Origin of the sequence: Neoroseomonas oryzicola (assembly GCF_012163135.1) — a bacterium.
GTDB lineage: Bacteria > Pseudomonadota > Alphaproteobacteria > Acetobacterales > Acetobacteraceae > Neoroseomonas > Neoroseomonas oryzicola.
Genome location: NZ_JAAVUP010000004.1, coordinates 277,522 through 389,229, shown reverse-complemented (window position 1 = coordinate 389,229; position 111,708 = coordinate 277,522). Strand labels below are relative to the sequence as shown.

The 111,708-nt window shown below is 69.6% G+C and carries 105 protein-coding genes and 2 tRNA genes (2 of these 107 cut by a window edge); 49 read left to right on the top strand and 58 right to left on the bottom strand.

Going from position 1 to position 111,708, the window contains the following annotated elements; genetic code table 11:
* The 4 genes in view from GWK15_RS16690 to GWK15_RS16675 are tightly spaced (at most 27 nt apart) and all read right to left on the bottom strand, a layout consistent with a single transcriptional unit that may run on beyond the window.
* Positions 1-929 carry the 5' portion of a C4-dicarboxylate TRAP transporter substrate-binding protein gene (locus GWK15_RS16690; RefSeq protein ID WP_168042476.1) on the bottom strand. 142 nt of this gene lie to the left of the window's left edge, so 929 of the gene's 1,071 nt are visible here — the first part of the coding sequence; it begins with the start codon at positions 927-929; its stop codon lies beyond the left edge, outside the window.
* 27 nt (positions 930-956) lie between these two features.
* Positions 957-3,353 carry a xanthine dehydrogenase family protein molybdopterin-binding subunit gene (locus GWK15_RS16685; RefSeq protein WP_168042475.1) on the bottom strand — a complete coding sequence of 799 codons (2,397 nt, stop codon included), beginning with the start codon at positions 3,351-3,353 and terminating at the stop codon, positions 957-959.
* On the bottom strand, positions 3,350-3,835 hold the full coding sequence (locus GWK15_RS16680) for a (2Fe-2S)-binding protein (protein WP_168042474.1): 486 nt from the start codon (positions 3,833-3,835) through the stop codon (positions 3,350-3,352). Before GWK15_RS16680 ends, GWK15_RS16685 begins: the two co-directional genes overlap by 4 nt.
* A complete protein-coding gene (locus GWK15_RS16675; RefSeq protein WP_168042473.1) occupies positions 3,832-4,707 on the bottom strand; it encodes an FAD binding domain-containing protein in 876 nt (291 codons plus the stop codon). Before GWK15_RS16675 ends, GWK15_RS16680 begins: the two co-directional genes overlap by 4 nt.
* Positions 4,708-4,816: 109 nt before the next feature.
* On the opposite strand from GWK15_RS16675, the gene GWK15_RS16670 reads away from it, so the two are divergent.
* Together GWK15_RS16670 and GWK15_RS16665 are read left to right on the top strand one after the other, a co-directional pair.
* Positions 4,817-5,425 carry a TetR/AcrR family transcriptional regulator gene (locus GWK15_RS16670; protein WP_209442243.1) on the top strand — a complete coding sequence of 203 codons (609 nt, stop codon included), beginning with the start codon at positions 4,817-4,819 and terminating at the stop codon, positions 5,423-5,425.
* A 66-nt stretch (positions 5,426-5,491) separates the two neighbouring features.
* On the top strand, positions 5,492-7,777 hold the full coding sequence (locus GWK15_RS16665; protein WP_168042471.1) for a heavy metal translocating P-type ATPase: 2,286 nt from the start codon (positions 5,492-5,494) through the stop codon (positions 7,775-7,777).
* On the opposite strand, the gene GWK15_RS16660 is transcribed toward GWK15_RS16665, so the two are convergent.
* Positions 7,774-8,511: a dienelactone hydrolase family protein gene (locus GWK15_RS16660; RefSeq protein ID WP_168042470.1), complete on the bottom strand. Its 738-nt coding sequence runs from the start codon at positions 8,509-8,511 to the stop codon at positions 7,774-7,776. The two genes, GWK15_RS16665 and GWK15_RS16660, sit on opposite strands and share 4 nt — an antisense overlap.
* Positions 8,512-8,606: 95 nt before the next feature.
* Here GWK15_RS16660 and GWK15_RS16655 point away from each other — a divergent pair, with 95 nt between their 5' ends.
* Entirely contained in the window at positions 8,607-9,203 is a 597-nt protein-coding gene (locus GWK15_RS16655) for a glutathione S-transferase N-terminal domain-containing protein (RefSeq protein WP_168042469.1), read from the top strand.
* 60 nt (positions 9,204-9,263) lie between these two features.
* Here GWK15_RS16655 and GWK15_RS16650 read toward each other — a convergent pair whose 3' ends face one another.
* Together GWK15_RS16650 and GWK15_RS16645 are read right to left on the bottom strand one after the other, a co-directional pair.
* On the bottom strand, positions 9,264-9,965 hold the full coding sequence (locus GWK15_RS16650) for a creatininase family protein (protein ID WP_168042468.1): 702 nt from the start codon (positions 9,963-9,965) through the stop codon (positions 9,264-9,266).
* Between the two features lie 22 nt (positions 9,966-9,987).
* Positions 9,988-11,580 carry an ABC transporter substrate-binding protein gene (locus GWK15_RS16645; RefSeq protein WP_168042467.1) on the bottom strand — a complete coding sequence of 531 codons (1,593 nt, stop codon included), beginning with the start codon at positions 11,578-11,580 and terminating at the stop codon, positions 9,988-9,990.
* Positions 11,581-11,664: 84 nt separating this feature from the next.
* On the opposite strand from GWK15_RS16645, the gene GWK15_RS16640 reads away from it, so the two are divergent.
* Genes GWK15_RS16640 through GWK15_RS16625 form a run of 4 tightly spaced genes read left to right on the top strand, consistent with a single transcriptional unit; the run spans position 11,665 to position 15,467 of the window.
* Positions 11,665-12,642 (top strand): ABC transporter permease, encoded by a 978-nt coding sequence (locus GWK15_RS16640; RefSeq protein ID WP_168042466.1) that lies wholly within the window; start codon positions 11,665-11,667, stop codon positions 12,640-12,642.
* Positions 12,639-13,499 (top strand): ABC transporter permease, encoded by an 861-nt coding sequence (locus tag GWK15_RS16635; protein WP_168042465.1) that lies wholly within the window; start codon positions 12,639-12,641, stop codon positions 13,497-13,499. The genes GWK15_RS16640 and GWK15_RS16635 overlap by 4 nt, the downstream gene beginning before the upstream one ends.
* Positions 13,500-13,518: 19 nt before the next feature.
* Positions 13,519-14,490 carry an ABC transporter ATP-binding protein gene (locus tag GWK15_RS16630; RefSeq protein ID WP_168042464.1) on the top strand — a complete coding sequence of 324 codons (972 nt, stop codon included), beginning with the start codon at positions 13,519-13,521 and terminating at the stop codon, positions 14,488-14,490.
* On the top strand, positions 14,487-15,467 hold the full coding sequence (locus GWK15_RS16625) for an ABC transporter ATP-binding protein (RefSeq protein WP_209442242.1): 981 nt from the start codon (positions 14,487-14,489) through the stop codon (positions 15,465-15,467). Before GWK15_RS16630 ends, GWK15_RS16625 begins: the two co-directional genes overlap by 4 nt.
* A gap of 8 nt (positions 15,468-15,475) precedes the next feature.
* Here the strand turns inward: GWK15_RS16625 and GWK15_RS16620 are convergent, their stop codons facing one another.
* Positions 15,476-16,471 carry a Bug family tripartite tricarboxylate transporter substrate binding protein gene (locus GWK15_RS16620; RefSeq protein WP_168042462.1) on the bottom strand — a complete coding sequence of 332 codons (996 nt, stop codon included), beginning with the start codon at positions 16,469-16,471 and terminating at the stop codon, positions 15,476-15,478.
* A 131-nt stretch (positions 16,472-16,602) separates the two neighbouring features.
* Here GWK15_RS16620 and GWK15_RS16615 point away from each other — a divergent pair, with 131 nt between their 5' ends.
* Positions 16,603-18,216 carry a GMC family oxidoreductase gene (locus GWK15_RS16615; RefSeq protein ID WP_338147272.1) on the top strand — a complete coding sequence of 538 codons (1,614 nt, stop codon included), beginning with the start codon at positions 16,603-16,605 and terminating at the stop codon, positions 18,214-18,216.
* Here the strand turns inward: GWK15_RS16615 and GWK15_RS16610 are convergent.
* From GWK15_RS16610 to GWK15_RS16575, 8 genes are read right to left on the bottom strand one after another with little or no spacing between them, the layout of a single operon-like run.
* Positions 18,200-19,555 carry an MFS transporter gene (locus GWK15_RS16610; RefSeq protein WP_168042461.1) on the bottom strand — a complete coding sequence of 452 codons (1,356 nt, stop codon included), beginning with the start codon at positions 19,553-19,555 and terminating at the stop codon, positions 18,200-18,202. The two genes, GWK15_RS16615 and GWK15_RS16610, sit on opposite strands and share 17 nt — an antisense overlap.
* A gap of 10 nt (positions 19,556-19,565) precedes the next feature.
* Positions 19,566-19,898 (bottom strand): FKBP-type peptidyl-prolyl cis-trans isomerase, encoded by a 333-nt coding sequence (locus tag GWK15_RS16605; protein WP_168042460.1) that lies wholly within the window; start codon positions 19,896-19,898, stop codon positions 19,566-19,568.
* Between the two features lie 38 nt (positions 19,899-19,936).
* The gene (gene glgX / locus GWK15_RS16600) at positions 19,937-23,716 is read right to left on the bottom strand and encodes a glycogen debranching protein GlgX (RefSeq protein ID WP_168042459.1); all 3,780 of its coding nucleotides are present in this window, start codon (positions 23,714-23,716) and stop codon (positions 19,937-19,939) included.
* Entirely contained in the window at positions 23,709-25,145 is a 1,437-nt protein-coding gene (glgA, locus tag GWK15_RS16595) for a glycogen synthase GlgA (RefSeq protein ID WP_168042458.1), read from the bottom strand. Before glgA ends, glgX begins: the two co-directional genes overlap by 8 nt.
* Before the next feature lie 3 nt (positions 25,146-25,148).
* Entirely contained in the window at positions 25,149-26,417 is a 1,269-nt protein-coding gene (gene glgC, locus GWK15_RS16590) for a glucose-1-phosphate adenylyltransferase (protein ID WP_168042457.1), read from the bottom strand.
* A gap of 30 nt (positions 26,418-26,447) precedes the next feature.
* Positions 26,448-28,655, bottom strand: a complete 2,208-nt coding sequence (glgB, locus tag GWK15_RS16585) for a 1,4-alpha-glucan branching protein GlgB (protein WP_168042456.1) — start codon at positions 28,653-28,655, stop codon at positions 26,448-26,450.
* Positions 28,652-31,153 carry a glycogen/starch/alpha-glucan phosphorylase gene (locus GWK15_RS16580; protein WP_168042455.1) on the bottom strand — a complete coding sequence of 834 codons (2,502 nt, stop codon included), beginning with the start codon at positions 31,151-31,153 and terminating at the stop codon, positions 28,652-28,654. The genes glgB and GWK15_RS16580 overlap by 4 nt, the downstream gene beginning before the upstream one ends.
* A 52-nt stretch (positions 31,154-31,205) precedes the next feature.
* Positions 31,206-32,069 (bottom strand): isocitrate lyase/PEP mutase family protein, encoded by an 864-nt coding sequence (locus tag GWK15_RS16575; RefSeq protein ID WP_168042454.1) that lies wholly within the window; start codon positions 32,067-32,069, stop codon positions 31,206-31,208.
* Between the two features lie 126 nt (positions 32,070-32,195).
* On the opposite strand from GWK15_RS16575, the gene GWK15_RS16570 reads away from it, so the two are divergent.
* Positions 32,196-32,975 (top strand): SDR family NAD(P)-dependent oxidoreductase, encoded by a 780-nt coding sequence (locus tag GWK15_RS16570; protein ID WP_168042453.1) that lies wholly within the window; start codon positions 32,196-32,198, stop codon positions 32,973-32,975.
* Here GWK15_RS16570 and GWK15_RS16565 read toward each other — a convergent pair.
* Positions 32,972-33,949, bottom strand: coding sequence for an aldo/keto reductase (locus GWK15_RS16565; protein WP_168042452.1), 978 nt, complete (start codon positions 33,947-33,949; stop codon positions 32,972-32,974). The two genes, GWK15_RS16570 and GWK15_RS16565, sit on opposite strands and share 4 nt — an antisense overlap.
* Before the next feature lie 136 nt (positions 33,950-34,085).
* Between GWK15_RS16565 and GWK15_RS16560 the strand changes: the two genes are divergently transcribed.
* A complete protein-coding gene (locus GWK15_RS16560; RefSeq protein ID WP_168042451.1) occupies positions 34,086-35,060 on the top strand; it encodes a Bug family tripartite tricarboxylate transporter substrate binding protein in 975 nt (324 codons plus the stop codon).
* A gap of 6 nt (positions 35,061-35,066) precedes the next feature.
* Here the strand turns inward: GWK15_RS16560 and GWK15_RS16555 are convergent, their stop codons facing one another.
* A complete protein-coding gene (locus GWK15_RS16555; RefSeq protein WP_168042450.1) occupies positions 35,067-35,831 on the bottom strand; it encodes an SDR family NAD(P)-dependent oxidoreductase in 765 nt (254 codons plus the stop codon).
* Positions 35,832-35,834: 3 nt separating this feature from the next.
* On the bottom strand, positions 35,835-37,142 hold the full coding sequence (gene hisD / locus GWK15_RS16550) for a histidinol dehydrogenase (protein ID WP_168042449.1): 1,308 nt from the start codon (positions 37,140-37,142) through the stop codon (positions 35,835-35,837).
* A 176-nt stretch (positions 37,143-37,318) separates the two neighbouring features.
* On the opposite strand from hisD, the gene GWK15_RS16545 reads away from it, so the two are divergent.
* The 3 genes from GWK15_RS16545 to GWK15_RS16535 all read left to right on the top strand — a co-directional run bounded on the left by GWK15_RS16545 (position 37,319) and on the right by GWK15_RS16535 (position 40,291).
* Positions 37,319-38,464 (top strand): HlyD family secretion protein, encoded by a 1,146-nt coding sequence (locus tag GWK15_RS16545; protein ID WP_168042448.1) that lies wholly within the window; start codon positions 37,319-37,321, stop codon positions 38,462-38,464.
* Positions 38,457-40,043 (top strand): DHA2 family efflux MFS transporter permease subunit, encoded by a 1,587-nt coding sequence (locus GWK15_RS16540; protein ID WP_209442241.1) that lies wholly within the window; start codon positions 38,457-38,459, stop codon positions 40,041-40,043. Before GWK15_RS16545 ends, GWK15_RS16540 begins: the two co-directional genes overlap by 8 nt.
* An 80-nt stretch (positions 40,044-40,123) precedes the next feature.
* Positions 40,124-40,291, top strand: a complete 168-nt coding sequence (locus tag GWK15_RS16535; RefSeq protein WP_168042447.1) for a hypothetical protein — start codon at positions 40,124-40,126, stop codon at positions 40,289-40,291.
* Between the two features lie 61 nt (positions 40,292-40,352).
* Here the strand turns inward: GWK15_RS16535 and GWK15_RS16530 are convergent, their stop codons facing one another.
* Positions 40,353-40,763 carry a hypothetical protein gene (locus GWK15_RS16530; protein WP_168042446.1) on the bottom strand — a complete coding sequence of 137 codons (411 nt, stop codon included), beginning with the start codon at positions 40,761-40,763 and terminating at the stop codon, positions 40,353-40,355.
* A 2-nt stretch (positions 40,764-40,765) separates the two neighbouring features.
* A complete protein-coding gene (locus GWK15_RS16525) occupies positions 40,766-41,047 on the bottom strand; it encodes a hypothetical protein (protein ID WP_168042445.1) in 282 nt (93 codons plus the stop codon).
* A gap of 148 nt (positions 41,048-41,195) precedes the next feature.
* On the opposite strand from GWK15_RS16525, the gene GWK15_RS16520 reads away from it, so the two are divergent.
* Positions 41,196-42,923 (top strand): AI-2E family transporter, encoded by a 1,728-nt coding sequence (locus GWK15_RS16520; protein ID WP_168042444.1) that lies wholly within the window; start codon positions 41,196-41,198, stop codon positions 42,921-42,923.
* Positions 42,924-42,932: 9 nt separating this feature from the next.
* On the opposite strand, the gene GWK15_RS26600 is transcribed toward GWK15_RS16520, so the two are convergent.
* The 4 genes from GWK15_RS26600 to GWK15_RS16505 form a co-directional block, all read right to left on the bottom strand.
* Entirely contained in the window at positions 42,933-44,678 is a 1,746-nt protein-coding gene (locus GWK15_RS26600) for a histidine kinase dimerization/phosphoacceptor domain -containing protein (RefSeq protein ID WP_168042443.1), read from the bottom strand.
* Positions 44,675-44,875 (bottom strand): hypothetical protein, encoded by a 201-nt coding sequence (locus GWK15_RS25685; protein WP_209442240.1) that lies wholly within the window; start codon positions 44,873-44,875, stop codon positions 44,675-44,677. Before GWK15_RS25685 ends, GWK15_RS26600 begins: the two co-directional genes overlap by 4 nt.
* On the bottom strand, positions 44,862-45,512 hold the full coding sequence (locus GWK15_RS16510) for a sigma-70 family RNA polymerase sigma factor (protein WP_245211697.1): 651 nt from the start codon (positions 45,510-45,512) through the stop codon (positions 44,862-44,864). The genes GWK15_RS25685 and GWK15_RS16510 overlap by 14 nt, the downstream gene beginning before the upstream one ends.
* Positions 45,513-45,667: 155 nt before the next feature.
* Positions 45,668-46,159 carry a sigma-70 family RNA polymerase sigma factor gene (locus GWK15_RS16505; RefSeq protein WP_168042442.1) on the bottom strand — a complete coding sequence of 164 codons (492 nt, stop codon included), beginning with the start codon at positions 46,157-46,159 and terminating at the stop codon, positions 45,668-45,670.
* Positions 46,160-46,248: 89 nt separating this feature from the next.
* On the opposite strand from GWK15_RS16505, the gene GWK15_RS16500 reads away from it, so the two are divergent.
* The 5 genes from GWK15_RS16500 to GWK15_RS16480 all read left to right on the top strand — a co-directional run bounded on the left by GWK15_RS16500 (position 46,249) and on the right by GWK15_RS16480 (position 50,508).
* On the top strand, positions 46,249-46,968 hold the full coding sequence (locus tag GWK15_RS16500; protein ID WP_168042441.1) for a response regulator: 720 nt from the start codon (positions 46,249-46,251) through the stop codon (positions 46,966-46,968).
* Between the two features lie 226 nt (positions 46,969-47,194).
* Complete coding sequence (locus GWK15_RS16495; protein WP_168042440.1) at positions 47,195-47,392, top strand: CsbD family protein; 198 nt, start codon at positions 47,195-47,197, stop codon at positions 47,390-47,392.
* A gap of 124 nt (positions 47,393-47,516) precedes the next feature.
* Positions 47,517-47,681, top strand: coding sequence for a DUF1328 domain-containing protein (locus tag GWK15_RS16490; protein ID WP_168042439.1), 165 nt, complete (start codon positions 47,517-47,519; stop codon positions 47,679-47,681).
* 97 nt (positions 47,682-47,778) lie between these two features.
* On the top strand, positions 47,779-49,590 hold the full coding sequence (locus GWK15_RS16485; protein ID WP_168042438.1) for an ABC transporter ATP-binding protein/permease: 1,812 nt from the start codon (positions 47,779-47,781) through the stop codon (positions 49,588-49,590).
* Positions 49,591-49,899: 309 nt separating this feature from the next.
* Positions 49,900-50,508, top strand: coding sequence for a hypothetical protein (locus tag GWK15_RS16480; RefSeq protein WP_168042437.1), 609 nt, complete (start codon positions 49,900-49,902; stop codon positions 50,506-50,508).
* Between the two features lie 147 nt (positions 50,509-50,655).
* Here the strand turns inward: GWK15_RS16480 and GWK15_RS16475 are convergent, their stop codons facing one another.
* Complete coding sequence (locus tag GWK15_RS16475; protein ID WP_168042436.1) at positions 50,656-51,309, bottom strand: hypothetical protein; 654 nt, start codon at positions 51,307-51,309, stop codon at positions 50,656-50,658.
* 275 nt (positions 51,310-51,584) lie between these two features.
* Entirely contained in the window at positions 51,585-52,079 is a 495-nt protein-coding gene (locus tag GWK15_RS26720; RefSeq protein WP_408891896.1) for a DUF6538 domain-containing protein, read from the bottom strand.
* A gap of 273 nt (positions 52,080-52,352) precedes the next feature.
* On the opposite strand from GWK15_RS26720, the gene GWK15_RS16470 reads away from it, so the two are divergent.
* The 13 genes from GWK15_RS16470 (at position 52,353) to GWK15_RS16410 (ending at position 67,484) form a co-directional block, all read left to right on the top strand.
* Positions 52,353-53,672 carry a site-specific integrase gene (locus GWK15_RS16470; RefSeq protein WP_168042435.1) on the top strand — a complete coding sequence of 440 codons (1,320 nt, stop codon included), beginning with the start codon at positions 52,353-52,355 and terminating at the stop codon, positions 53,670-53,672.
* Between the two features lie 145 nt (positions 53,673-53,817).
* Complete coding sequence (locus GWK15_RS16465; protein WP_168042434.1) at positions 53,818-54,048, top strand: hypothetical protein; 231 nt, start codon at positions 53,818-53,820, stop codon at positions 54,046-54,048.
* Positions 54,049-54,253: 205 nt separating this feature from the next.
* Positions 54,254-54,463 (top strand): hypothetical protein, encoded by a 210-nt coding sequence (locus GWK15_RS16460; protein ID WP_168042433.1) that lies wholly within the window; start codon positions 54,254-54,256, stop codon positions 54,461-54,463.
* Positions 54,456-54,665 carry a hypothetical protein gene (locus tag GWK15_RS16455; protein ID WP_168042432.1) on the top strand — a complete coding sequence of 70 codons (210 nt, stop codon included), beginning with the start codon at positions 54,456-54,458 and terminating at the stop codon, positions 54,663-54,665. The genes GWK15_RS16460 and GWK15_RS16455 overlap by 8 nt, the downstream gene beginning before the upstream one ends.
* Positions 54,662-55,069: a phage pre-tape measure protein gene (locus GWK15_RS16450; RefSeq protein ID WP_168042431.1), complete on the top strand. Its 408-nt coding sequence runs from the start codon at positions 54,662-54,664 to the stop codon at positions 55,067-55,069. The genes GWK15_RS16455 and GWK15_RS16450 overlap by 4 nt, the downstream gene beginning before the upstream one ends.
* Positions 55,070-55,081: 12 nt before the next feature.
* Positions 55,082-58,171 carry a phage tail length tape measure family protein gene (locus GWK15_RS16445; RefSeq protein WP_168042430.1) on the top strand — a complete coding sequence of 1,030 codons (3,090 nt, stop codon included), beginning with the start codon at positions 55,082-55,084 and terminating at the stop codon, positions 58,169-58,171.
* 237 nt (positions 58,172-58,408) lie between these two features.
* Complete coding sequence (locus GWK15_RS26715; RefSeq protein ID WP_168042429.1) at positions 58,409-58,666, top strand: excisionase family DNA-binding protein; 258 nt, start codon at positions 58,409-58,411, stop codon at positions 58,664-58,666.
* A gap of 276 nt (positions 58,667-58,942) precedes the next feature.
* Positions 58,943-59,872 (top strand): bifunctional DNA primase/polymerase, encoded by a 930-nt coding sequence (locus GWK15_RS16435; RefSeq protein ID WP_168042428.1) that lies wholly within the window; start codon positions 58,943-58,945, stop codon positions 59,870-59,872.
* Positions 59,869-61,011 carry an AAA family ATPase gene (locus tag GWK15_RS16430; RefSeq protein WP_168042427.1) on the top strand — a complete coding sequence of 381 codons (1,143 nt, stop codon included), beginning with the start codon at positions 59,869-59,871 and terminating at the stop codon, positions 61,009-61,011. Before GWK15_RS16435 ends, GWK15_RS16430 begins: the two co-directional genes overlap by 4 nt.
* Before the next feature lie 357 nt (positions 61,012-61,368).
* Positions 61,369-62,028 carry a hypothetical protein gene (locus tag GWK15_RS16425; RefSeq protein WP_168042426.1) on the top strand — a complete coding sequence of 220 codons (660 nt, stop codon included), beginning with the start codon at positions 61,369-61,371 and terminating at the stop codon, positions 62,026-62,028.
* Positions 62,029-62,054: 26 nt separating this feature from the next.
* Entirely contained in the window at positions 62,055-62,948 is an 894-nt protein-coding gene (locus tag GWK15_RS16420) for a hypothetical protein (protein WP_168042425.1), read from the top strand.
* A 476-nt stretch (positions 62,949-63,424) separates the two neighbouring features.
* Positions 63,425-67,192, top strand: a complete 3,768-nt coding sequence (locus GWK15_RS16415) for an SIR2 family protein (RefSeq protein ID WP_338147271.1) — start codon at positions 63,425-63,427, stop codon at positions 67,190-67,192.
* Between the two features lie 61 nt (positions 67,193-67,253).
* Positions 67,254-67,484, top strand: coding sequence for a hypothetical protein (locus tag GWK15_RS16410; RefSeq protein ID WP_168042423.1), 231 nt, complete (start codon positions 67,254-67,256; stop codon positions 67,482-67,484).
* Positions 67,485-68,968: 1,484 nt separating this feature from the next.
* On the opposite strand, the gene GWK15_RS16405 is transcribed toward GWK15_RS16410, so the two are convergent.
* The 3 genes from GWK15_RS16405 to GWK15_RS16395 all read right to left on the bottom strand — a co-directional run bounded on the left by GWK15_RS16405 (position 68,969) and on the right by GWK15_RS16395 (position 73,071).
* Positions 68,969-69,457, bottom strand: a complete 489-nt coding sequence (locus GWK15_RS16405) for a papain-like cysteine protease family protein (protein ID WP_209442239.1) — start codon at positions 69,455-69,457, stop codon at positions 68,969-68,971.
* A 122-nt stretch (positions 69,458-69,579) separates the two neighbouring features.
* Positions 69,580-72,825 carry an error-prone DNA polymerase gene (locus GWK15_RS16400; protein ID WP_168042422.1) on the bottom strand — a complete coding sequence of 1,082 codons (3,246 nt, stop codon included), beginning with the start codon at positions 72,823-72,825 and terminating at the stop codon, positions 69,580-69,582.
* 3 nt (positions 72,826-72,828) lie between these two features.
* Complete coding sequence (locus GWK15_RS16395; RefSeq protein ID WP_168042421.1) at positions 72,829-73,071, bottom strand: hypothetical protein; 243 nt, start codon at positions 73,069-73,071, stop codon at positions 72,829-72,831.
* A 98-nt stretch (positions 73,072-73,169) separates the two neighbouring features.
* Here GWK15_RS16395 and GWK15_RS16390 point away from each other — a divergent pair, with 98 nt between their 5' ends.
* Entirely contained in the window at positions 73,170-73,310 is a 141-nt protein-coding gene (locus GWK15_RS16390) for a hypothetical protein (RefSeq protein WP_168042420.1), read from the top strand.
* A gap of 51 nt (positions 73,311-73,361) precedes the next feature.
* Here the strand turns inward: GWK15_RS16390 and GWK15_RS16385 are convergent, their stop codons facing one another.
* The 6 genes from GWK15_RS16385 to GWK15_RS16360 form a co-directional block, all read right to left on the bottom strand.
* Positions 73,362-74,459, bottom strand: a complete 1,098-nt coding sequence (locus tag GWK15_RS16385) for a hypothetical protein (protein ID WP_168042419.1) — start codon at positions 74,457-74,459, stop codon at positions 73,362-73,364.
* Positions 74,460-74,791: 332 nt separating this feature from the next.
* The gene (locus tag GWK15_RS16380; protein WP_168042418.1) at positions 74,792-75,535 is read right to left on the bottom strand and encodes an SOS response-associated peptidase; all 744 of its coding nucleotides are present in this window, start codon (positions 75,533-75,535) and stop codon (positions 74,792-74,794) included.
* A 297-nt stretch (positions 75,536-75,832) separates the two neighbouring features.
* Entirely contained in the window at positions 75,833-76,603 is a 771-nt protein-coding gene (locus tag GWK15_RS26710) for a tetratricopeptide repeat protein (protein ID WP_408891898.1), read from the bottom strand.
* Between the two features lie 316 nt (positions 76,604-76,919).
* Positions 76,920-76,995, bottom strand: a tRNA-Glu gene (locus GWK15_RS16370).
* A 19-nt stretch (positions 76,996-77,014) separates the two neighbouring features.
* On the bottom strand, positions 77,015-77,197 hold the full coding sequence (locus tag GWK15_RS16365) for a DUF2256 domain-containing protein (protein ID WP_168042416.1): 183 nt from the start codon (positions 77,195-77,197) through the stop codon (positions 77,015-77,017).
* An 8-nt stretch (positions 77,198-77,205) separates the two neighbouring features.
* Positions 77,206-77,454 (bottom strand): hypothetical protein, encoded by a 249-nt coding sequence (locus GWK15_RS16360; RefSeq protein ID WP_168042415.1) that lies wholly within the window; start codon positions 77,452-77,454, stop codon positions 77,206-77,208.
* 16 nt (positions 77,455-77,470) lie between these two features.
* On the opposite strand from GWK15_RS16360, the gene GWK15_RS16355 reads away from it, so the two are divergent.
* From GWK15_RS16355 to GWK15_RS16335, 5 genes are all read left to right on the top strand, one after another.
* Positions 77,471-78,475 (top strand): RluA family pseudouridine synthase, encoded by a 1,005-nt coding sequence (locus GWK15_RS16355; RefSeq protein WP_245211696.1) that lies wholly within the window; start codon positions 77,471-77,473, stop codon positions 78,473-78,475.
* A 226-nt stretch (positions 78,476-78,701) separates the two neighbouring features.
* Positions 78,702-79,586: an RNA polymerase sigma factor RpoH gene (gene rpoH, locus GWK15_RS16350; RefSeq protein ID WP_209442238.1), complete on the top strand. Its 885-nt coding sequence runs from the start codon at positions 78,702-78,704 to the stop codon at positions 79,584-79,586.
* Positions 79,587-79,752: 166 nt separating this feature from the next.
* Positions 79,753-80,109, top strand: coding sequence for a hypothetical protein (locus GWK15_RS16345; RefSeq protein ID WP_168042413.1), 357 nt, complete (start codon positions 79,753-79,755; stop codon positions 80,107-80,109).
* Positions 80,110-80,400: 291 nt separating this feature from the next.
* Entirely contained in the window at positions 80,401-80,556 is a 156-nt protein-coding gene (locus GWK15_RS16340) for a hypothetical protein (protein WP_168042412.1), read from the top strand.
* 274 nt (positions 80,557-80,830) lie between these two features.
* Positions 80,831-81,661: a dienelactone hydrolase family protein gene (locus tag GWK15_RS16335; protein ID WP_168042411.1), complete on the top strand. Its 831-nt coding sequence runs from the start codon at positions 80,831-80,833 to the stop codon at positions 81,659-81,661.
* 218 nt (positions 81,662-81,879) lie between these two features.
* Here the strand turns inward: GWK15_RS16335 and GWK15_RS16330 are convergent, their stop codons facing one another.
* The 6 genes from GWK15_RS16330 to GWK15_RS16305 form a co-directional block, all read right to left on the bottom strand.
* Complete coding sequence (locus GWK15_RS16330; RefSeq protein WP_245211695.1) at positions 81,880-82,911, bottom strand: amino acid ABC transporter substrate-binding protein; 1,032 nt, start codon at positions 82,909-82,911, stop codon at positions 81,880-81,882.
* 103 nt (positions 82,912-83,014) lie between these two features.
* Positions 83,015-84,721 carry a GMC family oxidoreductase gene (locus GWK15_RS16325; RefSeq protein WP_168042409.1) on the bottom strand — a complete coding sequence of 569 codons (1,707 nt, stop codon included), beginning with the start codon at positions 84,719-84,721 and terminating at the stop codon, positions 83,015-83,017.
* Between the two features lie 135 nt (positions 84,722-84,856).
* Positions 84,857-86,095 carry a M28 family peptidase gene (locus GWK15_RS16320; RefSeq protein WP_168042408.1) on the bottom strand — a complete coding sequence of 413 codons (1,239 nt, stop codon included), beginning with the start codon at positions 86,093-86,095 and terminating at the stop codon, positions 84,857-84,859.
* Positions 86,092-87,108 (bottom strand): tripartite tricarboxylate transporter substrate binding protein, encoded by a 1,017-nt coding sequence (locus GWK15_RS16315; RefSeq protein WP_168042407.1) that lies wholly within the window; start codon positions 87,106-87,108, stop codon positions 86,092-86,094. The genes GWK15_RS16320 and GWK15_RS16315 overlap by 4 nt, the downstream gene beginning before the upstream one ends.
* Entirely contained in the window at positions 87,048-88,328 is a 1,281-nt protein-coding gene (locus tag GWK15_RS16310; protein WP_168042406.1) for an ArgE/DapE family deacylase, read from the bottom strand. The genes GWK15_RS16315 and GWK15_RS16310 overlap by 61 nt, the downstream gene beginning before the upstream one ends.
* Positions 88,329-88,346: 18 nt before the next feature.
* A complete protein-coding gene (locus GWK15_RS16305; protein ID WP_168042405.1) occupies positions 88,347-89,915 on the bottom strand; it encodes an ABC transporter substrate-binding protein in 1,569 nt (522 codons plus the stop codon).
* Between the two features lie 130 nt (positions 89,916-90,045).
* Here GWK15_RS16305 and GWK15_RS16300 point away from each other — a divergent pair, with 130 nt between their 5' ends.
* Genes GWK15_RS16300 through GWK15_RS16280 form a run of 5 tightly spaced genes read left to right on the top strand, consistent with a single transcriptional unit; the run spans position 90,046 to position 92,429 of the window.
* Positions 90,046-90,678: a TetR/AcrR family transcriptional regulator gene (locus GWK15_RS16300; RefSeq protein WP_168042404.1), complete on the top strand. Its 633-nt coding sequence runs from the start codon at positions 90,046-90,048 to the stop codon at positions 90,676-90,678.
* Positions 90,675-91,142 (top strand): VOC family protein, encoded by a 468-nt coding sequence (locus tag GWK15_RS16295; RefSeq protein ID WP_168042403.1) that lies wholly within the window; start codon positions 90,675-90,677, stop codon positions 91,140-91,142. Before GWK15_RS16300 ends, GWK15_RS16295 begins: the two co-directional genes overlap by 4 nt.
* Before the next feature lie 29 nt (positions 91,143-91,171).
* A complete protein-coding gene (locus GWK15_RS16290; protein ID WP_168042402.1) occupies positions 91,172-91,522 on the top strand; it encodes a DUF1428 domain-containing protein in 351 nt (116 codons plus the stop codon).
* A gap of 14 nt (positions 91,523-91,536) precedes the next feature.
* Positions 91,537-91,959, top strand: coding sequence for a VOC family protein (locus GWK15_RS16285; RefSeq protein ID WP_168042401.1), 423 nt, complete (start codon positions 91,537-91,539; stop codon positions 91,957-91,959).
* Positions 91,959-92,429, top strand: a complete 471-nt coding sequence (locus tag GWK15_RS16280; protein ID WP_168042400.1) for an SRPBCC family protein — start codon at positions 91,959-91,961, stop codon at positions 92,427-92,429. The genes GWK15_RS16285 and GWK15_RS16280 overlap by 1 nt, the downstream gene beginning before the upstream one ends.
* 71 nt (positions 92,430-92,500) lie before the next feature.
* Here the strand turns inward: GWK15_RS16280 and GWK15_RS16275 are convergent, their stop codons facing one another.
* Complete coding sequence (locus tag GWK15_RS16275) at positions 92,501-92,863, bottom strand: ArsC family reductase (RefSeq protein ID WP_168042399.1); 363 nt, start codon at positions 92,861-92,863, stop codon at positions 92,501-92,503.
* Between the two features lie 68 nt (positions 92,864-92,931).
* Between GWK15_RS16275 and GWK15_RS16270 the strand changes: the two genes are divergently transcribed.
* Positions 92,932-93,513, top strand: a complete 582-nt coding sequence (locus tag GWK15_RS16270) for a dihydrofolate reductase family protein (RefSeq protein ID WP_168042398.1) — start codon at positions 92,932-92,934, stop codon at positions 93,511-93,513.
* A 5-nt stretch (positions 93,514-93,518) separates the two neighbouring features.
* Complete coding sequence (locus tag GWK15_RS16265; protein WP_168042397.1) at positions 93,519-94,178, top strand: glutathione S-transferase family protein; 660 nt, start codon at positions 93,519-93,521, stop codon at positions 94,176-94,178.
* A 3-nt stretch (positions 94,179-94,181) separates the two neighbouring features.
* On the opposite strand, the gene ybaK is transcribed toward GWK15_RS16265, so the two are convergent.
* The 9 genes from ybaK to cysE form a co-directional block, all read right to left on the bottom strand.
* Entirely contained in the window at positions 94,182-94,655 is a 474-nt protein-coding gene (gene ybaK, locus GWK15_RS16260) for a Cys-tRNA(Pro) deacylase (protein WP_168042396.1), read from the bottom strand.
* 3 nt (positions 94,656-94,658) lie between these two features.
* Positions 94,659-95,213, bottom strand: a complete 555-nt coding sequence (locus tag GWK15_RS16255) for a DNA-3-methyladenine glycosylase I (RefSeq protein ID WP_168042395.1) — start codon at positions 95,211-95,213, stop codon at positions 94,659-94,661.
* A gap of 38 nt (positions 95,214-95,251) precedes the next feature.
* Complete coding sequence (locus GWK15_RS16250) at positions 95,252-96,514, bottom strand: M20/M25/M40 family metallo-hydrolase (protein WP_168042394.1); 1,263 nt, start codon at positions 96,512-96,514, stop codon at positions 95,252-95,254.
* Positions 96,514-98,094 carry a glutamine-hydrolyzing GMP synthase gene (gene guaA / locus GWK15_RS16245; protein WP_168042393.1) on the bottom strand — a complete coding sequence of 527 codons (1,581 nt, stop codon included), beginning with the start codon at positions 98,092-98,094 and terminating at the stop codon, positions 96,514-96,516. Before guaA ends, GWK15_RS16250 begins: the two co-directional genes overlap by 1 nt.
* A gap of 36 nt (positions 98,095-98,130) precedes the next feature.
* On the bottom strand, positions 98,131-98,703 hold the full coding sequence (locus tag GWK15_RS16240; RefSeq protein WP_168042392.1) for a GNAT family N-acetyltransferase: 573 nt from the start codon (positions 98,701-98,703) through the stop codon (positions 98,131-98,133).
* Positions 98,700-100,040, bottom strand: coding sequence for a methyltransferase domain-containing protein (locus GWK15_RS16235; protein WP_168042391.1), 1,341 nt, complete (start codon positions 100,038-100,040; stop codon positions 98,700-98,702). Before GWK15_RS16235 ends, GWK15_RS16240 begins: the two co-directional genes overlap by 4 nt.
* On the bottom strand, positions 100,037-100,714 hold the full coding sequence (locus GWK15_RS16230) for a haloacid dehalogenase type II (RefSeq protein ID WP_168042390.1): 678 nt from the start codon (positions 100,712-100,714) through the stop codon (positions 100,037-100,039). The genes GWK15_RS16235 and GWK15_RS16230 overlap by 4 nt, the downstream gene beginning before the upstream one ends.
* A gap of 96 nt (positions 100,715-100,810) precedes the next feature.
* On the bottom strand, positions 100,811-102,331 hold the full coding sequence (guaB, locus tag GWK15_RS16225) for an IMP dehydrogenase (RefSeq protein WP_408891895.1): 1,521 nt from the start codon (positions 102,329-102,331) through the stop codon (positions 100,811-100,813).
* A gap of 129 nt (positions 102,332-102,460) precedes the next feature.
* On the bottom strand, positions 102,461-103,306 hold the full coding sequence (cysE, locus tag GWK15_RS16220) for a serine O-acetyltransferase (RefSeq protein ID WP_168042389.1): 846 nt from the start codon (positions 103,304-103,306) through the stop codon (positions 102,461-102,463).
* Positions 103,307-103,439: 133 nt separating this feature from the next.
* Between cysE and GWK15_RS16215 the strand changes: the two genes are divergently transcribed.
* Positions 103,440-104,249, top strand: coding sequence for a class I SAM-dependent methyltransferase (locus GWK15_RS16215; protein WP_168042388.1), 810 nt, complete (start codon positions 103,440-103,442; stop codon positions 104,247-104,249).
* Here GWK15_RS16215 and GWK15_RS16210 read toward each other — a convergent pair.
* Positions 104,246-104,920 (bottom strand): RlmE family RNA methyltransferase, encoded by a 675-nt coding sequence (locus GWK15_RS16210; RefSeq protein ID WP_168042387.1) that lies wholly within the window; start codon positions 104,918-104,920, stop codon positions 104,246-104,248. The two genes, GWK15_RS16215 and GWK15_RS16210, sit on opposite strands and share 4 nt — an antisense overlap.
* A 10-nt stretch (positions 104,921-104,930) precedes the next feature.
* Positions 104,931-105,995, bottom strand: coding sequence for a Ppx/GppA phosphatase family protein (locus GWK15_RS16205; RefSeq protein WP_168042386.1), 1,065 nt, complete (start codon positions 105,993-105,995; stop codon positions 104,931-104,933).
* Positions 105,996-106,167: 172 nt separating this feature from the next.
* Between GWK15_RS16205 and GWK15_RS16200 the strand changes: the two genes are divergently transcribed.
* From GWK15_RS16200 to GWK15_RS16190, 3 genes are all read left to right on the top strand, one after another.
* Positions 106,168-106,241: transfer RNA gene (locus tag GWK15_RS16200), tRNA-Gln, on the top strand.
* Positions 106,242-106,450: 209 nt separating this feature from the next.
* Complete coding sequence (locus GWK15_RS16195; RefSeq protein ID WP_168042385.1) at positions 106,451-107,806, top strand: hypothetical protein; 1,356 nt, start codon at positions 106,451-106,453, stop codon at positions 107,804-107,806.
* Between the two features lie 211 nt (positions 107,807-108,017).
* Positions 108,018-108,482: a M23 family metallopeptidase gene (locus GWK15_RS16190; protein ID WP_168042384.1), complete on the top strand. Its 465-nt coding sequence runs from the start codon at positions 108,018-108,020 to the stop codon at positions 108,480-108,482.
* Between the two features lie 24 nt (positions 108,483-108,506).
* On the opposite strand, the gene GWK15_RS16185 is transcribed toward GWK15_RS16190, so the two are convergent.
* The 4 genes from GWK15_RS16185 to GWK15_RS16170 form a co-directional block, all read right to left on the bottom strand.
* A complete protein-coding gene (locus GWK15_RS16185) occupies positions 108,507-108,920 on the bottom strand; it encodes a DUF3830 family protein (protein WP_168042383.1) in 414 nt (137 codons plus the stop codon).
* A gap of 123 nt (positions 108,921-109,043) precedes the next feature.
* Positions 109,044-110,078 (bottom strand): C-terminal binding protein, encoded by a 1,035-nt coding sequence (locus GWK15_RS16180; protein ID WP_209442236.1) that lies wholly within the window; start codon positions 110,076-110,078, stop codon positions 109,044-109,046.
* 28 nt (positions 110,079-110,106) lie between these two features.
* Positions 110,107-111,009 (bottom strand): carbohydrate ABC transporter permease, encoded by a 903-nt coding sequence (locus GWK15_RS16175; RefSeq protein ID WP_168042382.1) that lies wholly within the window; start codon positions 111,007-111,009, stop codon positions 110,107-110,109.
* Positions 111,010-111,022: 13 nt separating this feature from the next.
* Positions 111,023-111,708: the 3' portion of a carbohydrate ABC transporter permease gene (locus GWK15_RS16170; RefSeq protein ID WP_168042381.1), read on the bottom strand. It continues 268 nt past the right edge of the window; the window shows 686 of its 954 coding nt (coding positions 269-954); its start codon lies off the right edge, out of view; its stop codon occupies positions 111,023-111,025.

Genomic DNA, 111,708 nt, shown 5'->3' with positions numbered 1-111,708 from the left:
ATCCAGCGCTCGCGCTCGGCAGCCGGCAGCGTGCTGATGATCGCACCCTTCTGAACCATCTCGGCCTCGGAGGCCGCGACGCGGGCGGTGACGTCCTCGATGTGCTTCTGGGTCGAGATCTTGCCCGCGGCGGTGAGCGCGTTGCGCACCGGTTCCGGATAGCGGCCGTAGCGCTGGCGGTTCACCGCGATGCCGCCGACATACATCGCGCCGACGTCGCACTTGGTGATGTACTTCGCGACCTCATAGACGCGGGTCGGCAGGATGCCGACGAAGAAGGACAGCGCGCCTTCCGACACGCCGGTCTGAATGTCGGTATAGTAGGTGGTCAGCGCGCCGTCGACCGGCGTCGCGCCCGTGCCCGTCAGCCAGTTCGCCGAGGTGCCGGGCGCGGAGATCTTGCGGTTGCGCAGGTCGTCCAGCGAACGGACCGGGAAGGTCGACCAGATGTGGTAGGTGTCGGTGATGAAGGAGGAGAGCGGGATCATGTTGAGGCTCTCCCAGTTCTGCCGGATGGCGGGGACAGTCTCGTTCATGCGCTCGAAGGTATTCGCCACCAGGCCATGGTCGCCGGTCGCGAAAGGCGTGAAGTAGGTGACGTTCTGGAGCGGCATGGTGCTGCCTTCCCAGAGCGTGCCGACATAGCCGATGTCGGTGATGTTGTCGCGCACCGCCTCCATCGTGTCCTGGAAGCGGTACAGCGTGCCGCCATAGGCCTCGCGCCAGTTGATGCGGTGCGTGTTGCCGTTGTCGCGGAGGAACTTCTCCACCTCCGGCTGGAACACGTTCTTCATGTTCGACACCCAGTAGTTCTGCACCGGGTGGGAGGAGGCGATGGTGATGTTCACCGCCGACTGCGCCTGCGCGCGGATGGCGAAGAGCGGCAAGGTCGCGGTGCCGAGCAGCAGGCTGCGGCGAGGTGCGGTCATGGCTTGGACTCTCCCTGGGGTCTTGTTTCAGATGGTGCCCAGCGCGCGCAGGATGCTCGCCGGGGTGAAGGGCTGTGCCGTCACGATACCGCCAAGCGGGCGAAGCGCATCATTGATCGCGTTCATCAGGGCGCCCGGGGCGCCGGCGGTACCGGCCTCCCCCGCGCCCTTGGCGCCGAGCAGGCTTTCCCGGGTCGGCGTCTCGACATGGCCGACATGGATCTCGGGCATCTCGGCGGCCATGGGCACGAGGTAGTCGGCCATGGTGGTGGTCAGCAGGTTGCCCTGGTCGTCATAGACGCAATGCTCGTAAAGCGCGCCGCCCAGCCCCTGGACGATGCCGCCGCGCACCTGCTCGTCCACCAGCAGCGGGTTGATCACCCGGCCGCAATCCTCGACGCACCAATGCTCGAGCACTTTGACCATGCCCGTCGCGACGTCGACCTCGACCCAGCAGGCCTGGATGCCGTTGGTGAAGGCGAAGGGGTATTCCTTGGTGATGAAGTGCCGCGTCTGGACGAATTCGCGCGGCAGGTCCTTGGGCAGGGTGTCGCCGCGGAAATAGACGATGCGGCCGATCTCACTCAGGCTGATGCGCTGCGCGCCGGTCGCCTTGTCCACCACCTCGCCGAGGACGATGTCGAGGCTCGCGGGGTTCGCCTGCAGCATCGTGCCGGCGACGGTCAGCAACTGCTCCTTCAGCGCGATAGCCGATTGCAGCGCAGCCTCGCCGCCGATGCCCGCGCCACGGCAGGCCCAGGTGCCGCCGCCATAGGGCGTAGCCTGGGTGTCGCCGGTGATGACGCGAACCTTGCCGACCGGCACGCCGACGCCATGGGCGACGATCTGGGCGAGGATCGCCTCGGTTCCCTGCCCCTGCTCCGTCACGCCGGAGGCGACGACGACCGACCCGTCCGGGTCCATCCGCACCGTGGCGCCATCCTGCGCCGAGATCCGCGCGCCGCCGATGCCGTACATGAAGGGCGAGGGATTGGTCAGCTCGATGAAGGCCGCGATGCCGAGCCCGCGATGCACGCCACGCGCGCGGGCCTCCGCCTGGTCGGCGCGGATGCGCTCGACCGGCACCATCTCCAGCAGCTTCTTCAGCGAGGCGTGGTGCGACAGCCCCTCGAACTTCATCCCCGCCGGCGAAGTGAAGGGATAGGCGTCGTCACGCACGAGATTCCGCCGGCGCATCTCGATCGGGTCCATGCCGATCGCCTGCGCCGCGAGGTCCACCAGCCCTTCCGTCACCGCCGTCGCGATCGGGTGGCCCACCGCGCGGTACTGGCAGGTCGGCACCTTGTTCTGCAGCACGACCGTGGTGGTGCAGCGGTAGTTCGCGAAGTCGTAGGGCCCGCCGCAGAGGTTCACCACCTGGTTGCCCTCGATGGCGCTGGTCCGCGGATAGACCGAATAGGGCCCGATGCCCGTCAGGTCGTCGATGTCGAAGCCGAGGATCTTGCCGTCCGCATCGACCGCGATGCGGCCCTTGATCCGGTGATCGCGGGCGTGGATGTCGGAGGCGAAGGCCTCGAAGCGGTCGGCGACGAACTTCACCGGCCGGCCGAGGATGCGCGACATCGCCGCGACCGCGACCTCGTCCGGATAGACATGCACCTTGATGCCGAAGGACCCGCCGACATCCTTGCAGATGACGCGGACCTGGCTCTCCTCCATGCGCAGCTGCTTGGCGAAGACGTTCTGCATCATGTGCGGCGCCTGGGTCGACTGATGGACCGTCAGCGTGCCGTCCGCACGGTTGTAGTCGGCGATGATCGAGCGCGGCTCCAGCGTGACGCCGGTGTGCCGGCCGGTGACGAAGGTCGCCTCCACCACCTTGTGCGCGGCGGCGAAGGCGGCATCGACGTCGCCCTGCACCGCGGTGCGCTGGAAGACCAGGTTGTCGCCGAGCTCGGTATGGATGACGGTCGCGCCGGGCGCGAGCGCCGTCTCCATGTCGACCTGGGCGGGCAGCGGGTCGAACTCGACGCGCAGCGCTGCGACGCCATCCTCGGCCGCGGCGCGGCTGTCCGCGACCACGGCGACGATCGGCTCGCCCTGCCAGGTCGCGCGATCGAGCGGCAGCGGGTGCTGCGGCGCAGACTTCATGCCCTTGAGGTGCGCGAGAACCGCCACCCAGGGATCGCAGACCTTCGCGAGGTCCTGCCCGGTGAAGACGCGCACGACGCCGGGCACCTGCATCGCCGCGGTGGCATCGACCGAGACGATGCGCGCATGGGCGTGCGGGCTGCGCAGGAAGGCCGCATGGACCATGCGCGGCAGCACCACGTCGTCCGTATAGGTCGCGCGGCCCTGCACCAGCTTCGGCACATTCGGCCGCGGCACCGAGCGGCCGATGTAGGAATTCGGCAGGTCCTCGCGCGACAGGCCGATGCTGTCGGGGGTCGGGATGTCGTTCATCGCGCGGCCTCCTGGCGGGACTTCAGCGTCTGTTCGACGGCGTCGACGATGGCCTGGTAGCCGGTGCAGCGGCAGTAGTTGCCCGAGAGGTGCTCGCGGATCTCCTCGCGGCTCGCCCCGGGGTGGTGGCGCAGGATGTCGGCCGCGGCCATCACCATCCCCGGCGAGCAGAAGCCGCATTGCGCCGCGTTGCGCGCGACGAAGGCGTCCTGCAGGTCGGCGACCTCCCCGGTGTCCGTCAGGCCCTCGATGGTGGTGACCTCGGCGCCGTCCAGGCTCGCGGCCAGCACCAGGCAGCCACGGACGATCTCGCCGTCCACGCGCACCGTGCAGGCGCCGCAGACGCCGTGCTCGCAGCCGGCATGGGAGCCGGTGAGGCCGAGGTCGAGCCGGAGGAAGTCGATCAGGTGGCGCCGCGCCTCGACGCTGCGCGTCACGCGCTCCCCGTTCACCGTCAGGGTGATGTCCACGCGCGCGCTCATGCGGCGATCTCCGAGGCAGGCAGGAAACGGCCGAGGGCGCGCTGCGTCAGCACGCGGGCCAGGTGGCGCTTCATCTCCGGCGGGCCGTGCATGTCGGCGGGCGGGTCAAGGTCCTCGGCCAGCGCCATCTGCGCCGCGCCGATGGCCGCGTGGTCCAGCACCCGACCGGCCAGCGCGGCGCCGGCCTTCGCGGCCAGCACCGGCCCGCTGCCGACGCCGAAGAAGACCAGCCGCGGCGCCGCGACCGTGCCGGCGGCATCGAGCGACAGGCAGGCCGCGAGCCCCGCCATGGCGTAGTCGCCGGACCGGCGCGCGACCTCGACGATGGCGCAGCGGGTCGCGGCCGTCGCTGAGGGCAGTTCCACAGCGGCGATGATCTCGCCGGGCTCGAGCGCCGTCTGCAGCAGGCCGGTGAAGAAGTCCTCGGCAGCGACACGGCGTTCGCCGCGCGCCGAGGCGAGCACGATCGTCGCGCCCAGCGCCACGACGCAGGCAGGGAGTTCGGCCGCCGGGTCGGCATAGGCCAGGCTGCCGCCGATGGTCCCGCGGTTGCGGATGGCGGGATGGGCGATCAGCGGCACCGCCTCGGCCAGAAGGGGCGCGTGCTGGCGCACCAGCGGGTCGCGGCCGAGCTCGGCATGGCGCGTCAGCGCGCCGATTCGCAGCACGCCGCCCTGCGCGCCGATGCCGCGCAGCGCCGCGATGCGGGTGATGTCGATCAGGACCTTGGGGTCGGACAGCCGGAAGGCGAGCGTCGCGAGCAGCGTCTGCCCGCCGGCCAGCACCTGCGCCGAGCCGCCATGCGCGGCCTGCGCAGTCCACAGGTCTTCGAGGCTCGTGGCGCGCACGTAGCCTATCGCCGGCCACTTCATCCGGACCATTCCCCCTGCTGCGCGCACCCCCGGCGGGACGCGCTTGTTGATCGTTTGATCACCTAAGGGCATGATCGTGTCAAGCAGTCGTGATGAAGGAAGGCTTCCCTTGGACGGCAACGCCCTGCCGGTGCGGCGTCGGCTCGACCCCGAGGAGCGGCGCGAGCAGATCCTCAACGCCGCCGTGGCCTGGTTCGCGGAGGTCGGCTTCGCCGGCACCACGCGCGACCTGGCGCGCCGGGCCGGCGTGACGCAGGCGCTGCTCTACAAGTATTTCGCGAGCAAGGCGGACCTGACCGAGGCGGTGTTCGAGCGCGTCTATCTCGGCCGGCTCGACCCGCAATGGCTCTATGACATCCGCGACCGCGGCAAGCCGATCCAGGGCCGGCTGACCCGCTTCTACCGGCAGTACACCGGCGCGATCTTCACCTATGAGTGGATGCGGATCTTCATGTGGGCGGGCCTCGCGGGGGATGCGCTGAACCGGCGCTACCTCGGCCATGTCGCGGACCGGCTGCTCGCCCCGCTCGCCGAGGAGATCGGCGCCGCGCATGGCGGGCAGCAGCCGGCGATGGAGGACATGTGGAACCTCCATGGCGGGATCGTCTACATCGGCATCCGCCGCTTCATCTATCACCTGCCGACGCCCGACGACCCCGCCGCGGCAATCGAGGCGGCGATCGCGCGCTTCCTGGGCGGGCTGCCGGGCGCGGCTTGATCTCGGGCAAGCGCATCGCCGCGCGAATCGTCAGAATGCGCGCATGACCGCCGTGACCGCCTGACGATGCGCCGCTACCTCCTGCTCGCTTGGGTGCTCGCCGGGCTCGTCGCCGGCGGCGCCGCGCTGCTGGCCGGCCAGGGCGAGGCCGCGCGCTGGATCTGGTCCACCGCCGCGCTGCCGGTCGCAGCCCATGTCGGCATCGGGCTCGTGGGCTCGCTGCTGGGCGGGCGGATCGGCGTGGATGCGGTGGCCCTCGCGGCGATCCTCGGCGCCGTGCTGCTGGACGAATCCGCCGCGGCCGCGGTGATCGGCCTGATGGTCGCCGGCGGCGAGGCGCTGGAAGCCTGGGCCGAGGGGCGCGCCACCCGGGCGCTCACCGACCTCGTCGCGCGCGCGCCGCGCCACGCCGCGCGCTTGAACGGCGAGGGCGTCGAGGAGATCGACGCCGCCGCCATCCGCCCCGGCGACCGGCTGCTGGTCCGCCCTGGCGAGACGGTCGCCGCCGACGGCCTGCTCGAGGATGCCGCCGCCACGCTCGACGAGAGCATGCTGACCGGCGAGCCCCTGCCCGTCACCTTCCACCACGGCGCCGCGCTGCGCAGCGGCGGGGTGAATGCCGGCGCCGCCTTCCGCATGCGTGCGACCCAGGATGCCGAGCGCAGCGCCTATGCCGCCATCCTGCGGCTGACCGAGCAGGCGGCGGCATCGCGCGCGCCGCTCGCGCGGCTCGCCGACCAATGGGCCTTCGGCTTCGTGGTCTTCACCGGGGTATTGGCGGCGGGCGCCTGGCTCGTCACCGGCGATCCGCTGCGCGCCCTCGCCGTGCTGGTCGTCGCCACGCCCTGCCCCTTGATCCTGGCGGCGCCGGTCGCACTCGTCGCCGGCATCGGCCGGGCGGCGCGGCGCGGCATCGTCGTGAAGGGCGGCGGGGCGCTGGAACGGCTCGCGCGCGTGCGCACCGTGCTGTTCGACAAGACCGGCACGCTCACGCCGGGGCGGCCGCGGCTCGCGGCGCTCGATGCCGATCCGGCGATCGGGCGAGAGGCGGCGCTGCGGCTTGCCGGGGCGATCGCGCAGGGCTCGACGCATCCGGTCTCGGCCGCGCTGGTCGCGGCGGCGACGGCGCGCGGCATGGTCCTGCCGGTGCCCGAGACGGTCGCCGAAGTGGCCGGCGGCGGCGTGACCGGCATGGTCGAGGGCCACACGCTGCTGCTCGGCGCCGAGGGCTTCCTGCACGCCGCCGGCATCGACCCGCAGGCGGGCTTCGGCGTCGCGGCGCAGGTGGCCGCGGCAGCGGGATCGGTCGCGTGGCTCGCGATGGACGGACGCGTCGTCGCCGCCTTCGTGATGGCCGACGGCGTGCGGCAGGAAGCGCCGCGCGCGGTGCGGCGGCTGCGTGCGCTCGGCGTGCAGCGCATTGTCCTGGTCACCGGGGATCGGGCGGCAGCCGGGGCCTCGCTGGGCCGCGCCCTGCGGCTGGACGAAGTGTTCTCGGGCCAGGCGCCGGCCGACAAGATCGCCGTGGTCCGCAGCGAGGCCGCCGCCGCGCCGACCGCCATGGTCGGCGACGGGGTGAACGACGCGCCGGCGCTCGCCGCGGCCGATGTCGGCATCGCCATGGGTGCCGCGGGCACCGCGGCGGCTGCGGAGGCCGGCGACGTGGTGCTGCTGGTCGACCGCGTTGATCGCGCGGCAGAGGCCATCGCCATCGCGCGCCGGTCGCGCCGCGTGGCGTTGCAGGCGATCGCACTCGGCATGGGCATGTCGGGCATCGCCATGGGCTTCGCCGCGGCGGGGTGGCTGGCGCCGCTCGCCGGCGCGCTGGTGCAGGAGGCGATCGACGTCTTCGCCATCCTCTACGCCCTCGGCGCGTTGCGGCCGGGGCCGGAGGAACAGGCGCCGCATGCCCTGCCGGCCGAGGCGGGGCTGGTGGAGCGCCACGAGGAACATGCCGGCCTGCGTCGCCTGGCCGAGGCGCTGCGCGAAGGCGCCGAGGCGATCGGACCGGCGCCCGACTGCCTGCCGGCCCTCGCCGCGCTGGAACGGCGCCTGCGCAGCGAGGTGCTGCCGCACCAGCAGGAGGAGGAGCGCGCGCTCTACCCCGAGGCCGCGCGGCGGCTCGGCGGGCGCGACCCGATGGCGCCGCTGATCCGCATGCATGCGGAGATCGAGGCACTGACCGAACGCATCGCGACGCTGCTGCGCCTGGCCGAGCACAATGGCGCCTGGGGCGGGATCTCGGCCGAGCTGCGCCGCACCCTGTTCGCGCTGGAGGCGCTGCTGCGCCTGCACCTGACGGTCGAGGAGGAGATGCTCGCGGAGTTGCAGGGCCCGCAGGCCGGCGACTAGAGCCGCCGGCGATAGAGCGCGATCAGCCGTTCCCAGTGCCGCTCGGCGGCGGGCTTGTCGTAGCACCAGCGCGATGGAAAGGCGAAGCCGTGGTGGACGGCGGGATGGACTTCCAGTTCGCCCGCCGCGCCCGAGGCCTCGAACAGCCGGCGCAGCTCGTCGACCATGGGAAGCGGCGCAAGCTCGTCATGCTCGGCGCAGGAGATGTAGAGCTCCGCGCGCCCCTTCCCCAGGGTGAGGTGGGGGCTCTCCTCGGCGTCGCTCACGATCCAGGTTCCGTAAAAAGACGCGGCAGCGGCGACGCGGCCCGGGTAGCGCGCGGCGGCGGCCAGCGCGTAGGGGCCGCTCATGCAGTAACCATGCACGCCGATGGCACCGGGCGACGCAATGCCGCTGCGGTCGAGGAAGGCGATCATCGCCGCGACATCCTCCATCACCGGCGGGATGGTCATCTTCGTGCGGATGGCGCGCATGCGGTCGCGCTCGGGGTCGCCCTGCGTCATCACGCCGGGGCCGAACTTCGTGTCGCGGCCGGCGCGGTAATAGAGGTTCGGCAGCAGCACGCAGTAGCCCGCGGTCGCGAGGCGCCGGGCCATGTCGTGCAGTTCCTCCCGGATGCCGGGCGCGTCCATCAGCATCAGCACGGCCGGGTGCGGGCCGTCGCGCTCGGGGCGGACGATGAAGGTCTCCATCGCCCCGTCGCGGGTGGGGATGTCCTCGGTGGTCTCGATCATGGGCGGTTCCTCTTTCCGACGAGGCTAGACCCGGGCTGGACGGATGGCGATGGCCGCAGGAACATCCCGCCCACTGCAACGGAGGACGCCCGAGCATGAAGCTCGCCTACTCGCCCAACAGCCCCTATGTCCGGAAGTGCCACGCCGCGGCGATCAAGCGCGGCATCGACGGGAAGATCGAATACTGGACCGTCCCGACCACGGACCCTGCGCTGGCCGCCATCAACCCGCTGTCGAAGGTGCCGACCTTCGTCACGGATGAAGGCCAGGTGCTCTACGACAGCCCGGTCATCTGCGAATACCTCGACAGCGTGGGCGATGCGCCGAAGCTGATCCCGCCGCCGGGCCCGGCGCGCTGGAAGGCACTGACGCTCGCCGCCCTCGGCGACGGCATCCTGGATGCGACGCAGCCCCGCCGGCGCGAGGTCGCGCTGCCGCAGGATGAAGGCCGCAAGACCTACATTGTCCAGCAGCAGGCCAAGGTGACGCGCGCGCTGGACGTGCTGGAGGCGGAGGCCGAGACCCTCGGCAACCTCGACACGATCGGGGAGATCGCGGTGGCCTGCGCGCTCGGCTACCTCGACTTCCGCTACCCGCACGAGCCCTGGCGGCCGGGCCATCCGAAGCTCGAGGCCTGGTACGCCCGCGTCGCGGCCCTGCCGCCGATGGCCAAGACCGTTCCGCCGGGCTGAATGATCGTCCGAACGAGCATTTTCACCCGATCAGGCGCATCCGCCTGATCGGGGTCTGCCCTAGGCCCAGGGACCTTCCAGCGCGGCGCGCGTCTCGGCCACACCTTCCGCCCAGATGCGCGCCATGTCGGCGTCGGGCTTCTGCCAGGCGCCGCCATAGCTGCCGTCGCCGAGGATCTCCCGCACGCGCCCCGGCGGCGCGGCCTTCATCAACGCCATATCGACCGGCGGCTTGGTGCCCTCGGGCGCCGGCGCATGGGCGAGGCGCGTCCAGGGGAAGTTCTCCATCCAGTTGCCGTGGCTGCCGGAGGTGTCGACCGTCATCGCCGCCGCCCAGGTGCGCGGCGCGTTGTACCAGTTGTGGAACCTGATCGAGAGGCGCGGATCCTCGGCCATGATCTCCTGCGCCAGGGCGCCCACCGGCGCATTCCCGCCATGCCCGTTGACGATGAGAATCCGCCGGAAACCCGACCGCGCGACCGAGGCGATCAGGTCCCGCGCAACGGCGAGCAGCGTCTCGACGCGCAGCGAGACGCTGCCGGGAAAGGCCGCGAAGTAAGGTGCGAGGCCGAAGGGCATCGCCGGATAGACCGGCACGCCGAGCGGCTCGGCCGCCTCCACCGCCACACGTTCGGCGAGGATCGCATCGACGCAGAGCGACAGGCCCGCATGCTGCTCCGTGCTGCCGAAGGGCAGCACGCAGCGGTCATCGCGCGTGAGGTAGGCCTCGATATCGGCCCAGTTGCAGTCGGCGATCCTCATCGCGAGTCAGATCCCGCGCGCGTCACCGCGCGACCGGCGCCACGTCCCAGGCGTAGGTTTCCTCGTCGCTGCGCCCGACGCGCAGCGTGGCGCGGTCGCGACGCGTCGCCCAGGCCGAACCCACCGCGGCGATCGGGATCACCACGCGGTCGGCGGTGAACAGCGCGCCGACCTGCTGCAGCAACTCGCGCCGCCTCGCGTCGTCGAGCTCGACATTCGCCGCCTCGATCAGCCGGTCGACCTCGGGGTTCGCATAGCCGTTCCAGTTGAAGGCTCCGAGGCGGAGCTCGCGGTTGTTCGAATGCGCATTCGCCGCATAGTAGTAGTTCGCCTCGCCCGTCAGCGTGCCCCAGCCGGCCATGATATTGGACAGCTCGCCGCGCGCGCGGGCGGGGAAGATGACGGCGGCGGGCTGGCCGGCGGCCTGCACCTCGATGCCGATGCGCGCGAGCATCTGCGCCATGGAGGTACCGACGCCGTTGTCGCCGGGCAGACGGTTGTTGGTGAAGTTCAGCACCATGCGGAAGCCGTTGGGGTAACCGGCCTCGGTCAGCAACTGCCGGGCGCGGGCCACGTTCGGCGCCGGGATCTGGATGGCCGGGTTGAAGCCGAAGATGTTGGGCGTGACCATCTGGCTCTGCGGCGTGCCCATGCCTTCCATCGCGACCTCGGCCAGCGCGCGGCGGTCGATGGCCAGGTCGATCGCCTCCCGCACGCGCGGGTCGCGATAGGGATTGGCGGCGAGGCGCGAGCCGTCGCGCGCCGTCACCTGCGGCGTCGTCTCCCGCTGGTCGAGGGCAAGGTTGAAGACATAGACCGTCTCGGCCTTGGTCACCGCCAGGGTGCGCTCACGCTCGAGCGTCGGCACATCGGCCGCCGGCACGCGGACGATCATGTCCACCTGGCCGGTGCGCAGCTGCGCGACGCGCGCGGCGGGGTTGGAGATCTCCCGCCGGACATGCCGCGCCCAGGCCGGGCGGGCGCCCCAGTAGCCGTCATTGCGCTCGACGGTGAACTGCTCGCGCGGCGTCCAGGACCCGAAGCGGTAGGGGCCGGTGCCGATGGCCGCGCGGCCGCTGTTGAAGGCCTCGTTCGACGTCTCCGGCGTCAGGCCGGCGGTGGCGCGGGCCGAGACGACGAACAGCCGGATGAAGTCGTTGGGCAGGGTCGGCGCCGGGCCATCGGTGACGACGCGCAGCGTGTGCGGATCGACGATCTGCACCTCCCGCACGCGGCGCACGTAGATGCTGGTCGGATTCGGGCCCGTGAGCGTCTGCATGCGGCGGATCGAGGCGGCGACGTCCTCGGCCGTCATGTCCGACCCGTCGTGGAACTTCACCCCGCGGCGCAGGCGGAATTCCCAGGTCGTGGGGTTCACGATGGTCCAGGATTCCGCGAGGCCCGGTTCGATCTGCAGCTGGTCGCCCGAATGGGTCAGGGTGTCGAAGACGTGCTTCAGCGCCTCGGCATGGGTGCCCGTGGCGGTGAAATGCGGGTCGATGCTCTCGGGGCCCGCGATGACGCCCATGGTGAGCGTCTGGGCGGAGGCCGCGCCGGCGGTCAACGCGGCCACGGCCACGGAAGCGAGGGCGAGGCGTCGGATGGCACTCGTCATGTTCTTGGTCTCCGGGGGAAGCGTCCTGTGCAGGGGATGCTGGAATGCCTTGCGCGCCCTGTAAACTGGCCGATATTCCGACCGATGCTCGGTTTCGTCATCCAGCGCCTGCTCCAGGCCGCGCTCGTCATGCTGGCGATGTCGGCGCTGGTCTTCGTCGGCGTCTATGCCATCGGCAACCCGATCGACGTGCTGATCTCCCCCGACGCGACGCAGGACATCCGGGCCGAGGCGATCCGCCGGCTCGGGCTCGACCTGCCGCTCTGGCAGCAATACCTGGCCTTCCTGGGGCGGCTGCTGCGAGGGGATTTCGGGACCTCCTTCGTCTTCGGCATGCCGGTGCTGGACCTGATCCTGTCGCGCCTGCCGGCGACGCTGGAACTCGCACTCGCCGCGGTGCTGATCGGCACGCTGGTGGGGGTGCCGCTCGGCGTCTATGCGGGCTACCGGCCCGACAGCCCGGTGGCGCGGGCGATCATGGCGGTCTCGGTGCTGGGCTTCTCGGTGCCGACCTTCTGGGTCGGGCTGATCCTGATCCTGACCTTCGCGGTGAACCTCGACTGGCTGCCGGCGGGGGATCGCGGGCCGACGGTGCAGGTCTTGGGCATCGGCTGGTCCTTCCTGACGCTGGAAGGCCTGTCCTTCCTGCTGCTGCCGGCGCTGAACCTCAGCCTGTTCAAGCTCGCGATGATGATCCGCCTGTCGCGGGCCGGCACGCGGGAGGCGATGCTGACCGACACGGTGAAGTTTGCCCGCGCGGCCGGGCTGAAGGACCGGACCATCCTGCGCCGGCACGTGCTGCGGCTGATCTCCATCCCGATCGTCACGGTGTTCGGGCTCGAACTCGGATCGACGCTCGCCTTCGCCGTGGTGACCGAGACGATCTTCTCCTGGCCCGGCGTGGGCAAGCTGATCATCGATTCCATCACCTCGCTCGACCGGCCGGTGATGGTCGCCTACCTGGTGCTGGTGGCCTTCCTGTTCGTGACGATCAACCTGGTGGTCGATCTCTCCTACGCGCTGCTCGACCCGCGGCTGCGCCGGCACGGGGCGGCGGCATGAACGCCTTCTGGCGCGAATACGCCGAGAACAAGGTGGCGCTTGCCGCCGCGCTGATTGTGCTGGTCATCGTCGGCGCGGCGCTCTCGGCGCCTTGGATCGCGCCGCAGGATCCCTACGACCTCGCCGGGCTGAACCTGATGGATGCGCGGCGGCCGCCGGGCTTCGTCGGATCGAACGGCTATCCGCATCTGCTGGGCACGGACGCGCAGGGACGCGACCTGTTCTCGGCGATCCTCTATGGGCTGCGCATCTCGCTGCAGATGGGCGTCGCGGCGGGGCTGGTGGCGCTGTCCATCGGCGCGCTGCTCGGCATCCTCGCCGCCCAGGCGGGGGGCTGGATCGAAACCGCCATCATGCGGGTGGTGGACCTGCAACTGTCCTTCCCGGCGATCCTCCTGGCGCTGGTGCTGGTCGCCGTGCTCGGGCAGGGCAAGTCGCAATTAGTGATCGCGCTGGTCGCGGCGCAGTACGCTTATTTTGCGCGCACCGCCTATGGCGCGGCAAGCGCGGAACGCCGCAAGGACTATGTCGAGGCCGCCGCGGCGACGCCGCTCGGCACGCTGCACATCGTCTTCCGCCACATCCTGCCCAACGTCCTGCCGCCGCTGATCGTGGTGGCGACCGTGCAGGTGGCGAACGCCATCTCGCTCGAGGCGACGCTGTCCTTCCTGGGCCTTGGCCTGCCGCCGACGGAACCGTCGCTCGGCATGCTCATCGCCAACGGCTTCCAGTACATGATGAGTGGCCGCTACTGGATCTCGGTCTATCCGGGCCTCGCGCTGATCGTGCTCATCGTCGGCATCAACCTGGTCGGCGACCAGCTGCGCGACCAGACCAACCCGAGGCTCAGACGATGACCGCTCCGCGGAGGGGCCGATGAGCGCCCCGCTGCTCGAGGTCACAGACCTGCGGACGCATTTCCTCACCCGCGCGGGGGTGGCGAAGGCGGTGGACGGCGTGTCCTTCAGCCTCGCGTCCGGGGAGATCCTCGGCCTCGTGGGGGAAAGCGGGTCGGGCAAGTCGGTCACCGGCTTCTCGCTGATCGGCCTGGTCGATCCGCCGGGGAAGATCGTCGGCGGATCCATCCGCTTCGCCGGGCGCGACCTGGTCGGCCTGCCGCCCGAGGAGATGCGCGCCCTGCGCGGCCGCCGCATCGCCATGGTCTTCCAGGACCCGCAGGCGACGCTGAACCCGGTGCTGACCATCGGGCAGCAGATGGCCCTCGCGCTGCAGGCCCATGCGCGGGTTTCCGACCGCGCGGCGGCCGAACGCGCCGCCGCCATGCTGGCCCGCGTCGGCATCCCCGAGGCCGCCACGCGCCTGTCCAACTACCCGCACGAGTTCTCGGGCGGCATGCGCCAGCGCGTCGCCATCGCCATGGCGCTGCTGAACGGGCCGGAGCTGATCGTGGCGGACGAGCCGACCACCGCGCTCGACGTCTCGATCCAGGCGCAGATCCTCGCCGAGATGAAGGCGCTGGCGCGCGAGAGCGGCACGGCGCTGATCTGGATCAGCCACGACCTCGCGACCGTCTCCTCCCTCGCGGACCGCGTGCTGGTCATGTACGCCGGCCGCATCGTCGAAAGCGGTCCGGTCGGCGAGGTGCTGCGCGCCCCGCGGCATCCCTACACGCGTGGCCTGCTCGACAGCCTGCCGGCGATGGCCGAGCCGGGGCAGCGCCTGCGCCAGATCCCCGGCACCGCGCCCTCGCTGCTCGCCCTGTCGCCGGGATGCCCCTTCGCGCCGCGCTGCCCGCGCGCGGATGCCGACTGCGATGCGCCGCCGCCGCGCGTGGAGGCGGATGGCCGCCTCTTCCTCTGCCACCATCCGCTGGAGGCGGCGGCATGACCGCGCTGGTGGAAGCCCGCGCGCTGACGCGCCGCTTCGATCCGCGCCTGACCATCGGCGACCGCATCGCCGCCGCCTTCGGCGCGACCGTCGAGACGCGCCCGGTGCGCGCCGTCTCCGACGTCTCCTTCGCCATCCGCAAGGGCGAGACGCTCGGCCTGGTGGGCGAATCCGGATGCGGCAAGTCGACGCTCGGGCGCATGGTCGCCGGCATCCTGCCGCCGAGCGGCGGGGCGATCAGCGTCGATGGCCAGCCCGTCATGCGCGGCGGGCACAAGACCACGACGCGCATCCAGACCGTCTTCCAGGACCCCTTCGCCTCGCTCAACCCGCGCCGACGCATCGGGGCAACGATCAGCGAGGGACCGATCGCGCATGGCCTCGTCACCCGCGCGGCCGCACCCGCCTTCGTGGCCGACTGGCTCACGCGCGTCGGCCTCGACCCCGCGGTCGCGACGCGCTTCCCGCACCAGTTCTCCGGCGGGCAGCGCCAGCGCGTGGCGATCGCCCGCGCGCTCGCGATGCGGCCGGAAATCCTGGTGTGCGACGAGCCGGTCGCCTCGCTCGACGTGTCGATCCAGGCGCAGATCCTCAACCTCTTCCTCGACCTGCGCGCGGCGCTGGGGCTGACCTGCCTGTTCATCTCGCACGACCTGTCCGTCGTGCGGCACGTCTCGGACCGCGTCGCGATCATGTACCTGGGACGGATCGTGGAGATCGGGGCGGCCGCGCGGATCTACGCCGCGCCGCGGCATCCCTACACGCAGGCCCTGCTCGACAGCGTGCCGAAGCTGCGGCTGGACGCAGCGAGCGTCGAGTTCCGCCCGATCGCGGGCGAGCTCCCTTCCCCGCTCTCCCCGCCCGAAGGCTGCGCCTTCCACCCGCGCTGCCCGCGCGCGAGCGATCTCTGCCGGCGCGAACGCCCCGTGCTGACGGCGCAGCCGGATGGCACCGAGGTCGCCTGCCACCACGCCTGAGGAGGCGCCTACCCGTCTTCCGAGCGGATGCCGGCGGCGGAGATGACCTCGGCGAAGCGCGCCTCGGAGTCCGCCAGGCTGCGTTCGAATTCGGCGGGGGTGCTGGCGTGGATGACGAAGCCCAGCGCCTCGAGCCGCGCCTTCACGCCCGCGTCGGCCAGCGCATCGCGCCATGCCGAGTACAGCGCGGCGACGACCGGATCGGGCGTGCCCGCCGGCACCAGCGCGCCCTGGGTGCTCGGCACGTCGAAGCCCGGCGCGACGCTCTCGGCGAAGGACGGCGTGTCCGGCAGCGCCGGATCGCGCGCCAGCGTCGAGACCGCGAGCGGCACCAGCCGCCCTTCCCTCACATGCGTCGTCACCGCCGGCAGGGTGATGATCATCGCATCCACCTGTCCCGCCAGCAGGTCGAGCGTCGCCGGCCCGCCGCCGCGATAGGGCACGTGGGTCACCTTCAGGCCGAGCTGCCGGTTCACCATCTCGCTGATGATGTGCGCGATGCCGCCGATGCCGGGCACGGCCAGCGTCACCCGCTCGCCGCGCGTCCGCAGCGCCGCGACATAGTCCTGCACGCTGCGCAGCCCCGAGCGCGGATGCGTCACCAGCAGCTGCGCCGCGCTGATCGTCATGGTCACCGCGCGCAGGTTCGCTCGCGCCCGGCCCTGGCGGGCACTGAGCAGGATGTCCTGCAGCACGATGCCGTCGCCCGAGCCGACCAGCAGCGTATGCCCGTCCGGCGCGGCGCGCCCGACCTGCATGGCCGCGACGCGGCCTGCGGCGCCGCCCTGGTTCTCCACCACCACCGCCTGGCCGAGCCGCTGGGCGAGCAGCGGCTGCGCCGCCCGCGCATGGATGTCGAGCGTGCCGCCCGGCGCGGCCGCGACGACGATCCGGACCGGCTGGGTCGGCCGCCACTCCGCCGGCTGGGCCAGCGCGGGCCCCGCCAGCGCAGCGCCGCCCGCAGCCAGCAGATGCCGCCGATGCAACCTGATGTCGTCGGGCATGGTCCCGCGCGTTCCTGTCCGTTTCCCCGGACGAAGCCTAGGTGGCGCCATGCGCCCGAGGCAATGCCAGGGGGGATGCCAGGCGCGCCGCTTCCGCTATCCTCCCCGCAAAGCAGTCAGGGGACGGAACAGTGAGCGACAGCCAGCGCGAAGCCGACTACGTGATCCTGGGCGGGGGTTCCGCCGGCTGCGTGATGGCCGCCAGGCTGTCCGAGGACCCCAACGCCAAGGTCATCCTGCTCGAGGCCGGGCCCTGGGACCGCAACCCCTGGATCCACATCCCGATGGGCTTCGCGCGGCTCTACGTCACGCGGAAGTTCGACTGGAACTACCAGACCGAGGCCGAGCCGGAGCTGAACGGGCGCAGCCTCTACTGGCCGCGCGGGCGCGTCATCGGCGGGTCGGGCAGCGTCAACGGCCTGGTCTTCCTGCGCGGCTCGCCGCGCGACTACGACCGCTGGGCGCAGTCCGGCGCGCGCGGCTGGTCCTACGAGGACTGCCTGCCCTCCTTCAAGAAGCTCGAAACCTTCGCGGGGCCCGAGAGCGAGTACCGCGGCAAGGACGGCCCGGTGCAGATCGGCGAGGTGCCCGAGCCCTCCCCCGGCTGCCGCGCCTTCGTCGAGGCCTGCGAGCGCCTCGGCTTCACGCGCAACCCCGACAACAACGGCGAGTGGTTCGAGGGCGTGGCGCCGAACCAGCTCAACGTCCATCGCGGCTGGCGCTGGTCGCCGGCGACGGCCTACCTCAAGCCCGCGCTCGGGCGACCGAACCTCGTGGTGCACACCGAACGCCTCGGCCAGCGCATCCTGGTCAAGGATGGCCGCGCCATCGGCGTGGTCGTGCGTGGCCCCGAGGGCGACGAGACCTATCTCGCGCGGCGGGAGGTCATCCTCTGCGCCGGTGCGATCGAAAGCCCGAAGCTGCTGATGCTCTCGGGCATCGGCGACGGCGCGGCGCTGCAGGGGATGGGCATCCCGGTCGCGGTGAACGCGCCGGAGGTCGGCAAGAACCTGCAGGACCACTTCATGATCCGCTACGCCTTCCGCACCAAGCCCTGCGGGACGCTGAACGAGATCATGGCGAACCCGGTGCGCGCGGCGGGCCTCGGCCTGGGGTGGTTCCTGCGCGGGAAGAACCAGATGGCCGTCGGCGCGTCCGAGGCGAGCCTGTTCGCCCGCGTGCTGCCGGGGTCGGAAGAACCGGAGGTGCAGTTCCAGTTCGTGAACTTCAGCCTCGGCGACCAGTCGAAGGGTGCGAGCTCCCTCGCGAAATACCCCGGCTTCACCTTCAATTTCTGCGTCTGCCGCCCGGACAGCCGCGGGGAGCTGACGCTGCGCGCGCCGTCCGCCGACATCAAGCCGGTGATCCGCGCGAACTACCTCAGCGCGGCATCCGACATCCGCATCATGCTGGAAAGCGCGAAACTCGGCCGGCGCATCGCCGCGACCGAGCCCTTCGCGAACCTGATCGAGCGGGAGGAATTCCCCGGCCCCGCCACCGAGAGCGAGGACCAGGTGCTGGACTACATCCGCGCCAATGGCGCGACCGTCTACCACCCCTGCGGCACGAACCGGATGGGATCGGACGATCGATCCGTGGTGGATCCGGAGTTGCGCGTGCGTGGCGTGACGGGGCTGCGGGTCGCGGATGCCTCGGTTTTCCCGCTGGTGCCGTCATCGAACATCCACCCCGCCGTGCTGATGCTGGCGGAAAAGGCCGCGGACATCGTCAAGCGCGCGGCCTGAGCCGCAGCACCGGTAGGGCGAGCAGCGCCAGCGCCGCGGCGAGCAGGAAGACCTCCCGGTAGGCGGCAAGGAAGGCGGCCGCCGGCGCGGCGCCGCCGGCCACGAAGGCCGCCTCCCGCACGCCGAGCAGCAGCATCAGCAGCGAGGCCGCGGCGACGACGCCGAGGGTGCGCGTCAGCGTGGTCAGGCTTCCGGCGACGCCGCGATCCTCCCGCCGCATCGTCGCCGTCACGGCATCGGTATAGGCGAGGGTGAAGAGGCCGGTGCCGATGCCCTGCACCGCCAGCGTCACCATGAGCACCGGCACCGCCGTGCCGGCACCCCAGGTCGCGATGCCGAGCAACCCCGCCGCGGTCAGCCCCGCGCCCGTCAGCACCACGGCCCGCGCCCCGAAGCGCGGCACCGCCCAGCCGCCGAGCGAGGCCCCGAGTACGGCCCCGCCATGGCTCGCCGCCAGCATGACGCCGAGGGCGAGCGCGGACAGCCCCGCAACGCGCACAAGGTAGAAGGGTCCCACCAGCATCACCGCGAAGGCGGCGAAGTTCACCATGGCGTTGGCGAGGTTCAGCGCCGCGAAGCCCGGTCGCCGAAACAGGCCCAGGTCGATGATGGGTCGCGCGGCGCGCCCGCTCTGCCACAGGAAGCCAGCCGAGGTCCCGACCGCGATCACGGCGAGCAGCAGCGCGACCGGGGCCGGCGCACGGTTCACCGCGAGCAGCGCCGTCGCGACGGTGGTGGTCAGCAGCACCGCGCCCGCGGCGTCGAAGGGCTCGCGCGCTTTGGCGACGGGTGCGGCGGGCAACCCGCGCGCCAGCCACAACGCGGCAAGCGCCAGCGGCACGCGGAACCAATAGACCCCCTGCCAGTCCATCGCCTGCACCAGCACGCCGCCGAGCAGCGGGCCGCTCGCCTGCGCCGCCGCGAAGCCGGTCGCATAGGCCGCGAGCGCCTTCACGCGCATCCCTTCAGGAAAAAGGTTCGCGGCGAGCGCCGGCCCGCATCCGATGGCGAGCGCCGCGCCGATCCCCTGCAGCACCCGCGCACCGAGCAGCGCGCCATAGGTCGGCGACAGCGCGCAGAGCGCGAGCGCCACCGCCGACCAGGCGAGCCCGATGCGAAAGACCCGCGCATGGCCGAAGATGTCGCCGATCCGCCCGACCGCAAGCATCAGGCTGCCATAGGTCAGCACGTAGCAGATCGGGATCCACTGGATCGCCGCCACCTCCAGCCCGAAGGCGGCGACGATCGCGGGGAAGGCGACGTTCACCGAACTGTCCAGCGGCACGATCGCGGTGCCGAGGAAGATCGGCAGCAGCCGGACCAGGTCGCGCGGGGTCATCGCCGCGCGGTCAGTCGACCGCGAGCAGTTCCACTTCGAACAGCAGCGTCGCGTTGGGAGGGATGACGCCGCCGGCGCCGCGCGCGCCGTAGCCCTGCTCGGGCGGAATCACCAGCGTGCGCTGGCCGCCGACCTTCATGCCGGCGAAGCCGTTGTCCCAGCCCTGGATGACGTAGCCGGCGCCGAGCTCGAAGCTGAAGGGATCGCCACGGTCGCGCGAGCTGTCGAACTTGCGGCCCTTGTTGTCCGGCGCCTCGGGGTCGAAGAGCCAGCCGGTGTAGTGCACGGTGACGGTGCGGCCCGCGGTCGCTTCCTCACCCGTGCCGATGAGCGTGTCGGTCATGGCGTGTTCTCCCTGCCGATGAGTGTGACGGGGATGCTCTACATCCTCGGCGGGCCGCCGTCATCGGCCCCGCGTTCGCGCAGCGCGCCGAGGATGGCGCGCGGCAGGTCACCCTCGAACAGCGCATCGGCCGCGACGGGCAGACGGCGGCGCCAGTTGGGGCGCTCGCGATCGGTGCCGGGCAGGTTCACGCCGATGCGCTCGCCGGCGAGATCCTCGGCCTGGACGAGCATCAGCGCGCTCGGCGCCGCGGCGACGAAGCCGTGCACGGCGGCGGCGGCCTGAGGGCCATAGGGTCGGTCCGAGATGCCGCAGGCGGCGCAGAGCGCGGCGCGGTCGCGTGCGCGGTCCTGCAGCGCAGGTTCCGCGGCGGCTAGGCCGAGGGCCGCGCGTTCGGCGATCTCCGCGCCTTCCCACCAGCCGGCGAGCGGCGCGAGGTCGTGGGTGGAGACGCAAGCGGCGGCCGAGGCCGGCCAGGTCCGCGGGTCGCGGAAGCCGGTGCCGTCGCGCTCGAACCACAGCACGCGATAGGCGAGCACGCCGGCAGCGGACAGGCGGTCGGTGAAGCCCTCGGGCACGGTGCCGAGCGCCTCCCCGACCACGGCGCAGCCGGCCGCGCGGCTTTCGCGCGCCAGGGTCGCGAGCATCCCGGCGCCATCGCCATGCAGGTAGCAGCCTTCGGAAGCCCGGGCACCCGCCGGCACGACGAAAAGCCGCTCGAGCCCCATCGCGTGATCGAGCCGCATCGCCCGCGCATGCCGCATATTGGCCGCGAGCAGCGCGGCGAAGCCGGCATGGCCCGAGGCCTCGGACGCGTGCGGGTTCGGCACCGGCAGGCCCCAGACCTGGCCCTCGGCCGAGAAGGGATCGGGCGGCGCGCCGATCGAGAAACCATCCAGGAAGGCCCCGGGCTGGGACCAGGTTTCAGCTCCGTCCGGGGCGGCGCCGACGGCGAGGTCGCGATAGAGGCCAGGCCCGGCCGCAGCGGCCGCGGCGAGTTGCCGGTCGCAGAACCATTGCAGCGCGGAGTGGAAGCGGATGGCGTCGGCCTGTTCGGCGCGGAAGCGCGCAACGGCGAGATCGGCCGGATGCGCAAGGCCGGACGGCCAGGCACCGCGCGGTCCATGGCGGTCGGCGAGCGCGGCGAAGGTGCAGAAATCCGCGAGCGCCGAATCGTCCAGCGCGCGGAGGGCGGCATGATCGGCCGGCAGCGCGCGGAAGGCGGCCTCGAGCACGCCGCGCTTCGCCGTCCAGACGGAGGGATAGTCGACCAGCGCGCCGCCACGCAGCGCCGCGAAGACGGGTTCGGCCGCGGCAAGCGCCGCGCGCACGGCGGGCGCGCCGCCGACATCGGGCAGCGCCGTGACGTCGAGCAGCACGGGTTCGAGGAAGCGCCGGTCAGAGGGTTGGTAGGGGCTGGCGCGCTCGCGCTCGACCGGCATCAGCGCGTGGGGCGGGCTGAGGCCGATCAGCGCCGCGCCGCGCACACCCGCCGCGGCGGCGAGGCGCGCGAGCGCGCCATAGTCGCCGATCCCCTGGTCCGCCGCATGGCGCAGCGCGAAGGTCTGCGCGACGACGCCGAAGCGGCGGCCTTCCGGGGGCGGTGCGCAATGGCCGATGGTGGGCGCCGTCGCGCGCCGGGTGGCTCGGCGGCGGGCGAGGCTGTCGCGCGCCTGGATCGCGGTTTCCGCTGGCAGGTCGAGCGCGCCGAGCAGCGCGCGCAGCGTGCCCTCGGGCACCGCATGGCGCGTGCCGGCGATGTCGTGCCAGGCCGTCGCGATCCCGGCGGCTGCGGCGAGTTCGGCCAGCAGCGCCGTATCGGGGGCGGTGGCGGCTCGCGGCGCGGAAGGTGCTTCCGCGCACCAGGCGACGGACCGCGGCGCGAGCGGCAGCGGACCGCGGACCTCGCCCTCCCGCGCCGGATCGGCGCTGTCGGCGATCAGCGTCCAGCAATGCCCCGCGCGTGGCGGCGGCAGGTGCAGCGTCGCCTCGGTCTGGTCGCCGTGCAGCACGACCAATACGCGATCGCCCGCGGCATGGAACAATGCCACGACGCTGCGCGCGCCCGGATGCATCCAGTCACCGTCAGTCATCGGCCCGCCATCGAGGCGCAGCCAGCGCACATCGGCGTCACTGCCCGCATCGACCGCGCCGGTCAGCGGCGCCGCGGAGGCGAGTGCGGGATGCCGGCGGCGCGCGGCGACGAGACGTGCCGTGAACTCGACGAGCGCGTCATCGGCGGCGGTCCAGTCGAACCAGGACAGCGCATCGTCCTGGCACCAGGCGTTGTTGTTGCCCTGCTGGCTGCGCCCGGCCTCGTCGCCCATGGAGAGCATCGGCGTGCCGCGCGCGGCGAGCAGCGTCGCCAGCAGCGCCCGCACATCCGCCTTTCGCCGCGCGAGGATGGCAGGATCGTCGGTCGCACCTTCGACGCCGTTATTCCAGGACAGGTTCTCGCCCGCGCCGTCGCGGTTGCCCTCGCCATTCGCCGCATTGTGCTTCCGCGCGTGGCTGACGAGGTCGGCCAGCGTGAAGCCGTCATGTGACGTGACGAAGTTCACGCTCTCGGTCGCGGGGCGCGTGCCGAAGACGTCGCGCGATCCCGCGAAGCGCGTCGCGAAGCCGCCGAGGCTGCCGGCATCGCCGCGCCAGAAGCGGCGCGTCTCGTCGCGGAAGCGGTCGTTCCACTCGCCCCAGCCCGGCGGAAAGGCGCCGAGGCGATAGCCGCCATGCCCGACATCCCAGGGCTCGGCGATGATCCAACGATCCGCGAGCAGCGGGTCCTGGCGCATCGCCTGCAGCAGCGGTGCCAGCGGATCGAAGCCTCCCGCCCGCCGCCCCAGCGTCGTCGCGAGGTCGAGCCGCAACCCCGCCAGGCCCGCCTGCGACACCCAGTGCCGCATCGCATCCATGGCGAGCCGCAAGGGCCAGGGATGATCGAGGGCGAGGCTGTTGCCGCAGCCGGTCTCGTTCGCGTAGCGCCCGGGTGCGCCGGGCCGGGTGCGATACCAGGCGGCATCGCCAAGGCCGCGCAGCGAGAGCGTCGGCCCGTGCTCGTCGCCCTCCCCCGAATGGTTCAGGACGATGTCGAGGATGGTGCCGATCCCGGCCTCGGCCAGGGCGGCGACGGCGGCGCGGACGTCTGCCATGCCACCGGGCGCGAGGCGCGGATCGGGCGCCAGCCAGCCGACCGTGTTGTAGCCCCAGTAGTTGGTGAGCCCGAGCGGCGGCAGGTGGCGCTCATCCACCCAGGCCGCGCAGGGCATGAGCTCGACATGCGTGATGCCGAGGCGCCGCAGATGCGCAATCGCCGCCGGATGCGCGAGGCCTGCAAAGGTGCCGCGGATCGCTTCGGGGATCGCGGGATGGGTGCGGGTGGAGCCGCGGACATGCAGTTCGTAGACGACGCGCCCGCCCGTGATTCGCGGCGGCGCGACGGGCGGCAGCATCGCGGCCAGCACGGCCTTCGGCATGGCTGCGGCGGTGTCGGCGCCAGGTTCGAACATGGCGGGCGCGAGGGCGAAGGGCCGGTCGATGGCGCGCGCCCAGGGGTCGAGCAGCAGCTTCGCAGGGTCGAAGTGCTGTTCCGTCGGGCCAAGCGCGCGCAGGCCGTAGCGCGCGCCCTCCGTCAGGGCCGGCGCGAAGCCGTGGAAGACGTCGCCGGTGCGGCCGGGCAGGCGCCAGCGCGCTGTCTCGCGTTCTCCCGCCGCGTCGAACAGGCAGAGATCGATCGCCGTCGCGCCGGGCGCGGGGATGGCGATATTCGCCCCGCCCTCGACGAGGTGGACGCCGAGCGGCGTCGGCGCCCCCTCATCCATGCCGCGCGGCGATCCCCTTCAGCAGCGCGGCGTAGCGCTTCGCCGACGGCCCCCAGGACACGTCGGTCGCCATGCCGCGCGCCCGTATCGCGCGCCAGGTCGGCGCATCGCGGAACAGGGCCAAGGCGCGCCGCAGCCCGGCGGCGAGCGCATCCGCGCGCCCCGGCGCCACCTGCACGCCCGTCGCGCATCCCGCGGCAAGCGCCATCGGGCTGGCGTCGATGATGGTGTCCGCCAGCCCACCGGTCCGCGCGACGACCGGCGGCGCCCCGTAGCGCAGCGCCGAGAGTTGGACGAGCCCGCAGGGTTCGAAGCGCGACGGCACGACCATCGCATCCGCACCGCCATAGACCTGCCGCGCACGGCCCTCGTCGAAGCCGATGAAGACGCCGGCACGACCCGGATGTGCCGCGGCGAAGGCGTTGCAGGCTTGTTCCAGCGCCGCATCGCCCGATCCGATCAGCGCGAGCTGCGCACCGCCGTCCATCAGGACGCGCGCGGCCTCGAGCAATAGGTCCGCGCCCTTCTGCCAGGCGAGCCGCCCGATGAAGGCGAACAGCGGCACGTCCGGATCCACGGCCAGTCCGAAGGCCTTCTGCACCGCGGCCTTGTTCATCGCGCGCGGCGCCGTGTCAGCCGCGGAGAAGCGTGCGGCGAGGTGGCGATCCGTCTCAGGGTTCCAATCCACCACGTCGAGCCCGTTGAGGATGCCGTGCAGGTCGCCCGCGCGTCCGCGCAGCAGACCGTCGAGGCCCATGCCGCCTTCCGGCGTCAGGATCTCCTCGGCATAGGACGGCGAGACCGTGTTGATCGCGTCCGCGAACCATAGCCCCGCCTTCAGGAAGCCGACCGCGCCGTAGTATTCGAGGCCTTCTCGCGCGAAGGCCTGCGGCGGCAGGCCGAGCGTGGGGAAGACGCTCGCCGGGAACTTCCCCTGGAATGCCATGTTGTGGATGGTGAAGAGGCAGGGGATGCGCTTCGGCGCGAAGCGCAGATAGGCCGGCACCAGCCCCGCCTGCCAGTCATGCGCATGCACCGCCGAGACGCCGACATGCTGCGCGGCAAGCGCGGCGGCGCTGGCGAAGGCGGCGAAGCGGATGGCGTTGTCGCCCCATTCCCCGCCGCCCGGCGCGACATAGGGACCGCCCGGCCGGTCGAACAGGTGCGGCGCATCGAGCACCAGCAGGTCGAGCCCCGCCTCGCGCGCCGCGAGCACCCGTGCTGCACCGCCGAAATGCCGCGGCAGGTCGAGCACCACGCGCGGCTTCGCAAGCGCGCTCATCACCGCGCGATAGCCCGGCAGCATGGTGCGGACCGACACGTCCTCCTGCGCCAGCGCCGCGGGCAGCGCGCCGGCGGCGTCCGCCAGCCCGCCGGTCTTGATGAGCGGATAGGCCTCGGAGGTGACGGCCAGGACCTCGAAACCCATGGGTCAGGCGAGCCTGTCGATCATCGCCTGGGTGATCAGGCAGATGCCGGATTCGGTGCGGCGGAAGCGCGCGGCGTCGTCGACCGGATCCTCGCCCACCACCAGCCCGTCGGGGATCGCCACGCCGCGATCCACGATCACGTTCATCAGCCGCGCGCCGCGGCCGACGCTGACATTGGGCAGCACCACCGCGCCGTGCAGCGCGGCGTAGGAATGCAGGTGCGTCCCGGTCGAGAGCAGCGAATGCCGCACCCGCGCCCCCGAGACGATGCACCCGCCGGAGACGAGGGAGGAGACCGCCTCGCCGCGCCGTCCGTCCTCGTCATGGACGAACTTCGCCGGCGGCGTGACCTCCGCATGCGTCCAGATCGGCCATTCGCGGTCGTAGAGGTCGAGCTCGGGCACGATCTCGGTCAGGTCGATATTGGCCTGCCAATAGGCGTCGACGGTGCCGACGTCGCGCCAATAGGGCGCGGCCTCCGCACCCGATCGCACGCAGGACCGTTCGAAGCGATGCGCGAAGGCGCGGCCGTGCTGCACGATCCAGGGGATCAGGTCCTTGCCGAAATCATGCGTCGAGTCCGCATCCTCATGGTCGCGGCGCAGCTGGTCGGCGAGGAACTTCAGGTCGAAGACATAGATGCCCATCGAGGCGAGCGAATGATCGGGCTGCCCGGGGATCGGCGGCGGGTCGGCCGGCTTCTCGACGAAGGCCGTGATGCGGTCCGCCGCGTCGATGTGCATGACGCCGAAGCCGGACGCCTCGGCACGCGGGACAGTGATGCAGCCAACGGTGACGTCGGCGCCCGTCTCGACATGCTGGGCGAGCATCTTCTCGTAGTCCATCTTGTAGACGTGGTCGCCCGCGAGGATGACCATGAAGCGCGGCGCATAGTCCTCGATGATGTCGAGGTTCTGGAACACCGCATCCGCCGTGCCGAGATACCAGGAGCGTTCGTCGACGCGCTGGCTGGCGGGCAGGATATCGAAGGTCTCGTTGCGTTCGGGCCGCAGGAAGTTCCAGCCGCGCTGCAGGTGGCGGATCAGGCTGTGCGCCTTGTACTGCGTCGCGACCGCGATGCGGCGGATGCCGGAATTCAGCGCATTGGACAGCGCGAAGTCGATGATGCGCGACTTGCCGCCGAAATAGACCGCCGGCTTGGCGCGACGGTCGGTCAGTTCCAGCAGCCGCGACCCGCGCCCACCGGCGAGGACATAGGCCATGGCATGGCGCGCATAGGGCGGGCCTACGGTCGGGCGGTCATCCGGCATCACGCGAACCCCCATTGTGTGTTGTCCGCATCATGCATCCCCGGGCGCGGTCCAGGAAACCGGTTCGAGGTAGAGCGCGCCGAGCGGCGGCAGGTCGATCGCCGCCGAGGCGGGCAATCCGTGCAGCGGGTCGGCGGTCGCGACCACCTCCCCTGCCGCGCCGGCGCCGCTGCCGCCATAGGCGCCGCCATCCGTGTTCAGCACCACGCGCCAGGCGCCCGCGACCGGCAGGCCGATGCGGTAGCCCTGGCGCGGCAGCGGGGTGAAGTTGGTCACCACCGCGACCGGCGGGCCGCCGGCGCCGTCGAAGCGCAGCCAGGAGAAGACGGAGTTGCCCGCGTCGTCGGCCTCGATCCAGCGGAAGCCTTCGGGTTCGCAGTCGCGCGCATGCAGGGCGGGACGGTCGCGGTGCAGCCGGTTCAACGCGCGCACCAGGTCCTGCAGGCCGCGATGCGGCGCGTGCTGCAGCAGCCACCAGTCACATTCGCGCTCCTCGGACCATTCGCGCCAGGGGCCGAACTCCTGGCCCATGAACAGCAGCTTCTTGCCCGGATGCCCCCACATATGCGCGTAGAGGCAGCGCAGCGTCGCGAAGCGCTGCCAGTCGTCGCCGGGCAGCCGGCCGAGCAGCGTGCCCTTGCCGTGCACCACCTCGTCATGGCTGAGCGGCAGGATGAAGGCCTCGTTCCACGCATACATCAGGCCGAAGGTGACGAGGTCGTGGTGCCAGCGCCGGTGCACCGCCTCCTTCGCCACGTAGCGCAGCGTGTCGTTCATCCAGCCCATGTTCCACTTGAAGCGGAAGCCGAGGCCGGTGCCGCCCGGCGGCGCCGTGATGCCGGGCCAGGCGGAAGCTTCCTCGGCGCAGGTCAGCGCGCCCGGCGCCTCCCGCGCGATGAGCGCGTTGACGTGCTGGAGGAAGGCGACGGCCTCGCGGTTGACGTTGCTGCCGTCCTCGTTGGGCGCCCAGCCGTCCGGCGGGCGGTCGTAGTCGAGGTAGAGCATCGACGACACGGCATCCACGCGCAGCCCGTCGGCGTGGTAGCGGTTCAGCCAGAACAGCGCGTTCGCCGCGAGGAAGGCCGCGACCTCCTTCCGTCCGAAATCGAACACCGCGGTTCCCCAGCCGGGCAGGAAGCCGCGCCGCGGGTCGGGATGCTCGTAGAGCGGCCCGCCGTCGAAGCGCGCGAGGCCCGGCGCGTCGAGCGGGAAATGCGCCGGAACCCAGTCGAGGATGACGCCGATCCCCGCCGCATGGGCTCGGTCGATCAGCCGCGCCAGGCCCTCGGGCGGCCCGTGCCGCGCCGTGACGGCATAGAGGCCGATCGGCTGGTAGCCCCAGGAGGCATCGAGCGGATGCTCGCTGATGGGCATCAGCTCGACATGGGTGAAGCCGAGGTCGGCGACGTAGGGGATCAACGCGTCCGCGAGTTCGTCCCAGCTGTAGAAGCGGCCATCGGGATGGCGGCGCCAGGATCCGGCATGGACCTCGTAGATCGTCATCGGCGCGCGGCGAGCGTCGACCTTGGCGCGCCGCGCCATCCATCCGGCGTCGGCCCAGGCATGGCGATCGGTGCGGGCGACGACCGAAGCCGTCGCCGGTCGCAGTTCCGCCGCGAAGCCGAAGGGATCGGCCTTCAGCGGACAGACCGCGCCGTCGCGGCCGAGGATCTCGTACTTGTAGCGCACGCCCTCGGCGAGGCCGGGGAGGAAGATCTCCCACAAGCCGGAATCGACGCGCTTGCGCATCGGGTGGCGCCGCCCGTCCCAGGCGTTGAAGTCGCCGACGACCGAGACGCGCCGCGCCTCCGGCGCCCAGACCGCGAAGCGCACGCCCGCCGCGCCTTCATGGTCGCAGGGATGCGCGCCGAGCCGGGCGAAGAGCCGCGCATGGGTGCCCTCGACCAGGAGATGGTCGTCGAGCGGCCCCAGCGTCGGGCCGAAGGCGTAGGGATCGAGGAACTCCCAGGTATCGTCGCCGCGGGTCGCCCGCAGGCGATAGGCGCGGGGCCGCGCGGCACCAGGCCGAAAGCCTTCGAAGAAACCGGCCTCGGAGCGGCGCTCGAGCGGCCAGGCGTCGTCGCCCACCAGCGCGGTGAGCGTGTCGGCCCCCGGGACGAAGGCGCGGATGACAATGCCGCCAGCCACCTCGTGCGGCCCGAGCAGCGCGAAGGGATCCTCGTGGCGCGCGGCGAGGATCGCGGCGATGGCCTCGTCCCCGGCGTGCCATCCGGTCATGGCGCGACGGGCACGTTCCAGATCTCGCCCGCATATTCGGCGATGGAGCGGTCCGAGGAGAACCAGCCCATCCCCGCCGTGTTCAGCACCGCCTCGCGCCGCCAGGCCTGCGGGTCGCGATAGAGCAGCGCCGCGCGCGTCTGCGCCGCGAGGTAGGAGTCGAAATCCGCGGCCACCATGAACCAGTCCTCGGCCGTCAGGCTGTCGACCAGCGGGCGGTAGCGGCCGTGGTCGTCCGGCGAGAAGACCCCGCCGCCGATCGCATCGAGCACTTCCCCGAGGCAGTCCGAGGCCGCGACCGCCGTCTCGCCACGCCAGCCATTGGCGCGCCGCTCGGCCACCTCGGCGGCCGAGAGGCCGAAGAGAAACAGGTGCTCGCACCCGATATGCTCCGCCATCTCGACCGTCGCGCCGTCCAGGGTGCCGATGGTCAGCGCCCCGTTCAGCGCAAGCTTCATGTTGCCGGTGCCCGACGCCTCCATGCCGGCCGTCGAGATCTGCTCCGACAGGTCGGCCGCCGGCACGATCACCTCGGCCGCGGAGACGTTGTAGTTGGGCAGGAAGGCAACCTTGAGCAGCCCGCGCACCGAGGGGTCGCGGTTGACCACCCGCGCGACGTCGCAGGCGAGCTTGATGATCAGCTTGGCGCGGTGGTAGCCGGGCGCCGCCTTGCCGGAGAAGACCTTCACCACCGGCGTCCAGTCGCGCATCGGCTGGGCGCGCATCGCCTCGTAAAGTGCGACCGTCTGCAGCACGTTGAGCAGTTGCCGCTTGTATTCGTGGATGCGCTTGATCTGCACGTCGAACAGCGCGCCGGGATCGACGCGCACGCCGATCTGTTCCCGGATGCGCAGCGCGAGCGCTTCCTTGTTCGCCCGCTTCACCGCGGCGAAGCGGCCCTGGAACACGGCATCGCCGGCCAGCGCGCGGAGTTCCGCCAGCGCCTCGGGCGCGTCCAGCACGCGCGGCCCCAGAGCGTCGACCAGTAGCGCCGTCAGCCCGGGATTGCACTGCATCAGCCAGCGGCGGAAGGACACGCCATTGGTCTTGTTCACGATCCGCCCGGGGAAAAGGCCGTTCAGGTCGTGGAACACCGTCTGGCGCATCAGGTCCGTATGCAGGGCCGAGACGCCGTTGACCTTGTGCGAGCCGACAAAGGCGAGCTGCCCCATGCGCACGCGCCGCCCGTGGTCCTCCCCGATCAGGGAGACCGAGGCGAGCAGCCGGTCGTCGCCCGGATGCGCCGCGCGCACGGCATCGAGGTGCTCGGCATTGATGCGGTAGATGATCTGCATGTGGCGCGGCAGCAGCCGCTCCATCAGCGGCACCGGCCAGGTCTCCAGCGCCTCGGGCAGCAGGGTGTGGTTGGTGTAGGAGAGTGCGGCGCAGGTGATGCGCCAGGCTTCCGCCCAGGGCAGCTCGTGCTCGTCGACGAGAAGGCGCATCAGTTCCGCGACGGCGATCGCGGGATGCGTATCGTTCAGCTGGATCGCGACGTGGTCGGCGAGGTTCGCGACCGAGGGCTCCGCGCGCAGGTGCCGCCGCAGCAGGTCCTGCAGCGCGGCCGAGGTGAAGAAGTATTCCTGGCGCAGCCGAAGTTCCTGCCCCGCCGGGCTGTCGTCCGACGGATACAGGACCTTGGAGATCGCCTCCGCGCGCACCTGCTCGGCCAGCGCGCCGAGATGGTCGCCGCGGTTGAAGGCATCGAGGCGCATCGGATCCGGCGCGCGGGCGCGCCACAGGCGCAGATGGTTCACCTGCTTCCCGCGCCAGCCGACCACCGGCGTGTCGTAGGCGACGGCGTCGACCGTCTCGCCGGGATGCCAACGATGGCGCGGTTCGCCGTCATGCCCGTTCTCGGTCGCCACCTCCCCGCCGAAGCCGATGCGGTGGCGGATCTCGGGACGGGCGAATTCCCAGGGGTTGCCGAACGTCAGCCAGTCCTCGGGGTATTCCTGCTGCCAGCCCTCGCGGATGATCTGGCGGAACAGCCCGTGATCGTAGCGGATGCCGTAGCCGAAGGCGGGGATGCCGAGGCTCGACATGCTCTCGAGGAAGCAGGCCGCGAGCCGCCCGAGGCCGCCATTGCCGAGCGCCGCATCGGGTTCGGCAAGACGCGCCTGGTCCAGCGTGACGCCGAGTTCGGCGAGCGCGGCGCGCAATTCCTCGGTCAGGCCGAGATTCGAGATGTTCTCCCGCAACAGCCGCCCGATCAGGAACTCGAGCGACAGGTAGTAGACCGTCTTGCCCGAGGCGGCGGGGCGATCGCGCATCTGGGCGAGGAAGCGGTCCACCACATGGTCGCGCACGGCGAGCGCGGTCGCCATGAACCAGTCGCGATCGCGCGCCTCGGAGGCAGCCTTGCCGAGGGTATAGGTCAGCTTGCGCAGGATCAGGTCGCGCAACGCCGAGACCTCGGCGGTGGCGGGGGCGGCGGCGGCAACGGAGGTGTTCAGGGCTGGTCTCCGGAGGGTCGATCCATCCTGATACCAGACCATGTTGTGCAGGTGCGAGAAAAGGCCGGCGATGGTCGTCGCCGGCCTGCCTTCGTCAGCCCTGAGGAATGAAGCGCCTGGCCTGTGCGTCGTAATCCCCGTAGCCGAGCAGCGTGCGCAGTTCCGGGGGCGGCAGGGCCATGGGCGATTCCGCCTCCCCCGCGTTCAGCGCGGCGAGCCCGGCCTTGATGCCGGCCGCGACCGGGGAGAGCAGCCCGGTCGGATAGGTGCCGATCTTGAAGCCGAGCTCCGCCGCCCGCTTGCGGTCCGGCGTGGCGCGCGGGGCGCCGGGCGAGAGCACCGCGAAGGACGGGCGCCCCTTGGCGGCCGCGACGGCGCGGCGGATCTCCTCGTCATCTGCGGGGCTGTCTAGGAAGAGGATGTCGGCCCCTTCCTCGACGAACATCTCGATGCGGGCCACCGCCTCGTCGATGCCGGCGGTCGGGCGGCAATCGGTCCGCGCGAGGACGAGGATGCCGGACTCCTTCGCGGCCTCGACCGCGGCCCGGACCTTCATGCGCGCTTCCTCCCGCGGCAGGCAGGGCTTGCCGGCGGCGGTCAGGGCGCGCGGGGTGATCTTGTCCTCGATGAGGATGGCGGCGGCACCGGCGCGGCCATAGGCGCGGACGGTGCGCTGCACGTTCATCGGATTGCCGTAGCCATGGTCGCCATCGGCCAGCACCAGCAGGTCCGGCGCGGCGCCATGCACCATGTTGAAGCTGTCGAACATCTCCGCGAAGGTCACGAGGTCGAGGTCCGGACCGCCGAGGCGGCTCGCCGCCACGCAGGACCCCGACAGGAAGGCGGTCTGGAAGCCGGCCGCGGCCGTCATCTTGGCCGTCAGCCCATCCCAGACGGCAGGCATGACGACGAAGTCGGGCCGCGCCAGCAGGGCGCGCATGCGTTCGGGGGCGGTCATCGGGCGTTTCCTCGCGTGGTTCGCGCCCGCATCCGAGCATGGCGCGGGCCCCGCGCGAACCCCCGGGGCTGGGCAGGCCCGCCTCGCCATGGAAGCATGCGCGCCAAGAGATGGAGGAATCGCGCCATGTCCGAGAAGGTCGCGCTCGTCACGGGATCCGGCCGCGGCATAGGCCTCGCCACAACGCGGCGCTTCCTCGCCGAGGGCTGGCGCGTCGCGCTGCTCGACATCGACGGGGAGCTGCTCGGCCACGCCATGGCGGAACTGGCGCGGCCGGAGGAGACGCTGGCGCTGCATTGCGACGTCGCGGACGTAGCTGGCGTGCAGGCCGCGGTGCGGCGCGCGGCGGCGCATTTCGGGCGGCTGGACGCGCTCGTGAACAACGCCGGCACCGCCGTGTTCAAGCCGATCCTGGAAACCACGCCCGACGAATGGGCGCGCGTGCTGGCGGTGAACCTGACCGGGCCCTTCCTCGCGACCCAGGCGGCGGCGCCGATCATGGCCGAGACCGGCGGCGGGGCGGTGGTGAACATCACCTCCATCTCCGGCCTGCGGGCGTCGACGCTGCGCGTGGCCTACGGGACGTCCAAGGCGGGGCTTGCGCATCTGACGAAGCAGCAGGCGGTGGAACTCGCCGCGCTCGGCATCCGCGTGAATGCGGTGGCCCCCGGGCCCGTGGACACGGCAATGGCCAAGGCGGTGCACACGCCGGAGATCCGCCGCGACTACCACGACACCATCCCGCTCAACCGCTATGGGCTCGAGACGGAGCTCGCCGAGGCGATCTTCTTCCTCTGCTCCGACCGCGCCTCCTATCTCACCGGGCAGGTCATCGCGGTCGATGGCGGTTTCGACGCGACCGGCATCGGCCTGCCGACGCTGCGGGCGGAGCGGCGGAACCTCTAGCCGGCCTGGATCGCCGCGATCATCGCCATCGCCTCCGGCGGCAGCGGGCCCTTGGCGATGGCGGCAACCGCGTGGTCGAGCTCGGCGATGCTGGAGGTACCGACGATCGCGGTCGAGATCTCCCTGGGCATGGCGGCATAGCGCAGCGCGAGTTCCACCAGGTCCGCCGCATGGCCCGCCTGGATGACCGGCAGCAGGCGCCGCGCCGCGGCAACATCGGCGGCGTAGGTGACGCCGGAGGCAATCGGCGCGACGTTCGGCACGCCGAGCGGGCTGCGCGCCTCCGACCCGCTCAGCGCGCCGCCGGCGATGATGCGGATCGCCATCACGCCCACATCGACCGAGGCCGCATGGCGGATGCAGCCGCCAAGATCCGGCATCGCCGATCCCGCGGGCAACGGCGCCACGCCGCTCGGGTTCAGCACGTTGTAGGGCATCTGCGCGGTGGAAAAGCCGCCCTGGTCCAGCACGCGGCGGATCTCCGGCGCCTCGCCGAGGCCGGTGATGCCGTAGAAGCGGAACTTGCCCTGGTCCCTCAGCCGCTGCAGCACGGGAACCGCCTCGTTCAGGATCCGCTCGGCGGTGAAGGTCGGCGGCGCGCCGTCGCGCGTGATCGGTTCGTGCAGGTGGAGGATATCGACGCTGTCGCGGCCGAGCCGCGCAAGGCTCGCCTCGACCGAGGCGACGATCGCGCCGCCGATGTCGCCGCGCTGCTCGCCGCGGATGCGCACCTTCGTCGCGACCGTGACCTTGGCGTCCAGCGCCTTCAGCGCGCGGCCGAGATTGGTCTCCGACACGCCATCCCCATAGGCGGCGGCGGTATCGAAATAGGTGATGCCCTGGTCGATGGCGCGGCCGATGGCGCGGTCCTGCTCGGCGGCCGTGCCCTTGACCATCAGCCCGCCGATAGCGCCGCAGCCATAGCCGAGGACCGAGACCATGATGCCGGTCCGGCCCAGACGTCGCTGTTCCATCGTTCCGTCGTTCCCTCTCTCGGCGGGGATGCTGCGCCACGGGCGCGGGCACGACAAGCACGCGGCCTTGCCGCGGTCGCTTACGGATGCAAGGCTTCCCGCAACGGCCGCCAGTGCCGACGGGAGGATGGTTCGCATGCTGTCACGCCGCCTGCTGCTCGCCGCGCCGGCCCTTGCCGCGCTGCACCGCCCTGCGCTGGCCGCCTATCCCGACCGGCCGATCCGTGTGATCGTCCCCTTCGCCGCCGGCGGCAACACCGACATCCTTGCGCGGATCCTCGCCACCCCGATGGCCGAGCGGCTCGGCCGGCCGATGGTCATCGAGAACCGCACCGGCGCGGGTGGCAGCGTCGGCGCAGAACTCGTCGCGAAGGCGGCGCCTGATGGCTACACGCTGCTGTTCGGCGCCGGTGGCCCGCTGACCGCGAACCCGGTGCTGCAGGCGAATCTCGGCTACGACGTGGAGCGCGACTTCCGCCCGATCGGCCTGGTCGGCATCCTGCCAATGATCTGCCAGGTCAGCGCCCGCACGCAGGCGCGATCGCTGACCGAGCTGATCGCCCTGATGCGCGCGCGGCCCGGCGCGATCACGGTCGGCACGCCGGGCAGCGGCAGCGCGGCGCATCTGGCACTCGAACTGCTGATGGCGGGCGCGAATGTCCGCGCGACGCATGTGCCCTATCGCGGCGGCAGCGCGATGATCCCGGACCTCATCACCGGCACGGTCGATGCGGGAATGGTGGAACTGCCCTCTGCCCTGCCGCAGCATCGCGACGGCACGGCGCCCATCATCGGCATCGCGACGATGGAGCGCTCGTCCGTCATCCCGAACGTTCAGACCTTCATCGAGGCCGGCCTGCCCGGCTTCACCGCCGGCAGCTATGGCGGCCTGCTGGCCCCGGCGGGCGTGCCGGCGGAGGTCACGACGGCGCTGAGCACCGCCTTCCGCGCGACGCTGCAGGAGCCCGCGGTGGTCTCCCGCATCGCCGAGGTCGGCGCCATCCCCGGCGCCCCGGCGCAGCGCACGCCCGAGGGCTTCGCCGCCTTCCTGAGCCAGGAACTGGCGAATGCCCGCCGCGCAGCGCAACTCGCGGGTCTGCGCCCGTCCTGACGAGGCTCAGTCTGCCGTCCAGCCGCCGTCCACCACCAGCGCGGACCCGGTCATCAGCGCCGAGGCATCGCTCGCCAGGAACAGGATCGCGCCCATCAAATCCTCGACCTGGCCGATGCGGCCGAGCTTGATCTTGGTCAGCACGCTCGCCTTGAAGGCGGCGTCCTCGAAGAAGGGCCTGGTCAGCGGCGTCTCGATGAAGGTCGGGCCGAGGGTGTTCACCCGGACGCCGTGCGGGGCGAGTTCCACCGCCATCGCCTTGGTCAGCCCCTCGATCGCCCATTTCGAGGCGCAGTAGATGGTGCGGTTCGCCGCACCGACATGGCCCATCTGGGACGAGACGTTGATGATCGACCCGCCACGCCCCGCCGCCAGCAGCCGCTTCGCAACGGCCTGGGCGAGGAAGAACGCCGCGCGCACATTGAGGTCCATCACCGCGTCGAAATCGTCATGCGTGACGTCGGCGAAGGGCTTCGGGCGATTGGTGCCGGCGTTGTTGACCAGCACCTCGAAAGGCTCGGCCGCTGCGATGGCGCGCGCAGCGGCTTCCGCATCCAGCACGTCGAGCACCAGCGTGTCAGCCGCGCCGCCGCGGGCGCGGATCGCATCCGCGGCCTCCTCGATCTCGCGCGCCGTGCGGGAGAGCAGCGTCACACGCGCCCCCGCATCCGCCAGCGCCGCGGCCGCGGCGAGACCGATGCCGCGTCCCGCACCGGAGACTAGCGCCCGCTTGCCGTCCAGTCGGAAGGACGGCGTCCTCGGCAGATCCATCGCTCAGTCCGCCGCGGTCGCGTAGGGGATGTTGCGCCCGCCATAGCGGCGCACCCGGATGTTCGCCTGCTCGGCATGCCCCGCGAAGCCCTCGAGCATGCAGAGGCGCGAGCAGTATTCGCCGATCATCGTCGCCGCCTCGTCCGTCAGCACGCGCTGGTAGGTGACGGTCTTGAGGAACTTCCCGACCCAGAGCCCACCCGTGTAGCGCGCGGCCTTCTTGGTCGGCAGGGTGTGGTTGGTGCCGATCACCTTGTCCCCGTAGGAGACATTGGTGCGCGGCCCGAGGAACAGCGCGCCGTAGTTGGTCATGTTGGCAAGGAAGTAGTCCGGGTCGCGCGTCATGACCTGGACATGCTCCGAGGCGATGCGGTCGGCCTCGCGCACCATCTCCTCCTCGCTGTCGCAGACGATGACCTCGCCGTAGTCCTCCCAGGCCTTCCGGGCGATGCCGGCGGTCGGCAGGATGGTCAGCAGGCGCTCGACCTCGGCCATCGTCTCCCGCGCCAGCTTCTCGGAATTGGTCAGCAGGATGGCGGGCGAGTTCGGCCCATGCTCCGCCTGGCCGAGCAGGTCGGTGGCGCAGAGCTCGCCATCCACCGTCTCGTCGGCGATCACCAGCGTCTCGGTCGGCCCGGCGAAAAGGTCGATGCCGACACGGCCGAACAACTGCCGCTTGGCCTCCGCGACGAAGGCATTGCCGGGCCCGACCAGCATGTCGACCGGATCGATGGTCTGCGTGCCGAGCGCCATCGCGCCGACCGCCTGGATCCCGCCGAGGCAGTAGATCACGTCGGCACCCGCCAGGTGCTGCGCGGCCACGATCGCCGGCGCGGGCTTGCCCTCGAAGGGCGGCGCGCAGGTGACGATGCGCTTGCAGCCCGCGACCTTCGCCGTGACCACCGACATGTGCGCGGACGCCAGCAGCGGATACTTCCCGCCCGGCACGTAGCAGCCGACCGAGTTCACCGGGATGTTCTTGTGGCCGAGCACCACGCCCGGCAGGGTCTCGACCTCGATGTCGCGCAGCGCGTCCTTCTGGTGCTGCGCGAAGTTGCGCACCTGCTCCTGCGCGAAGCGGATGTCGTCCAGGTCGCGCGCCGAGAGCTGCGACAGGCAGTCCTTGATCTCGGCATCGGTCAGGCGGAAATCCGTGCGGTCCCACTTGTCGAACCGGATCGACATCTCCCGCACCGCAGCATCGCCGCGGGCCGCGATGTCGGCGAGGATTCCCTCGACCGTCGCGCGAACCTTCGCGTCGTCCTCGGCGCGGGCTTCCGCGTCGCGGCCCTTCTTCAGATGGCGAGCCATGGCGTCCTCCTGCTGCGTTGCGGCAAAGGCGTAGCGGGCGGGGGGCGCCTGTCAACCGCCGCGGCCCCTGGTCGGGACTCCCGCGGCAGCCTAACATCGCCCCATGTGCGATCGGACCCGATGGTGGGGCGGCACGAGGGCGGCAGGCGGGCGCGCTGCGCGCCAGGCACGACGGCATGGACGCCGGCCCCTCTAGCGCGCCGCTGCGCGAGCAGCCGGCCATCACCGCCCGCCGCACGGTACGGCGCCGCCTTCGCATCGCCGCCGCGCTGACCGCGATCCTCGCCGTGCTCGCCGGCGGGACGACCTGGCTGCACCGGCAGTTCACCACCGTCTTCGTCGACGACGCGCGCATCGCCGCGGACATGGTCACGCTGTCGAGCCGCCTGCCTGGCTGGATCACCGAGCTGGACATCATCGCCGGCGACACGGTCCGCCAGGGCGGCGTGCTGCTCCGCCTCGACAGCCGGGAGGCCGAGATCGCCCTGCGCGAGACCGAGGCGCGCCTCGCCGGCATCGCTGCCCGGCGCGCGGAACTGGAAGCCCGCCTCGCCATGGTCGACCGCCAGACCGGCAGCCAGGAGGACGCCCAGCGCGCCAGGCTCGAGGCCGCCCGCGCGCAGCTCCCCGCGGCCGAGGCCGAGCGCATCTATGCCGAAGGGGAATTCGCCCGCGCCGTGCAGCTGATGGGCACCGGCAGCGGCACGCGCCAGCGCCACGAGCAGACGCGCGCCCAACTGGAGACCGCGACGCAGCGCGTCCTCGCCGTCGCCGCCGAGATCCGCAACGTCGAGGCGCAACTCGCGAACGCCGGCGCGGCGCGGGAGGAACTGACCGTCCTGCACCGCCAGCTCGACGCAACCGAGCCGCAGATCCGCGAACTGACGGCGCAGCGCGAGCGCATCGCCCTCGAGATCCGCGACCGCACGCTGCTGATGCCCTTCGACGGCGTGGTGGACCGCGTCTTCGTCGATCCCGGCGAATACGTAACCCCCGGCCAGCGCCTGCTGCTGGTCCACGACCCCGCCCGGGTGCGCGTCGAGGCCAATGTGAAGGAGACGGAGATCCGCTTCTTCCGCCCCGGCGCGACGGTCCGCCTGCGCGTCGATGCCTATCCCGGCCGCACCTTCGAGGGCACGGTCGAGCGCGTCGGCGCCGCCGCGACCAGCGAATTCGCCCTGCTGCCGAGTCCCAACCCCTCGGGCAACTTCACCAAGATCACCCAGCGCCTGCCGGTGCGCATCGCCCTGCCCACCGGCGCCTCGGACGGGCTGCTACGCCCCGGCATGATGGTCGAGGTCGAGGCCGCCGCGCGTGAGTGAGGCCGCACTCGGCGGCCCGTCGCGGCGTGCCTGGGCCGGGCCGGGCATCGAGGAACTACAGGCCCGCTGGGGCGCGCCCTACCGCGTGCTGGTGACCTTCGCGGCGATGATCGGCACCGTCGCGACGATCCTCTCGGCGACCATCGTCAACGTAGCGCTGCCGCAGGTGATGGGCGCCTTCGGCATCGGCCAGGACCATGCGCAGCTGATCGCGACGGCCTTCCTCGCCGCGGTGACGGGCACGATGCTGCTGAACGGCTGGCTGGTCGACACCTTCGGATGCCGCCTGACCTATGCCGCCGCTCTGGTGATGTTCATCGCCGGTTCCGTCGTCTCGGGCGCCGCGCCGAACGAAGGCGTGCTGATCGCCGGCCGCGTGCTGCAGGGCGCGTCGGCGGGGATGGTCCAGCCGCTGGGGATGCAGATCATCTTCCAGGTCTTCCCGGCGGAACGGCGCGGCTCGGCGATGGGGCTCTATGCCGTGGGCGTGGTGCTGGCGCCGGCGCTGGGGCCGACACTGGGCGGGCTGATCGTCGACAATTTCGGCTGGCGGTCAGTGTTCTTCCTCGGCATTCCGGCGGCGCTGCTCGGCCTGGTGCTCGGCCTGATCTTCATGCCGGGACCAGCGGATACCGGCGCGCGGCGGCGCTTCGACGGGCCAGGCTTCGCGCTGCTGGTCATCGCGCTGCTGGCCTTGCTCACCGGCCTGTCGAGCGGCCAGCGCGAGGGGTGGGAATCCGACCGCGTCGTGGTCGAGCTCTCGATCGCCGCGGCGGCCGCGATCGGCTTCGTGCTGTGGGAACTGCACACCGACGCGCCGATGCTGAACCCGCGCCTGTTCGCGGTGCGCGGCTTCGCCTGCTCGGCAGCGGTGGGCCTGGTCTATGGCGCGGGGCTGTTCGGGTCGACCTATCTCGCGCCGCTCTTCGTGCAGACGGTGCAGGGCTATACGCCGACGCGCGCGGGGTTGCTGCTGATGCCGGCGGGCCTCGCCATGGTGCTGGTCTTCCCGATCGCAGGGCGCCTCGCGGACCGGCTGCCGCCCTGGCTGCCGATCGGGATCGGGCTGACGCTGTTTGCGCTGTCGACCTGGCTGATGACCGGCGTGGACACCAACACCGCCTTCTGGACCTTCGCGATCTGGATCCTGGTCGGGCGCATCGGCTTCGGACTCGCCATGCCGTCGATGAATGCGGGGGCGCTGCGCGCCTTGCCGCCGCGCTGGGTTGGGCAAGGGTCGGGCGCGGTCAACTTCGCGCGCCAGTTCGGCGGGGCGATCGGGGTGAACCTGCTGTCCATTCTGCTCGAGCGCCGCACCCAGTTCCACGCCCAGGCGCTCAACGCCACCCAGGAAGGCCGGGCGGCGACGCGCAGCGTGCTGCGGGAGGTCGAACGCCTGCTCGCCGAGGGCGGCATGGACGAATGGACCCGCCAGGCGATGGCGCAGGACTATCTCGGCCAGGTGGTGCTGCAGCAGGCGAGCATGCTCGCCTTCCGCGACACCTTCCTCGCGGTCGCGCTGGGCTGCCTCGCGGCGCTGGTGCCGGTCGCGATCATGCGGCGGCGCCCCGGCGCCTGACACGTTGCCGTGAGGCGACGCAACCCGCGCTCTGGCCACGCGTTCGCCCCAGGAGTGCCGCGAACATAGGAGGCCCCGGCATGATCCGCGTCTTTCCCGTCCCGCTCTCCGTGCGCACGGCCTGCGGCCGTTGCCTGGCCCGATTCGCCATCGCGCCGGAGGATCCGCGCGATCCCTGGTGGGTCGTCTACCGCGATCCGGCAGGCCAATGGTGCACCGCCATGCTCGAGGATCCGGAGGCCGTCTGACCACACGATGAAAAGGCCCGGGGAGCCACCTCCTCGGGCCTTTCGACTCACTGCCCGCCGCTCAGCGGCGGCGCATCCATTCCACGAGCACGGTCCCGGCGATGGCGCCCAGCATCGGCACCGCGCTCGCACCACCCGACAGCAGCGCATTGTTGCTCGCGGCGGCGGCGAGGCTTGCCCGGCGTAGCAGCAGCGCCTCGTCCATCACAGGATCGCGCAGCTGCCGCGCGACCAGCACCAGCATGCCGGCCAGCACCAGGTCCGCCAGCGCCATGACGCCGCAGGCGCCTGCCAGGCCCAGGTGCGGCAGCATCAGCTCCACCGCCGCGACATGAGCCAGGGCGAGCGCGGCGACGCCGAACACTGCCGCACCGCCGAGCCAGCCGGCCCGACGGGCGGCCAGGCCGCAGCTGCGGCGGAGGCGCAGCCCCTCCGCCTCCGCCGCGACGCCGAGCAGGCGCAGCGGGCCCATGGTCAGCGCCGCAGCAGCACGCCGAGGGCGATGCCGACCATCGCCGCCGCGCCTAGCGCAACGAAGGGCTGTTCGCGCACCCGCTCGGCGATGCCGTCGGCCCCGGCGCGCAGCGCGTCGCGGGCTTCCGCTGCGCGATCGCCGACGCCATCGACAGCCGGCGTGAGGTGTTCGCGCACCAGCGCGTCCACCTTCTCGCGCAACACGGCGAGCTCGGCGGCGGCGGCCTCGGTCAGGGTCGGGGTCGGGGTCGGGGTCTCGTTGGTCTCGACCTTCGCACGCATCGATCTGTCTCCTTCTCGGATCGGGGCGGCAGGCGGAACCCACCGCGCCCATGCGATGTCAACGAACGGCAGCGGCGGTAGTTGCGCCTCCCCGCAACCGGAGCCCACCGCCAGCGTTCCCCTTTGCGTGAACGGATGGGAGGCGGCCGTGACCGCTGATGTCGAGACGACCACTCGTGAGGGACGATCCAGCGCCGGCCCGCTCTGGGTTATCGCGGCGCTGATGGTGCTGGCGGCGCTGCATCTCGGTCGCGACGTCTTCATCCCGATGGCGCTCGCGCTGCTGCTCTCGGTGGTGCTGGTGCCGCCCGCCCGCGCGCTGCAGCGCCTCGGCCTGCCGCGGCCGCTCGCGGTGCTGCTGCTGCTGATTGTCGCGCTCGGCGTCATCGCCGGGGGCGCGCTGCTCGTCACCTCGCAGGTGCTGAACCTCGCGGCCGACCTGTCGAACTGGGAAGCGAGCCTGACGCGCAAGCTGCATACGCTGTCGGAAGGCTCGGGCGCGCTCGACCGGGCGATGGGCACGCTGCGGCGCCTCTCCGAGGAGCTTGGCAGCGGCGGTGTCGCGCCCACCGCGGCGCCGGTCGCGCTCGCCTCCGCGGGCCCGAGCAATCTCGAGGCGCTGCTCGGCCTCGCCGCCATGGCGGCCGGCCCGCTGTCCTCGCTCGCCATCTCGCTGCTGCTGATGGCCTACCTTCTGATGCAGCGGGAGGACGTGCGCGACCGCTTCCTGCGCCTCGCGGGCCTCAACGACATCCATCGCACGACACGCGCCCTTGCGGACGCGACCGAGCGCGTCGGTCGCTACCTGCTGATGCAGATGCTGCTGAACGCGGTCTTCGGCGTCGGCATGGGCGCAGGGCTCGCGGTGATCGGCGTACCGAACGCGCCACTCTGGGGTGTGCTCGGCTTCATGCTGCGCTTCATCCCCTTCCTCGGCGCCTGGATCGCGGCGGCGCTGCCTCTGATGGTCGCCTTCGTCACCGGAGAAGGCTGGACCGAGCCACTGCTGGTGCTGCTGCTCTTCGCCGTCGTCGACGGCGTCGTGACGCATGTGCTCGAGCCGCTGATCTACGGCCGCTCGACCGGCATCTCCCCGCTCGCGCTGCTGGTCTCCTCGGCGGTGTGGACGGTGCTCTGGGGGCCAATCGGGCTGCTGCTCGCGCCTCCGATCACGGCGTGCCTCGCCATCCTCGGCCGCCACGTCCCCACTCTCGGCTTCCTCGAGATCCTGCTCGGCAATGGGGAGGCGCTGCCCGCGCCGCTGCGCTTCTACCAGCGCTTCCTCGCCGGCGACCCGGAGGGCGCGCAGCAGATTGCCGAGACGCGGCAGGAGGAACAGGGCACGGCGGCGACGCTGCGCGAGCTGGTGATGCCGGCCGCCCTCGCCCTTGCCGTGGATCGTGCCGCGGGCGCGCTCGGTCCCGCGGCGGCGGACCGCATCGGGGACGGGCTCGCGACGCTCGCGACCAGCCTCGCGGAAGAGCCGGCACCCAGCGACGATGCGCGGGCCGTACGCATCTTGCCGGTCGCCGGCGCGGCGGACCGTGCGCTGGTGGGCCTCGTCACCGCCCTCGCGATCGAGGCAGGCTGGCACATCGCCGCGCCGGGCGAACAGGCGGAGCTTGCCATCGTCTGTGCCTCCCTGCCCGTTTCGGCGGCACGGCTGCGGCGTGTGTTCGCCCATGCCGGGCGCGAAGCCGCCGCCATCGCCGGCTTCGCACCCGAGGAGCCCGCCGCGCTGCAGCTCGCCACCGGCCGGCCCGGCAGCGTATCGCGCAGCATCGAGGCGATCGCCGCGCGGCTCGAGCACCCGCGCCGTCAGGTCGCGGCGGAGGCCGCGACCGCGCCGCCCGAGGGCCTGCCTGCGCCGGCCTGACCGGCGGCCTCAGGCCGCGCCGCGCAGCGTGTCCTCGAGGCTACGGTGATGGATCGGGAAGCGCACGGCGATGCGGGTGCCGTGCTCACCCGCGATCTCGGCGCTGCCGCCGAGATGCGCGGCGAAACCCTCGATCAACTGCAACCCGAGGCCGTCCCCGTTCGGCTCGGTGCCGCCGAGGCCGACGCCGTCGTCGCAGATGACGAGCAACACCTCGTCGCCCTGCACCGCGAGGGAGATGTCGATGGTCCCGCCCAGCCCGTCGGGGAAGGCGTAGCGCATCGCGTTGCCGACCGATTCCGTGATCAGCAGCGCGAGCGAGATGGCCTGGTCGGAACTGAGCTCGATGTCCTCCGCCGCGATGCGGATCGCGATGCCGCTGTCGGCCCCGCTGCCCAGCGCGTCGCCGAGCTGGCGCGAGAGTTCCTCGAGGAAGGGGCGCAGCGAGATGCGCTCGAAGGAATGATGGAGATAAAGATGGCGGTGCAGCGTCGCGAGCGCCTGCACGCGGTCGCGCGCCACGGCGAATTCCGCCTGCGCTGCCGGGCTGCGCAGCCGCCCCGCCTGCAGGTTCAGCAGCGAGGCGACGATCTGCAGGTTGTTCTTCACCCGGTGATGGATCTCGGCCATCAGCAGGTCGCGCTGACGCAGCGCGCCGGTCAGCGCCTCCTCGCGCTCGGTCAGCGCCGCGGCGGCGGCGCCGAGGGCACGGTCGAGGTCGCGCACCTCGGTCGGTCCCGTCGCCTTGGGGTCGGGTGCGAGCGGGCTGCCCGGCGCCCAGCCCCGCACCCGCGCGGCCAGGCGGCGCAGCGGGCGCGAGACCGCGACCTCGACGCCCACGACGATCGCGCCGAGGCAGCCGGCGAGAAACACGCCGAGTTCGAGCAGCCGCCGCAGCAGCGCGGCGCGGGCGGCGGCGACTTCCGTTTCCACCGGCAGGCCGACCAGCAGGCGCAGTCCGGGTTCCAGCTCCTGCGCCGACCAGGCGTGGTCGGTGCCGTCGCGCGCGCGACCCTGCATCTCCTCCTCCCCGCGGCGGCCGATGCGCGCGAGGATGTCGGGCGGCGGCAGCGCGCCGGACAACGCGGAACCGAAGGGCAGCACGGATCCGTCCTGGTCGATCAGCCAGACGCTGTGCTGGCCGGCGACCTGCGTGCCGCGGTCGGAGCGCAGGAAGAAGCCGAGGAAGAGGCTGCCGCCCACCATGCCGCGCAGCGCGTCGCCGGGCCCCAGGATGGGCGCGACGCCCGGCAGCACCGCGCGCTGCGACAGCACGCCAATGGTGAATTCGCCGAACTCGAAGGCATGGCTGCGCTGGACCGCGGGGACGTAGTCGAGCTGCGCGTAGCTTTCCCCCCGCGGCGCCGGCAGGCCGCTGCAGACGAGCCTTCCCTCGGGGTCGAGCACCCAGAAATTGGAATAACGCTCGGGCGTCAGGGCGCGCAGGCGAGCGAGCTGCGCGTCGCAGGCCTCGGGCGCGATGTCGAGGAGGTTGCCGCGCTGGGCGAGGCCGGTGACCACCTCGCGCAGCGCTTCCATGGCGGCGCCGTGGCGGGCGACGGCGACCTCCCGCAGGATCATCGCGTTGCGCGGCCCTTGGGCGAGGGCGGCCTGGTAGGCGGTCCAGGCATTGCTGCCGGCGATACCGGCGATCGGAATGGTCGCGGCGGTCGCGAGGGCCAGGAGGCGGCCGCGCACCCCGCCGAAGACGGCACGCGGGCGCGACGGCGTCGGCGGCTCTTCGCCGCCGGTCACTTCTTGCGATCCTCCTCGATCAGGCGGAGCAGCTCGGGCGGGATGGGTTCGCGCGCGACGTCGTCGAACATCTGATGCAGCCCGCGCCGCAGCCAGATGTCGAAGGCGGCGTCGGGCACGGAGGGCTTGTTCCCCCCGGCCCGACGCGCGCGGCCACGCGGCGGCACCGCCGGCTTCTCCTCGTCAGATGAATCCATCGCGTCCTGCGGCAGCGGCAAGCCGCCCGTCCTCCACCCCGCGCATGCTACGCGGCGCGGCGATGGCGGCGCCAGCGCCGGGACGGCGCGCGGGGCGCGGCGCGGCGGCCGGCTCCTCACCCATCAGGCGGGCCTCCAGCGTGCGCCGGGCACGGAAGACGCGGCATTTCGCGGTGCCGACGGCGCAACCCATGGCCGCGGCGACCTCCTCGTAGGACATGCCCTGGACCGTCACCATGATGAGCGCCGTGCGCTGGTCGGCCGGCAGGCGGGCGAGTTCCACGCGCAGTTCGCGGAGCGCCAGGCTGTCCTCCTGGCCACCGGGGCGGGCGAAGGCCTCGGCCGGCGTGTCGTCGATGTCGACCGTCTCGCGCAGGCGGCGGCGGTCCGAGATAAAGCGGTTGCGCAGGATGCGATACATCCAGGCGCCGAGGTTGGTGCCCGGGGTGAAGCTGTGCTGCGCCGCCAGGGCATTGGCGAGCGCCGCCTGCACGAGGTCGTCCGCATCCGCCCTGTTGCGGGTCAGGGACAGGGCCTGGACCCGCAATTTCGGGAGGAGCGCCACCAGCTCCTCGTGGAAGCCCTGCACCGGCGCGTTCGCCACCGGCTGGGCCGCACTGTCGCTGACCATCGTCATGCCCGGACAACGGATGGAGGCGGCGGGAGGTTGCAATTGGATCGATGCAGTTTGCGCATATCTGAATTGCTATATACGCATGCAACTCCTACCCGGCCACACCGTTCCACGCGCATGGAGTCCTTCCCGCGCCGGAATCCCCCAGCCCCGCGCCGTCAGGCCCGCGGACCGAAGCGCCGCGCCAGGCTGGCGCGCGCGCGGGACAGGCGCGCCTTCACCGTGCCAGCCGGAACCCCGGTGATTGCCGCCGCCTCCGCGACCTCGAAGCCGAGCGCGGCGACAAGCAGCAGCGCCTCCCGCTGCGGCGCCGGCAGGTCCGACAGGCCACGGGCCAGGTCCCCGAGGTCGGCCGCCGCCGTCTGGGCCGGGGCCGGCGCCTCGGGCGCGGGCATGGCGGCGAGGCCCCGCCGCTCGGTCCCGCGCCGCCGTTCCTCATCCAGGAAGGCGTTGCGCAGGATGCGGAAGATCCAGGCGCGGAGCTCCGTCCCCTCCTGCCAGGACGCCGCATGTTCCAGCGCGCGCAGCAGCGCGTCCTGCACCAGGTCGTCCGCCCGCGCCGCATCGCGTGCCAAGAAGCGCGCGAAGCCGCGCAGCTGTGGCGTCAGCGCGGCGAGCGCCGCGCGGAATTCCGCCCCGCCGGGCGTCACGCCAAGGCCCCGCGACAGGCTGGCCGGACGTGCACGCCACGTGGCATTCCCATGGATCGCATAATGGACTTCGCATCACAGGTGCCAAGATGAACGCAGCCCCCCAGGCCGAGTTGCTCCGCGCCCTGCCCTATGCGCGCCGCTTCGCCCGCGCGGCGACCGGCGACCGCGACCGCGGCGACGCGCTGGTGGCCGCCGCCCTGCGCGCGCCGCTGCCCGACCTGCCGCCGCGCCTGGCACTCTATGCCGCCGTCGCCCGCGCGGCGCCGGGCCAGGCGGGCGGGGTGGGCCTCGCCGCCACTCAACGGCACATGCTGCTGCTGACCGCGCTCGAGGACCTGGCGGTAGAGGATGCCGGCGCGGTGCTCGACCTCGCGCCGGAGGAAGCGGCCGCCGAGCTCCAGGCCGGACGCGACGCGCTGCGCGGCGTCGCCTCGACCGAGATCCTGGTGATCGAGGACGAGCCCATCATCGCGCTCGACCTGCGGCGTCTGGTCGAGGCCTGCGGCCATCGCGTCGTCGGCATCGCGGCGACCGAGGCCGACGCGGTGCGCAAGGCGACGGCGATGCGCCCGGGGCTGATCCTCGCGGACATCAACCTCGGCCGCGGCGGGGACGGCAGCGCGGCGGTCGCGCGCATCCAGAGCGCGATGGACGTGCCCGTCATCTTCGTCACCGCCTATCCCGAGCGCCTGCTGACCGCAGAGGGCGTCGAGCCCGCCTTCGTCGTGAGCAAGCCCTTCGAGCCTCTGGCGCTCGCCATCGCCGTCTACCAGGCGGTGCACCAGGGCCGCGCGCCGGGGCTCTGAGAGACGGTTCGCGAATGCGCCGTGCGGCGCATTCCGCAGTCCGGCACCGGCCCGCACCCCCACCCGGCCACCCATCCAGGATACTGTCGTTGGGTGGCCGGGTGGGGGAGCGGGCCGGTGCCGGCATTCCCGGACGGCCTCTGAGGGCAACCCCGCCATCACCGGAGCGTTCTTCCTTCGGAGGCGGCGCCACCCCGGCGTCGCGCATCGCGTGCGGGAGAACGCCATGAACAGCGACCGCATCGCCGGCAACTGGAAGCAGATCACCGGCAAGGTGAAGGAGCAGTGGGGCAAGCTGACCGACGACGACATCGCCGTCGTCGAGGGCAAGCGCGACCAGCTCATCGGCCGCATCCAGGAACGCTACGGGATCGCCAAGGACAAGGCGGAGGAGCAGGTGCGTGACTGGGAGCGCGCACTCTGACGCGACGGGCGCATCGCGCGCGGAGGCACGACGCCGCCGGGAGCAATCCCGGCGGCGTTTCGCTGTCGAGGCAACCCGCGCGCCACAGCCGCGTTGATCAGGCACGGAGAAACGGAGGACCCCGATGCTCTACTGGACCCTGATCTTCCTGGTCGTCGCGCTGGTCGCCGGCGTGCTCGGCTTCGGCGGCATCGCGTCGACGGCGAGCGGCATCGCGAAGGTGCTCTTCGTCATCTTCCTGGTGCTGTTCCTCGTCTCGATCGTTGCCGGACGCGGCTTCGCGGGCTGACGCCCGCCCCGCATCCGGCAGGCGCCGGTCCCGACCGATCCACCCCCATCCCGGCGGGGCCGGCGCCGCAGCGCCCGCCACCGCGGTGCCGAGCGCGATGACACAGCCCGACCCCACCCCCGCCCCGCGGCCGTCCACCCCGGACCTGCGGGGCTTCGCGAGATGGGCGCGCGCCTGGCTCGCCGCGCCCGATCGCGGGCATGCGCGGTGGCTGCTCGCGGGCGTGGTGCTGCTGACGCTGGTGCAGGTGGCGATCCAGATCCGCTTCAACACCTGGAACCGCGACTTCTTCAATGCGCTGGAACACCGCGACGCCGCGGCCTTCCGCACGCAGATCCAGGTCTTCCTGCTGCTCGCCGCGGCGTCGATGTCGGCCGCGGTCTACCAACTCTACCTCAAGCAATTGCTGCAGCTGGGCTGGCGGGAGTGGCTCACCGGGCGCCTGACCGAGGCCTGGATGCGCGAGGCGCGGCACTACCAGCTCGAAGCCGGCGCCGCCGAGGCCGACAACCCCGACCAGCGCATCGCCGAGGATGTGCGCGTCGCGACCGAGCTCGCCATCGAGTTCAGCGTCGGCCTGCTGATCTCCGTCAGCACGCTGGTCGCCTTCGTCGGCATCCTGTGGGCGCTGTCGGGGCCGCTCGCCGTCACCCTGGCAGGCCATGCGGTGGAGGTACCGGGCTACATGGTCTGGGCGGCGGTGCTCTATGCCGCGCTCGGGTCCGCCGCGACCTGGCTGGTCGGCCGGCCGATGGTCGGCATCAATGTCCGCCGCACCACCGCCGAGGCCGATTTCCGCTTCGGCCTGACCCGCGCGCGCGAAAGCGGCGAGAGCATCGCCCTGATCCGCGGCGAGCCGGACGAGCGGCGCGGCCTCGGCCTGCTGTTCGGGCGGGTGCGGGAGGCGATGCACGCGCTGATGCGCAGCCAGCGCAACCTGATGTGGCTGACCAGCGCCTACGGAACGCTTGCCATGATCTTCCCCACCGTGGTCGCGGCGCCGGCCTATTTCGCGGGGGCGATGTCGCTCGGCGTGCTGATGCAGGTGGGCGCGGCCTTCGGCCAGGTGCAGGCGGCGCTCAACTGGTTCGTCGACAGTTTCCCCCGAATCGCCGAATGGCGCGGCGCCGTCGCGCGGCTCGTCGCCTTCCAGGACGCGCTGGACGACCTCGACGCCATCGCGGCCGATCCCGCGCAGCCGACCATCGTGATCGAGGAAGGTGCGGCGGAGGCGCTGGAGCTCGACGCGCTCGAGATCGCCTTCGCCGACGGCACCACCGTGATCGCCGGCGCCTCGGCCGTCGTCGCACCTGGCGAGCGCGTGCTGATCAAGGGCGAATCCGGCACCGGCAAGTCGACGTTGTTCCGCGCCATCGGTGGGCTTTGGCCGTGGGGTGGCGGGCGCATCGCCACGCCGCCGCGCGCGGCGATGGCCTTCCTGCCGCAGCGGCCCTACCTGCCGCTCGGCACGCTCGCCGGCGTGACCTGCTACCCGCGCCCGGCCGAGGATTTCGACCCGGCGGAGGTGCAGGCCGCGCTGGGCAAGGTGGGGCTCGAGGCGCTGGCCGACCGGCTCGAGGAAGAGGAGCGCTGGGACCGCGTGCTGTCGCTCGGCGAGCAGCAGCGCCTGGCCTTCGCGCGGCTGCTGCTGCACCGGCCGCGCTGGATCTTCATGGACGAGGCGACCTCGGCGCTCGATGAGGCGAACCAGGACGCGATGATGACGCTGGTGATCGAGGAACTGCCCGAGGCTGCGGTGATCTCCATCGGCCACCGGCCGGGGCTGGAGGCCTTCCACACCCGCAGCCTGACGCTGGTGAAGAGCGCGGAGGGCGCGCGCTTCCAGCGCCTGCCGCCGCGGGCGGTGAGCGAGCGGGCGCTGGAACGGCGGCGCAGGGTGGCGGCCTGAGCGGGCGCCGTCCGGATACGCGGGCCCAGCGTGGCGAGAGCGGCGATCGGGCACACCCCGTCAGGGCGCTTCGGTGCCTCGGTCCGGATCGCGACAAGCCGATGATCGAGGAGGTCGCGGCGCGCTGCGGGCGATCGGGCGGTCAGCCGACACGGAGCGGGCGTGGCCGGCCGGGCGGAACCCGCGGGCCTGCGGTCTGTCGGCGTCCGTCGCTGCGGGCGATCGGCGACAGTTTCTCGCGTAGGGTCCTGCCGTACCGGCCTCGGTCGACGCGGAGGCGCCGCCCATCGGGCCGGTCGAGGAGAAGGCATGGCACCAAAGCGGCCGGCGGCGGGTTCCGAGGATCCCCCGCTCGTCTTCGGAAGCGGGCGGATCGGCGAGGGCTGGATCGGCATCGGCATCACCGGCGCCGCCTTCGTGGTCATCGGCGTCGCGATGCTGTCGGCCGGTGCTCCGGAAGTGATGCTGGCCGTCGGACCGATGCTCGCGCTCCTCGCCGCCGCCTGCGTGACGACGCGGGAGGTCCGCCTGGCGCCCGAGGAGCGGCGGGTGACCGTCACCCACCGGCTGCTCGGGATCGCGCTCACGCGGCGGATCGGCCTCGATCGCTTCTCGGCGGTGACGGTGACGACGGCGATCTACCGTTCGAGGTTCGTCGTGAGCGACGGCACGGTCGAAGGCGACCAGAAGCTGATGGGTTACACGGTGGCGCTGCGTGGGGGACGGAGGCTGAGGCTGGACTGGTTCCGGACGCCCGGCGCGCCGGCGCTGGCGCGGGAGCAGGCGGAGGGCCTGGCTGTCGCGCTGGCCGCGCGCCTTGGGCTGCCGGCGCGGAGGGTAGGCTATGTAGTCGAGGCGATGGGCAGGGCCGGCGCGATGACCGTGCCGCGGAAGGGGGCGGCGGAGGCGCTGGTGTGAGTGCGTGGGGAGCCGGATACGGGCGGCGATACAAATGCCTGGGGCCGGGTTGCTGCCGATCCTTGCGAAAGGATGTCGTCCCATAGGGGATGGGCGGAGACCCAGGGATTTCCTGAGGTTTTGACACCTTCTGGGAGGCCGTTTGTATCACACTTGCGGATCACCGCCAGACCGCGCCATTCGAGGCCCGCTGCCCAACGAGACCTGTTTCGTTCCCCACTGAGCCCATGTGTGGATGCGATTGATGACGCCGGCATTTCTAACGAGCAGTGCCGGGACGAAAAATGCATCCGCGGTGCCGAAGCGCGTGGCTCGGATGACGCGAGCAAGCACCCTTTCGGCCCAGAGGAACACACGAACGTCTCGGGCATGCCTGCGCTCGTTGAACTCCGCACTTTTTGCGTAATCGAAGAAGAGGAAAGCGCGGCTACCACTTATGCGCTCTCCCCACCTGAGTTGGGCCGGTCGGTGCACACGTGCCGACCAGCTTCGTCCCAGAAAGTCGGCGATGGTGCCATGCTGTTCATCGACAAAGAACAGCCCGCTTGACGTCGCCCCGTGCCATCGCGCCGCCAGTGCATACGCAACCAGTGATACGACGTAGGCCAGAGACAAGACGAACCATGCAATACACCCCGCACCGGCCACGAAAACCGCCGCTGCGGCGCCGACCGACAACGAATGCGCGTTGCCGAAAAGTCCAATCAGCAGCAGACCCGCCGTGAAGCCCGAGAGGGCGGCGCTTAGCGCGAGCAGAAAGACCGCGAGGACTACCCTCTTGCGTCCTAGGTAGAGCGGCACGGGCTCCGCGCCCGAGGCTGAGCCTACGGATGGGGCTAGGGACGCGGGAACCGGCATGGTCGCAGCATGACTAGGCCGAGCGCGCCCCTCAAGCGCCGACCGCCGTTCCGGCAAGGACCCACAGAGGGACCCGAAGACGGCCCTGGCCTCGGCGATCCGGCGCCGAGCACCCCCTCCCCCCGGGGGGCGGGGACTTGCGGGGAGACCCAGAGCAGACCGGAATCTGCGGCGCGCCCGAAGGAAGACCCCCGGGGGTGGTCTAACAACAACAACCTTTAGCCGACTTCTGGAACGACATTGCCGATTGCCCCGGGGGTGGGGGCCTCGCCGCCTCCGGTGATCCGCGCCGCGCTGGAAGCCTCAGCACACCGCGCTTCCGGTCCTCGCGTGCATCCTGGCGTGACAGGACGAGTCATCGTTGGTCGGCAGCGTGCGAAAAATAAATCGACAGAAAAAGGCCCGGCGGAGTCGGATGGGTTCACACCCAATGCCGGAGCGCGGTAGACCTCGCCAGCAATCTCCGCGATCTGGCGCGCAGTCAGGCGCGTGAAGGTCCCCGCGACCTCGGCACGTGCTGCGGTGAGGCGGGCTTCCAGAGTAGCCATAGCGGCCGCGTGGCGGGCCTTCGCCTCGGCAGGGTCCTTCGTCCGTAGGGAGGCGATGAGTTCCCGCTTACCGATGACCGCCCGAAGGTCCTCAGGGACGACCTTGCGCGCTCGGTAGACGCCGGATTTCGGGTGCCTTGTTGGGCGGGCAATGCTCAGGACCATTTGGACCATCCGCTTGTATCACCGGACGGCGCGTAAGCCCTGGATTGTCCTAGATTTCCTGGCCGATCAAGCCCTTGAGGGCTGGATGGCGTCCCATAGGGGATTCGAACCCCTGTTGCCGCCGTGAGAGGGCGCCTAAGTGGCCAAGATCGCACAACGGCGGACGAACACGAACGGATTATGCATTTGATATAATGAACTAAATGTCTGCATTGATCCGCCGGTGTCCGCCATGGGATATCAGGTGAAGAATCAGGTACGGATCTACGCGACATGGCGCGAAAGACGACGGCCGCTGGCAGGCTCGAGAACCGAACTCAGCGGGCGCGATTGCCGGCGCAGCGCAATCCGCACTGGATGCTGATCGCCCCTCAAACGCACCTCGGCTATCGGTCTCCATCGGGCAAAGGCCGCAACGGTACGTGGGTCGCGCGTCGCGCAATCACAAAGCAAGGCGATCGGACGCGATATCTCGAGAAGGCCCTCGGCACGGCAGACGATCACCCGGATTCCGTCGCTGATGGCGCGATCTCGATGACCTTCCATCAGGCTTCAGCAGCCGCGCGGGATTGGTCTGTCCAGCAATCGGCAGAAGATCGAGCCAAGGCAAGCGGCGCCGACCTCACCGTGAAGGAGGCGATAGGATCTTACGTCGCCAGCCGGAAACGCCGCGCTGCCGCTGCCGGCAAGGACGCGGAATGGCGCCTTGCTCGACATGTGCTGACGTCACCTCTGGCCGACGTATCGCTCCTCGGGCTAACCGAAGATGATTTTGCCCGCTGGCAACGCGGCGTGAAGCGCGGAGGGCGAGAGAAGCGGTCGGATGTACCCTTGGCGCCCTCAACCCTCGCTCGGCTCCTCAACGATCTTCGCGCAGCGCTAACGGCCGCAGCCCGAAGGGCGAAGGCACCAACTGGCGTCCATGCTGCAATATTTGAGGGCACCCGCCCGCCGGCTGCCGCTCAACGCGCGCGGCCGATGCAGGTGGTCGCGGACGCTGACGTGCGAAAGCTTGTCGCCGCGGCGGACGCTCATGACCCTGATTTCGGTGCTTTGATCTATGTCCTCGCCGTAACCGGAGCACGCTTCAGCCAGGCGGCACGACTAACGGTCGGAGACCTTCAGCCCGACGCCGGCCGCATCCTGATACCGCCCAGCGCCAAGGGCCGAGGGACTCGGAAGGCTGCGCCGTCCCCAGCCCCGCTACCGCCGGATACGTTAGTCCGCCTGCGCCAGATTGCCGCAGGCCGGGCCGCGCACGAGCCATTGCTAATGCGGTGGCGCCACAAACAGGTCCCCGGCCCAGTCATTCGTTGGGAGCGCAAAGACCGTGTCGCATGGTCCGACTCTTCCGAGATAACACGCCCCTGGGCAAAAGCAGTAAGGACCGCGGGCTTGGCCGGCGACCTTGTGGCCTATTGCTTGCGGCACAGTTCCATCGTGCGAGGTCTCAGGGCAGGACTCCCGGTCCAGCTCGTGGCGAAGGCCCATGACACAAGCGCCAAGATGATCGAGAGCCACTACGCGGCGTATATCGTCGATGCGTCGGAAGACTTGCTGCGGCGGGCCGCCTTTGATTTGACCAGCCAGTAGCGCGACCCCTCTGTCGTTCCCGACTCAAGCAGTACAAAATGCGGATAACCTCAACATTTAGTTGGATAACTCAATAAAAAAGTCCATTGACGATCTATTTTACTCTATGGAATCGATGCTCTGCCGCCAATCGAAGGAGTGTTATATGCCGCATTACCATACCGATCTCGCCGCCTATTGTGAAATTCTTGATGCCATCAACACGGCGCTGGACTGCGAACCGTCCGAGGAGGGCGACCGCCTCTTGGAAAGGGGGCGCGATTTGCTTTTCGGCCTTCTTCGTTGCGCCATCGAGGCGGGTGAGAAGATCCCGCCCGGGTCGGAGAAACTTCTGCTCGAGGGTTGGCAGGACCGAGCGGCGCGAATCGCCGCCTGATCGCTGGCAGCGGAGGGGAATAACAACCCTCCGCCGCCCGAACTTCTACGAACAATTGAAACCAATAACGAACATACACGAACAATTAAATCGTAATTTCTCAACCTCTTCTGTTGGCCAAATGCCATTGTTATTTTGATTTCTCTTTGACTCCAGATTGAATTCTGACACAGCCTCGCCTCGCGCAAGCGAGGAGATTTGTGGCATGTCCGCAGCCACCAGCACCGATTCTTCCGGGGAGGGCGCGGCGCGCCTCCTGACCGCCGCCCGAGCGATCGGCATCGCGATCACCGACGAGGACAAGCCCCCGGCACCGGCGAGCAGAGCACCGCAGTCCGGGAGTGGCCGCGCGGCCTCCATCCTCGCCAACCTCGAGGCGTGCGGCCTGCTGCCGCAGGAGGCTGCCCATGCCTGATCACCTCCTCAGCCGCGGCGACGCCGAGCGCCAGGCACGGCAGATCGCTCAGCGCCTCGGCATGACGCTGCACACCACCGACACCCGCCCCACCGGCTACGCCCTCGTCAATCGCCGCGGGCAGGTCGAACTGGAATGGCCCGAGGTCGATGAGTGCCTTGCCGATCTTCGGCACCTGAAGGCCGAGGGGTGCCGGGCATGACCGGCCGCCTCGCCGCCCTGGCCTCCATTGCCGCCGAGTGTGAGGACGTCGTCCTGTCGCGGGGTGTCGCCCTCTCCGTCCGCGCTCTTTCGGCGGAGGATATCGCGACACTGGTCGGGGAGTACGCGGCTGACATCGCAGTGCCGCTGCGATCGATCCGAGCTGAGCCCGTCGCGTCGGTTCTGGCGCTGCTCGAGATTGCGCCACGCGCCATCGCCCATGTCATCGCCCTCGCGTCCGATGAGCCGGACCAGGTCGAGGCAGCGCGGCGTCTGCCATTCGGTGTCGTGCTTCACCTCCTCGGCGCGATCGACCGCCTCACCTTCGGCCAATCAGGCGACCGTCGTCCCTTCGCCGAGATCCTCGGCCCGCTGATCGGGCCGCACCTTCCCTCGTTGCACTGAGGACACCGGATTATGGTCGAGCGCCGCGACGTCGAACTTCTCATCCGCGCCAAGGATCTTAGCTCGAAGCCACTACGCGACGTTGCCGGCGCCATTCAGCAGGTCACCGAGAACCTCGGCGACCAGGTGGCGGCGGCCAAGCGTGGCGAGACATCGTTCGGGGAATTGGCCGCATCTCTGAAGGAGGTGCAGCAGGCCGGTCGTGCCCTTTCGCAACAGCAGGGTTCCCTGGATCGGTTCAACCGACTGTCCGCGGATGCTGCACGCCTCGAGGACAACGTGCGGGATGCCGGCCGCGCGCTTCGCGAGTTCTCGTACTCCCTCGCCGGCTCCGCGGATATCACGCGGAAGCAGGAGGCGGAGTTCAAGCGCCTCGAGCGTGCCTACCAGTCCGCACAGGCTGCGCAGCGACGAAATGCGGAAGCCCTCACCGCGTCGCGCACCGCGCTGCAGTCGGCCGGGATCGACACCCGGAACCTCGCGGATGCACAGCGCACCATCGTCCAGTCGGCGACGCAGGCGGGCCAGGCGGCCACCGTCCTAACGACCGCGATGCTCGGCTATGCCCGCAATGCCAGGGAGGCCGCAAGGGCGACACGCGAGGCGGGACAGGCGAATGCCGGGCAACGGGGCGTCCTCGGCCTCGAACCCTACCAGGTGCAGAATCTCAGCTTCCAGTTGAACGACCTTTTCACGCAGATCGCATCCGGCACCAGCGCAACGCAGGCGCTCGCTCAGCAGGGCGGGCAGATGGTCCAGGTGTTCGGTCCGGGCGCATGGGCATCCCTGGCGCGCTGGTCTCCCATGATCGGCGGTCTCGCCGCGGGCTTCGTCACCCTCACCGCGGCGATCGGCCGCCTGTACGAGACGGCCTCGTCGAACCGAGGCTTTGCCGGCAACCTCAGTCTCCTAGCCGGCGGCGGGTCCGGTGGAGCGGCCTTCGGTGTCTCCGCGCAGCAGCTCACCGAGATCGCGCGCCAGGTCGAGCGTCTTGGCCCGTCCTTCGAGGATGCGCGCAAGGCCGCCCTTTCCTTCCTCCGCGACGGACTGGCGCCGGCCAACATCGAAGCGGCGGCAACGGCGTCGGCACGCCTCGCGACCGTACTTGGCATCGACGTCGCCGATGCGACGCGGCTGGTGTCCCGCGCGCTGCGCGACGGACAGGCGGGCTTCATGGCGCTGCAGGAGGCGGGCGTCCGCTTCACGCAAGCGGAGCGGGATGCCATTGCCCAGGCGAACCAGACCTCCGACACGTTCGAGCGGCAACAGCAGATCCTCGGCATTCTCGGCCAAAGGTTCCGCGATGCGGAGCAGCAGGCCCTCACGCCGTTCCAGCGGGCAACGCGCGAGCTGCGGAATGCGTGGCGCGACTTCCTGGACGACATCGGGAACTCGGCGCCGCTGCAACTCGTGGCGACGGCGCTCGCGCGCATCGGGGAGAGCGCACAGGCTGCACGGCTCGCATTCCATGCGCTTGGCCGAGGCATCACGACGGCGCTCGCGCCAGCGATCGCGGCACTCGATGTCGCTGCGCGGATCGCCCGGTCGCTTGGCCTCATTCCGCAGGGCGAAGCAGCGCGGACGCCGGGCACCCCCACTGGCCGGGCCGCCGTTGGTGGAATGACGCCCGGCCAGCAGTCGGCAGAACGGGCACGCCAGGAGCAGGTTCTCGAGTTCGAACGGGACGAGCGGACCCTACCCAGGGCGCGGCGCATTGCCGCTGCGCGTGAGCTGGCGACCCGGCGATTCCGCGAGCAGAACCCCGAGGCGTCGGATGTCGATCTCGCCGAGATCGCCGATCTGGCGGAGATCGCGATCAGGCAGAAGATCCAGGAGGAATTGACGCGCGGCGGTGCGGCTGCTGCTGCGGCAGTCCGCCGCGATTTCCAGGCGATCCAGAACGACATCACCGCCACCATCCGCACGCGCGACGAGACCATCCGCAGCGCGCAGGAGGACGTGGCGGCGGGAGCACTGACGCCGGCCGAGGCGATCCAGAAGATCCAGGAGGCCGCCGACGCAGCCCGTCCGGCCCTGCAGCGCCTCGCCGAAGAGGCGCGGCGGTTCCGCGACACACAGCAGGGCGGCGATGCCGTCCGACGCGCTGCCATCGACTCCCTGGTCGCACAGGCCGAGCGGCAGGCCGGGGCGCTCGGCTCGCGGCAAGGTGCCGGGCAAGTGCTCTCGACGCAGCAGCAGGAAGTGCAGCGCCTCCTGCAGGAACGTCAGCAGTTCGCGCAGACGCAGAATGCCCTCGTGCAACAGGGTGTCATCACCCAGGGCGACGCGCAGGCCCGCATCCAGGATTTCTGGCGGCAGACGAACGACACCGTGCGGCAAGCGGTGGATGCCTACGCAGCGGCGTCACTGGCGGCGCAGGAGAACGGCGCCATCACACAAGCCCAGGCGTCGCAGAACGCCGCCTCGGTCGAGCTGTGGCGGCAGCAGATCGAGTACGTGAACCCACAGATGGCGCAACTGCGGACCTCGATTGAGCAGGGCTTCGTCCAGTCGTCATCGACGGCCTTCAACTCGATCGCCGAGTCCATCGGCAACGCCTTCGCAGGGGTGGCGAAGTTCAGCGATGCATTCCGGGAGGCAGGCCGGGCGTCGCTGCAGTTCGCGGCAGACTTCCTGCGGGCCATCGGCCAGGCGATCATACAGACGCAGGCCCTCACCGTCGCTCAGACCATCCTGAAGGCAGTTTCAGGGAGCGTCGGTGGCGGCGGCGTCCCGGTGATCCAGAAGCACGCCGGCGGCGTCATCGGCGAAGGCGGCGCGTCGGTGATGCGACAAGCCTCCGTCTCTTGGTTCGCCAACGCCCCGCGGCTGCACTCAGGCGGCATCGCCGGACTGCGCCCTGATGAGGTTCCGGCGATCCTGCAGCGCGGCGAAGAGGTGCTGTCCAAGAGCGACCCCAGGAACATCCTCAACGGAGGCGGTGTTCAGGGCGGCGGTGCGCCGATCGTGCAACTGCGGAACGTGCTGGCCATTTCGCCAGACCAGATCGCGGACGCGATGGTCGGCGCCCCTGGTGAGCGGCTCGTCATGAACGTCCTGAAGACCAACGCCGCCACGGTGCGGCAGCTCGTCCGCGGGTGACGGCTCGACGCGATCGTTGGCGGTGCGAATTCCGCGCCGGAGCCCATGCTGCCGAGTCAACATTTTGTTGAGTCTTACTTGTCGGAAAGGCCCCACGTATTGGGCGAATGCGATTTTTTCTTGACCTCTTGTTCGTAGTCGTGAGATGAAGGCCGTAGCGAGCCAGAAACCCGTGAACCCGTGACATCGTGAAATGCAGGGCTCGCTTCCACCGATCCGATTCGGAAAGGGTTCACGATGCCTGCCGATCAAGACAGTTCCCGCGGTTCCGGTGTGAAGCGCGCGCGCCCTCCTCGACGCCATGAGCCACCGCCGCAGGGAGCCAGGCTTGCGCCGATCCCGAACGCCAGCGCGCGGGGAGGCTGGGGGCGAACGACCACCTACGATCTGATCAGAAAGGGCGAGATCCGGCTGGTGAAAGTGGGCCGCCGATCGCTGATCGATATGGCGTCCGTCGACGCATACATCGATCGACTCCTGAGCGTAGGAAAGTAGAAACCCCCGCCGGCTCGGGTTCGGCGAGGGCTTCCAACTGCCACAGAACTATCGCTCAAGCAGAGAGACGATGGCGTGAAAATATCCGACACCGACTCCCATTTCAATGATTTTCCGTTGTCGTCCGCGCCAGGGGCGGCGCCGGACCCCCGCAGCGTCGAGCACGCTGTAAGGGCGCGTGTCCGGCACACCGCCGATACCGGAGCGGCCTCAGCGTTCCTCGATCTGTCCACAAGCAGGCCGGGGACACCGTCATCGTCAGCAGGTCAGTCGTACATGTCTCGCTTCGGCGAGACCCTTGTCCGCAATGGCTACGCCGTCATCCCGATTGTCGCCGGCACGAAGCGCCCGCCGGGGTGGATGTCGCACAAGAACGGCGACTCTTGGTCCGCGGTGAAGCCGGATCTCGCCAGGGTCAGACGGTGGCTCAACGACAAGCGCCTGGCGGGCGCCGGTGTCGGCATCAACCTAGGACGCAACCTCTTCGCCATCGACATCGACATCCTCGACCCCGAGCTGGTCGGAGAGGCGCTCGACTGGTGCATGTGGAACCTGCCCGGTAACCCGCCGCAGCGCATCGGCCTGGCTCCGAAAGTCCTCCTGCTGTTCCGCACCGAAGCGCCGATCAAGAAGATCGCCTCGGCCGAGTTCGTCGACGCGCAAGGCCGCAAGGCGCAGATCGAGGGCCTCGGTGAAGGCGAGCAGTTCGTCGCCTACGCCATCCACCCCGACACGAAGAAACCGTACGAGTGGCCCGGCGCCGATCCGCTCGAAGTCAAGGCGGCGGATCTTCCGCCGATCACCGTGGCTCAGGTCCAGGCCCTGAAGACGTGGTTTGAGAACCGATGCAAGGCTCTCGGATGGGCCGTGAAGCGCCGCGGGTCATCGGGCCTGACCGTCGAAGGCGACGAGGACGACTGGACACGGTGGATCGACACACGGCGCGATCTGCCCCTGCCCTCAAGGCGTCGTATTGAAGCGGCCTTGGCCTACATCCCGCCCGACGCTCGGGATATCTGGCTGCGAGTAGGTGGCGCGCTGAAGGCCTGGGCCGCAACCTCAGGCGAGGAGATCGAGGATCTCTTCATTCGCTGGTCTCGGGGCGACATGCGCCACGACGGAGCGCGAGTTCCGGCTGCATACAAGGGTGAAAGTGATTGTCGCCATCTCCTCTCGACCCTTCGTCGTGATGAGGTCAAGCAGTGACGGCGCGCAGTGGCGTAGGTACGCTCTTCCATCTCGCAAAGCAATTCGGCTGCCCGGATCTCGACGAGCCCTCGGCTGAGCCGGGGCTGCTCGGTGCCATTGATCCACGAACTTGGACGTCGCCCGCCCCGTCGCGGCAATGGATAGTCCCAGACTGGTTTCCCCGTGGGGTCGTGACAGCCGTCTATGGCGACGGCGGGGTCGGCAAGACCCTTCTCGCTCAGCAACTCCTCACTTCTGTCGCGCTCGGGAAGCCGTGGTGCGAGGTGCCTGTCACCAAGGGGCGAGTGCTTGGCATCTTCTGCGAGGACGACACCGACGAACTTCACAGGCGGCAGGAGGCGATCAATCGAGCGTACGGTTGCGACATGCTCGATCTGGGCAGCCTGCGTCTCGTGTCTCGCTTTGGCGAGGACAACGCGATGGTGCGGTTCGACAGAAACGGCACAGGAACGCTGACCGAATTCCACGGACTGGTGATGGCAACCTGCGACAGCTGGCGGCCAGACGTGCTCGTGCTCGACACCGCCGCCGATCTCTATCCCGATAACGAGAATGAGCGGCCCAAAGTTCGATGGTTCATACAGGCCGGCCTGGGCCGCATCGCCCGAGCATTCAACTGCAGCGTTGTGCTTCTCGCGCACCCTTCGCAATCGGGCATCGCGTCGGGGGAAGGTACGGGTGGAAGCACCGCGTGGAATAACACCGTTAGGTCACGCCTCTACCTTGTTCATGAGGGCGGTAGTGCTGCAGATCCCAATGCACGCATCCTGTCCCGCAAAAAGGCGAACTATGCGGGCCGGAATGCCGACATCCGTCTCGTCTGGCGCGATGGAGCGCTAATCCGCGACGACAATGTTGCCGCGGCCGGGCTCAGTGCCGAGACACTGGATACTCTGTTCGATGAGATCGAGCGCGCATGGCGCCGGGGATCGGCATGGTCTCACTCCCCGCAGACTCGAAGGGATGGTCGGTACTTCCCGGCCTGGGTGCACGATCAATTCCGTATCCCGGAAAGAGCCACCGTGGAACTCGTCGCCAAGTGGCTTCGGGACGGCGTGCTGACCTCAGACCTCGTCGACCCGTCGACGAAGAAGCGCGGGCTCCGCGTCGTTCGGAGACCCGACGATGCCTTCTGATCGACCCGAGGGGCGGGCATGGAGGTTCCGGAAGTCCTCCTCTAAGTCATTGAAATCATTGACACGGAACTTCGCCGGAAGTCGCGGAGGTTTGCGTCTAAGTGCCTGGAATCTCGCGCGGAGGTCGGCGGAATTCGCCCGGAGGAGTCTCCCCCATACCCCCGGAGAACTTCCGGGCGCCCGGAGAGGCGGCGTCCGGAAGTTCTCGGGCTTGGCAGAGATGCGCCGTGACATGCAGCCGCGTTCTCCGTCCCACTCGACCCAACGTCAAACCAAGCCCTCGCACCTCACTCTGAGAAGGAGACAACGGACCATGCCGCGCACGTCACACCGCCATTGCGCCGAAAAGGGATCACCATGATGAGCAGCCCACTTCGCAGCATCTTCGCGGACCGCGATGAGTTCGAGCGGCTAGCACGCGCTCGCCGAGAAGCGATGAGGCGCCGTCACTTTCTCGATCTCGCCGCGGATATCGAGCGTGCCTCGCGGGCGACGCTTCCATTTGGCGCTCACGGAGAGCCCGTTCGTGACATAGGCGCAACCGCCGCAGTCGGGCATGCCCTACATCGGGCGGCCGAAGAGTGGCGTTACCTCGAGAGATCCGAGCGCGATGAAGCGAAGCAGGCGATCGGCTTCGTGCTGACTCAGTTTGCCCTTGCGCCGGACCCCGCACGCAATGAGCCACCGTCGCAGGACTCAGCAGGGATGTTCGAGCAGGTGACGACTGCGTTGCTGCAGGCCGAGTCCGATGTACTCCCCCCGAACTTCCTGGGCGTCGCCTCGCCGAGCCTGGCAGCCATGGAGTCGCTCGGCAGCGCCATGCGCTGCGTCGCCGATGCGTGGCCTCGCCTCCCTTCTGAGGACGCGATCGAAGCAAGCCGCAGTCTGGCCTATCTGGCGAAGAAGCTCGGGTATGCGCTCGATCCTCACTATCGCGGCGAGCGCAGCGAGATCGATCGGCCTGCCCTGCTCCGCCGATCGGCGCCGACCCCCGTTCCCGTCGACGACGACCTCTGATTCCCAACCGAAGGAGACATCTCACAATGTCTGAACACAGCTCGGCTAAACCGCCATCCGGCGACGTCACTGATCCGGATTTTCCTCCGGCCCTTCTCGCCCTGGTGCAGGAGTTCGCGCGCGGCGGAGATACGGACCCCGTTGAGCGGATGCACGCGGCAGCACTCGCACCGCTGCGCCATCTGTGGGCGGAGGAGGTTCGTAATCTGAGGGAGGCAGGCATCCACCGCTCCGCCATGAAAGCGGCCCTCGAGCGGGTGAAGGACCGCGTGGCCGAGTTCAGGGAAACCCGCGACCGCCTGAATGCGCTGCGTGAAGCTGCTACGGAGGCCGCCAACAACGCAGCACTGCTCCATGCCGAGGCGCTTGTTAAGCATGGCGGAAAGCCGACCGACGCCGGTCGCGCGGCTGACGCTGCTGCGACGGCCGCAGCCGCAACTCTATCCGAGGCGGAACTGAATCTCGGACGGGACTTGGACGCCGCGGCGCACGGTGATGCGCTGATTGCAGATGCCGAGGCGAACCTCGCGGAAGCAAACATGGCGGTATCTGAGGCCATCTGGCATCTCGGTAAGAAGCGGGCTGCTGTCATCCACCAGCAGATCCTCATCGTCGGCGGTGTGCAGATTTCACCGCTGCTCGGCGCCCTTGATGTGACGCTGCGGGCAACCCGGGCGCTCACCGGAGCATATCCGCCCGACGACCGAGACCTCCGCACGTTGGCGCGTGACGGTGCCAGGTTCGAACCAATCGGCTCAACCCGGCAGGCGGAGGAAAAGCTAGTTTCCAGCATCAGGAAGGCCGGCGGCGTCGACGAGCATTGGCGTGGGCCGCGGCCTGAGGGTCTCGCGGTGGCATCCGTGATGGCAACCACGCCGCTGCCTGAGCGCCCCCGCGGCGGACACCGCACTACCTTCTGACGCATGCGACCGCCGCCCCCTGGTCCGGATTACCGAGCCGGGGGAGACGGCGCGGTGTCAGACAGAAAACTAGTTCTCGATCTGCTCCGGCCATTTCGACCGGAATTCTCATCAATGGTGCAGGGCGAATGGGGTTCTCCTGCCCCGGAAATCCCCCACCAATGGTGCCCGGGTGGGACCAGAAATTGTGCCGACCCGGGCTCAGCGCCCTCCCGCGGGTGGCCGGGGGGCTCGGAGGGACCCGTTACCCCTTCACCGCGGACCGCGCTTTCCGAACGTCAGGCAACTATACTTCCAAAATGGGTCATCTCTTCTAACTTGTCGTCGTGAAGCAGCTTCCCCTCCCGAGTCTCGCGAGATCCCCATCGGGGGACAACACTGTCACACTCGGTACAGGGCTTCCCGATCTACCAGAGAGGCTCCTACTCGCCCACGCCGAAGGTCGAGTTCTCTTCGTCGCGGGCGCCGGGGTTTCGATGCACGCCCCGTCGAGCCTGCCGAATTTTGATCGTCTTGTCCGTCGAGTGTTTCGCGACTTGGATTCCGCGATCGGCTTGCACCTAGAGGCACTGGCAAACCCTGAGGCCGCCTCGAACTCGTCCCTTCCTCCGCTCAGTGATGCGCAGACTGCAATGCTCAGACGAATTATCGATCAGGAGTACGATGTCGCCCTGGGCATGCTGGAACGCCGAGTTGATCGTGACCAAGAGAAAGCAAGCCGGGTTAGGCAAGCCGTGTGCAGCATTCTTAGGGAGGCGAGGCGACACGCACCTATCCACGCTTCTCTGGTGAAACTCTCGAACCGCGGCGCTACCCACACAATAGCAACAACCAATTTCGACCTACTGCTCGAACGTGCAGCTCGCGCACTCCGCGTACCTCTCCAGCGATACGCACTTCAAGATATTCCACGCCCCTCCCTCCGGCCGGATTTCGGAGGCGTGCTGCACCTTCACGGCGCCTTAGATTTGCAGGGGATACGCGATACCGACCTGGTCCTCACAGATCGCGATTTTGGCGAGCACTACATGAGGCGGCGCGCGATCCCTGATCTCATCTACGATGCAGCGCGGATCTTTCATATCGTTCTCGTAGGCTACAGTCTGGCCGACCCGCCAATGCGATATCTGCTGAATGCAGTAGCGGCAGACGGCCAGCGCTTTGGTGATCTCAAGGAACGCTTTGCATTCGTTGGATTGAAGCCCCCCTTCGATCCCGTGGTTTTGGCCACCTGGAAAGAGCGTGGCATCACACCCTTGCCGTATGATGTCGCCAAAGGCCACGCCGCCCTGGCGAATGTTCTTGAATCGTGGGCCGCCATATCGCCTTTCGGAAAGCAGACCGATCCCTACCGGAGGATCCGCCGCATCCTGCAGTTCCCGAGATCTGCCGCGTCGGAAGCAAGTGCGTCCCTCTTTGGGCACCTTTTCCGCCGCAGTTCTGACGCAGCGCAAATTCGCATTGCAGCGATATCGCGCGAAATGCTTGCAGATCCTGCGTGGTTGGATGGCATGATCGAGATTGTTCGGGAGGGCGGCGCTCGGGCTGACCGAGAGGCCCACGTGACCCAACTTTGTCATGCATCACTTGTCGGGCGGTTCACCGACGCCAGCATGCTGCAATGGGTCGCCCAATTGCCGGTCGAGAGACGAACCGAGCGCACTGCAATCTTTGAGGCACTTCGGTGGAACCTGGACAAGACAGTTCCGCAGCCGTGGCTCGAAGCTTGGCGCCTAATCTCCGACGCGCTGGCCGCACGAGCAGGCAACACGCATCGAGAGCACGAGGACTACCACCTCGGACAACGTGTGAAGCAAGGTGTTAGGTCTGCGGAACTAGTTGCTGATATTGCGCGTTGGGTTGCGCCGCGATTGCGGATTGGGTGGCGTGATGACGAGCTATGGCGCGGGAAAAGGCTTCCCGGGAATCCCAAGTCAGTTGACGATTTGCTGTCCAGGTGGGTGACGAGCGGAGAGGCGCTCTTAGATCGCTCCCTCAGCTTGCGAGATGTCACAGAGATTCCGTTCCTCCTCAGCTTGTGCGACGCGCTGGATGCCGAAGTGTCCCGCGCGCTCCACCTGGGCCAAGAAGTTGGTTGGACTGTGGACCGCGGCTTCATTTGGCTAGGCGGCTTGGATAGGGTGCAGCTCCGATCAAGTAATGAGGATAGCGACTCGGCGGACCGCTATCACAAGGGTATAGCGCCCGCGGTGCATCTTCTCATGCGCGTTGTTGAGCGGCTTGTAGATTTGGATCCTGCGGCCGCGGTCCCTGTTCTGAGTCGATGGGAGACGCGAGACGATCCTGTACGCATGCGCATGTTTGCCGCGGCTGCTGTTGAGCCGCGACTCGTTGATCCAGATCACGTCGGCAGATTCCTCCGAAGTCGCACGCCCGACCAGACGTGGGATCTGAGCCGGTTTCCCGAGATCGCAGCGTTGCGAGCCCTGCGATTTGGCGAGTTGTCCCGCGCCGATCAGACTTCGATCTGCGGAGTGTTGATTCTTGGCCCCCCTCGCGCGCGTTTACGCCGCCGAGGACTTTCGACATCAGAGCGCCGCCGCTTGAAGATCGGCGCGGCCATTCGCGAGCTTAGCCGTATTGAAGCTACGGGCGCATCTTTGCCACCAAAGGCAGCCGCATGGCTGCAGCGGGAGCATCTGGCGTTTCCAGAGTTCATGTCGACATCTGTCGACGCCGGCTTTCGAACGAGCTTTTCCTCAGGCTGGGTGCCGCCAAACCGCGACAGTACCCTAGACGCCGTAGACGATGAGGAACTTCCTGGCGCCGTGGATGAGCGGCTTCGTCACGGAACAGGACGATGGGAAGGTCCCGAACGAGCCGTGTGGGACTGGCTTGACGTGCGGGACAACGCCACCCGTCTGGTGCGGGCGCTGATCTCCGAAGCATCTAGAGTGCGTTATTTGGGCCATGCGTGGGAGGCAGTCGGCCGGCGTCACCTGCCCGCGCAGCGTGACCCGGCGGACAGCGACGACCAGACCGACCACTATTCGGATGCTAGAGCGCTGCTCGATGCAATATCTCGTTTGCCAGATGAGACATTGCGCGAGGCTGCTTCGGGGCTCTGCACGTGGCTAGAGAATTGGGCACGCCGTCTCCGAGGAGATGCAGGGCTCACCACTGCAATCCGGCGCGTTTGGCCTCATGCTGTTGCGGGAAGTGGACATTCCTCTGATGCAACCGACTATGAGGACGAGGCTGGGGCGGAGGCGAAGCGAATTGCGCATGACTCGCTCAACGCGCCGATCGGCCGGCTGACTGGCGCCTTTCTGCTCGCGTGCCCGACCATAGCGACGCAGCAGGACGGAACGCGCACAAGGCCGTTCGAAGTCGATCCGGGCCTTCGGGCCATCCTGGATCTCGTAGCGGAGACACAGGGAAGGCCTGGAACGATCGCTCGCTACAGGTGCGTCGCCGATCTGCCTTACCTAATGAGCGCTGACGAGGATTGGACAGAACTCACGCTGATCTCCCGATTGGAATCGGGGGCTGAAAGCGATTCTCTCTGGCACGCACTTGCCCACTCTCCTATCGCGCAGAACGTCATGGCGCGCCTCGCCCTAGCCATGACGCGCCGCGCAGCCCTGGGTGGATTGGAAATGGAGGCGCGCCGATCATTGGTCGCGCGCGTGTGCATCGCAGTTCTCGGGGACTTCTGGAAGGACCGGGTCGTTGAAAGTCTGCTGCCTGAAGTCGAGCAGATGCTGCGAACGGTTCCGGACGACTTGCGCGCCTATGCAGCAGGCGCGGCTGAGAGCTTCGTCAAGGATGTCACTGGGCTCCGGTCAGGGGGCACGGCGTTTAGTCCGGAGGAAGTCTTTGATCGCGCGGTAGAGCCGTTTGTTCGTCTCGTTTGGCCGCGAGAAAAGGCCGTCGTTACTCCCGCGGTTTCAGAAGCTTTCGCATCACTCCCCGCGGTGTGTGGCCGCAGATTTGCGAAAGTGGTCCTCCTGGTGCGGCATGCTCTTGTCCCGTTCGAAGCCTGGTCGATGAGTGACTGGGGAATTTTCAACCTTACCACGCGGGCGGTCGAGCCTAACGTCATACTTGGCGCAGATGAGGCGATGGCGGCGGTGGATCTCCTCGATCTGACTATTGGGACGAGCCCAGATGCTCGCGTCCCGTTGGGCCTAGACACCGTCCTCGATCACATTGCGGCCCAGAACAGTGCGGTGAGGCTCGATCCGCGCTACTCGCGGTTATCCGCTCTCTCTCGTCGATAGCGATAGGGTTGGATGATTTTTCGTCTTGATGAATAGGGCCATTGGCCCTATAGTGGCTCCTATGGCCAAGCGCACCTACAACCCCGCTCCGATGACCCGTCCCGACTTGCCGGCCGACGCCGTGGGCTACGTCTCGCGGCGCGTCGACCGGCCGGAACGCCTGGCTCTGTTCCGGGCGGACGGAACCATCTCGAACACCTTCGGCATCGAAGACACCTACGAGACGCTGCGCCCTGTGTTCGCCGAGCACGGCATGACGCTGCACGAGGACGGCATCGTTGTCCGCGGATGAGTTCCGCAAGGCGATCGCGGATCTCGGCATGACGCAGGTCGAGGCAGCCGCAGCGCTTGAGGTCGACGCACGTACGGTGCGGCGATGGGCGCTAGGAGAGCGCGCTATTCCTGGTCCGGTGCGAGTGGCGTTGCGCCTGATGGCTGCGGCCGGCCCGCATTAACATTCACCGCTGGGACCAGTATCGTCGTTGCGGTGTCGGCAGATCGAGCTACTATCTGTTCTAAGCGCTCCCATCCGCGAGGCGGCGCGTAGCAACTGATGGTCCAGATGGCGAAGAACAGGGACGATTTTTCTCAAAGAGTTAAGCTTGAAGTTGCGTTGCGAGCTGGGATGCGGTGCTCGAATCCTGGCTGCCGCTGCCCAACGGCTGGACCGAAGAAGCAACCCAGTGGGTCGGTTAGCATTGGAGTGGCCGCGCACATTGCGGCAGCAGCACCCGGAGGCCCCCGATACCAGCAATTAATGAGTCGGGCGGAAAGGGTGAGTTCCAGCAACGCGATCTGGCTTTGCCAAGTCTGTGCAGCCCGGATAGATCGAGATGTAAGTGCATATGATATTGCGTTTCTAAATGGATGGAAGGATCTCGCGGAATCTAGTGCGCAGTCGGAATTAGGTTCGCAGTACCCATCATCATTCGATGATAGGAGTATCGTCTACTTTATGTCGATGTGTCTTGATCGGCCTGCCTTCAATGACCTATTTCATCGCGAGCGATCAACAGAAGAATTTGACCGTGCCTTGGAAGACACAATAACAGCCTTTAATACGGGGGCGCTCCGATCCAGAGATGGGGTCGTTCTGCAGACGCATATGGGAAAATCTTACTTAAAGAATCCACTTCTTCGTTCACAAATTGACGCATTTGTGCAGATTCTTCGTGCAATACGTTCGAGGTACCTTATAGCTCGTGAGTCCGGCGAAATTACAGAGCAGACCCGCCGCGATGGGCGCAAATTCTATATGGTACACAGCGCTGAGTTGGCTGATTGGTTCGACAACACTCGCCTTGAAGCCCTCAGACTATTCAAGAAATCGGCAGATCTTGTGAGCATTCCGTTCACTGTGACTACTCTAGAGATTTCGATAGCACGAAACACCTCGGGCCACAGTCACTGAACGGTCATCGGAAGTCCCGCGTCGCCGGCGTCCGCAACTCCGAAACCGCTTCCGTCCCCTCGGCCCCGTCCTCGCCCATCGCTGCCAACTGCCCAAGCAGGTCCGATCGGTCGATGAGTCGCGACGCGATTAGATGGACGATCGGCACCTCGGCGTGCTGGGCCTCCCGCTCGACGCGCCTCTCGACGACTAAAAGCCTCGAAGTCAGGAGCTGCACCCAATCTCTCGGAACGGTCTCCGTAGCCAGGACCCGAGGCGGGCAGGCAAACGAAGCGCGGAGAATGCGCGCACCGTGCGGCGATGGGCGCTAGGAGAGCGCGCTATCCCTGGTCCGGTGCGAGTGGCGCTGCGGTTGATGGCGCAGCTCAGGTGACATAATCAACAGTTGCGTTCATGCGTTGGTCTAAATGATTGAATGTATCGTGTCTCTGAAATCGCCCCTGAAGTGGATCGAGGTAATAAAGGCGCCCGCCATCCGCGACGTCGAGAGCCGTGTCGGCCCCGTTTATAAGGATGAAATGGCCGACCCCGAGGCGGTGACCTCCAATCTTGCCCCAATCCGCTCCCCCGAGCTTGCCGCTTGCTATGACGGGCCCATGGTTGGTCAACATGGCAACCCACGCTGCGGTGCTCACTGGCGTCGCGACTGTTGTAACCAAGGGTGAATTACTTGGATCGTATGCAATGTGCCCGAGGCCAGGATGGGGAACGTGGGGCTGCGGGGTACCGGCAATTGCGTGCTTGATACCGAGCGCTGCCTTGAGACAGTACCATCCGCAGTTCAGGTCGACCAACAAGCCGTTGTAATGAAAGAACTGCCACCTCATTCGGCCTTGAAGCAGGATATTGGGCATGGCGATCCTCGCAAACGGAGCCTTATCAAGGGCTAGGATGTTGCGATATCGACCCTAAGTCGCTGAAGGTCCCTCTTCAATCAACTTCTTGGTGCCGCGAGGCCATTGGCGCCTGTCAGCGCTCATCGAAAGTCCCGCGTCGCCGGGATTTTCATATGCGAAACCGCTTCCAGGTCCGCCGTGTCGTCGTTTCCCATCGCCATGAGCTGCCGCAACAGGTCGGACCGGTCGATCAGCCGCGACGCGATGAGGTGGATAATCGGCACCTCCGCGTGCTGGTCCTCTCGCTCGACACGCCCCTCGACCACAATGAGTCGCGACGTCAGCAGCGGAATGCGGTCGCGCTCCGCGATGTGCGTGTAGACGACGATGTTGCCGTGTCCGTGCTCGTCCTCGATCGTCATGAAGATCACGCCCTTCGCGGTCATCGGCTGTTGCCGCATCAGCACCAAGCCGGGAACATGGACGCGCCGCCCCGCGGGAGCCCGCGCCAGGGTCCGCGTGTCGTCGCAGCGCAGGCGGGCGAGGATCGGGCGCAGCAGCGCCAGGGGATGCCGACGCAGGGTCAGGCCGGTCGCGCTGTAGTCCCGCCCGATGGCCTCGCCCTCGGGCATGGCCGGCAGCGTCGGAGCAGGCTCCGGGATCAGGGACCGCACCTCGGGATGGTCGGCCGCCGCCACCGCCGCAAAGAGCGGCAGGTCGGTCGTCAGTCCACGGTCGATTGCCGCGGCATCCCAGGCCGCCTCCCTGCGCCCTGAGCCGAGGGCGGCAAAGGCATCCGCGTCCGCAAGGGCTTCGATGGCACGACGGCTCAGGCCAGCCCGCCGCGCCACCTCCTCGACGGAGGCGAACGGAGCGCCGTTGTTCGCGACCCGCGCCTTCACCAGCGCCCGGCCTTCCTCCTCCGGAAGACCTGCCACCATCCGCAGGCCAAGCCGCAGCGCATGCTGATCGGCGCTCGCCGGGTCGGGCTCGAGGGAGCAGTCCCACGCGCTGGCGTCGACGCTGACCGGGCGCACGACAACGTCATGCTCTCGCGCGTCCCGGACGATCTGCGCCGGCGCGTAGAAGCCCATGGGCTGGCTGTTGAGCAGGGCGCAGGCGAACACCGCCGGGTGGTGGCACTTCAGCCAACTCGACGCATAGACGAGGTGGGCGAAGCTGGCGGCGTGGCTTTCGGGGAAGCCGTAGCTGCCGAACCCCTCGATCTGCTTGAAGACCCGCTCGGCCATCTCCTCCGAATAGCCGCGGCGCACCATGCCGCTCACCAGGCGCTCCCGGTACGCGCCGACGCCCTGGGTGTACTTGAACGTGGCCATGGCCCGCCGCAGCGCGTCTGCCTCCTCGGGCGAGAACTGTGCTGCGACGATCGCGAGGCGCATGGCCTGCTCCTGGAACAGCGGCACGCCGAGGGTGCGGCCGAGAACCTGTTTCAGTTCATCGGCCGGCCCATGCTCCGGCGAGGGACCCGGATACTCGGGCTCCTCAAGGCCCCACCGCCGGCGGATGTAGGGGTGGACCATGTCGCCCTGGATCGGCCCGGGCCGCACGATCGCGACCTGCACGACCAGGTCGTAGAACTCCCTCGGACGCAGGCGCGGCAGCATCGCCATCTGCGCCCGACTCTCGACCTGGAAGACGCCGAGGCTGTCGGCGCGGCGGAGCATGGCGTAGGTGGCCGGGTCGTCCTTCGGCACGCTGGCCAGATCGAGCGCAACGTGCCGGTGGTTGCGCAGAAGGTCGAAGCCCCGGCGCAGGCAGGACAGCATGCCGAGACCGAGCACATCCACCTTGAGGATGCCGAGCGCCTCGACGTCGTCCTTGTCCCATTCGAGCACGGTGCGGCCTTCCATGGCCGCATTCGACACCACCGCCAGCTCGACGAGCGGTCCCCGCGTGATGACGAAACCCCCGACATGCGTCGCGAGATGGCGCGGGAAGTTCTGAATCTCCTCGGCGAGTTCCAGCGCCATGCCGAGGCGCGGGTCGCTGGTGTCCAGTCCCGCCGACGATGCGATGTCCTCGAGCGGCTCATCGGACCCAGGACCCCAGGCCGATTTCGCGAGCTTGCCCGTGACGTCCTCGGACAGGCCCATCGCCTTCCCGACTTCGCGGATGGCGCTGCGCGTCCGGTACCGGATGACCGTCGCCACGATGGCCGCACGGTCGCGGCCATAGCGGTCGTAGATGTGCTGGATCACCTCCTCGCGGCGCTCATGCTCGAAGTCGACGTCGATGTCAGGCGGTTCGCCGCGGGAGGCAGAGACGAAGCGTTCGAAGAGGAGGTCATGCTTGGCCGGATCGACGGCCGTGATGCCGAGGACGTAGCAGACGGCGGAGTTGGCGGCGCTGCCGCGCCCCTGGCAGAGGATGCCCTTGGATCTCGCAAACCGGACGATCTCGTGGACCGTCAGGAAGTAGGGCGCGTAACCGAGTTGCTCGATCAGTTGCAGTTCGTGATCCAGCCGCCTCGTGATGTCGTCCGACACGCCGTGGGGCCAGCGCTCCGCAACGGCCTCGGCAATGCGCGCGACGAGCGTCTCCTGCGCCGTCCTGCGGGGTTCCAACACCTCCTCGGGATACTCGTAGCGGAGTTGGTCGAGGCTGAAGCTGCGCGTGGCCTCGAGGATGCGAAGCGACGCCGTCAGCGCCTCCGGATGACGGTAAAATAGTTTTGCGATCTCCTCCGGGGACTTCAGGCGACGTTCCGAGTTGATCTCCGCGGCCCGACCGATCCGGTCGACGGTGGTTCGCAATCGGACGGCCGTCAGCACATCGGCCAGGCGTCGTCGGGAAGCCTCGTGGTAGCGCGGTGCCGTGGTGGCGAGCAGCGGCACACCGGAAGCGGAGGCGCAGTCGAGCCGCCGGTCCAAGCCGCCGTCCATAGAGCACGGGACGGCGCAGTGGAGCGGAAGGGGCAGACGGTCCCTCAGGGCTTCGGCATCGGCAGACAGGCGGGCGCCGAACTCGGCGGAGGCAGCGTCCGGCGCCAGCAGAGCCACCGCCGAGCCCTGCACGGCGCCGATCAGATCGGCGCGGCTGATCCGGCATTCGCCCTTCGGGGCCAGCATCCGGCCACGGGACAGGAGGGCGGTCAGCCGGCCATAGGCCGCGCGGTCCGTCGGCCAGACCAGATACTCGGCGCCGTCGTCCACCAGGACCCGCGCACCGACCGCGAAGGGCAGGCCGAGTTCCTTGGCGGCGACATGCGCCTGCACCACGCCGGCGAGGGTGTTGGTGTCGCAAATGCTGATCCCGGCGAGGCCGAGGTCAGCACCCTTCGACACAAGCTCGGCAGGATGCGAGGCGCCGTCGAGGAGGCTGAAATTGCTCCTGGCGCACAGCTCGGCGAAAGCCGGGGCGGTCATGTGTCATCCCGCGGAGTGCGACGGTGCAGTCCTCGCCTTGAGCACCACGAAGCCGCTGCGCTGCAGATGTTCGACCAGGCGTTCCGCGGCGATCGCCGCAATGAGCTCCAACCCGGCCGCCCGGGCCTTGCCGCGCTCGTCGTACCGCAGGGCATAGGCCAGGGATTGCGCCACTTCGGCCGGGTTTGCCGGCATCAGGGCGGCGCTGGCAGCGGGAAGAGGGGGAATGGCGAGGGGGTCGGACATGGGCGGACGATGGCGCACGCTCGAGAACGAATCAAGAACACTGTAAGGATGCCTCGCCAGCCGAAATCGCGCTGGCCAGCAGATCGGAGGAGGCATTCATGCCCGACGCCGAGATGGATCGCCCCGCCGCCTTGGCGGAGATGGGGCGTATCAGCCGTGAATCCTTCGCGCACGCCCGCGCGCCAGGCGCGACACACAATCAGGCAGAGGCAGCGATGGATGTCATCCATGCGAGTTAGCCGCTAAGCGAACATGGCGTCGGTCTGAAGAGCCTGTCGCCGTTGCCCGCTCTAGGTCAGCTTGATCTCCGACATGAACAAGTCTCCGATGCGAAACGTCGCATGCCGTCCGTCAGCCACAACCGTGGTTCGCCCACGCTTCTTGACCCACTCAGCATCGGACGCCTGCAGCAGGTCCTCGATTGTCGGCTCTTCCGCTAGCTCAGTCAGGATTTCCTTGTTCACACCCTGCCGGATCTCCGCCCGTAGAACCTTTTGTCCATCGACTTCGATTGGTCGCGGCAGGTCGAATAGAAGCTTGCGCCCGACAAATCGCCCGTCGTCCGATACTCCGCGGAGCAAATCTGGGTTGGTAAGCTCCGCGCGCGCCAAGCCATCTCTTTCCGCCACGCGCCGTGCCCGTTCCCGCTCGACTCGCGGGGTTTTCGCCCGCTTGGCCGAGGGGCGGTCGCCAAGCGGTGATGCCATCGCCTGCGATGCAATCTCAAATCCAGCGAGCCTCAAAGCGCGCGCGACGACCGCCCGAGCCGCCGCGTCTGTTGCAAGTTTGAGGCTGCTTTCAGTAATCCGAAAGGGCTCCTTGGGTTCGGGGTCAACGATACGCAGGCGGCTCCCGTGCGCCGAACCTTGGACGGCGATCGATAGGCCAGAAACTAGGCGCTGTCCCGTGTAGCCGGGTGGGAACACGATAGAGCGCTTCTGTGCGACGCCATTCACCGCGGGCGGTCCAGCGTCGCCAATCTGCGTCTTCGAGAATGTGTCACCGCTCTGAGTCCCCTTGCACTCAACGACGTGCCAGAGGCCGCTCGCGTCGCGTGCTACGAAATCCGGGGTCTTGTTGGGCCCGCGCCTTGACGTATTGGCAGATGTCACAGAGAGCCCAGCCGCTAACCGTTCCATAAAGTAGCGGCCATCGCACACATCCTCGAGTGACAGGCGCTCAGCCAACCAGAGCATTGGCGCTCCCATACCAAAGTCATCGCTTAAAATCGTCTTCTGGTGGGGGTCTAAATCCGCGAAGCTTGAGTTTAGTCGGAGGTCCGTATCCGAGGTAAGAGCAGCTAGGTAGCGTACCCATGCCCAGAACTCGCTTAGGGAAACACCGGTCGCGGTTGTTGGGGTTGTGAGATATCCGATTACGAGCAGCATGCTCGGAAAATGCAGCGAATACATGCTGTGTCCGGCCTGAAAGGTCGCTGGGAAAGCCGGCGGTCCGGGGATCGGCCAAGTCGTATGGTCGACGTGAATAGCGAGGCCACGAAACAATGCGGGATCTCCAAACATCCGATGATATTGGAATCACGACGAGAATCGATCTTTGGTCAATACGGTCAGAGAACTGAAATGAAGCCGAGCGGTCGATAACTGTGGCCGCGAACGGCGCGTTGCGATGAAACGTTCACCGTGGAAACGCGTTGTTACATCCAATTTCCTCACCAATCATACCCAAGGAATCCCGGAAGAGAGCAAAGGAAAGGTAGCTAGATCAACGAACCCTGCTCAGGGTGCGCGGGCGGGTCGCGCTTCACGCCTCTCGACACGATGGCGAGCGATCCATCCGGCAAGGGCCGCTGAAGCCTCTTCGCCTCGGACCAATCCGCGCTCATCCAAGCCTCGATCTCATCTGGCTTCGTCAGGATAACCGGCATCGCCTTTGGATGGATGGCCTGCACCTCGGCGTTGGGCTCGCATGTGAGGAAGCCAAAGAGGTCGATCGTCTCCTCGCCGGTCTTCATTTTCCGCACGCTCGTCCACTGCGGAACCCACACCCCAGCGAAGAACGCGAGCGGGCGCGCCTCGTTGAGGGCAAACCAGATGTCGCCGCCGGCATCACGATTGAACTCGCTGAAGGAAGTGAACGGCACGACGCAGCGGTGCTCGACGCCGAGCCAACGCTTCCAATGGCTCGAGGTAGTGTTGCGGATGTTCGTCGTGCCTGCGTCCGGCTCCATGCGAAGCAACTCATCGAAGTCGACCGGCTTGCCCTTCGCCCGCAGCTTTTCGGCGCGCCTGGTGGCTGCGTCGAGTAGCGCCTTCTTCGAGCTGGGCATGCCCCACCGCACCATGGCCAACTCACGGCCCTCGGCCGTGTTCCGCACGATCGGCGCGGCATAGTCCGGGAACACGCCAGGCATCGGCTGCAGGTTCCCCGTGGTGTCCCGGAATGCCATCGATAGCTGGCGGATGGCCTGCTGGTTCGAGACGATACTGTAGAGGTTGCACATGCCACGCGGTCCCGTTGTGGTCGAAACCTTAGTCAGCCTGTACCACTCGCTCCCGTATTTGGGGCGGCCTAATTCCTCATCGTCAGGTGCCCTACTCGACCTCTGCCTAGGCAATCTTTGCGCCGAATGCCCAGCGGTGCGCGCCATAGGCGGGTGCAATAGTCGTATGGAAAGCCGGAAGGCCCGAACACTTCCCGATAGTGTTCGAGCACGAGGTTGTCGGCCGTTTCGAGATGTCGCTTCGCGGAACCGCTCTCGATCGGGTTGAAGTCTGAGCATCCCAATCCGAGCGTCATTCTAGCGAGGCACTACAATGCCAGGAACAACGGTTGCCCCCGGAGCGATTGGGGTAGCTGGAACAAAGATCGCAGGCGGAGGCGAGAACGGCTGGGTGCATGGCCCGACGCAGTTGCGAAATGCGTTCATGCACTGGGCGCCACCACCGCAAGCCCTGGCCGCCTCCATGCAACTTCGCCGCCTGGCGAAACACGCTTGGCTCGATGGGTCACCTCTCCGGATCTGCGTTCCCTCCTCGGCAACCTCACCCTGTCCAGGGGCGCTTTGCCGGGCTTGCGGCAAGGGACGCCTCATGTCTGCCGCCAGTGGAGACCTCGTGAGCGTGGGATCAAGTCGAAGCGCCTCGTTGTAGTCAGCCGTGGCGCCTGTCAGATCGCCCCATGAACGACGCAACACGGCCCGATGGAGCCACGCAATTCCGAACTGGGGATTGGCCTGAATCGCGTCGCTAAAGTCATCGATTGCTCGATACCGGTTTCCTGTATCGAGGCGCACCAACCCACGTTCATAATGCGCTTCGGCCCAGTTCCTTCGCAGCCTAATCGCTTCGTTCACGTCGGCCAGGGCGCCGTCGTACTGTCGCAGCCTTCGTTGCGCCCGGCCCCTATACAGGAAGGCGGCTGCGCGAACGTCGTTTGGCTCGTTCTCCGAATTGATTATCTGAGTACAACTGGATATCGCCCGCTGAATGGTGCGATCCTGCTGGTCCTGACAATTCGCAATGCCCTGCTCGCGTTGTTGCTGCGCGACGGCTGGGGCCGACGCCGTCATCAGGAAGGCGAGAAGTATCGCGGTAAGACGCAAGGGCTTTGTCCTCGATCTCGCGATTCTCGAAACTACGGTTGCTGAGGCCTCCGCCAAGCTTACAGAGGGGCCAAGATGGCACAACCATCACTATCGATCGCACACCATACTCGGCCAGCCGGCGCAGCCAGCTTTCGCGCGAGGGTTCCTCATCCTCCGGGGCTAGGCATTGGCACGCCAGGATCTGCGGGGGACGCAAAGGACCCCTGGGCGCCAAGCGAACCAATATCAGGTGCCGAATCAGGTGCGGCACTCAGGATCGACCATAAATTATTGGAAAATCTGGCGTCCCATAGGGGATTCGAACCCCTGTTGCCGCCGTGAGAGGGCGGTGTCCTAGGCCTCTAGACGAATGGGACCCTGGCCAGGGGCGCGCTTCTAGCCTTGCCCGGCCGGTTGATCAAGCACCCTTCTGCGCGCCGCCGCACGTCGCCCCTCGCGGCAGGCATCCGAGCAGAACCGGACCTCCGCCCACACCCGCGTCCATTTGCGTCGCCAGGCGAAGGGGCGGCCGCAGGCGGCGCAGGTCTTCTCGGGCAGGTTCGGCTTGCGGTGTGCCACGTGAAACCTCAGTCGCGCAGCCGGATCTCGCCGGTGCGGCGACCGCTCGCGGGATCGACCAGCACCACCCTTTCGCCGTCGGGCCGGACCACCCAGATGGCAAGCGACCGGTCGACCGCGGCGATTCCGCCGATCCGGCTGCCTTCCGGTTCCCCCAGGACGTGCTGGGCCATGCGCGCCGGCGGCTGGCTGCCGCCAAGCCGCTGGACGAGCACGATCCCCAGCGCCACGGTGCCGACCACGATCAGCACCCCCATTCCGATCACCAGAGCCTTGAGCCCAGCCACCCCTACCCCCTCGTCCAGCGAACCGGAGCGCGTCGAAGCCCTCGCCCCGCCCGAGGCCGCCGGCAGCCGTGCCGACCGCTTCCTCGCGGACGCCATAGGTTCGCTCTCCCGCTCCCGGGTCAAGGCGCTGATCGAGGCCGGCCACGCCTCGCGCGACGGCGCGCCCATGACCGACCCCTCCGAATCGGTCCGCGCAGGCGCCCGCTATGTGGTCGAGATCCCGCCCGCCGTCCCCGCCACGCCCCAGCCCCAGGCCATCCCGCTGACGATCCTGTACGAGGACCGGGACCTGATCGTGGTCGACAAGCCCGCGGGCCTGGTCGTCCACCCGGCCCCGGGCAACCTCGACGGGACGCTGGTCAACGCGCTGCTCGCCCATGCGGGGGAGGACCTGCCCGGCATCGGCGGGGAGAAGAGGCCGGGCATCGTCCATCGGCTCGACAAGGACACCTCGGGCGTCATGGTCGCGGCCAAGACCGATCGCGCCCACCGCGCGCTGTCCGAGGCCTTCGCCGCCCGCGACCTCGACCGGGCCTACCTGGCCCTCGCCTGGGGGCTGCCGGCTCCGACCGAGGGCGAGGTCTCCGCCGCCATCGGCCGCCACCCGGCCGACCGCAAGCGCATGGCCGTGGTCACACGGGGCGGCAAGCCGGCGACGACGCGTTACAAGCTGCGCCGGGCCTGGGGGGCGGCGGTTTCCCTCGTCGAATGCCGGCTGCTGACCGGGCGGACCCACCAGATCCGGGTCCACATGGCCCATATCGGCCATCCCCTGGTGGGGGACCCGGTCTACCTGCGGCGCACCCCGGCCTCCGCCCGCCTGCTGCCCGAGGACACCCGCGCCGCCCTGCTGGCCTTCCCCCGCCAGGCGCTGCACGCCGCGACGCTCGGCTTCGCGCACCCCGTAACCGGGCGGGCCCTGTCCTTCGAAAGCCCCTTGCCGGACGACCTCAGGGCCCTCGTCGCGTTGCTGGATGGTAACAGCCAGTAACCCGACTATTGCAGTCGGTTTTTCTTGCACTGCGAAACCGGGGCGGGTACAAAAGCGTTGTCGGATTCCGAAGGGTGCCAAACAGCATCCCGTCCGGCCTGTCCCGTCGTGACCGGGGCTGGCGGCCCGGGCTCAGGGCCCTGAGGGAGGCGACACAACCGAGTTTTGGCCGATCGCGCGCTCCGCCGTCACGGGGGGTACGCCCGGCCCAGGAGGCAGATGACCCATGGCTTCCAGCATGGCCATCCCGATGGCGACGGAAGGGAACCTCTCCCGCTACCTGCAGGAGATCCGCAAGTTCCCGATGCTCGCCCCCGAGGAAGAGCTGAACCTTGCGCGCCGTTGGAAAGAAGATGGTGATGAACGGGCCGCGCACAAGCTGGTCACGTCGCATCTTCGCCTGGTCGCCAAGATCGCCATGGGCTACCGCGGCTACGGCCTGCCTGTCGGCGAGCTGATCTCCGAAGGCAATGTCGGCATGATGCAGGCGGTCAAGCGCTTCGACCCGGAGCGCGGCTTCCGCCTGGCCACCTATGCGATGTGGTGGATCCGCGCCGCCATCCAGGAATACATCCTGCACTCCTGGTCGCTCGTGAAGATGGGCACCACGGCGTCGCAGAAGAAGCTGTTCTTCAACCTGCGGCGGCTGAAGGCGCAGATGTCCGCGCTCGAGGAAGGCGACCTCAAGGACGAGCAGGTGGCGAAGATCGCCCATGCCCTTCAGGTCCCCGAGCAGGACGTGGTGAGCATGAACCGGCGCCTCGCCAGCCCGGACCACAGCCTGAACGCCCCCGTCCGCGCCGACAGCGAGGGCGAGTGGCAGGACTGGCTGGTCGACGACGGCGAGAGCCAGGAGGAGGAACTCGCCGAGCGGGAGGACATGTCCAACCGCCGCGACCTGCTCAACGGCGCGCTCAAGACGTTGAACGAGCGCGAGCGCCACATCCTGATCGAGCGCCGGCTCAAGGAGGAGCCGACCACGCTCGAGGAGCTCTCGCAGCAGTACAACATCAGCCGCGAGCGGGTCCGCCAGATCGAGGTCCGCGCCTTCGAGAAGCTGCAGAAGTCGATGAAGCAGCAGGTCGAGGAACGGCGCCTGACGGTCGGCTGACCGGTCCGCAGGTTCGGAATGCCCGAGGGGCGGCGAAGCGATCCGCCGCCCTTCGTCGTTCCGGCGTGATCTGTGTCGCTCGCGCCGCCGCCGCGGCGGCCTAGGATGCGATCAGGCCGTGCGGTGCCGGGCACGCGGGGCCGCCACCCGGTCCAGGACGACCCCCATGCCGCCGCTCTCCCGCCGCCTGATGATGGTGATGCCGATGATCGCCGCCGCCTCCGCCGCCAGCGCCCAGGCCCCTGCCGTGATGCTCTTCCGCGTCGTCTCCCAGCGCGACGAGATCATCATCGGCCTGACGCCTGCCGAACTCGCCGCGCTCGGCAGCGGGCCCGAGGCCGAGCGGATCGGCCGGCGCCTGGCCGCCGAGGGCCAGGTCGGTGCCTGGCGCTACACCGTCGGGCGCGCACCGGACGGGTCGACGCGCTACGGCGCGAATGGCCGCATCTCGATCCTGCGGCAGGACACCTATCGCATCGAGCCCTACACCGCCGCCATCCCGGTCGCCCCGCCGCCCTCGTGAGGCTTGCGGGCGCCGGCCCACGCACGAAATGACGGCGCGTTCCTTCCTTGGGAGGAGGACCGCCAAGCATCGCCGCGACATCTTCGCCCTGGCCACCGGCGTTACCGCGCCCGTGTTCGAAGCAGCCGCCGATGCCGCGCCGCCCGGCTATCAGGTCACTTGGTTGAACGCGCGCCAAAGGGCTCGGCCCGGGTCGGGTCGCGCGACGTCACCGCCGCCGGCGAGGGCATGGTTTGGTTCTGCGGTCAGCGCGACAGGATGTTGAACCGGCTCGATCCTCGCACCGAGGACATGCGAATCGCGAACTTCGGCCAGGGTGCCGCGCCGCACGGCGTCATTCGTGGACCCGACGGCGCTGCCTGGAGCACCGAGGGCGGGCAGAACGCCGTCGCGCGCGGTGGATCGGCCGACCATCGCGTCACGCCATGGTGCGTGCCGGGCGAGTGACCGCGCCGCTTACGGCCTGCCTTGGCCGCCCCGACAGAAGGTGGTTGGCCTCCGCCGAACGCCCATGCCTTCGCATGGGTGCGCTTTGTCACTGTCGCCCCAGTCTGGCGTCCATAACCTGTCCTCCACGCACGACGTTCGGAGGAAGCAGGTGGGCATGTCGTCCATATCCGCACCGTCCGTCACCGCACGGCAGGGCCGGCCCTCAGGCGACGCGCCACCCAACCGCGCCGCCATCCTTGGGACCGTCAGGCTTGCGGCTCTCGCCTTCGCCATGACGACGTTCACGAGCATCTTCTTCCTGGCGCTGAGCGCCCACGAAGTGCCAGGCCTTGCGGATCCGGAAGCGTTGATGGAGGCCATCGTTGACGACGAGGGATCGGTCGGCCTCCTGACCCTGCCGGGAACCGCACGGCACCCCCATCAAACGATGCCGGCGGTCGTGCTGCTGAACGACGCCGCGGGCATGGATCAGCGCTCATTCCGATACGCGGAACAGTTGCGCCATGCCGGATTTGCCGTGCTGGACGTCGAGCTCTACGTGCTGTCGATGGACGGGGCAGGACCTCCGGCAGCCTTCGATCGCGCCCACGAGGCTGCGCGGCTCGGGCGTGCGCTGCGTGCCCTCCGGCGCCATCCCGACGTCGATTTCACTGCTTTCGCCGCGATCGGCTTCGGCCGCGGTGCCCATGCCGTGGCGCTGGCCTCCTCGGCAAACGACGACACAAGAGACCTTGTTGCCCGCGTCCTGCTCTATCCCGGCTGCGGGTCGCTCGGTGCTGCACTTCGGGAGGCAGGTGAAGGCTCCCCGGCGCCATCAGGACCGGTGCTCATTGTCCACGGCGGGGACGACGGCGCGAACACGCAAACGGACTGTGAGACCTTGGCAGCCCGGCTCGCGGTCACCGGCAGCGAGGCAAGGGTCATTCGATATCGTGGCGCGGGCTATGGCTGGGACATCCCGAGCGCGGGTGATGGAACCACACTCCTGGAAGGGCCCGATGGTCAGCGCACGCGTGCGATGGGATGGCCGGAACTCGCAGAGATGTCGGCGGCGCAGGCTGCCGCCTTCATCGCGGCCGCGCTTGCCCGGGCGTCCCGATGATGCGTACGAGGCAGATTGTTGATGGGGCCCGCATCGCGACGCAGGCACGCCGCTCGTAGACCACGGCCGCGCAACCTGCTGCGACGCTGAACCGAACGCAGCGTCCGTTCCGGTTTCGCCGGGATCGGCGCAGCGCCGTGGCCGAGCTCCTCACGCGCCCCTGAAACGCAGAAGGGGGCGTCGCCGCCCCCTTCCCGTCTCCGGTGCTGAAGACCGCTTCAGCGGATCGGCGGCGCGTATTGCAGGCCACCCTGGTTCCACAGCCGGTTCACGCCGCGCGGGATGCCGATCGGGGTGATGTTCCGCTCGTACATCTCGCCGTAGTTGCCGACCTGGCGGATGATCTTCACCACCCAGTCGTTCGGCAGGCCCATCGACTGGCCGAGGTCCCCGGTGCGGCCCAGCAGGCGCTGGATGTCGGGGTTGGTGCTGGTGCGCGCCAGTTCCTCGACATTCGCGCTCGTCACGCCGAGTTCCTCGGCGGCGATCTGCGCGAACAGCGACCAGCGCACGATGTCGAAGAAGCGCCAGTCACCCTTGCGCACCACGGGGCCGAGCGGCTCCTTCGAGATGATCTCGGGCAGCAGCAGGAAGTCGTTCGGGTTCTGCTGCGTCGCGCGGAAGGAGGCGAGCGAGGAGGCGTCGTTGGTGTAGGCGTCGCAGCGGCCGGAAACGAAGGCCGAGCGGATTTCCTCGACATTCTCGATCACCACCGGGGTGAAGCGCATGTTGTTGGAGCGGAAGTAGTCCGTCAGGTTCAGCTCGGTCGTGGTGCCGGGCTGCACGCAGACCGTCGCGCCGTCGAGCTGCCGGGCCGAGGTCACGCCGGAATTGCGGCGCACCATGAAGCCCTGGCCGTCGTAGAAGTTGATGCCCGCGAAGGCGAGGCCGAGCTGCGTCTCGCGCGCCAGCGTCCAGGTCGTGTTGCGGGCAAGGATGTCGAGCTCGCCCGATTGCAGCATCGGGAAGCGCTGGACCGATGTGTTCGGCACGAAGCGGACCTTGGTCGCGTCGCCGAAGATCGCGGCCGCGACGGCGCGGCAGGTGTCGGCGTCGAGGCCGCGCATCTCCCCCCGGCTGTCCGGCAGGGCGAAACCCGCGGAGTTGATGGCCACGCCGCAGACGAGCTGGCCGCGCGCGCGGATGGCCGCGAGCGTGTCCGTCGTGCTCTGCGCCGAGGCCTGCCCCGCCACGGCCAGGACGGCGGCGGCAGCCAGACCCGCGAGGCGGGTGCGAATGGTTGTCGTCAATGTCGTCTCCCAGATTCCAGACGTGGGTCGCCGTTTTCCCGGCTCGCCCGGTGGGAGCATGCCCGGCGGGCGCGCCGCCCGCCAGAGCCTGATTGCGCCCCCCTCAGCCCGAGGCGGCGAGGATGGCATCCGCCATCTTCTCGGCCGTCATCAGCGTCGGGAAATTGGTGTTCGCAGACGGAACGACCGGGAAGACCGAGGCATCGACCACCCGCAGCCCCGACACCCCCCGGACCCGCCCGGCGGCGTCGACCACCGCCATCGGGTCCCCGTCCGCCCCCATCCGGCAGGAACAGGAGGCATGCCAGACGCCGATCGTCCCCTTGCGGATGAACTCCTCCAGCGCCTCGTCGTCCTCCATGACCTGGCGGAAGGTGAAGCCCTCCACCACGAAGCGGTCGATGAAGGCGCGGCGCAGGGCCGCCGGCCCGTCGAGGAACTTCGCGATGAAGGACGTGATCAGCCGGTTCTTCGTGTTCACCACGCCGATCCGCCGCACCCGGTCCGAATAGAAGGCCGGGAAGGGATCGGCCGAGACGGCGGCGAGCGGCGCCGAGAGGTTCAGCGCCGCGGCCAGCTTGAAGCCGATCATCAGCCGCTCGAGGTCCCGCCGGTCGGACAGCAGGTTGAATTCGACATCCGGGTGCGCCCGCCAGTCGGTCGAGACCAGCCGCACCTGCCCCCGCTGGGAATAGGTCTTGTTCACCCAGGTCAGCATCGAGCCGACCTGCTCGCCCACCGCATGCCAGGCCGACTTGCTGGCGACCGACATGAACATGTCGCCCTGCGGCGCGCCCTCGATGCCCGAGGAGAAGCGCAGCCCCACCAGCATGTGCCGCCGCAGCTTGGTGCGGTTCAGCCGCGCCTCGGGCTTGATGAAGGAGGACAGCGAGATGGCCGGATGGTCCATCAGCCCCTGCCCCACCCCGGGCAGGTCGGCGCGGACCTCGATGCCGTGATCCTTCAGGTGCGCCGCCGGGCCGATGCCCGCCCGCATCAGGTGCGCCGGCGAATGGATGGCGCCGGTGCACAGGATCACCTCCCGCCCGCGGAATTCCTGCTCCTGCCCCTTCACGAGGGCGCGTATGCCGGTGCAGCGCGTGCCCTCGAGGATCAGGCCCATCACCTGCGTGTCGGTGGACAGCGTCAGGTTCGGCCGCTTGCGCGTCTCGGCATCCAGGTATCCGATCGCGGCCGAGACGCGCGTCTCGGTCACGTTCACCGTCAGCGGGAAGTAGCCGTCCTCGAAGGCGCCGTTCTGGTCGTCGAGCTTCTTGAAGCCGGCCTGGCGGAAGGCCTCGGCCGTCGCCTTGGAATGCACCGGCCATTCGGCTTCGGGAATGCGGCGGACCGGGATGCGGCCCTCGCGCCCATGCCATTCATTGTCGAAGTCGAGGTCGCGCTCGACCTTCTTGAAGTAGGGTAGGCAGGCGTCCCAATTCCATCCGGCGGCGCCGCGCTGCTCCCACTCGTCGTAGTCGTGCGGCGCTCCGCGATTGGCCATCTGCCCGTTGATCGAGGACCCGCCGCCCAGCACCCGCGCCTGTTCGTACTTGCGCAGCGGCGGCCGGTCGGCATCGGGGTTGTTGTGGGACACGACCTGGGTGCGGACCTTCAGCTCGGTCCAGTGGAAGCGCGGATCGAAATAGGCCTGGCCCGGATAGGTATCGAGGATCGTCGCCGGGACCTGCCCGGGGGGCGTGTCGGGGCCGGCCTCGCAGAGCAGCACCTTGTTGGCGCCGGGCGTGGACAGGCGATGCGCCAGCACCGAGCCGGCGGACCCGCCGCCGACGATGATGTAGTCGTACAACTCCGTTTCCCCCGAATGGTCCAGGAGCAGAAGACCATCGACAACGGTGGGGCGGAAGCCCTCCGAGAGGGGCGCCGCCCCTCTCGGGCTCTCCCGGCCAAAGGCCGAAGGGCCTTTGGGAACCGTTACTTGGTGCTAGCGGAGGGCAGCCAGCACCTCGGACGGGGACGTCAGCGCAGCCCAGAGCAGCGCGCCGGCAGTCAAAGTCGCGGCCTTAAGTTCCTGCGGCGGCACCAGCGCCCGCGTGTCCGCGGCGGTCAGCAGGTAGCGCAGCGCGCTGCCGGGCTCGTCGAAACCCGCGACGAGGCGCGCCGCCGGGATGCCATGCGCGGCGAAGTTCGCATGGTCCGAATTCGTCATCAGCGGCAGGTGCGTGCGCAGCGGCAGCCCGACCGCCGCGGCCGCGCCCTTCAGGAAGGGGCCCAGCGCAGCAAAGCCGCTCGTCAGCGCCGTCAGCGACGACCCGCCCGCGATGGAATCGAGGTTGATGTTCATCGCCATCCGCGCCCGCCGTTGCGCGGGCAGCGCGGCCAGCCACGCGCGCGACCCCGCCAGCGCCCATTCCTCGGCGCCGAAGATGCACAGCGTCAGCCCGCGCGGGCAGTCCGGCACGAAGGGCGCGGCCGACCGCGCGAGGCACAGCGCGGCCGCAAGCCCCGTCCCGTTGTCGATCGCGCTCTCGCCCAGCGGATGCCCGTCGAGATGCGCCGACAGCACCACCCGGTCCTCGCTGCGCCCGGGCAGATCGAGCACCAGCGTCGGCGTCGTCGCCGCATGGTCCTCGCCGCGCAACGTCATCCGGACGCGCCGGCCCTCGGCGAGCAGCGCCCCGGCCTCCGCACTGATGCCGAGTGCGGGGATCCCCTGCCCGCCCCCGCGCCCGCTCGACCCCGAGACCGGGCCCACCCCGGGTTCCGGCTGCACGATCAGGAAGGCCGCGGCGCCGGCCTCGGTCGCGGCGTTCAGCTTGACGCGGCGATGCACCGTCCAGGCCGCGAAGGGATACTCATGGCGCGCGAGCACGGCGCGCCCCGCCGCCTCGCCATAGGCCCCCGGCGCCCCGCGCCCGCAATCGAGCGTGTCGAGCACGAGCCCTTCCGGCGGCGTCGCCGCCGCGCCGAGCAGGGGCGCGCAGACGAGGTCGCGGCCCGTGGCGATGTCCGTCAGCCGCGCCTCGTGGCAGGTCCAGCCGGCGTAGGGGGTCGGCTCATCGCTGACCGGCCCGATCGCCGCCATGCGCTCGGCCATCAGCGCGAAGCCCCGCGCCGCGCTCGCGCTGCCCTGCAACCGCCCGCCGGTGTCGCAGATCGCCGCGAAATCCGCCGCGAGCCCCGCATCCGCCGCGACGCGGCCGAGAAAGGCGGCGAGCGTCACTGCGCAGTGATGCCGCGCGTGCGCGCGATCTCCCCGTAGCGTGCGATGTCCTGGCGGATGCGCTGCCCGAAGGCGGCCGGGCCGTCGCTGCGCGGGATCACGGCCAGCGCCTCGAGCCGCGGCCCCATGTCGGGCGCACCCAGCACGACGGGCATTGCTGCGGCGATCTTCTCGATGATCGGGTCCGGCGTGCGCGCGGGCGCGAGCAGCCCCCACCAATGCTCCGCCACCAGGTCGATGCCCTGTTCGCGGAAGGTCGGGATGGTCGGATGGCTGCGCATGCGCTCGGCCGACATCACGCCGAGCCCGGTGATCTGCCCCGAGGACAATTGCGGCGCGGCCGATGCCACCGTGACGAACACCGTGTTCAGGTTGCCCGCCGCGAGGTCCTGGATCGCCGGCCCGCCCCCGCGATAGGGCACGTGCGTCAGCTGCGTGCCGGTGGCGATCTGGAACAGCTCGCCCATCATGTGGGAGGCCGCGCCGACGCCACCCGATCCGAAGGTGTAGTGCCCGGGCCGCGCCTTCGCGAGTGCCGCGAACTCCGCCGCGTTGCGCGCCGGCAAGGATGGATGACCGAAGATCAGCAGCGGCGCCGCGCCGACCATCACGACGGGGACAAGGTCCTTCTCGACGTCATAGGGCATGCGCGCCTGCAGCGCCGGCACGATGGCGTAGGGCAGGTCCGCGAGCAGCAGCGTATAGCCATCCGCAGGCGATCGCGCGACGAACTCGGTGCCGAGCATCGAGCCCGCGCCGGACCGGTTCTCGACCACCACCGGCTGGCCGAGCGCCGCGCCCAGCCCGGGCTGGATCAGCCGCGCCAGCACGTCCGACGACCCGCCGGGCGCGAAGGGCACGACCAGGCGGATCGCCTTGTTCGGCCAGTCCGACTGCGCGAGCGCGGGGGCGGCGAGCACCGCCCCCGCAGCACCCAGCAGCGTGCGGCGGGTCAGCCCTTCGGGCGCAGGCCGCACCAGTCGGCGATGAAGGTCGCGATGGTTCTCGTGCATGTGCGGAGGTCCTCGATCGAGGTGCGTTCGTCGAAACCGTGCGCCACTTCGCCCTTCGGCCCGTAGCAGAGGCCGGGGAAGCCGAAGTAGAGCCCGTAGTAGCGCGTGTCGTTCACCGCCGTGGTGCGGCGTTCGGGCATCTCGCCCCCATGCACCGAGGCATGGGCGGCGGCGAGCACCGCTTCCGCCTCGCTGCCGGGCTCGAGCACGTAGGGGTCGGTCTGGAAGCCGGTCCAGATGATCTCGGGCGGGTTGTTCGCCATGAAGGCGTCGGTCTTGGCGGCCGTCTTCACGCAGGCCTCGACGCGCGCCATCGCTTCCTCGGGCGTCATGCCGGGCACGAGGCCGATGCGGCAATCCACCTCGCACCAGGCGGGGGTCGAGGACGCCCAGTCGCCGCCGCGGATGATGCCGGGGTTGAACTTGATCGGGTCCTTGATGTCCGCATACCAGGGATTGGACTTCGCTTCCGCGTTCAGCACCTTGGTGTGCGCGTAAAGCGCGTTGATCAGCGCATAGGCCGACATGATCGCGTTGGTGCCGTCCTGCGCGACGGCGACATGGACGGGCACGCCGCGAACGCGCAGGCGGAACCAGATGGTCCCGGTCTGGGTGCGGGTGATGGTGTGGCCGGTGGGCTCGGGCACCAGCGCGGCATCGGCGCGGTAGCCGCGCAGCAGGGCGGCGAGCGCGCCGTTGCCGGTGCTCTCCTCCTCCGTCACCGTCTGCACGTAGACATCGGCGGCGGGCTCAAAGCCCGCGGCGCGGATCGCGTCCATGGCGAAGACCATGCAGGCGACGCCCGACTTCATGTCATGCGCGCCGCGCCCGTACATCCAGCCGTCGCGGATGGTCGCGGAATAGGGCGGGTAGGTCCACATCCCGTGCGGGCCTTCCGGCACCACGTCGATGTGGCCCTGCAGGATCAGGCTGCGGCCGGTGGGGTTGGCGGTGCGGTGGGAGGCGACGACCTGCATGCTCTCGGCCGGGTCTGCATCGACCATCGGCGCCATCTTCGGGTGGTCCGGCACGTCGGCGATGGAAAACCGGTCCACCGCATAGCCGCGCGTCACCATCTGCCGCGCGAACCAGTCCTGCAGCGGTGCCTCGCGCCCGCGGAGGGAGGGGAACCGCACCAGCTCCTGCAGGAAGGCCACCTGGCGGTCGAAATTCGCGTCGATGGCGGAGAAGATGCTATCGCGGGCCGCGGCGTCGGGCATGAACGGTCTCTCTGTCCTTCAGTTCGGCGGACGCGCGTGCACCGCCGTGGTGTGGTTCACCGGGGAGGGATCGTAGACGACCCGGTCGCGACGACCAGCCCATGTGTTGCGCAGGAAGATCACGGGGATGACGCCCTTGTCCTCCTGCAGGGCACGCGCTGCCTGATGCGTCAGCACCTGGCGCCGCTCGGGGTCCATCGTCGTGAGCGCGAGGCGCATCGGCTCGTCGATCGCGGGGTTGGAGTAGCGCTGCCGGTTGAAGGGCCCGAAGCCGAGGTCGGGATTGCGCGTCGCCACCACCTGCCGCAGCGGGTTGATGGTCAGGTAGCTGCTGAAATAGGTCATGAACATCGAGAATTCGCGGTTGGTCGCCCGGGTGAACAGGTTCGCCGGCGGCAGCGCCTGCACCGTGGTCTCGATGCCGACGCGGGTGAACTGCTGCGCCAGCGCCTGCAGCAGGTTCTGGTCGGACGGGAAGAACCCGTTCGGCCCATGCACCGTCAGGCGGAAGCCGTCAGGGTAGCCCGCCTCGGCGAGCAGCGCGCGGGCGCGGGCGATGTCGTGCGGCAGCGGACCCGGCGTCGGCAGGCGGTGCTCGGCGATCGGCGCGGCGAACTGGTCGGCGGCACTCGCCTGGCCGTGGTAGAGCCGCGCCGCGATGGCCTCCCGGTTGATGGCGAGCGAGAGCGCCTCCCGCACCCGCCGGTCGGCGAGCGGGTTGCGCGGCAGGGGATTTCCCTGCCGATCCGCGACGAAGGGCGAGGTGTCGCGCATCGAATCCGGGAACAGGTAGACGTAGGTGACGCTGTCGACCTCGAAGAGCGCGAAGCGCGGGTCGCGGCGGAAGGTCTCGACGTCCTGCACGGGGACGTAGTCGATCAGGTCCACCTCGCCGGCGAGCAGCGCCGCGCTGCGCGAGGCGGCCTGCGGGATGAAGCGGATCGTCACGCGGTCCCAGGGTTCCGGCGTGCCCCAGTAGGTCGGGTTGCGCGCGATCTCCATCCGTTCGTTCTGCGCGAAGGAGACGAGGCGATAGGGCCCGGTGCCGATGGCGAGCCGCCCGCTCGTGAAGTCCGAGGTCGCCGGATTGTCCCCATGGATGCGGCGCGAGAGGATGAAGGGCGCCGCCATGTCGAAGAACATCAGCGGGTTCGGTTCGTGCGTGCGGATGCGGATGGTGGTCGGGTCGACGATGTCGATGGCGCTGATGGTCCGCACCGCCGGGGTGTAGAGCGCCGGGCTGTTCGGCACCGTCGGGATGCGCGCGAAGGTGTAGGGGATGTCCGCGGCCTCGAGCGGCGTGCCGTCGTGGAAGCGCACGCCGGGGCGCAGCTTCACCTCCCAGGTCAGTTCGTCGATGGCCCGCATCGAGGTGGCGAGGCGCGGCTGCGGCACCGCGCGGTTGTCGAGCTCGAACAGACGCTCATAGATCTGCATGAGCATCATCGAGTTGTTGGTGGTGTTGTGATAGTGCGGGTCGAGCGCGGAAGGCGGCGTCTGCACGCCCATGGTCAGCGTCCGCTGCGCAGCCGCCGGCACGGCCGCGACGAGCGCCGCAAGCGCGGCGCCGAGCATCCCCTTCAGCATCCTCGTCCTCCCTGCGGCCGGGTCTAACGCCGGCCATCGCCAGGCAGCCTCCGTGTCCGCGGCCGCGCGCGTCAAGCGCGGCGAAACTCCGCTTGCGGTAGATACCGACCGGTTGGTATGTATTCCGACCATGGAAGGAAGCCCCCGCCGCACCGGCGACGCCCGGGCCAGGCTGCTCGACGCCGCGCTCAAGGCGATCCGGACGCGCGGCTACGAGGCCACCTCGGTCGAGCAGCTCTGCCTCGCCGCCGGCGTCACCAAGGGCGCCTTCTTCCACCACTTCCGCAGCAAGGAGGACCTCGGCACCGCCGCCGCCGCGCGCTTCCTCGAATGGCTCGAGGGCCTCTTCGCCCGCTCGGGCTGGCGCGACCGCGACGATCCGCTCGACCGGGTCCTCGCCTACATCGATTTCCGCACGGCGATCCTGCGCGGGGAGATCCCGCACTTCACTTGCCTGCTCGGCATGATGGTGCAGGAGACCTACGCGACCCACCCCGCGCTTCGCGCCACCTGCGAGGCCGGCATCCAGAGCCACCTCGCGCCGCTCGAGGCGGAGATCGCCGCCGCGCTCGCCGCGCGCGGCATCGACGGCATCTCCGCCGCAGGGCTCACGCTGCACATCATGGCGGTGATCCAGGGCGGCTTCGTGCTGGCCAAGGCCGCCGGCGGGCCGGCCCCGGCGATCGAGGCCATGCGTCACCTGCGCCGCTACGTCGAGCTCCTCTTCGCCACGCCGGATCAAGGGCAAGGAGCCGCGCCATGACCACCATCTCCGCGAATCTCTGGTTCGCGACCGAGGCCGAGGAGGCCGCGCGCTTCTACTGCGCGACCATCCCCGGCGCGCGCCTGGGCGACATCATCCGCATCCCGCCCGGCGGCCCGGGTCCGCAGGGCGGCGTGCTGCTCGTCGAGTTCACGCTCCCCGGCACCTCCGTCCTCGCGATGAACGGCAATCCGGGCGAGGGCTTCACGAATGCGTTCTCGCTGGTTGCCCTCTGCGCCGATCAGGACGAACTGGATCGGGTCTGGGATGCGCTCCTCGACGGCGGCCAGGCGCAGGCCTGCGGCTGGCTGAAGGACCGCTTCGGCGTCGCCTGGCAGGTGGTGCCCGAAGCCCTGCCGCGCCTGATGAAGGCCGGCGACGCCGCGCAGCGCGGCCGCGTGATCGCCGCGCTGATGCAGATGGTGAAGATCGACGCCGCCGCGCTCGAAGCGGCGTTCCAATAATCCTGAAGCCGGGAAAAGGAGGAAGGCCGATGTATGTCGATGGTTTCGTGCTCGCGGTGCCGAGCGCGAAGAAGGATGCCTATCGCGAACATGCCGAACGCTGCGTGCCGATCTTCAAGGAGTTCGGCGTGGTGTCGATGGTCGAGTGCTGGGGCGACGACGTCCCGGAAGGCAAGCTCACCTCCTTCCGCATGGCGGTGAAGCAGGAGGAGGACGAGACGGTCGTCTTCTCCTGGATCACCTGGCCATCGAAGGAAGTCCGCGACGCCGGCTGGAAGAAGGTCATGGAGGACCCGCGCATGAAGATGGAGGGCGCCGAGGCCCCCTTCGACGGCAAGCGCATGATCTACGGCGGCTTCAGCGTCCTCGTGAACGGCTGAGACGGAGGCACGGCATGTCCATCACCCCCTACCTCTTCTACGAAGGCCGCGCCGAGGAGGCGATCGGCTTCTACGCCAAGGCACTCGGCGCGACGACGGCGATGCTGATGCGCAACAGCGACAGCCCGGACCCGCCGCCGCCGGGCATGATGCCCCCGGGTTCGGAGCACAAGATCATGCACGCCGAGATCCGCATCGGCGAGCTGCCGCTGATGCTCTCCGATGGGCATTGCGCGGGGGCGGCGAAGTTCGCCGGCTTCGGCGTCTCCCTGCCCGCGCGCGACGCCGCGGAGGCCGGGCGCTTCTTCGCCGGCCTGTCCGATGGCGGGGAAGTGCGGCTGCCGCTCGGCCCGACCTTCTTCAGCCCGGCCTTCGGCATGGTGCAGGACCGATTCGGCGTGCTGTGGATGGTCAACGTCATGCAGGACGCGCCTTGATGGCGGTCGTCTTCGATCCCGCGCGCGACCTCGTGTTCGAGCGCGTGCTTGATGTCGCGCCCGCCAAGGCCTGGGCCTGCTGGACGCAGCCCACACTGCTCGAGCAATGGTTCTGCCCGGTGCCTTGGCGCGCCACCGACTTCGAGCTCGACCTGCGCCCGGGCGGCCGCTTCAAGTCGGTGATCCGCGGCCCGAACGGGGAGGTGATGCCGCAGAGCGGCTGCTTCCTCGAGGTGGTGCCGGAGCGCCGCCTGGTCTGGACGGACGCGATGGAGGAAGGCTTCCGCCCGCGCGCCGAGCCCTTCATGTCGGGCACCATCACCTTCGACCCGCAGGGCGCCGGCACGCTCTATCGCGCGGTCGTGCTGCACGCGAACGAAGAAACACGGGCGAAGCACGAGGCGATGGGGTTCCAGGAAGGCTGGGGGAAGGCGGCGGACCAGCTGGTCGCGCTCGCGCGGACGCTGTGAGCGGAGAGGGGCGGCGCCCCTCTCCCGACCTCTCCGGGCCAAGGGCCGCAAGGCCCTTGGAAGCCGCGACATCAGTCGCGCGGAAGGGTCGCGATCGCGCTCTCGTATTCGCCGGCGTCGAAGCCGACCAGCAGGCGATCGCCCAGCGCCAGGACCGGGCGCTTGATCATCGAAGGCTGCGCCTGCATCAGCGCCAGCGCGCGCGCTTCCGTCAGGCCCTCCTTCTCCGCGTCGAGCAGCTTGCGGAAGGTGGTGCCGCTGCGGTTCAGCAGCTTCTCCCAGCCCACCTTCGCCGACCAGGCCTTCAGCGTCGCGGCGTCGATGCCCGCGACCTTGTAGTCGTGGAAGTCATGCGCGACGCCGTGGGCCTCGAGCCAGGCCCGCGCCTTCTTCATCGTGTCGCAGTTCCTGATGCCGTGAATCGTGATGTTCATGCAGCGGCTCCGTCTCTCGCGACACCGAGGCTAGTCCAGATCCGAACGCAACGCGCGGGGAGCGACGCATGGCCGATCTCGTCCTGAGCATCTTCACCAGCCTCGACGGCTACTTCACCAGGCCCGGCGGCGAGTTCGCCCCGCCGCCCTGGTCCGACGAGGTCGAGCGCGAATGGTCCCTCGCCGCCCTCTCCCGCGCGAAGCACCTGATCTACGGGCGGGTGAACTTTCTCTTCAACAAGGGGTTCTGGAGCCCGGCGGAGACGGATCCGGCCAGCGTCGCCGCGCATATCTCCTACGCGCCGGTGATGAACGGGCTGCCCAAGACCGTCGTCTCGCGCACGCTGACGGGCGATCCGGGCTGGAATGCGCGCCTTGCGGGGCCGGACCTCGCGGCCGAGGTCGCGCGGCTGAAGCGCGAGGTCACCGGCGGGGACATCTTCGCCTTCGGCGGATCGAGCCTCGCCAACAGCCTGCTCGGGCTCGACCTGGTGGACGAGTTCTGGCTGATGGTCACGCCGGAACTCTACGGCGCCGGGGAGCCCTTCTTCCGCAACGGCCGCCCCGGGGCGCGCATGACGCTCACCGACTGCCGGCGCCTCGAGGTCGGGTCGGTCATCCTGCGCTATCGCCGCGCGCGGGAAGGGTGATCGCGATGGCGCTGACGCTGCTTGCCCACCCGTTCTCGGCCTATTGCCAGAAGGCGCTGGTCGCGCTGTACGAGAACGCGACGCCCTTTGCCTTCCGCATGGTGAACCTCGGCGATGCGGCGGATGCCGCCGCGCTCGCGGCGCTCTGGCCCTTCCGCAGATTCCCCGTGCTGCAGGACGGCGCGGCGGTGATCCCGGAGGCATCGGTGATCATCGAGCACTTGGACGTCCACCACCCCGGCCCCGTGCGCTTCCTGCCCGAGGATCGCGCCGCGGCGCTCGAGGTCCGGCTGATCGATCGCGTCGTCGACAACGACCTGCTGGCGCCGATGCAGAAGATCGTGCTCGACGTCATCCGCCCCGAGGGCGCGCGTGACCCCTTCGGCGTGGACAAGGCGCGCGCGACGCTGCGCATCGCCTATGCCTGGCTCGAGGACCGCCTCGCCGGGCGGGATTGGGCGGCGGGCGCGACCTTCACCCTCGCCGATTGCGGCGCGGCGCCGGCGCTGCTCTACGCCGACTGGGCGGAGCCGATCCCGGAGCGCCTCGCGCGTCTGCGCGCCTATCGCGCGCGGTTGCTGGCCCGGCCGTCCTACGCCCGCGCGCTGGAGGAGGCGCGGCCCTACCGGCACTTCTTTCCCCTCGGCGATCCGGGGCGCGACTGACCCTCAGGCGACGAGAGGCGCCGCGATCGCCTTCAGCACGGACATGGCGTCGCGCGGGGCGAGCCGCACCTGCAGCCCCCGCTGCCCGCCATTCATGTAGACGAGGTCGTGCGCCAGGGCCTGTTCCTCGATCGCCGTGCGCACCAGGCGCATCTGGCCGAAGGGACTGATGCCGCCGACCTTGTAGCCGGTGACGCGCTCCGCCTCGGCCGGCTTCATCATCTGCGCCGACTTCCCCCCGAAGGCGGCGGCGAGGCGCTTCATCGACACCTCGTGGTCCGAGGGCACGATGACGCAGGCCGGCTTGCCGTCCACCAGCGCCATCAGCGTCTTGAGCACGCGCGCCGGGCTCTCGCCCAGCGCCTCGGCCGCCTGCATGCCGATGCCGTCGGCGTCCGGGTCGTAGTCGTAGCTGTGCACCGTGAACGCGACGCCGGCCTTGGCCAGCATGGTCGTCGCGCGCGTGGCCTTGGACACGGTTCAGCCCGCCCGGTGCAGGAAGCAGCCGGGCGCGTGGTCGTCGACGATGCCGACGGCCTGCATCCAGGCATGGACGATGGTCGGGCCGACGAACTTGAAGCCGCGGCGCTTGAGTTCCTTCGAGGCGCGCTCCGACAGCGGCGTCACGCTCGACCCGTTGCCGCGCACCGTCGCGCCGCCGGTGAAGGACCAGCAGAAATCCGCGAAATCCTCACCCGCCGCCTGCATGGCGTTGAAGATGCGCGCGCCGGCGATGGTGGCCTCGATCTTGGCGCGCGACCGCACGATGCCGGGATCGGCCAGCAGGCGGACGATGTCGGCCTCATCGAAGGCGGCGACCTTCACCGGGTCGAAGCCGGCGAAGGCGGCGCGGAAGGCCTCGCGCTTGCGCAGGATGACCGTCCAGGACAGGCCCGCCTGGAAGCCTTCCAGCATCAGGCATTCCCACAGCGCGCGGCCGTCGCGGACCGGCACGCCCCATTCGGTGTCGTGGTAGTGGCGCTCGAGCGGATCGCGCTCGGCCCAGGCGCAGCGGGTGACGGGGTCAGCACTCATGCGCGGATGTTCGCATCATGTTCCTGCCCTGACCAGTCTCAGCCGGAAGCGGGCACCGAGAGGTAGTCCGCCGCGCACATCACCTGCAGCTTGAGCACGTTGATCGCTTCCTCGATCGTCACATGCTCGTTGTCCGTCCCCATGCTGAGCGGGGACGGGCCGCAGATCACCGCGGGAATGCCGCGCCAGCGCCAGTAGCGCGTGTCGGTGCCGCCCAGGCTGCACACCGGCGGCGCGTCCATCCCGAGCAGCGCGCGGGTATTGGCGCGCAGGATGCCGGCCATCTCGCCGAACGGATCGGTGCTGCTGGCGGGATAGGAATGGTCCTCGTTGACCGTCAGCGTGCAGCCGAATTCCTCGGCCAGCAGCGGCAGTTCCGCCCGCACGCGGTCGCGGTCGGGCCCGACCGGAAAGCGCATGTCGACATGCACCGTGCAGCCGGTAGGGATCTGTGTCGCCTTGCGCCCGCCCTCGATGATGCCGGCATTCACCGTGATGCGCAGCGCGTTGTCGGTCGCCCCCTGCCCCAGGATCGCATCGGCCGCGGCGACGCTGTCAGGCGAACGCAGCACGGCGGCGAATTCCTCGGGCATCTCCGCGAGCCGGCCGTGGTAGCGGTCGTAGAGCGCCTGCGTCGCGGCCACCACCTGCTGGATCGGGTTGTTCGCGCGATGCGGATAGCCGCCATGCCCGCCCGGCCCGGTCGCGGATAGCGCGAAGCGCAGCGTGCCCTTCTCCATGAAGCGGAGGTTGCCGAGGCCGCTCGGTTCCCCGTTCAGGCAGCAATCGCCGGCGATGTCCTCGGCGTGGTTGTCGAACAGGAACTTCGTGCCGTAGCGCCCGCCCGACTGCTCGTCCGAAACCACGGTCAGCGTCAGCATCCCGAACAGCCGGTTGCGATGCGGATAGAGCAGGCAATAGGTCAGGATCGACGCCAGCGTCCCGGTCTTCATGTCCGAGGCGCCGCGCGCGACGATCCGGTCGCCCTCGATGTCCGCCGCCCAGAGCCGGTCATCCGACACCGGGAAGACATCCATGTGCCCGTTCAACACCAGGTGCCGCCCGACATGGGGCGCATGCCAGCGGGAGAGGATGTTCGGCATCTCCTCCCGCGCCGCGACGGTGTGGTGCTCGAGCCCGAAGCGATCGAGGATGCCGCGCACGAAATCCGCCGCTTCGCGCGTGTCGCCAGGCGGGTTGACCGAGCGGATGCGCAGGAAGTCCCGCAGCAGCGTGATGACGTCGTCGCGCCTCTCGTCGATGTGGCGGCAGAGCGCCGCCTTCAGCGCGTCGGGCGTCATCACTCCCACTCGATCGTCCCCGGCGGCTTCGACGTGATGTCGTAGGTCACCCGGTTAATCCCGCGCACCTCGTTGACGATGCGGTTCGCCACGCGGCTGAGGAATTCCATGCTGAACGGATAGACATCGGCCGTCATGCCGTCGGTCGAGGTCACCGCGCGCAGCGCGCAGGCCTGGTCGTAGGTGCGGCCATCGCCCATCACGCCCACGGTGCGCACCGGCAGCAGCACCGCGAAGGCCTGCCAGATCGCGTCGTAGAGACCCGCGGCGCGGATCTCCTCGAGGTAGATGCTGTCCACCTTGCGCAGCAGGTCCGCCTTCTCGCGCGTCACGTCGCCGGGAATGCGGATGGCCAGGCCCGGCCCGGGGAAGGGATGGCGGCCGACGATCTCCTCGGGGATGCCGAGCTCGCGGCCGAGCTCGCGCACCTCGTCCTTGAACAGGTCGCGCAGTGGCTCCACCAGCTGCATGCGCATCCCTTCGGGCAGGCCACCGACATTGTGGTGCGACTTGATCGTCACCGAAGGCCCGCCAGTTGCAGAGACGCTCTCGATCACGTCCGGATAGAGCGTGCCCTGCGCGAGGAAGTCCGCGCCGCCGATCTTGTTCTGCTCCTCCTCGAACACCTCGATGAACAGCCGGCCGATCGTCTTGCGCTTCACCTCCGGGTCGGTGACGCCGGAGAGCTGGCCGAGGAACAGGTCCGACGCGTCGCGGTGGACCAGGTGGATGTTGAAGCGGTCGCGGAAGGTCGAGACGACCTGCTCGCTTTCGTTCGCCCGCATCAGCCCGTGGTCGACATAGATGCAGGTGAGCTGGTCGCCGATCGCCTCATGGATCAGCACCGCCGCGACCGAGGAATCGACGCCGCCGGACAGGCCGCAGACGACGCGGCCCTTGCCCACCTGGGCGCGGATCTTCGCGACCATCTCGGCGCGGAAGGCGCCCATGGTCCAGTCGCCGCGGCAGCCGCAGACCAGGTTGGTGAAGTTGCGCAGCAGCGCCGCGCCATGCGGCGTGTGCACCACCTCGGGGTGGAACATGGTGCCGTAGTAGTGGCGCTTGTCGTCGGCGATCAGCGCAAAGGGCGCGCCCTCGCTGCTCGCCACCACGCGGAAGCCGGGGGGCAGTTCGGTGATGCGGTCGCCATGCGACATCCAGACCTGCTCGCGCGCGCCCTTGGCCCAGACCCCCTGGGTGATGGCGCAGTCGCCGGTCACGTCGACATAGGCGCGGCCGAATTCGGCGGCGTGCCCGCCCTCGACCGTGCCGCCGAGCTGATGCGCCAGCGTCTGCTGCCCGTAGCAGATGCCGAGGATCGGCAGGCCCGAGGCGAAGGCGTAGTCGGGCGCGCGGGGGCTTTCCCCCTCGGTGACCGAGGCCGGCCCGCCCGAGAAGATGATGCCCTTGGGGGCGAAGGCGCGGATGCGCTCCTCGGGGGCTTTGTTGAAGGGCCAGACCTCGCAATAGACCCCGGCCTCGCGCAGGCGGCGCGCGATGAGCTGCGTCACCTGGCTGCCGAAGTCGAGGATCAGGATCCGGTCGTGGCGGGGGGCGGAATCAGCAATCGGGTCGGCCATGGCGGCGTGAAGCACACCGCCGCGCCGCGGGCAAGACTACCGCTCGCCGGCCGGGGCGGTGGCCGAGAGCAGGCTCTCGATCGGGTCCCAGACGAAGGCGGCCTGCTCGACCGGCTGGCCGCCGACGCGGATCATCTCCCGCGCCGCCTCCCGCCCGCCGATGTGCTGGTAGAACCAGCGCGTCGGATTGGCCCGCAGCACCCACAGCATGGCCGACCGGCAGCCCACGGCGCGCAGATGCGCCCCCATGGCCCGCATCAGCCGCCGCCCCGCGCCCCGTTCCCGCCAATCCTCGAGGAGGTAGAGCGTCTCCACCTCCCCCTCCGCAAGGCCGGCGCGACGCGCGCGGCCCCCCGAGGCAAAGCCCACCACGGTCGAGGCCACGCCCCGCTCGGGTGCATCCGCCCCGCCGGCCACCGCGACGAAGACGGCATGCCCTTCGCGCCGGTCCAGGATCGCCCGCTGATAGAAACCCGCCAGCCGTGCGGGCGACAGCGCCGCGAGGTAGGCGTCGGGGAGGATGCCCGCGTAGCTCGACCGCCACACCGCCGCGTGGATCTCCCCGATCGCCGGCGCATCGGCCGGGCGGGCGCGGCGGATACTGATCACGTCGCCCGCTCCAGCACCGCGCAGAAGAAGCCGTCGGTCCCCTGGGCGCCGGGCGAGAGCGCGAGCCATGGCCCGGCGCAGGGCGCCGCCGCGCCCGGCATCAGCGCGGCCCAGAGCCCGTCCAGCGGCACCGGCCTGAAGCGCGGGTCGCGCGCCAGGAAACGCTCCATCTGCTCCTCGTTCTCCTGCAGCAGGAGTGAACAGGTAGCGTAGACCAGCCTTCCGCCGGGACGCACCAGTTCCGATGCGGTCGCGAGAATCTCATGCTGCACCGCAACGAGCTCGGCGAGGTCCTCGGGCCGCGTCCGCAGCCGCGCATCGGGGTTGCGCCGCCAGGTGCCGGTGCCGGTGCAGGGGGCATCGACCAGCACCCGGTCGAAGGACCCGGCACGGCGCTTGGCCCAGCGGTCGCCGGGGACGAGCAGGTGCCGCTCGGCGTTGTCCACCCCGGCGCGGCGCAGGCGCTTCGCTGCCCCTTCCAGCCGCGGGGCGGAGGTGTCGCAGGCGGTGATGCGGCCCCGGTTGCCCATGGTCGCGGCCATGGCGAGCGTCTTGCCCGCCGCCCCGGCGCAGTAATCCGCCACCCGCATCCCCGGCCGGGCGTCGGCGAGCAGCGCGATCAACTGGCTGCCCTCGTCCTGCACCTCGATCAGCCCATCCTTGTAGGCCTTGGTGCCGGTGACCGGGCGGCGGGAGGGCAGGCGCAGCCCCCAGGGCGAGAAGGGCGTCGGTTCGGTGGCAAGCCCCTCCCCCGCCAGCATGGTGGCGGCGGCCTCCCGCGTGGTGCGCAGAAGGTTGGCGCGCAGATCGAGCGGCGCCTCCGCCTCCAGCGCCGCGGCTTCCTGCGGCAGCCGCGCCCCGAAGCGGGCCGCGAAGGCAGGCATCACCCATTCGGGCAGGTTCAGCCGGGCATGGTCCGGCATCGCCGCGTCGATCAGCGGGCGCCCGGCCAGGGACGCCGCGGCCCGCCGTTCCCCGGCATCGAGCGCGGCCGGCCCGTAGCGCGACCCGTCGAAGGCGGCCTCCGCCGCCTGGCGCGTGCGGCCATGGTCGTCCGCCCCGGCGGCCAGCACCATCTGGGCGAGCACCAGCAGCCTCGGCGTCGGCGCCATGCCGATCCGCGCCAGGTGCCAGTCGAGCCGCAGCCGCTGCCGCACCACGCCCCAGGCGAGTTCCGAGACCGCGCGCCGGTCTCCGCCGCCGATGAAGCGGCGGGCACGGAAGAAATCGCTCGCCACCGCATCCGCCGGGCGGCGGCGGGCGTTGGGCGCGAAGCACTGCTCCTCGAGCGCCGCGAGCAGGTCGATCGCGGCGGCAATCCGGGCGGAGGGGGTCACGCGATGACGTCGGGCAGGCGCGAGAGGTCGGGCAGAACCGGAATCCCCGCGGCGGCAAGGCCGTATTCGTCCGGCGCCCCGCTGCGGTTCACCCGCACCACGCGCATGTTGAAGGCATGCGCGGCCTGCGCGTCCCAGGCATTGCCCGAGACGAAGACGAGTTCGTCCGGCGGACAGCCGAACTGCCGGGTGGCGAGGCGATAGACGCGCGGATCGGGCTTGAAGATGCCGACCTCCTCGACGCTCAGGATCTCGTCGATCTGCTTCGCAAGGCCGGCGGCCTCGACGGCGGCGGCGAGCATCCCGGGCGTGCCGTTGGACAGGATGGCGGTGGTGATGCCCTGGGCACGGATCGCGGCCAGCATCGCCGGCACCTCGGGATAGGCCGGCAGGGTGCGGTAGGCCTCCATCAGGTCGCGTTCCAGCGCCTTGTCGGCGATGCCGTGCCGGGCGAAGACGAATTCCAGCGCATCGCGCGTGCAGAGCCAGAAATCCTCGTGATGCGCCGCGCCGGTGAGGCTCCGCACCCAGGTGTATTCCAGCTGCTTCGCACGCCATTCGGCCGACAGGGCCTCCCACCGCGCACCAAGGCGCGCGGCGTGGCCTTCCATCGCGGCATTGACGTCGAGCAGCGTTCCATAGGCGTCGAAGACGACCGCTTCCGGCGCGGGCATGAACCGACTCCTTCCCCGGGACGCCAGGATGGACGAGATGGCGCGGCGCCTGAAGGGCCCCGCGCTCCCGATCCCGTGAGCAGGATCACCGTCGGATCAGCTCTCCGCGCGGTAGTTCGGTGCCTCGCGCGTCACCGCGACGTCGTGGACGTGGCTTTCGCGCAGCCCGGCGCCGGTGATGCGGCGGAAGCGCGCCTTGGTCTGCAGTTCCGGGATCGTCGCGCAGCCGGTGTAGCCCATCGCCGCGCGCAGGCCGCCGACCATCTGGTGCAGCACCGCGCCCACCGGGCCCTTGTAGCCGACGCGGCCTTCCACACCCTCGGGCACCAGCTTGAGGCTGTCCTGCACCTCGGCCTGGAAGTAGCGGTCGGCAGAACCGCGCGCCATGGCGCCGAGGCTGCCCATGCCGCGATACGACTTGTAGGAGCGGCCCTGGTAGAGGAAGACCTCGCCCGGCGCCTCGTCCGTGCCGGCGAAGACGCTGCCCATCATCACGCAGTCGGCGCCGCCGGCGATCGCCTTGGCGAGGTCGCCCGAGGAGCGGACGCCGCCATCGGCGATGGCCGGCACGCCCTTCTCCCGCGCGGCGGCCGCGCTTTCCATCACGGCGGTCAGCTGCGGCACGCCGACGCCCGCGACGATGCGGGTCGTGCAGATGGACCCCGGGCCGATGCCGATCTTCACCGCGTCCGCACCCGCTTCGATCAGCGCCAGCGCGCCTTCGGGCGTCGCGATATTGCCCGCGACGACCTGCACCGAGTTCGACATGCGCTTGATCTTCTCGACCGCGGCCATCACGCCGTGGGAATGCCCATGCGCGGTGTCGACCACAACCACGTCGACATCCGCCGCGACCAGCAGCTCGGCGCGGCGCAGCCCGTCCTCGCCCACGCCGGTCGCGGCCGCGACGCGCAGGCGGCCCATCGCATCCTTCACCGCGTTCGGGTTGGCCTGGGCCTTGTCCATGTCCTTCACGGTGACGAGGCCGACGCAGCGATAGGCGTCGTCGACGACCAGCAGCTTCTCGATGCGGTGCTTGTGCAGCAGGGCGCGGGCCTGGTCGGGCGTCACGTCCGGGCTCGCGGTGATCAGGTTCTCCCGCGTCATCAGCTCGTAGACACGCAGGTTCGGGTCGGTCGCGAAGCGGACGTCGCGGTTGGTGATGATGCCGACGAGGCGGCCCGTGCCGCGCTCGGTCACCGGGATGCCGCTGATGCTGTGGCGTTCCTGCAGCGCGCGGACCTCGGCGAGCGTCTGGTCCGGGTGGACCGTCAGCGGGTTCACCACCATGCCGCTCTCGAACTTCTTCACCTGGCGGACCTGGGCGGCCTGCTCCTCGGGCGAGAGGTTCTTGTGGATGACGCCGATGCCCCCCGACTGCGCCATGGCGATCGCCATGTTCGCTTCCGTCACCGTGTCCATGGCGGCGGAGATCAGGGGGATGTTGAGCGAAATCTCCCGAGTCAGCCGCGTCCGCGTGTCGGTCTGCGCGGGCAGGACGGTGGAGAAGGCGGGAACCAGCAGCACGTCGTCGAAGGCGTAGGCCTCCTCGAGCCGGATGACGCGCGAGGTGGGGGCCGGGGCCTCGGGGGCGGGCATGCTGTCGGGGGGTGCCATGGGGGGAAACCTTCTCGCGCGAGGGACTCGACGCGGCGGCGGGGCGATCCGCAACCTTGGCGGGGCCCCTTAGCCCCGAACCGGGGCGCGCGTCCAGCGCGGGCCGCGCATGGCAGGCAGCGATGCGCGTCAGCCGGGCGCCGCGGCCTCGTTCGGCAGGGTCTGGTCCATGGCGAGCGCGGGCACCGCCTCGGCGCACCAGCCGACGACCCGGGCCGGCACCCCGGCGACCGTGGCGCAGGGCGGGACGTCCCGCAGCACCACGCTGCCGGCGCCGACCTTGGCCCCGCGCCCGATCACCACGTTGCCGAGCACCTTGGCCCCGGCGCCGAGCAGCACGCCGTCGCGCACCTTGGGATGGCGGTCGCCGCGGTCCTTGCCGGTGCCGCCCAGCGTCACGCCCTGCAGGATCGAGACATCGTCGCCGACCACCGCGGTTTCCCCGACCACGACGCCGGTGCCGTGGTCGATGAAGACGCCGCGGCCGAAGCGGGCTGCCGGATGGATGTCCACCGCCAGCGCCTGGGCGACGCGGCTCTGCACGAAATACGCGAGCGCCTGCCGCCCCTGCCCCCAGAGCCAATGCGCGACGCGATGCCACTGCACCGCGTGGAAGCCCTTGTAGTGCAGGAACGGGACAAGCGGCGCACCGGCCGCGGCGGGGTCGCGCGCGCCGACGGCGATGAGGTCCGCGGCCGCGGCGGCGGCGATGTCAGGGTCGTCGGCGATCGCCTCGGCCACCAGGTCCGACAGGCGGTCGCGGGAGGCGAAGGAATCCTCGAGCCGCAGGGCCAGCACCGCCGGCAGGCCCTGGTCGAAGCAGGACCAGCGCAGCACCGCGGCGTGCAGGAAGGGGGCGAGGATCGGTTCCTCGCGCGCCGAACGGCTCGCCGCGGCGAGGAGCTGCGACCAGACGGTCGCGACCTCGATGGGCGGCGGGTCCTCGGGGGTCACCGCATCGGGGCATCCTGACATGGCGCCGTCTCCTCCTCGGGCCCGCGGGATATCGGTGCGCGGGGGCGTCGATGGAAGGGGCGGGTTTTCCGCCTCGCGGGGGGCGGGCCGGGCATGCGATGGTTCGCATACTCCAGCCCGAGGAGACGCGACGATGACGGATGCGGTGGCGACCCACTACGCCGGCGATGGCGACCTGGCCGCGGCGATCGCCGCGCAGTTCCGGCAGGCCGGCAAGGATCTCGCAGGCCTGCGCGCCGCCGACCTCGCCTCGGTGGACGAGTTCCATATCCGCGGCCGCAAGGCGACGTTGGACATCGCGGCCGCGCTGGGGCTCGACGCCGCCTCGCATGTCCTCGACATCGGCAGCGGGCTGGGCGGGCCGGCGCGCACGGTCGCCGAGGCGCATGGCTGCCGGGTGACGGGCATCGACCTGACCCAGGCCTTCTGCGACGCGGCGACGGCGATGAGCGGCTGGGTGGGCCTCGCGGACCGGGTGGCGTTCCGCCAGGGCGACGCGACGGCCCTGCCCTTCGACGATGCCGCCTTCGACGCGGCGATGACCATCCATGTGGCCATGAACATCCCCGCCAAGGACCGCATGTACGCCGAGGCCCGGCGCGTGCTGAAGCCCGGCGGCCGTTTCGCCGTCTATGATGTCCTGCAGGGCGAAGGCGGTCCGGTCCACTTCCCCGTGCCCTGGGCGCGGGAGCCGTCGATCAGCCACCTCGCCACGCCGGCGGAAATGGAGGCGCTGCTCACCGCGGCGGGCTTCGAAATCCTGACCACGGAGGATTCCACCGAGGACAGCCAGGCCTGGTTCGAAGCCCTGGTGGGCCGGCCGCCGCCGGCCGTGACCTTCAAGACATTCCTGGGCGACGAGTTCGCGGCGATGGCGCGCAACCAGGTCGCGAACCTGAAGGAGCGCAGGATCCGCACCGTCACCTACCTCTGCCGGACCTAGCCCCTGAAGCCGGTGGCGACGACGTAGAGTTCGGCGCTGTCCTTGCGGCTTGCCGGCGGCTTCACGTGGCGGACCACGGCGAAGTCGCGCTTCAGCGTCGCCAGCATCTCCTTCTCCGTGCCGCCCTGGAACACCTTGGCGACGAAGGCCCCGCCGGGGGCCAGCACGCGGCAGGCGAAGTCGAGCGCGATCTCGGCGAGGCCCATGATCCGCAGGTGGTCAGTCGCCTGGTGGCCGGTGGTGTTCGGCGCCATGTCCGACAGCACGATATCCGCCTTGCCGCCCATGGCGGCGATGGTGCGGTCCTCGGCCTCCTGCTCGGTGAAGTCGCCCTGCAACACGGTCGCGCCCGGCACGGGGTCCATCGGCAGGATGTCGATGCCGACGACCTGGCCCCTGGGCCCCACCGCCTGCACCGCCACCTGAGTCCAGCCGCCCGGCGCCGCGCCGAGGTCGACCACCCGCATCCCCGGCTTCAGCAGGTGCAGCTTCTCGTCCATCTCGAGCAGCTTGAAGGCGGCGCGGGAGCGGAGGCCGCGTTCCTTCGCGGCGCGGACATAGGGGTCGTTGAGCTGGCGGGTCAGCCAGCGCTGGCTCGCGGTGCTGCGGCCCGTCGCGGTGCGCAGGCGGGTCGCCATGCCGCGCCCGGCGGCCGGCGGTTGCTTCGCCATGATCTCTCCTTCAGCGCAGCGGCCGGCGACGGGGCCCGGCGCGCTCGGCGCGCATCATGCGGGTCAGCATGCCTTCCCGCAGGCCGCGATCCGCGACCGTGAGGCGCGGCGTCGGCCAGACACGCCGGATCGCGGCATACACCGCGCAGCCCGGCAGGACGAATTCCACCCGGTCCGGCCCGACGCAGGGATGGGCGGCCAGCCCCTCCCGCCCCAGGGCGAACAAGTCCCCAAGGGCCAGGTCCGCCGCCTCGCAATCCAGGGTCTTGCCGTCCACCAGCGGGCGCCGGTAGCGCGGCAGGGCCATGGCCACGCCCGCAAGCGTGGTGACGGTGCCCGAGGTGCCCATCAGCCGCACCCCGCCGGCGCGGATCTCCTGCCCGATGCGGTGGATGCGGTCGAATTCGGCAAGGTGATCGGCCACCTCCGCGACGACCTCGCAGAAGCCGCGTTCGGTGAAGCAGTCCTGGTGGACCCTTTCCGCCAGCGTCACGACGCCGAGCGGCAGGGAGACATAGCCGATCAGTTCCGGCGCGCTGCCGTCGGCGGGGACGCGGATCCAGGCGATCTCGGTGCTGCCGCCGCCGATGTCGAACAGCAGCGCCCGGCGGTCCTGCGGTTCGAGCAGCGGGGCGCAGGATTCCATCGCCAGTTCCGCTTCCTCCCGCGCGGAGATGATGCGCAGCCGGAGGCCCGTCTCGGCTGTGACGCGGGCGAGGAAGGCCGGGCCGTTGGTCGCGCGGCGGCAGGCCTCGGTCGCCACGGCCTCGAGCCGGCGGACGGGGCGGCGGGCGAGTTTCTCGGCGCAGGCGCGCAGGGCCGTCGCGGCGCGGTCCATGGCGGCATCGGCCAGTTGGCCGGTGGTGGCCAGCCCCTCGCCGAGGCGGACGATGCGGCTGAAGGAGTCGACGACCCGGAAGCCGCCGCCCGTCGGAGCCGCGACCAGGAGCCGGCAATTGTTGGTCCCGAGGTCGAGCGCGGCGAAGGCCGGCCCGCAATGGTCCACCCGCGCGAAACCCACCGCCGCCGGTGCCGGCGGGGACTCGGGGACGAAAGGGGCGGACGCGTCGGTCATCTCAAGGTCCGGGCCGGCCGGGGGTCGGGGACCGGTCCATGGTGAATGATCCGGAGATGTAGGCGCGCGGGCAAGCAGTTTCCACGACCGGGGGCGGAACGGGCGCGAGGGTGGTTGCCACCTGCCGGTGGCGGTGGTAGATCGCCCGCCCTCGGCCGATGCCGAGACCGCTTGGGGGATAGTTTAGCGGTAGAACTCCCGGCTCTGACCCGGGCAGCCTTGGTTCGAATCCAGGTCCCCCAGCCACTCCGCCCCACATGATGGACGATCGGACATCCCGATCACCAAGCGCGGACCTCGCATCCCCGTGAGCGTATCGCTGCGCGCCTCACACTGGAACGTGAGCCGAAGCCACCGGACCGACAGAAAAGATTGCATCCGGATCGATCGCGCGACCGCACATGGCCATGCTCATCGTGCAGTCCCGAAGAAAGACACGATGCCGGAGCCTGGAAATGTCGCCTCGCCTCGCCGGGCTTCTCGCCGAGCCTGGCAGACTGCACATCGGACTTCTGGCAGCCTGCCTGCTCGTCAGTGCGCTCAGTGGCCGGCAACTTTACCTGGATGGGGCCAACTACGTCGTCCAGTCGTTGATCGATCCGCTGTGGTACCCGCATCCGACACCGCGGCGATTCTTCTCGATCCTGTGGTCGACCTGGCCGGTCCGGCTCGTCGGTCTCGCCTCGCCGGACATGATCGCGCTCGGCTCCTTCCTTTTCGGCCTCGCCTGCTATGCGCTGATCCTGCTGCCCGTCCTGCTGCTCCTGCGCACGCGCGTGCCGGCCGCGGAGCAGGCCGTGATCCTGACCGGCTTCCTGGCCGCCACGGTCTTCCTCGCGAACTTCATCGTCACGGAGTTGGTCTTCGCCCTGTCGATGACCACGGTGTTCGTCATCCTCACGCTCGACCCGACGCTCGATCCGCGCGGGCGCTGGCGCCTCCTCGTCGCCGTCCTTCTGGTGGCGAGCTACGAGACGGCGGCGCTGACGAACCCCTTGCTCGCGGCAGGCTCGGTGATGAGGAGCGGGGCGGAAGCCGGGCGTTCGCGCGCGAACCGGTTGCTCGTGCCGCTGGTCCTTTGCCTCGCCACGCCATTCCAGGTGGGCTTCTTCGTCCTGAACCCCTGGCCGAATCCCGGCGGCGCCAAGGCTCACTTCGTGTGGATCATCGCCGGGGTCTTCACCGCCGGGCTGCTGGCGCTGCTCGGCGCCGTCCGGCTGCTGCTCGCGGCAGGCGCCCCAGCCGCCATCCTCGTCGCGCTCGGCTTCCTGGTTCCCCTGTCGATGCTGCTCGTGCCACCGATGCTCGGGCTCCGAAGCCGCGCGTTCCGCTATGCCTATCCGTCGCGCTATTTCAGCCTCGGCGCGCTGCTGGTGATCGCCCTGCTGCCCCTGCTCTTCCTGCCGCGGTTCGACTGGCCGCGTCGCCTCATGGACTGGGTCGGCACCCGGGCTCTGAGCGGTCTCGCCGCCGTCGTGATCGCCGGCTTCTGCGGCATCAGCCTGATGTCGAGCGCCGATGCGGTCGCCTACCGAAAGACATTCGAGGTCGAGCTCGCCCGACTGGGCGGGATCCAGTCGCATGCCCATTGCTCGGTTTGCGCCGCGCCCCAGGATCATGGGCGCGTCGATCTTGGCTACAGCTGGATCTGGCCGCTCTACAGCATGGCCTACACCATGCGGCACCAGGACCGGCCGCCGGTGATCCTGGTCGGCCCGCGCGGCATCGCCGGGGACATCGATGCGGCTACGGTGACCCGGTTCCTGGAACGCCAGAAGGCGCAGCGGCAACTCAAGCGGAAGTCGCCATGACAGCCTGCGCCAGGTCCATCCAACCGGTCCCATGCCGTGCATGCCGCAGATCGGCCCCATGCGGTCGCCCTGGGATTGACCCATGCCCCGGCCGGCGGCACACCAACCCCAGGTACGAATCAAGACGGGGGCTCACAGAGTGGCGGGACACAATGACGCGGCGCGTCCGTTGCGGACGCTCGCGCCGGCGGGCGGCGTGCGAACCCTGGTCATGGCCGCGGCGCTCCTCGCGCCGGCCGTCGCCTCGGCAGCGCCCTGTCCGATCGCCCTGCCCGTCTCCGGCGAGTATTCCTCGGGCTTCGGCTATCGTGGGCGCGGCTTCCATCCTGGCGTCGACCTGCGCGCGCCGATCGGCTCGCAGGTCCGCGCCGCGGTCGGCGGCACCGTCGTCTTCGCCGGCCGCTACTATGCCTATGGCGTGATGATCGAGGTCCGCCATCAGGATGGTTCGATCGCGCGCTACGCGCACCTTTCGGGCGTAGCCCGCGGCCTGCAGGTCGGCGACGTCGTCATGCCCGGCCAGCCGATCGGCGCCGTGGGCCGCACGGGCCGCACGACCGGGCCGCACCTGCATGTGGAACTGCGGCGCGACGGCCGGCCCGTGGACCCCTGGCCATGGCTGACGCGCACCGCCTGCACCGAGGACACACAGATCGCCGAGGCCCCGCGGCGCTGATCCGCGCCGCGGCGTTCCGCCCGGTCAGGCCGGGCGGAAGGTGATCGGCTTCGCGCCGTCCCACAGCACCGAGCGGCCGACCACCGCCAGGCGGTCGAGCCCCTCGCGGATCGTCAGCACGTGGTTGCCGGCGAGCTGGCCTGCCTTCGAGGCGAAGCAGGTCGGCCCGTAGGCGACGAGGATCTCGGTCTCGCTGACCCCGCCCGGATAGACGATCACCTGGCCCGGCGCGGGATAGGAGGTCGCGTTCTCGAAGCCGAGGCCGAGGTCGAAATCGCCCATCGGGATCCAGCAGGCCTCGCCCGACCAGCGGACGTGAATGATGCGGTTGCTGTAAGGGACGAAGTTGCGAAAGCGCGCAACGGTCTTCGGGGCGTCACGCTCCTCGTAGAAGGCCTCGAAGATCTCGCCGCCGATATCGATGATCACGTCCGCCACGTCGCTGCTCCTGTTCCGGATACGCCGGGTGTAACCCGTCGCGCCCTGGCGGAAAATCGGTTTCCAAAGGCCTTTCGGCCTTTGGCCGGGTGGTCTGGAGGGGCGGCGCCCCTCCAGCGCGCCTTACGAATTCGGCCCGCGATCCATCGCATAGGGCTGCCACCGCCGCAGGCTGGAGGTGGCGAGCACGGTCGGGTTCACGCAGGACAGCGGCCACTTCCCCGACAGCGTCAGCGCCAGTTCCTGCCCGACGCGCCGGCGACGCGCCGGATCGAAGCGCGCCGAGGCCGAGGCGTTGTGCGGCGAGAGGATGACATTCGTCATCCTGTGCAGCGGGTTGTCCGCCTTGGTTGGCTCGACCTCGAAGACGTCGAGGCCCGCGCCCGCGATCCAGCCTTCCTGCAGCGCCTTAATCAGCGCCGCCTCGTTCACCGTCGGCCCGCGGCCGGTGTTGATGAAGAGGGCGTTCTTCTTCATCTGCCGGAAGTGCTCCTCCTTGAGGAAGCCGCGCGATTCCGGCGTGTCGGGCAGGTGCATGGAGACGAAGTCGGAGGTGGCCAGCACTTCCGAAAGGCTCGCCGGCTCGACGCCGAGGGCCGACATGGTCAGTTCCTCGACGAAGGGGTCGTAGGCCTTCATGTGCAGGCCGAAGGCGGCCGCGCGCCGGGCGGTCGCACGCGCGACACGGCCGAAGGCGATGAAGCCGAGCGTCTGGCCCATCAGGCGCGGGATCTTGAGCAGCGCCGGACGACCTTCCGACCAGCGACCCTCGCGCACCATGCGGTCCTGTTCGATACAGCGGCGATGCGTCGCCAGCAGCAGCATCATCGCGTGGTCTGCGACTTCCTCGATGAAGGTGTCCGGGCAGTTGGTGACAGGGATGCCCTTGGCCGTCGCCGCGATCACGTCCACGTAGTCGACGCCGACGCTGCCGCAGGCGATGTGGCGACACTTGGTCAGCGCGCCGATCATCTTCGCGTTGAACTTCATGCCCTTGGCGTAGACCGCGTCGGCATTGGGCGCTGCGGCGATGAAGCCTTCCTCGGTGGGCGGGCATTCCACGATCTCGGCGCCGATCGCGGCCAGCGCCTCCAGCTCATAGTCGTACTTCATGCCGGCCGCGGGGGCGGCCGGCGTCAGGATGGTGAACGTCGCCAAGGATGGGTCTCCCGTCAGGAAAGGCGCCTCATTCCTTCACCGCGCCGGTGAGGGAGGAGACGTAGTAGTCGACAAAGAAGGAATAGAAGATCGCGACCGGCAGGGAGCCCAGCAGCGATCCCGCCATCAGCGCGCCCCACTGGTAGACGTCGCCGGTGACGAGCTCGGTCAGGATGGCGACCGGCACCGTCTTGCGCTCGCTGCTCTGGATGAAGGCGAGCGCGTAGATGAACTCGTTCCATGACAGCGTGAAGGAGAAGATGCCCGCGCTGATCAGCCCCGGCACCGCGAGTGGCAGGGTGATCTGGCGCAGGATCTGCAGCCGTGTCGCGCCGTCGATCAGCGCGCATTCCTCGAGCTCGAAGGGGATCGACTTGAAGTAGCCGATCAGAAGCCAGGTGCAGAAGGGCACGAGGAAGGTCGGATAGACCAGGATCAGCGCAATCGGGCTGTCGAACAGGCCGAACTGGAACACCACCGTCGCGAGCGGGATGAAGAGGATCGACGGCGGCACCAGGTAGGCGAGGTAGATGCCGAGGCCGACATACTGGCTGCCCTTGAAGCGCAGCCGCTGGATCGCATAGGCCGCCAGCGTCGAGGCGATGAGCGACAGAACGGTCGAGCAGATCGCGACCGTCATGGTCGTCAGCAGCCAGCGCGGATAGGACGTCCCGAACAACAGCAGTCGGATGTGGTCGAGCGTCGGCGAGGTGATCCAGAACGGATTGTGCGTGTTGTAGTCGTACAGCTCGGCGTTCGGTTTGAAGGCCGTGATGCTCATCCAGTAGAAGGGAAAGAGCAGGATCAGCAGGAAGCAGGCGAGTGGCACCCAGATCGTCACCATGCGCCGCGACTTGCTGTCCCAGGACAGCGTCTCGGGCGGCGCGGTGGCGCTGCTGGGGGCGGGCGGGGCTTCGGCGGTGGCGCTCATGGCTGGCCCCTCCTCAGTCGTTGGACTCGCCCTGCTGCCACTTCCGGCGCGCCAGGGCGAAGTAGGAGAACAGCGTCGCGAAGACGAGGAAGGGGATCATCGAGACGGCGATCGCCGCCCCCTCCCCCAGCTGCCCGCCGGCGATGCCGCGCTGGAACGCGAGCGTCGCGAGCAGGTGCGTCGAGTTCACCGGCCCACCGCGCGTGATGGCATAGACCAGCTGGAAGTCGGTGAAGGTGAAGATGATGCTGAAGGTCATCACGATCGCGAGGATCGGCAGCAGCATCGGGAAGGTGATGTAGCGGAAGCGCTGCCATCCCGTGGATCCGTCGAGCAGCGCCGCCTCGTACAGCGAGGGCGAGATGGTCTGCAGCCCCGCGAGCAGCGAGATCGCGACGAAGGGGATGCCGCGCCAGACATTGGCGCCGATCAGGGACCAGCGCGCAGGCCAGGCGGTGTTGATGAAGTCGATGTTGCTGTCGCGCAGCCCGAGCTCGATGAACACCCAGGAGATGATCGAGAATTGCGGGTTGTAGATCCACCAGAAGGCGATCGCCGTCAGCACCGTCGGCACGATCCAGGGCAGCAGGATGATCGCGCGCAGGAAGGACTTGAACGGCAGGTGGTTGTTCAGCAGCAGCGCCAGCCACAGGCCGAGCCCGAACTTCCCGACCGTCGCCACCGCCGTGTAGAACACCG

Excerpts from the sequence above, each read along its gene's own strand:
- GWK15_RS16685 (WP_168042475.1), bottom strand. The coding sequence starts at position 3,353 with ATGAACGACATCCCGACCCCCGACAGCATCGGCCTGTCGCGCGAGGAC.
- GWK15_RS16680 (WP_168042474.1), bottom strand. The coding sequence starts at position 3,835 with ATGAGCGCGCGCGTGGACATCACCCTGACGGTGAACGGGGAGCGCGTG.
- GWK15_RS16675 (WP_168042473.1), bottom strand. The coding sequence starts at position 4,707 with ATGAAGTGGCCGGCGATAGGCTACGTGCGCGCCACGAGCCTCGAAGAC.
- GWK15_RS16665 (WP_168042471.1), top strand. The coding sequence starts at position 5,492 with ATGCGCCGCTACCTCCTGCTCGCTTGGGTGCTCGCCGGGCTCGTCGCC.
- GWK15_RS16660 (WP_168042470.1), bottom strand. The coding sequence starts at position 8,511 with ATGATCGAGACCACCGAGGACATCCCCACCCGCGACGGGGCGATGGAG.
- GWK15_RS16655 (WP_168042469.1), top strand. The coding sequence starts at position 8,607 with ATGAAGCTCGCCTACTCGCCCAACAGCCCCTATGTCCGGAAGTGCCAC.
- GWK15_RS16650 (WP_168042468.1), bottom strand. The coding sequence starts at position 9,965 with ATGAGGATCGCCGACTGCAACTGGGCCGATATCGAGGCCTACCTCACG.
- GWK15_RS16645 (WP_168042467.1), bottom strand. The coding sequence starts at position 11,580 with ATGACGAGTGCCATCCGACGCCTCGCCCTCGCTTCCGTGGCCGTGGCC.
- GWK15_RS16640 (WP_168042466.1), top strand. The coding sequence starts at position 11,665 with ATGCTCGGTTTCGTCATCCAGCGCCTGCTCCAGGCCGCGCTCGTCATG.
- GWK15_RS16635 (WP_168042465.1), top strand. The coding sequence starts at position 12,639 with ATGAACGCCTTCTGGCGCGAATACGCCGAGAACAAGGTGGCGCTTGCC.
- GWK15_RS16630 (WP_168042464.1), top strand. The coding sequence starts at position 13,519 with ATGAGCGCCCCGCTGCTCGAGGTCACAGACCTGCGGACGCATTTCCTC.
- GWK15_RS16625 (WP_209442242.1), top strand. The coding sequence starts at position 14,487 with ATGACCGCGCTGGTGGAAGCCCGCGCGCTGACGCGCCGCTTCGATCCG.
- GWK15_RS16620 (WP_168042462.1), bottom strand. The coding sequence starts at position 16,471 with ATGCCCGACGACATCAGGTTGCATCGGCGGCATCTGCTGGCTGCGGGC.
- GWK15_RS16610 (WP_168042461.1), bottom strand. The coding sequence starts at position 19,555 with ATGACCCCGCGCGACCTGGTCCGGCTGCTGCCGATCTTCCTCGGCACC.
- GWK15_RS16605 (WP_168042460.1), bottom strand. The coding sequence starts at position 19,898 with ATGACCGACACGCTCATCGGCACGGGTGAGGAAGCGACCGCGGGCCGC.
- glgX (WP_168042459.1), bottom strand. The coding sequence starts at position 23,716 with ATGGATGAGGGGGCGCCGACGCCGCTCGGCGTCCACCTCGTCGAGGGC.
- glgA (WP_168042458.1), bottom strand. The coding sequence starts at position 25,145 with ATGGGTTTCGAGGTCCTGGCCGTCACCTCCGAGGCCTATCCGCTCATC.
- glgC (WP_168042457.1), bottom strand. The coding sequence starts at position 26,417 with ATGCCGGATGACCGCCCGACCGTAGGCCCGCCCTATGCGCGCCATGCC.
- glgB (WP_168042456.1), bottom strand. The coding sequence starts at position 28,655 with ATGACCGGATGGCACGCCGGGGACGAGGCCATCGCCGCGATCCTCGCC.
- GWK15_RS16580 (WP_168042455.1), bottom strand. The coding sequence starts at position 31,153 with ATGGTCTGGTATCAGGATGGATCGACCCTCCGGAGACCAGCCCTGAAC.
- GWK15_RS16575 (WP_168042454.1), bottom strand. The coding sequence starts at position 32,069 with ATGACCGCCCCCGAACGCATGCGCGCCCTGCTGGCGCGGCCCGACTTC.
- GWK15_RS16570 (WP_168042453.1), top strand. The coding sequence starts at position 32,196 with ATGTCCGAGAAGGTCGCGCTCGTCACGGGATCCGGCCGCGGCATAGGC.
- GWK15_RS16565 (WP_168042452.1), bottom strand. The coding sequence starts at position 33,949 with ATGGAACAGCGACGTCTGGGCCGGACCGGCATCATGGTCTCGGTCCTC.
- GWK15_RS16560 (WP_168042451.1), top strand. The coding sequence starts at position 34,086 with ATGCTGTCACGCCGCCTGCTGCTCGCCGCGCCGGCCCTTGCCGCGCTG.
- GWK15_RS16555 (WP_168042450.1), bottom strand. The coding sequence starts at position 35,831 with ATGGATCTGCCGAGGACGCCGTCCTTCCGACTGGACGGCAAGCGGGCG.
- hisD (WP_168042449.1), bottom strand. The coding sequence starts at position 37,142 with ATGGCTCGCCATCTGAAGAAGGGCCGCGACGCGGAAGCCCGCGCCGAG.
- GWK15_RS16545 (WP_168042448.1), top strand. The coding sequence starts at position 37,319 with ATGGACGCCGGCCCCTCTAGCGCGCCGCTGCGCGAGCAGCCGGCCATC.
- GWK15_RS16535 (WP_168042447.1), top strand. The coding sequence starts at position 40,124 with ATGATCCGCGTCTTTCCCGTCCCGCTCTCCGTGCGCACGGCCTGCGGC.
- GWK15_RS16530 (WP_168042446.1), bottom strand. The coding sequence starts at position 40,763 with ATGGGCCCGCTGCGCCTGCTCGGCGTCGCGGCGGAGGCGGAGGGGCTG.
- GWK15_RS16525 (WP_168042445.1), bottom strand. The coding sequence starts at position 41,047 with ATGCGTGCGAAGGTCGAGACCAACGAGACCCCGACCCCGACCCCGACC.
- GWK15_RS25685 (WP_209442240.1), bottom strand. The coding sequence starts at position 44,875 with ATGGATTCATCTGACGAGGAGAAGCCGGCGGTGCCGCCGCGTGGCCGC.
- GWK15_RS16510 (WP_245211697.1), bottom strand. The coding sequence starts at position 45,512 with ATGACGATGGTCAGCGACAGTGCGGCCCAGCCGGTGGCGAACGCGCCG.
- GWK15_RS16500 (WP_168042441.1), top strand. The coding sequence starts at position 46,249 with ATGAACGCAGCCCCCCAGGCCGAGTTGCTCCGCGCCCTGCCCTATGCG.
- GWK15_RS16495 (WP_168042440.1), top strand. The coding sequence starts at position 47,195 with ATGAACAGCGACCGCATCGCCGGCAACTGGAAGCAGATCACCGGCAAG.
- GWK15_RS16490 (WP_168042439.1), top strand. The coding sequence starts at position 47,517 with ATGCTCTACTGGACCCTGATCTTCCTGGTCGTCGCGCTGGTCGCCGGC.
- GWK15_RS16485 (WP_168042438.1), top strand. The coding sequence starts at position 47,779 with ATGACACAGCCCGACCCCACCCCCGCCCCGCGGCCGTCCACCCCGGAC.
- GWK15_RS16480 (WP_168042437.1), top strand. The coding sequence starts at position 49,900 with ATGGCACCAAAGCGGCCGGCGGCGGGTTCCGAGGATCCCCCGCTCGTC.
- GWK15_RS26720 (WP_408891896.1), bottom strand. The coding sequence starts at position 52,079 with ATGGTCCTGAGCATTGCCCGCCCAACAAGGCACCCGAAATCCGGCGTC.
- GWK15_RS16470 (WP_168042435.1), top strand. The coding sequence starts at position 52,353 with ATGGCGCGAAAGACGACGGCCGCTGGCAGGCTCGAGAACCGAACTCAG.
- GWK15_RS16465 (WP_168042434.1), top strand. The coding sequence starts at position 53,818 with ATGCCGCATTACCATACCGATCTCGCCGCCTATTGTGAAATTCTTGAT.
- GWK15_RS16460 (WP_168042433.1), top strand. The coding sequence starts at position 54,254 with ATGTCCGCAGCCACCAGCACCGATTCTTCCGGGGAGGGCGCGGCGCGC.
- GWK15_RS16455 (WP_168042432.1), top strand. The coding sequence starts at position 54,456 with ATGCCTGATCACCTCCTCAGCCGCGGCGACGCCGAGCGCCAGGCACGG.
- GWK15_RS16450 (WP_168042431.1), top strand. The coding sequence starts at position 54,662 with ATGACCGGCCGCCTCGCCGCCCTGGCCTCCATTGCCGCCGAGTGTGAG.
- GWK15_RS16445 (WP_168042430.1), top strand. The coding sequence starts at position 55,082 with ATGGTCGAGCGCCGCGACGTCGAACTTCTCATCCGCGCCAAGGATCTT.
- GWK15_RS26715 (WP_168042429.1), top strand. The coding sequence starts at position 58,409 with ATGCCTGCCGATCAAGACAGTTCCCGCGGTTCCGGTGTGAAGCGCGCG.
- GWK15_RS16435 (WP_168042428.1), top strand. The coding sequence starts at position 58,943 with ATGTCTCGCTTCGGCGAGACCCTTGTCCGCAATGGCTACGCCGTCATC.
- GWK15_RS16425 (WP_168042426.1), top strand. The coding sequence starts at position 61,369 with ATGATGAGCAGCCCACTTCGCAGCATCTTCGCGGACCGCGATGAGTTC.
- GWK15_RS16420 (WP_168042425.1), top strand. The coding sequence starts at position 62,055 with ATGTCTGAACACAGCTCGGCTAAACCGCCATCCGGCGACGTCACTGAT.
- GWK15_RS16415 (WP_338147271.1), top strand. The coding sequence starts at position 63,425 with ATGCACGCCCCGTCGAGCCTGCCGAATTTTGATCGTCTTGTCCGTCGA.
- GWK15_RS16410 (WP_168042423.1), top strand. The coding sequence starts at position 67,254 with ATGGCCAAGCGCACCTACAACCCCGCTCCGATGACCCGTCCCGACTTG.
- GWK15_RS16405 (WP_209442239.1), bottom strand. The coding sequence starts at position 69,457 with ATGCCCAATATCCTGCTTCAAGGCCGAATGAGGTGGCAGTTCTTTCAT.
- GWK15_RS16400 (WP_168042422.1), bottom strand. The coding sequence starts at position 72,825 with ATGACCGCCCCGGCTTTCGCCGAGCTGTGCGCCAGGAGCAATTTCAGC.
- GWK15_RS16395 (WP_168042421.1), bottom strand. The coding sequence starts at position 73,071 with ATGTCCGACCCCCTCGCCATTCCCCCTCTTCCCGCTGCCAGCGCCGCC.
- GWK15_RS16390 (WP_168042420.1), top strand. The coding sequence starts at position 73,170 with ATGCCCGACGCCGAGATGGATCGCCCCGCCGCCTTGGCGGAGATGGGG.
- GWK15_RS16385 (WP_168042419.1), bottom strand. The coding sequence starts at position 74,459 with ATGCTGCTCGTAATCGGATATCTCACAACCCCAACAACCGCGACCGGT.
- GWK15_RS16380 (WP_168042418.1), bottom strand. The coding sequence starts at position 75,535 with ATGTGCAACCTCTACAGTATCGTCTCGAACCAGCAGGCCATCCGCCAG.
- GWK15_RS26710 (WP_408891898.1), bottom strand. The coding sequence starts at position 76,603 with ATGACGGCGTCGGCCCCAGCCGTCGCGCAGCAACAACGCGAGCAGGGC.
- GWK15_RS16360 (WP_168042415.1), bottom strand. The coding sequence starts at position 77,454 with ATGGGGGTGCTGATCGTGGTCGGCACCGTGGCGCTGGGGATCGTGCTC.
- rpoH (WP_209442238.1), top strand. The coding sequence starts at position 78,702 with ATGGCTTCCAGCATGGCCATCCCGATGGCGACGGAAGGGAACCTCTCC.
- GWK15_RS16345 (WP_168042413.1), top strand. The coding sequence starts at position 79,753 with ATGCCGCCGCTCTCCCGCCGCCTGATGATGGTGATGCCGATGATCGCC.
- GWK15_RS16340 (WP_168042412.1), top strand. The coding sequence starts at position 80,401 with ATGCGAATCGCGAACTTCGGCCAGGGTGCCGCGCCGCACGGCGTCATT.
- GWK15_RS16335 (WP_168042411.1), top strand. The coding sequence starts at position 80,831 with ATGACGACGTTCACGAGCATCTTCTTCCTGGCGCTGAGCGCCCACGAA.
- GWK15_RS16315 (WP_168042407.1), bottom strand. The coding sequence starts at position 87,108 with ATGCACGAGAACCATCGCGACCTTCATCGCCGACTGGTGCGGCCTGCG.
- GWK15_RS16310 (WP_168042406.1), bottom strand. The coding sequence starts at position 88,328 with ATGCCCGACGCCGCGGCCCGCGATAGCATCTTCTCCGCCATCGACGCG.
- GWK15_RS16305 (WP_168042405.1), bottom strand. The coding sequence starts at position 89,915 with ATGCTGAAGGGGATGCTCGGCGCCGCGCTTGCGGCGCTCGTCGCGGCC.
- GWK15_RS16300 (WP_168042404.1), top strand. The coding sequence starts at position 90,046 with ATGGAAGGAAGCCCCCGCCGCACCGGCGACGCCCGGGCCAGGCTGCTC.
- GWK15_RS16295 (WP_168042403.1), top strand. The coding sequence starts at position 90,675 with ATGACCACCATCTCCGCGAATCTCTGGTTCGCGACCGAGGCCGAGGAG.
- GWK15_RS16290 (WP_168042402.1), top strand. The coding sequence starts at position 91,172 with ATGTATGTCGATGGTTTCGTGCTCGCGGTGCCGAGCGCGAAGAAGGAT.
- GWK15_RS16285 (WP_168042401.1), top strand. The coding sequence starts at position 91,537 with ATGTCCATCACCCCCTACCTCTTCTACGAAGGCCGCGCCGAGGAGGCG.
- GWK15_RS16280 (WP_168042400.1), top strand. The coding sequence starts at position 91,959 with ATGGCGGTCGTCTTCGATCCCGCGCGCGACCTCGTGTTCGAGCGCGTG.
- GWK15_RS16275 (WP_168042399.1), bottom strand. The coding sequence starts at position 92,863 with ATGAACATCACGATTCACGGCATCAGGAACTGCGACACGATGAAGAAG.
- GWK15_RS16270 (WP_168042398.1), top strand. The coding sequence starts at position 92,932 with ATGGCCGATCTCGTCCTGAGCATCTTCACCAGCCTCGACGGCTACTTC.
- GWK15_RS16265 (WP_168042397.1), top strand. The coding sequence starts at position 93,519 with ATGGCGCTGACGCTGCTTGCCCACCCGTTCTCGGCCTATTGCCAGAAG.
- GWK15_RS16255 (WP_168042395.1), bottom strand. The coding sequence starts at position 95,213 with ATGAGTGCTGACCCCGTCACCCGCTGCGCCTGGGCCGAGCGCGATCCG.
- GWK15_RS16250 (WP_168042394.1), bottom strand. The coding sequence starts at position 96,514 with ATGACGCCCGACGCGCTGAAGGCGGCGCTCTGCCGCCACATCGACGAG.
- guaA (WP_168042393.1), bottom strand. The coding sequence starts at position 98,094 with ATGGCCGACCCGATTGCTGATTCCGCCCCCCGCCACGACCGGATCCTG.
- GWK15_RS16230 (WP_168042390.1), bottom strand. The coding sequence starts at position 100,714 with ATGCCCGCGCCGGAAGCGGTCGTCTTCGACGCCTATGGAACGCTGCTC.
- guaB (WP_408891895.1), bottom strand. The coding sequence starts at position 102,331 with ATGGCACCCCCCGACAGCATGCCCGCCCCCGAGGCCCCGGCCCCCACC.
- cysE (WP_168042389.1), bottom strand. The coding sequence starts at position 103,306 with ATGTCAGGATGCCCCGATGCGGTGACCCCCGAGGACCCGCCGCCCATC.
- GWK15_RS16215 (WP_168042388.1), top strand. The coding sequence starts at position 103,440 with ATGACGGATGCGGTGGCGACCCACTACGCCGGCGATGGCGACCTGGCC.
- GWK15_RS16210 (WP_168042387.1), bottom strand. The coding sequence starts at position 104,920 with ATGGCGAAGCAACCGCCGGCCGCCGGGCGCGGCATGGCGACCCGCCTG.
- GWK15_RS16205 (WP_168042386.1), bottom strand. The coding sequence starts at position 105,995 with ATGACCGACGCGTCCGCCCCTTTCGTCCCCGAGTCCCCGCCGGCACCG.
- GWK15_RS16195 (WP_168042385.1), top strand. The coding sequence starts at position 106,451 with ATGTCGCCTCGCCTCGCCGGGCTTCTCGCCGAGCCTGGCAGACTGCAC.
- GWK15_RS16190 (WP_168042384.1), top strand. The coding sequence starts at position 108,018 with ATGGCCGCGGCGCTCCTCGCGCCGGCCGTCGCCTCGGCAGCGCCCTGT.
- GWK15_RS16175 (WP_168042382.1), bottom strand. The coding sequence starts at position 111,009 with ATGAGCGCCACCGCCGAAGCCCCGCCCGCCCCCAGCAGCGCCACCGCG.